This window comes from Streptomyces sp. BBFR51, assembly GCF_044591655.1.
Taxonomy (GTDB): Bacteria; Actinomycetota; Actinomycetes; order Streptomycetales; family Streptomycetaceae; genus Streptomyces.
Genome location: NZ_CP172448.1, coordinates 2,031,059 through 2,141,162 on the forward strand (window position 1 = coordinate 2,031,059; position 110,104 = coordinate 2,141,162).

Here is a 110,104-nt window from a genome sequence, read left to right on the forward strand (position 1 = left end):
GCTCCCGGGTCACCGTCGCCGTCATCGACACCGGCGTCGACGACACCCATCCCGACCTCGCCCCGAACTTCTCCGCCGCCCAGTCCGCCAACTGCGTGGGCGGCAAGGCGGACACCGGCGAGGGGGCCTGGCGGCCGTACACCGCCGAGGACTACCACGGCACCCATGTGGCCGGTGAGATAGCCGCCGCCCGCAACGGCGTCGGGGTCGCCGGTGTCGCGCCGGGCGTGCGGGTGTCGGGCATCAAGGTGAGCGACCCGGACAACGGGCTCTTCTACCCCGAGAACGTCGTGTGCGCGTTCGTGTTCGCCGCCGACCACGGCGTGGAGATCACCAACAACAGCTACTACGTGGATCCCTGGCTGTACAACTGCATGGACGACCCGGACCAGCGCGCGATCGTCGACGCGGTCAACCGGGCCCAGCTGTACGCCCAGCGCAAGGGCACCCTGCACCTCGCCTCCGCGGGCAACTCCGCCCACGACCTGGACTCCGACGCGCTCGTCGACGACTCCAGCCCCGACGACTCCACGCCGGCCGAGCGGACCGTCGACCCGCACGAGTGCTACGACGTCCCGACCCAGCTGCCGGGCGTCGTCACCGTCAGCGCGACGGGCGTCGACAAGGAGAAGTCGTACTACTCCTCGTACGGCAGGGGAGTCGTCGACGTCGCCGCGCCGGGCGGTGACGGGCGCTACCAGATCCCGGACACGCCGTCGAAGAACGGCCGCATCCTGTCGACCCTGCCGAACAACGAGTACGGCTATCTGCAGGGCACGTCGATGGCCTCGCCGCACGCCGCGGGCGTCGCCGCGCTGCTGAAGTCGAAGTACCGGCACGCCTCACCGGCGATGCTCCAGGCGCTGCTGAAGGCCCAGGCGGACAACCCGGGCTGCCCTGCCTCCTACGACCAGGACGGCGACGGCGCACAGGACGCCACCTGCGAGGGCGGCAAGCGGGTCAACGGCTTCTACGGCTTCGGCATCGTCGACGCGCTGCGCGCGGTGAAGTGACCCGCCCCGCGGCCCCTGGCCCCTCCGTCTTCCTGCCGCGCTTTCCCGCCACTCACCGGTTTCACGAACGAACTGGAGACACCGCACATGACAGCACCCCTCCCGCGTCACCGCCGCGCCGTCGCGATCCCGGCCGGTCTGGCCGTGGCCGCGTCGCTGGCGTTCCTGCCGGGCACCCCGGCCGCCGCGGCACCCGCGGCTCAGGCCGCCCCCTCGGCCGCGGCGGACGCGACCTCGCTCAGCTACGTCGTCAACGTCTCCCCGGGACACGGCCCTTCGGCCACCGTGCGGCGGGCGATAGCCAAGGCCGGCGGCACGATCGTGACGTCGTACGACCGGATCGGCGTGGTCGTCGTCCACTCCGCGAACCCCGACTTCGCCAAGTCCGTCCGCAAGGTGCGCGGCGTGCAGTCCGCCGGTGCCACCCGCACCGCGCCGCTGCCCTCGGCCGCCACCACCGACACGGGCGCCCCGAAGGTGCTCGGCGCCAAGGACCTCGCCGCCGCGAAGGCCGGCGCGCGGGCAGCCGAGGGCCAGGACCCGCTGGAGTCGCTCCAGTGGGACCTGCCCGCCATCAAGGCGGACAAGGCGCACGAGAAGTCGCTGGGCAGCAAGAAGGTGACCGTCGCCGTCATCGACACCGGTGTCGACGACACCCACCCGGACATCGCCCCGAACTTCGACCGGCAGGCGTCCGTCAACTGCGTCGCGGGCAAGCCGGACACCACCGACGGCGCCTGGCGGCCGAGCGCGGCGGAGAGCCCGCACGGCACCCACGTGGCCGGGGAGATAGCCGCCGCCAAGAACGGCGTCGGCATGACCGGTGTGGCACCCGGGGTGAAGGTGGCCGGCATCAAGGTCTCCAACCCGGACGGCTTCTTCTACACCGAGGCCGTGGTCTGCGGCTTCGTGTGGGCGGCCGAGCACGGTGTCGACGTGACCAACAACAGCTATTACACCGACCCGTGGTACTTCAACTGCAAGGACGACCCGGACCAGAAGGCGCTCGTCGAGGCCGTCTCGCGGGCCTCGCGGTACGCCGAGAAGAAGGGCGCGGTCAACGTCGCCGCGGCCGGCAACGAGAACTACGACCTCACGTCCGACGAGATCACCGACCCGTCCTCGCCGAACGACACCACGCCCGGTGACCGGACGGTCGACCCGTCGAAGTGCCTGGACATCCCGACCCAGCTGCCGGGTGTCGTGACGGTCGCGGCGACGGGCGCGAAGGGCCTCAAGTCGTCCTTCTCCAACCACGGCCGGGGCATCATCGACATCGCCGCGCCCGGCGGCGACTCGACGGCCTACCAGACGCCGGAGCCGCCCGCCACCAGCGGTCTGATCCTGGGCACGCTGCCCGGCGGCAAGTGGGGCTACATGGCCGGTACGTCGATGGCCTCGCCGCACGTCGCGGGCGTCGCCGCCCTCATCAAGTCGACGCACCCGCACGCCTCCCCGGCGATGGTCAAGGCCCTGCTGTACGCCGAGGCCGACGCCACGGCGTGCACCAACCCCTACGACATCGACGGCGACGGCAAGGTCGACGCGGTGTGCGAGGGCCCGAAGAACCGCAACGGCTTCTACGGCTGGGGCATGGCCGACGCGCTGGACGCGGTCACCTGGTAGCCGGCACCCCGCCGAGCACCACGCGCGCGTGAAAGCGGGCCGGGCCGCAACCCGGCCGCCCGGCCCGCTTCTTCGCCCGAGCTTGCCCGGATCCGGGGACTTGGTGAAGATCCTGGGGTGACCTCGACACGCCCCCCGTCCCGGACCACCGGTGCCGAACGACACGCGCGGCGCTCCGGCACCGGCCGGACCGTGGCCGTACTCGTGCTGGTGGCGCTCGCCGCGCTGATACCCGTGCTCGGCCCGTCCCCCGCCCTGCACGGCACCGGGGAGGCCGAGGCGCCCGGCACCGGGGGCATCGCCCTGCTGCGCGCGGTGCTCTTCGCCGCGCTGAGCGTTCCGCTCGGCGAACTCTTCGTCAACCGGCTGGCCCGGTCGCTCCCCGGCGCTCCCCCAAGCCGGCCCCGCAGCTGGTCGCCGTACGCGGCCGCCGCCGGTTTCTTCGCCGCGCTGGGGCTGGCGTCGGTCGTGGCCACCGGCAATCTGGTGCCGGACAGCGCCGCCGCCGTCGACGTCGGCGGTCTCTACGAGTCCCGTGACGGCAAGCTCGCGCTCCTCGAGGTCAACGGGTTCCTCGCGGCGGGGCTGTGCGCCACCTCGCGCCGGCCCGCGCTCCAGGTCTGGCCGCTGGCCGCCGTGATCGTGGCGGAGGCGCTGCGCGCGCACCCCACGACCGAGTACAGCCCGCTGCTCGGATCCGTGCTGACCCTCGTCCATCTGACGTGCGCGTCGCTGTGGGTGGGCGGTCTGCTGTACGTGCTGCGGACCCTGCGGCGGTGGCCGGGCGCGGAGGCGGGGCCGGCCCTGCTGGGCCTCTACGCGCGCGTGGCGGCCGTTCTGCTGGCCGCCCTCACGGCGACGGGGGTGTGCAGCTCGCTGCGCCGGATGCCGCCGGGCACGATCGCGGACCAGCTGACGGACACGGCGTACGGGCGCGTGCTCCTCGCCAAGGTGCTTGTGGTGGCCGCCGTCGCCGTCCTCGCCCTGTGGGCCAGGATCCGCCTCGGCCGCGCGAGCGACCCGCTGTCGGCCCGCACGCCCGCGCGCGCGGAGGTCGTCGCCCTGGGGGTGGTGGTCGCGGTGTCGGGGCTCCTGACGGCCCTTCCGGTACCGATCCGCTGGTGAGTGCGCGTCGGGGAGCCGCAACGCTCCTCCGGCGGGCGGAACTTGGCGCCGCGGGACCCCTGCGGGACCGGAGTGTCGGTCCCGGCCCGTATCCTCATTGACCATGCTCGAAGACCGCACGACCGCAGCGCCGTCCGACACGGCGTGGCCGGCCGCGTACCCGCAGGGGTACGCGGTCGTCGACGTGGAGACCACCGGCCTGGCCCGCGACGACCGCATCATCTCCGCTGCCGTCTACCGACTGGACGCGCGCGGCGAGGTCGAGGACCACTGGTACACGCTGGTCAATCCGCAGCGCGATCCGGGTCCGGTGTGGATACACGGTCTGACGAGCGACGTACTGCGGGGCGCGCCCCTCTTCCCCGACGTCGCCGAGGAGTTCGCGGCCCGCCTCGACGGACGGGTCCTCGTCGCGCACAACGCCGTCTTCGACTGGCAGATGATCGCCCGCGAGTACGCGCGCGCGAAGCGCGAGGCGCCGGTGCGCCAACGGCTGTGCACCATCGCCCTGTCCAAGGAGCTGGGGCTGCCGCTGCCCAACCACAAGCTGGAGTCGCTGGCCGCGCACTTCGGCGTCGTACAGCAGCGCGCGCACCACGCGCTGGACGACGCGCGGGTGCTGGCGGAGGCGTTCCGGCCGAGCCTGCTCGCCGCGGCGGCGGGGCAGGTGCGGCTGCCGCTGCACGAGTGCCGGCCGCTGACCGAGTGGTCGGACCGGCCCGCGCCGCGGATCGGGCAGCAGGCGGGCTACGGCGGCTCCCGGCCGACCAGTTGGCGCCCCTCCCGCAAAAGGCCCGCATGCCCCCATCCCAACCCGGGGCGGTACGAAGAGGGCAAACGGCTCAAGCAGGGCATGCGGGTCGCCTTCTCGGGTGACACCTCCGTCGAGCGGGACCTGCTGGAGGACCGCGCGACCGACGCGGGACTGCACGTCGCCACCAGCCTGTCCCGGCTGACCAGCCTGCTGGTCACCAACGACCCCGACTCCGGCACGTCGAAGGTGGTCAAGGCCCGTCAGTTCGGCACGCCGGTGGTGGACGAGGCGGCGTTCGGGCAACTGCTGGCGGACGTCGAGCCCGCGGACGGCTGAGCCGTACGGACGGGTGATTCCGGGCGACTCGCCCGGCGCCCGCTCGCCCGCGTCGCGGCGACGGCCCACCCTGTGGCGCATGGCGACATGTGAAGTCTGCGGCAACAACTACGGAATGACCTTCGAGGTCCACGCCCAGGGAGCGGTGCACGTCTTCGACTGCTTCTCCTGCGCGATCCACCGGATGGCCCCCATCTGCGAGCACTGCCGGGTGCAGGTCATCGGCCAGGGCGTCGAGGTCGAGGGCCACTGGTACTGCGGCGCCCACTGCGCCCGCGCGGAAGGGAGGGCGGGGATCGTCGACAAGGTCTGAGCCCGGCCCCCGGGCGCAAGCCCGTACCCGCCGCGTCGCGCCCCACGACCGAGTTGTACCGTCGTGGGGTGTACCGCTTCCTCCTGTCCCGCCAGTGGGTGATCCTCACGCTGCTCGCCGTGCTGCTCATCCCCACGATGATCCGGCTGGGCTTCTGGCAGATGCACCGCTACGAGGAACGCACCGCCCGGAACGACCTGGTCGCCGAGGCGCTCGGCGCGGCGCCGGTGGCCGTGGAGTCGCTGACCGCTCCGGGCAAGAAGATCACCACGCGTGAGCGGTACCGCACCGTGACCGCGAAGGGCAGCTTCGACACCGACCACGAGGTCGTCGTCCGCCGCCGCACCGACTCCGACGACAACATCGGCTACCACGTGCTGACCCCGTTCGTCCTGGACGACGGCAAGGTCATGCTGGTCAACCGGGGCTGGATCCCCGCGGACGGCCCGAGCCAGACCGACTTCCCCGAGGTCCCCGCGCCGCCCCGGGGAGAGATCACCGTCACCGGGCGGCTGATGCCCGACGAGACGACCGAGGCGAGCGGCATCAAGGATCTCGAGGGCCTGCCGGACCGGCAGATCATGCTCATCGACAGCGAGCAGCAGGCCGAGCGCCTGGGCGCCCCGGTGCTCGGCGGCTACGTCGTCCTGAAGGAGCCGGAGCCGAAGAACGACACTCCGGAGCCGATCGGCCGACCGGGCAACGAGAACGCCGCCCTGAACTTCGCGTACGCCGTCCAGTGGTGGCTGTTCGCCGCGGCCGTACCGGTCGGCTGGTGGTTCCTGGTCCGTCGCGAGAAGCGCGACCGGGAGGCCGCCGAGTCCGCCGAGTCCGCCGAGGGCGGGGAGCCGGCCCAGGCGGAACCCGCGTCGGTGTAGCTCCCCGGCGCGGGCGCGCGGGCGGATCCGATTGCTCCGTCCCCGGTCGGGAAGACGAGACCACGTGCACACCCACATCGAGGACTACGCGCTCATCGGCGACCAGCAGACCGCGGCCCTGGTCGGCACGGACGGCTCCGTGGACTGGCTCTGCCTGCCCCGCTTCGACTCGGCCGCCTGCTTCGCCAAGCTCCTGGGCGACGAGGACAACGGCCACTGGCGCATCGCCCCCAAGGGCGCCGAACGCTGCACGCGGCGTGCCTACCGGCCGGACACCCTCGTCCTGGACACCGAGTGGGAGACCGCGGACGGTGCGGTCCGGGTCACCGACCTGATGCCCCAGCGCGACCGCGCCCCCGACCTCGTACGCATCGTGGAGGGTCTGAGCGGCGAGGTCACCGTGCACAGCGTGCTCCGGCTGCGCTTCGACTACGGCTCGATCGTCCCGTGGGTGCGCAGGTCCGACGGGCACCGGGTGGCCGTCGCCGGGCCGGACTCGACGTGGCTGCGCAGCGAGCCCGAGGTTCACAGCTGGGGCCAGGACTTCGGGACACACGCGGAGTTCACGGTCGCCGCGGGCGAGAAGGTCGCGTTCGTGCTGACCTGGCACCCCTCGCACGAACCCCGCCCGCCGCTGATCGACCCGTACGTGTCGCTGGAGCACAGCGTCGAGGACTGGCGGGAGTGGTCCGCGCGCTGCCGCTACGAGGGTCCGTACCGGGACGCCGTCGTCCGCTCCCTGATCACGCTGAAGGCGCTCACCTACCAGCCGACCGGCGGCATCGTGGCCGCCCCCAGCACCTCGCTGCCCGAGGAGCCGGGCGGCGTCCGCAACTGGGACTACCGCTTCTGCTGGCTGCGCGACTCCACCCTGACCCTGGGCGCCCTGCTGTCGGCCGGGTATCTGGAGGAGGCCGAGGCCTGGCGCGACTGGCTGCTGCGCGCGGTCGCGGGCAACCCGGCGGACCTCCAGATCATGTACGGCGTCGCGGGCGAGCGTCGGCTGCCCGAGTTCGAGCTGCCCTGGCTGTCCGGCTTCGCCGGGTCCACGCCGGTGCGCATCGGCAACGACGCGGTGACCCAGCTTCAGCTCGACGTGTACGGCGAGGTCATGGACTCCCTGTCGCTGGCCCGGCTGGCGGGCATGCGTCCCCGGCCGCAGATGTGGGAGCTGCAGTGCGCCCTGATGGACTTCCTGGCCACGGTGTGGCGGGAGCCCGACGAGGGCTTGTGGGAGGTGCGGGGCGGGCGCCGGCAGTTCGTGCACTCGAAGGTGATGACGTGGGTGGCCCTGGACCGGGCGGTGCGCACGCTGGAGCACCATCCCGAGCTGGAGGCGGGCGATCCGGACAGGTGGCGGGCGCTGCGCGACGAGGTGCACCGCGAGGTGTGCGAGAAGGGCTACGACCCGCGGCGCAACACCTTCACCCAGTCCTACGGCTCGCGGGAGCTGGACGCCTCGCTGCTGCTCATCGCGCGCGTGGGCTTCCTGCCGCCGGACGACCCGCGCGTCGTCGGCACGGTCGACGCGATCGGCGCGGAACTGACCCGGGACGGCCTGGTGCGCCGCTACAGCACCGAGGGCGAGCAGGTCGACGGGCTGCCGGGCGGCGAGGGGACGTTCCTGGTGTGCTCGTTCTGGTACGCGGACGCGCTGCACGCGACCGGCCGGACGAAGGAGGCCAGGGCGCTGTTCGAGCGGCTGGTGGGGCTCGCCAACGACGTGGGGCTGCTGGCGGAGGAGTACGACACGGTGGCCGGACGCCAGCTCGGCAACTTCCCGCAGGCCTTCAGCCACGTCGGCCTGGTGAACACGGCCCTCGCCCTGTTCGGGGACGAGGAGGCAGGATAGGGCCCATGGATCTTGGACTGAAGGACCGGGTGTACGTCGTCACGGGAGCCACCCGGGGCCTGGGCAACGCGACCGCGCGCGAACTGGTCGCCGACGGGGCGAAGGTGGTCGTCACGGGGCGGGACGAGAAGAGTGTCACGCAGGCCGCGGCGGCGCTGGGCCCGGACGTGGTGGGCGTGGCCGCGGACAACGCCGACCCGGAGGCCGCCGGCCGGCTGATCGCGACCGCCCGTGAGCGCTTCGGCCGTTTCGACGGCGTACTGATCAGTGTGGGCGGGCCGCCGCCCGGGTTCGTCGCCGACAACACGGACGAGCAGTGGCAGTCGGCGTTCGAGTCGGTCTTCCTCGGCGCGGTGCGGCTCGCGCGGACGGCGGCGGCCGAGCTGGAGGAGGGCGGGGTCGTCGGCTTCGTGCTGTCCGGCTCGGTGCACGAGCCGATCCCGGGCCTGACCATCTCCAACGGTCTGCGGCCCGGCCTGGCCGGCTTCGCGAAGTCCCTCGCCGACGAGCTGGGCCCGCGCGGCATCCGCGTCGTCGGCCTGCTGCCGGGCCGCGTCGACACCGACCGGGTGCGTGAGCTGGACGGGCTCTCCGCCGACCCGGAGGCGACCAGGACGGCCGCCGAGTCGCGCATCCCGCTGCGCCGCTACGGCACCCCGGAGGAGTTCGGCCGCACGGCCGCGTTCCTGCTCTCCCCCGCCGCGTCGTACGTCACGGGCGTGATGCTTCCGGTGGACGGCGGCGTGCGGCACGGGTTCTAGGGGGTGTCCGTCTCAGCTGACGCGTTCGGCGCGGTGTTTGACGCCCTGGAGGTGGACCTCCGCCGGGAGGGACGCGAGGTGCGCCGATTCGCGGGCGTGGGTCAGGGCCTGGGCGGTGAGGTCGTGCAGGGCGGTGCCGGGGTCCACGTGGGGGGCCAGGACCAGCCGGACGCGGGCCGCCGGGGCGTCGCGGCGGCCGGTGAGCCGGGCGCCCGCCCACTCGACCCCGTCCACCCGGTCCGCCTCCTGGGCGAGGACCGTCTCCAGGGCCCGGCCGCGCAGCGTGGCGCCCTCGCCGTCCCCGGTGTCGACGAGTACCTCGGTCAGCCGGCGGCGGCGCACCACCGCGACCAGCCACCACAGGGCGAGCAGCAGCAGGACGGCGAGGGCGGCGATGACGACCGGCCACCACCAGCCGGCCTCCCGCCACCTGGTCCGCTCGGCGGTGCTGAGCAGCACGTCGTGCGGCCCTTGGTGGACCCACCAGGAGGGTGCGGGGGCGTCGAAACCCACGGCGAGCACAGCGCCGCCGACGGCGAGCAGGATCAGGCCGGCCAGTCCGACCAGCACCCGGTTCACGGTCCTGAGCACCGCGCTCACCCCTTTCGTCCGGGTCGCGCGACCCGCAGGGACACGGTGGGCGGCCGGGCCAGCCCGAGCCCGCGCACCGCGTCGTCGAGCACGCCGTCCAGATCGGCCCGTACGTCGTCCAGTTCCCGGAAGTGCGAGAGCGCGCGCACGCGGGCCCTGCGGCGGCGCATCCGCACCCGTGCCGACTGCACCCCGGGGACCTCCATGGCCCGGTCGCGCAGCGCCGTGGCGGCGGCCTTGCGGTGGAGCCCGGCGCGTACGTCCGGGTGCGTGCGCCGCATCGGCAGTACCCGGCGCAGGCCGGGGGTGAGGGCCAGCAGCACCAGCCAGAGCCCGAGGGCCGCGGCGACTCCCGCGCCGACCAGCACCCACGTGTCGTCGACGGGCCGGTCGGCGAGCTGCCGGGCCAGGTCGCGGCGCCATCCGAGGGCGGACCGGCCGGCCCGCACGGCGGCGATGTCGTAGAGGAAGATCCCCACCAGGAGCAGGAGCAGCAGCGCGACGATGCCGGCCGGGACACGGCGCGCGGACCAGAAGCGGCCGGCCCGTCCGCTTCCGGACGCGTCGGCGGTGTCGGGTGCGCGCTTGTCCAACGACGGTGTCGTCGTGCCCGGCTGGGTGCCGGGTTCCACGACCGGCAGGCGCTGGGTGCTGCCCTCTCCGGTCCCGAAGCCCTGGGGCTCGCTCATCGCGTCCTCCCCTGCCTCGCGCCGTACTCCGCCGCCAGGTGCAGCCGCTCCACCTGGACGACGACCTCCGGCACCGCCATTCCCACCAACGCCCGTACCCGCTGGACGACTTGGTGACGCACCTGACCGCAGCGGGCGCCGATGTCGCACGGGTAGCCGAGCTCGAGATGGACCTGGACATGGGCGGTGTCGTGGTGGACGTCGACCGTGGCGTACGGGCGCGCGGCTTCCGGGTGGAGCGGGCCGATGGCCTCGAGAGCCGCCCGCGCGGCGACCTTGGCGACGACCCGGTCCGCGATCCGTGTGCCACCGCGCTCGCCCGGCGCCACGACGGCCGCGGGTTCCAGGAGCTCACCGGCCCCACCGCTCACGCCTGTCACCGCCGCCGGTCGTCGCGGGTGCGGAAGAAGTCACCGAGGTCCATGTCCCCCTCCAGGAAGCGGCCGACGACGAACCCGACGGCCCCCAGGGCCGCCACCAGCAGGAAGGCGCCGAACCCGCCGAAGTACCCGGCGAAGCCCAGTGCCATGCCGGCGATCATGCCGACCACGGCCATGCTCATGGTGCGCTCCCCTCATTCACCGTTCAGTCCTCTTCCCGGTCGCCGTCCGGGTCACTTGATCCGGGGCTCCGGCTCCTCGTCCTCCTCGTCGGGCAGCTTCACGTCGCTCACCGCGATGTTGACCTCGACGACCTCCAGACCGGTCATCCGCTCCACCGCCGCCACCACGTTCTCCCGCACATCCCGGGCGACGTCCGCGATCGACACGCCGTATTCGACGACGATCTCCAGGTCGAGGGCGGTCTGCTTCTCACCCACCTCGGCCTTCACTCCGCGTGACACCCCGGACTTGGTGCCGCCGCCGGGCACCCGGTCGCGCACCGCGCCGAAGGTGCGCGACATCCCGCTGCCCATGGCGTGCACACCGGCGACGTCGCGTGCCGCCATTCCGGTGATCTTCTCCACGACACCGTCGGCGATCGTGGTCCGTCCCCGGGTGCCGGGGTCACCGCCGCCGCGTCGAATCGTCTGGCCCTTGGCGGTCCCGGGGGTCTCGATCGTGTCCTGCCCGGTCCGGTGGCTCTCCATGTCGCTCATCGCCGTACGTCCCTTTCGGTCGTAGTCCTGTGACCACGTTAGGTCGGGTTGCGATGCGGCGCGCCACGGATGCGGCAGGCTGGAGCAATGACGACGGCGGACCGGTGGGCGCGCGCGGTGCGGGAGCAGTTGGGACTCGGCAGGCTGCTGCCGCTGGGCGGTGCGCGGGACGGCGCGTGGATCGCCGAACGCGCGGTGCGGGAGGTGCTGCTGGCGGCGGCCCGGGGCGTGGCGGGTGTCCGGCCCGGCGACCTGCGGGTCGGGCTCGCGGACCCGCAGGCCACGCACGAACCCGCGGTACCGCCTCCTCCGGGCGCGCTGCCGCCGGGGCCGCTGCGGGTGACGGCCGACTTCGCGGCGACCGTCGGGCCGGCGGCGGTGAGTGCGGAGCCACTGCCGGTGACCGCCGAGCGCCTGCGCGCCGCGCTGGCGGACGCGGCTGCCGATCGGCTCGGCCTCGCGGTGCCGGACGTGGACCTGCGGGTGACCGGCCTGCTCGACGCGGCCGCCGGCCCGGCCTCCGGCGGGGAGCCGCGGCCGGCGGAGCCGGATGCCGGGCCCGAGCGGGGAGACTCCGACGCCGCCGACGAGGGGGACGCGGGGCGCATCGCGGGGGCGGCGCTGGCGGTGCCGGGTGTGGCCCGGCTGACGGGCGTCCTGGGCCGTCCGGTCCATGTGACGGAGCCGCCGCCGCCGGAGGGGGCGCTGCCGCGCCGCCATGTCCGGGTGGAGCTGGCGGTGGACGCGGGCCACCGGGCCGTCGAGGTGACCCGGCGGGTCCGCGCGGCGGTGTCCGAGACCCTGCCGGACCACCCGTCGGTGGCAGTGGTGGTGACGGCGGTCGGCTGAACGGGCCGGGGACGGAGGAGCCCGGCCCCGCACCGACAGCTCGGCACGACGGTACGCGCCCGTGCCCCCACCCTCCGGTGACGCGGGCCCGTATGCCGTCGCCGATCAAGCCGTGGACGGCATCGGCGTAACAGGCGAGCCGCAGCATCGCTGCCGCCGGTGTCGCCGTGCCGGGCGCCGGGCCGCGGCATCGGCGACGGCGGCGTCGGACGGGCCCGTGTCCGGGCTACTCGCCGCGCCCCGCCGCGTCGCGCAGCCTGCGGCCCCGCGCGCGGCGCGCTGTGGCGTAACGGGCGAGCCGCGACATCGCTGCCGCCGGTGTCGCAATGCCGGACCTCCGGGCCGCGGCATCCGGGGCCCGGTCTCGTCGGCCGGCACGCCGGAAGCCCAGGGTCACCGTCCGCGTCGGCCGCGGCATCGGCGACGGCGGCGTCGGACGGGTCCGTGTCCGGGCTACTCGCCGAGTCCGGCCAGGTCGCGGAGTCTGCGGCCCTGGGCGGCGCGTTCGGCGGCGCGCTGGGACTCGTAGTCGCGGCTCTGGGCGCCCTGGAGCAGCGCCTTGGTCTCGACGACCGCGTCGCGTGGTGCGGCCAGGATCGCGGACACCAGGTCGTGCACGGTGCCGTCGAGCTGGTCCGCGGGCACGGCGACGTTGGCCAGGCCGGTGTTCACGGCCTCCTCGGCCGTGACGAAGCGCCCGGTCGCGCAGATCTCCAGCGCGCGGGCGTATCCGATCAGCGACACCAGGGGATGCGTGCCCGTCAGGTCCGGTACCAGGCCCAGGCCGGTCTCGCGCATGGCGAACTGCACGTCGTCCGCGACGACCCGCAGGTCACAGGCGAGGGCCAGCTGGAAGCCCGCCCCGATGGCATGCCCCTGCACGGCCGCGACCGAGACGAGATCGCTGCGCCGCCACCAGGTGAACGCGTCCTGGTACTCGGCGATGGCCGCGTCCAGCTCGGCGTCACCGCCCCGGGCGAGGTCGATGAACGACGGTTCGCCGTCGAAGCCCTCGGGCGTGAACGCCTGCCGGTCGAGCCCGGCCGAGAAGGACTTGCCCTCGGCCCGCAGCACCACGACCCTGACGGAGCCCGGCAGCAGCCGGCCGGCCTCGGCGAGCGCCCGCCACAGAGCGGGGCTCTGCGCGTTGCGCTTGGCGGGGTTGGTCAGCGTCACCGTGGCGATCGCGTCGTCGACGGTGAGCCGCACGCCGTCCTGGTCGAGTGCGGGACCGGGGTCGTGGGCGGGCGAAGCCATGGGGCGCCTCCGAAAGGTGCGGTCGTCGTCCCCGCCGCGCGCCGGACGGTGCGCCGTGCGACGGCAGGGCTAAGTGACTGCACAGTAACCACCCGGACGGTCGGACGACCGACCGGGTGGCCACCGTCACTTTCGGAGCCGAGGGGCCGCCCGGGACATCAGGCCGATGTGGCCTTTTTGCCCCGGGTAGCCCCGCCACGCCCTCGGAGCGTGACGCCCGACTCGCTGAGCATGCGGTGCACAAAGCCATACGAGCGGCCGGTTTCCTCGGCCAACGCCCGGATGCTCGCACCGGCGTCGTACTTCTTCTTCAGGTCTGCCGCGAGCTTGTCGCGCGCGGCGCCGGTAACCCGGCTGCCCTTCTTCAGAGTCTCGGCCACCCGTGCCTCCTCATGGGAAGTGCGCTCTGGTCTCCTCATGATCACCCCTCCAGGCGCTCATGGCCACCCATTCGGCAAGGTCGATGAGACAAGGTTGTGACGACAGGAGCGGGTCCCCACATACGGAATCCGTGATTCCAGAGAATCTCGTCCGTACGCCCGAACGGGTTTCTCCGCGTAATTCCAGGTCAGAAAGGCGACGCGGCCGAGACCCTCGGCAATGGGGGCCCGGCCGCGAAATCCGTGTAGGACACACCTCTTGATGAGGAGATCTCACACAGATGGTGGATCACGGATCGGCCGAATGATCCATAACCAGTGGATCATCCATTCGATCAAGCGAGGGCGACGAGATCCGCGTAGTCGGCGCCCCACAGGTCCTCGACACCGTCCGGAAGCAGAATGATCCGTTCCGGCTGAAGCGCCTCGACGGCGCCCTCGTCGTGGGTGACCAGGACGACGGCGCCCTTGTAGGTGCGCAGCGCGCCGAGGATCTCCTCGCGGCTGGCCGGGTCGAGGTTGTTGGTGGGCTCGTCCAGGAGCAGCACGTTCGCCGAGGACACCACGAGGATGGCCAGCGCGAGACGGGTCTTCTCGCCGCCGGAGAGGACACCGGCGGGCTTGTCGACGTCGTCGCCGGAGAACAGGAACGAGCCCAGGGTCTTGCGGACCTCCACGAGGTCGAGGTCGGGGTTGGCCGAGCGCATGTTCTCCAGGACGGTCCGCTCGGGGTCGAGCGTCTCGTGCTCCTGCGCGTAGTAGCCGAGCTTGAGGCCGTGGCCCTCGATGACCTCTCCGGTGTCGGGCTTCTCGGCGCCGCCGAGGAGGCGGAGCAGGGTCGTCTTGCCCGCGCCGTTGAGGCCGAGGATGACGACGCGCGAGCCCTTGTCGATGGCCAGGTCGACGTCGGTGAAGATCTCCAGCGATCCGTACGACTTCGACAGGCCCTCGGCCATGAGCGGGGTCTTGCCGCACGGGGACGGCTCGGGGAAGCGCAGCTTGGCCACCTTGTCGGACTTCCGCTCGGCCTCCAGGCCGGCCAGCAGCTTGTCCGCCCGGCGGGCCATGTTCTGCGCGGCGACGGTCTTGGTGGCCTTGGCGCGCATCTTGTCGGCCTGCGAATGCAGCGCGGAGGCCTTCTTCTCCGCGTTCTGCCGCTCCCGCTTGCGGCGCTTCTCGTCGGCCTCGCGCTGCTGCTGGTAGAGCTTCCAGCCCATGTTGTAGACGTCGATCTGGGAGCGGTTGGCGTCCAGGTAGAACACCTTGTTGACGACCGTCTCGACCAGGTCGGCGTCGTGGGAGATCACGATGAAGCCGCCGCGATAGGTCTTCAGGTAGTCGCGCAGCCAGACGATCGAGTCGGCGTCGAGGTGGTTGGTCGGCTCGTCGAGCAGCAGGGTGTCGGCGTCCGAGAACAGGATGCGGGCCAGCTCGATACGGCGGCGCTGACCGCCGGAGAGCGTATGCAGGGGCTGGCCGAGCACCCGGTCGGGCAGGTTGAGCGCGGCGGCGATGGTGGCGGCCTCGGCCTCGGCGGAGTAGCCGCCCTTGGTGAGGAACTCGGTCTCCTGGCGCTCGTACTGCCTGAGCGCCTTGTCGCGGGTGGCGCCCTGGCCGTTGGCGATGCGCTGCTCGTTCTCACGCATCTTGCGGATCAGGGTGTCCAGGCCGCGGGCGGACAGGATGCGGTCGCGGGCGAGCACGTCGAGGTCGCCGGTGCGCGGGTCCTGCGGGAGGTAGCCGACCTCGCCGGAGCGGGTGACGGCGCCCGCGGCGGGCTGGCCCTCGCCTGCGAGGACCTTGGTGAGGGTGGTCTTGCCGGCGCCGTTGCGGCCGACCAGGCCGATGCGGTCGCCCTTGGCGACGCGGAAGGTGGCGCTTTCGATGAGGATGCGGGCACCGGCGCGCAGCTCGATGCCGGAGGCGGAGATCACGGTCAGACTCCTGGGCGGGTGGGTGGCGGGATGGGCGGCTGTGGAGGTTCCCGCCGTCTAATGCACGAGGAGAATGGCCATGGGGGCCAGTCTAACGGGGCCGTGCAACCGCTTTTCCCCGGTTCCGGTGTCCGCGGCCTCCTGTTCGGGGCTCCCGTGTTCGGGAACGCGGATCGCGGGCGTTGTCAGTGGCCGGTGCAAGACTGGGCAAAACGGGTCAGACGACCACCGGCTCACAAGGGAGTGATCGGCATGGCAGGCAACGACGACGGGCGCCCGAGCGTCTACCCGACGCTGCAGTACGCGGACGCCAAGGCGGCGATCCGGCAGCTCACCGAGGCCTTCGGCTTCACCGAACTCGCGGTGTACGAGGGCGAGGACGGCTCGGTGGCCCACGCCGAGCTGGCCCAGGGCAACGGCGCGGTGATGCTCGGCTCGCAGGGCAAGGGCGGCCGCTTCGACGAGGCGATGAAGAACGGGAGCAGCACGGGGGTGTACGTCGTGGTGGCGGACGTCGACGCACATCACCGGCGGGCCGTCGAACACGGCGCGGAGATCCTGATGCCCCCGACCGACCAGGACTACGGCTCGCGGGACTACATGGCCCGTGATCTGGAGGGCAACGTCTGGAGCTTCGGGACGTACGCGCCGGAGGTGCGGAAGTAGCCTCCGGCGGCTCGGCCGTCCCGGTCGCCGCGCCGCCGGTCAGCTGCCCCCCGTGTGGACCTGGAAGGCCGCCCTGCGGACCGCCTTGGCCAGGGCGGGGTCGGGGTGGGCGGCGGCGAGGGCGACCAAGACCTGCACGGTGCGCGGGTGGCCGACGGCGCGGACCTCGTCGAGCAGGGCCGGGACGGTGGCCTGTACCGCCGATTCCAGGTGCCGCACGAGCAGCGGGGCCTCCCCGTGGTCGGCGACGGCGGCCGCGGTGTCGACCCACAGCCAGGTGGCCTCCCGGCGGGTGAGGACCTCGTGGGCGTCCTCCGGGTCGGCGCCGTCGTGCTCGGCGAGCCACAGCAGGGCGTACGGCCGCAGCGTCGGCTCCTCGACCACGGCGCGGACGTCGGGCTCGGCGGGGGCGCCGACGACGCGCAGGGCTTCGAAGGCGAGGCCGCGCAGCAGGGCGTCCTCGCCGCGGGCGGCGCCGAGCAGCTCGGCGACGGCGCTGCCGACGGGGCGAGCGGCGAGCCAGGCGCGGTACTCGGCGCGGGCGGCGTTGGGCCGGAGCTGGGCGCAGCCGCGGAGCATGCCCTCGGCCGACTGCTCGATGTTGCCGGCGGGGCTCTGTGCGGCGACGCAGATCTGCTCCAGCTTGACCCAGACCGCCCAGCTGCCGAGCGGGGTGAGCGTGGCGTGGCCGTCGCCGCAGGTGAGGGCGCCGACGGAGGCGAGGGCGTGCAGGGCCCATTCCAGGAGGGGGGCGAGGGGCGCGAGCGGGGTGTCGGCGTCGTCGTCCGGGGCCGGCGGGGCCTTCGGGGTGCCGGGCTCGAGCCGGGGGCCGTAGGGCACCTCGCAGCGTTCGGTGCGCAGTTCGGTGACGCGCTGCTCCAGCAGGTCCAGGAGCTGCGCCACGGGGACGGGTCCGGCGGACAGCTGGAGGAAGGAGAGCACCTGGGGCATCGCGGAGACGACCTCGGCGACGACCGCGGGCTCCTCCGCGGGCTCGGGGTGGGCGAGCGACCAGGCGTCGAAGAGGGCGACCCAGCCGCGCAGCACGGCGCTGTCGTCGCGGTTCCAGGCGCGCAGCCGCCAGCCGGGGCGGGCGGTGTCGCCGTGCACCTCGATCAGTCCGGCGAGGCGGGCGGTGTCCCAGTCGGCGCGGACCCTGGCAGCGGTCAGGCCCAGTTCGCGGGCCGCGTGGTCGGCGGTCGCGTCGGACAGGGTGGCCTTGCCGTCGGCGGTCGCGCTCCCACGGCCGGGGCCGAGTGCGGAGTCGGCCCAGCGGGCGACCCGGGCCGCGCCGGCCAGGCCGGAGCGCGCCATTCCGGCCAGCTCCGACCGGGCCGGTGTGCCTTCCGGGGGGCGCGGCGCGGCGCGGCGCGGACGCCGTTGATTCATCGCTGGGGGGGCGGCGGCCAGGGGTCGCGGGCGGACGAGTCGAAGCCTGGAGTCGCGCGGAATACGGGACGTCACGGGTGCAGTCTTCCGGTTGACGGTCCGAAAACCCAAACGGAATGCCCCGGCGGCCCTCCGGGACGGCGAACACGGAGGCCGGGCACGCTGTCCGGGCATCGGAACCGGCCAGTGGTACGGCCCTAAACGGAACCTGGGGCGCGCGGTGGAGCGGGGGTGCGCCGGGCTCACACCAAGGGGGTCATGAAGCGGCGCAGGGTCTCTTCGTAGTCCGCGGGATCGGCGTTCCACATGGCGCCGTGCGGGGCGTCCTGGACGGTGTGGAGGGCGACCAGGCGCGGGTGGGTGTCGGCGAGGCGGCGGGACAGGCGCCAGGGGGCCACCGCGTCGCCGGGGCCGTGGAAGATCAGCGTGGGGACCGCCGGGCGGTGCAGGCCCGCCGTGCCCGCGTCCCGGTCGGCGTGCAGCCCGGCGCGGCCCTGCGCGGCACGGACGGCGAGCGGCAGGAACACGCCCGGGGTGCGGCGGGCGGCGGCCAGGGCGCGCAGGGTGGTCTCCCAGCTGAGGACCGGGGAGTCCAGGACGAGCCCCGCGACGCGCTCGCGTACGCCGGAGAGCGCCGCGGCGCGCAGGGCCATGGTGGCGCCGGTGGACCAGCCGAGCAGGACGACCTGGCGGGCGCCGTGGTCGAGGGCGTAGCGGACGGCGGCGTCCACGTCGCGCCATTCGGTCTCGCCGAAGTGGTGCAGGCCGTCGGGCGAGGGCGGTGCGCCGACGTCGCCGCGGTAGGCGAGGGCGAGTACCGGGACGTTCCGGCGGTGCAGAGGGGCGATCAGGTTCAGGGCGTGTTCGCGGGTGGCGGCCAGGCCGTGCACGGCGATGATCCAGGTCGGCCGGGCGCCGGGCAGGAACCAGGCCGGGAGCGGGCCGAGTTCGCCGGGGACCTCCACGTCGGCGAACTCGAGGTCGAGGGCGGTGCCCGGGTTTCCGACGTACAGGTTCGGGGTGAACCAGGCGCGGTCGCCGGCGTCGAGGGTGCCGTGCGTGACGCGTTCGAGGCGGCGTACGACGGTGTCGGCGCCGTGTCGGGCGCTGTCGAGGACCGGGCCGACGACCGCGTGGGAGCCGTCGCCCGCGAGTCCGTACCGGCCGGGGCGCAGCGCGGCCAGGTCCCGGGTGAGGGTGATCTGCCCGGCGGCGGTGCCGTGCACGGTGAGCCGGGGTTCGGTCGGCAGGGGCCGGCCGGGGGGCGCCTTGAGCGCGGCGTCGCTGGCGAGCCGGCCGGCGGCGACGCTCGCCGCACCGGCCGCGAGAGCTGCGGTGACGGCGGCTGCCGTTGCTGTGACAGTGCGCATGGGGCCAGTCTCCTGGTGGAGTCCTCGGGCGGCCAGTGGGCGGGTGACAGGGGGTGACGGCGTCTTCGTGTCCCGTAGCCGGTACCCCCGCAGCCGCCCGGCACGCACCTCGCGTCAGCCTCGCTGCCCGTACCCGCGCAGGCGTTCCGTCGCCTCTGCCAGCTGGTCCGGCGTCAGCAGCGACGGCGAGCGGCCCGGCACCGACGAGGCGGTCAGCCAGAGGCGGCACATCCACTCCAGTTGGGCGGTGCGGTCGTAGGCCTGGTCGAGGGAGGTGCCGTAGGTGATCGTGCCGTGGTTCCGGAGCAGGCAGCCGGTGCGGTCGGCGAGGGCGTCGAGCATGGCGCGGGCGAGTTCGTCGCTGCCGTAGGCCGCGTACGGGGCGACCCGGACGGGGCCGCCGAGCGCGGCGGCCATGTAGTGGACCGGGGGGAGTTCGGGGACGAGCAGCGAGACCGCCGTCGCGTGCACGGCGTGGGTGTGGACGACGGCCCGGGCGTCGGGGTCGGCGCGGTACACGGCGAGGTGCATGGGCAGTTCGCTGGTGGGGACCAGCGTGCCGAGCACCTGCCGGCCGTCCAGGTCGACGCCGGTTGCGTCGTCCGGGGTCAGCCGGTCGTAGGGCACCCCCGACGGGGTGACCAGGACCGTGTCGCCGACCCGCACCGAGACGTTGCCGGAGGTGCCGACCACCAGCCCGTCCGCCACCGTCCGCCGGGCCGTCGCGACGAGTTCCGCCCAGGCCGACTCCAGGACCGCCTCCCGGACCTCCTCCCGCGCCCGTCGCCCGGCAGGTTGCCCGGCCCGTTCCCCGGCCGCTGCGCCCACCCGTCCGACCCGCGATCGCGTCACAGTCACCGTCTCCTCACGGGCGCCTCCGCGCCCCTCACGTCCCTTGCCGCACGGCCTCGCGGCGATCCTGCCAGGGGCGTCTCCGGAGAGCACCGGACCGGGCACGCAGAGGGAGCCGCCGGCACCGTTTCCGGTCACCGTGAAGCCCTGTTCAGTTCATCTTCCGTTCACCCTGGTTACCTACGTTCGTCCAGCCAATGACCTCGAACGATTGCCTGGGTAAATGGAAAGCTTCTCGCTGATCCTCGCGATTGTGGTGGTAACCGCACTCGCGTTTGATTTCACGAACGGTTTCCACGACACCGCGAACGCGATGGCAACGACCATTTCGACCGGTGCGCTCAAGCCCAAGGTGGCGGTGGCGATGTCCGCCGTCCTCAACCTTGTAGGCGCCTTTCTCTCGGTGGAGGTCGCCAACACGATCTCCAAGGGTCTCGTCGACGAGACCGGCATCCGTCCCGAGGTCATCTTCGCCGCCCTGGTCGGCGCGATCCTCTGGAACCTGCTGACCTGGCTGGTCGGGCTCCCGTCCAGTTCCTCGCACGCTCTCATGGGCGGTCTGATCGGCGCCGCCGTCGCCTCGGCGGGCATCGGCGCGGTCAACGGTGACGTGCTCGTCACCAAGGTGCTCCTCCCGGCGATCGCCGCCCCGATCGTGGCCGGTCTCGCGGCGATGCTCGCGTCCCGGATGACGTACTCGCTGGGCCGCAAGGCCGACGGCAAGGCCGCCAAGAAGGGCTACCGCGCCGGGCAGATCGCCTCCGCCGGTCTGGTCTCGCTGGCCCACGGCACCAACGACGCGCAGAAGACGATGGGCATCATCACCCTCGCCCTGATCGCCGGCGGCTCGCTCGCCCCCGACTCCGACCCGCCGGTGTGGGTCATCCTGGGCGCGGGCCTGGCCATCGCGCTCGGCACCTACCTCGGCGGCTGGCGCATCATCCGCACCATGGGCAAGGGCCTGACCGACCTTCAGCCGCAGCAGGGCTTCGCCGCCCAGACCAGTGCCGCCACGGTCATCCTGGCCTCCTCCCACCTCGGCTTCTCGCTCTCCACCACGCACTCGGTCTCCGGCGCGGTGATGGGCGCGGGCCTCGGCCGCAAGGGCGGCGTGGTCCGCTGGTCCACGGCCACCCGGATGTTCGTCGCCTGGGGGCTGACGCTGCCGGCCGCGGCCCTGGTCGCCGCGCTCGCCGAGTGGGTGTGCCGCCTCGGCGACTGGGGCACGGCCCTCGTCGCGGTGTTCCTGATCGCGTCCAGCTTCGCGATCTGGCGGATCTCCCGCCGCGAGGTCGTCGACCACACCAACGTCGTCGACGCCGAGGAGCCCGAGAGCTCCGAGCCGGCCGGGGTGGTCACCACGGCGATGGCCGCCGTCTCGCCGCCCCCGACGGGCGTGACCGAGGAACTGGCCGCCACCGTCCCGGCTCCGGCCACCACCCCCGACCCCAAGGCCCCGTCGGCCGCCACCACCGTCTGAACCCGGGCACCGGGTACGAAGGAAGCGAACCTCCATGAGCATCGACTGGGCAGCCATCGGCTCCGTCTTCGGCGTCAGCCTCGTGGTCACGGTGGCCCTGGTGGGCCTGTTCACCCTCGGCATCGTCGGCCTCTCCCGCCAGGAGCGTGCCGTCGCCCAGGGCGGCTCCGCGGGCCTCGCGGTCACCGGCGCGTACGCGTGCTTCGCGGCCTGCGCGGCGGCGGTGGCGTACGGGATCTACCTGATCGTGGCCTGACCACCGCGCACCCGTGAGGCGGGGCGCGGGACGGACTCGAACCGTCCCGCGCCCCGCCTTCGCGCGTGCCGGCGCACACCACCCGTGTGTGGGCCTTCGCACACTCCCCCGTCGCAGGTCAACGCCAGGTTGACGGGTGTTCGCGGACCGTGGTGGACTTCCGAGGCCATCTACGGCGGCAGGAGAGGAAGCCCGGTGCGAATCCGGCGCGGTCCCGCCACTGTGACCGGGGAAACAGGACCCCCGGGAGCCAGGAACTCTCACCGCCGGTCTCTTCGAACCAGGGCGTGGACACCCTGAGTGAGGACACAACGCGATGCCCGGCTGCCGCCCGACGTTCAGTACCAGGTACTTCCCTGACCGTGTGACCGGCTGAACCCGTGCGTGCCGGACGCGTCTTCGCGTACGGTGCCGCCGCCGGCCTCCTCGGCGACCTCCTCCTCGGCGATCCGCGCCGCGGACACCCGGTCGCCGCGTTCGGCCGTGCCGCCGGTGCCGTGGAACGGGTGCTGTGGCGGGACCACCGGGGCTGGGGCGCGCTGCACACCGTCGTCTGCGCCGGTGGCGCCGCCGCCCTCGGCTCCGCCGCCGCGCAGGCCGTACGCCGCTGCCCCACCGCCTCCGTCGCGCTGACCGGCGCGGCCACCTGGGCGGTGGTCGGCGGCACTTCGCTGGCCCGCGAGGCCACCGCGATCGGGCGGGCCCTGCAGGCGGGGGACGTCGAGGCCGCCCGGGCGCGGCTGCCGCACCTGTGCGGGCGGGACCCGCAGGCGCTGGACGCCGACGGGATCGCCCGGGCGGTCGTGGAGTCCGTCGCCGAGAACACCTCGGACGCGGTGGTGGGCGCCCTGGTGTGGGGCGCCGTGGCCGGAGTGCCCGGGCTGCTCGGCTTCCGGGCCGTGAACACGCTGGACGCCATGGTCGGCCACAAGTCCCCCAAGTACCGCCGCTACGGCTGGGCCTCGGCCCGCCTCGACGACCTCGCGGGCTGGCCGGGCGCCCGCCTGACCGCCGTCCTGACCACCGTCGCCGGCGGCGATCCGCGGGGCGCCGTACGGGCCTGGCGCGCGGACGCGGCGCAGCACCCGAGCCCCAACGCCGGGCCCGTGGAGGCCTCGTTCGCGGGCGCCCTGGGCGTGCGGCTCGGCGGGACGCTCTCCTACGGCGGGCGCGTCGAGCACCGGCCCGTCCTCAACGGGGCGGCGGGACGCGCGGTCCGGGCCGGTTCAGGCGACATCGACCGGGCGGTACGCCTCTCACGGCGCGTGGGCTGGCTCGCGCTCGGCGTGTGCGCGGGCGCGCGGCTCGCCGTGCGCGGGGCGGTCGGGAAAGGACGTACGTCATGAACGGTGGCCTCCTCGTCGCCGGCACCACCTCCGACGCCGGCAAGAGCGTCGTCACCGCCGGGATCTGCCGCTGGCTGGTGCGCCAGGGCGTCAAGGTCGCGCCCTTCAAGGCGCAGAACATGTCACTCAACTCCTTCGTGACCCGCGAGGGCGCCGAGATCGGCCGGGCGCAGGCCATGCAGGCCCAGGCCTGCCGGGTGGAGCCGACCGCGCACATGAACCCCGTGCTGCTCAAGCCGGGCGGCGAGCGCAGCAGCCAGGTCGTGCTGCTCGGCAGGCCGGTCGGCGAGATGAGCGCCCGCGGCTACCACGGCGGACGCCAGGAGCGGCTGCTCGGCACGGTGCTCGACTCCCTGGCCGAGCTGCGCGGCACGTACGACGCGGTGATCTGCGAGGGAGCGGGCAGCCCCGCCGAGATCAACCTGCGCCGCACCGACATCGTGAACATGGGGATCGCCCGGGGCGCCGGGCTCCCCGTCCTGGTCGTCGGCGACATCGACCGCGGGGGCGTCTTCGCCTCCTTCTTCGGCACGGTGGCGCTGCTGGCGCCCGAGGACCAGGCGCTGGTCGCCGGGTTCCTGGTCAACAAGTTCCGCGGCGACGTGTCCCTGCTGGAGCCGGGGCTGGACATGCTGCACGGCCTCACCGGACGGCGGACGTACGGCGTCCTGCCCTTCCAGCACGGGCTCGGCATCGACGAGGAGGACGGGTTGCGCGTCTCTCTTCGGGGGACGGTGCGGGAGTCGGTCGTCGCCCCGCCGGTCGGCGAGGACGTGCTGCGGGTCGCGGTCTGTGCCGTCCCGCTGATGTCGAACTTCACGGACGTGGACGCGCTGGCCGCCGAACCGGGCGTCGTGGTGCGGTTCGTGGACCGGCCGGAGGAGCTGGCCGACGCCGATCTCGTCGTCGTGCCGGGGACGCGCGGGACGGTCCGGGCGCTGGAGTGGCTGCGGGAGCGGGGGCTTGCGGACGCCCTCACGCGCAGGGCCGCCGACGGTCTGCCGGTGCTCGGCGTCTGCGGCGGCTTCCAGCTCCTCGGCGAGCACATCGAGGACGAGGTGGAGTCGCGCGCCGGGCACGTGGACGGGCTCGGACTGCTGCCCGTGCGGGTGCGGTTCGCCCGCGAGAAGACCCTCACGCGGCCGGTGGGCGAGGCCCTCGGCGAGCGCGTCGAGGGGTACGAGATCCACCACGGGGTCGCCGAAGTGACGGGCGGCGAGGCGTTCATCTCTGATGACGGAGGACACAGCCTGGACGGCTGCCGGGTCGGCCGGACCTGGGGCACGCACTGGCACGGTTCGCTGGAGTCGGACGGCTTCCGGCGGGCGTTCCTGCGCGAGGTGGCCGCCGCCGCGGGCCGCCGCTTCGTGCCGGCGCCCGACACCTCGTTCGCCGCGCTGCGCGAGGAGCAGCTCGACCGGCTCGGCGATCTGATCGAACACCACGCGGACACCGACGCGCTGTGGCGGCTCATCGAGTCCGGCGCGCCACAAGGACTGCCTTTCATTCCACCGGGAGCGCCCGCATGAGCACAGTGTTGTTGTTGTCGACCGCCGACACGGACCTCCTGGCGGCCCGTGCGTCTCAGGCCGCCTACCGGATCGGCAACCCGACCCGGGTCGACGTGACGCAGGAGCTGCCGGGGCTCCTCGATGGCGCGGACCTCGCCGTCGTGCGCCTGCTCGGCGGCAAGCGCGCCTGGGAGGACGGGCTGGCGGCGCTGAAGGCGTCCGGGATTCCGACCGTGCTGCTCGGCGGCGAGAGCGTGCCGGACGCGGAGCTGATGGCCGAGTCGTCGGTGCCGGCCGGGGTGGTGGCCGAGGCGCTGCGCTATCTCGTCGAGGGCGGCCCGGACAACCTCACCCAGCTCGCCCGGTTCCTGTCGGACACGGTGCTGCTGACCGGCGAGGGCTTCGACGAGCCGCAGAAGATGCCGGAGTACGGCGTCCACGGCGAGCGGACGTTCGTCCCGGGCCGTCCGACGGTCGGCGTGCTCTTCTACCGCGCCCACCACCTGAGCGGCAACACCGCCTTCGTCGACACGCTGTGCGACGCGATCGAGGCGCGCGGCGCCAACGCGCTGCCCGTGTACTGCGGTTCACTGCGCGGCGCGGACCCCGGGCTGTACGAGCTGCTGCGCCGCGCCGACGCCGTGATCGCCACCGTCCTCGCGGCGGGCGGCACGCACGCCTCGCAGGCCTCGGCGGGCGGCGACGAGGAGGCCTGGGACGTCGGCGCGCTGGCCGACCTGAACATCCCGGTGCTGCAAGGCCTCTGCCTCACCTCCTCCCACGCCGCCTGGGAGGCCTCCGACGCCGCGCTCTCCCCCATGGACGCGGCGATGCAGGTCGCGATCCCGGAGTTCGACGGACGCCTGGTCACCGTGCCGTTCTCCTTCAAGGAGCAGGGACCCGACGACGTGCCGGTCTACGTCGCCGACCCCGAACGTGCCGCGCGCGTCGCGGGGATCGCCGTACGACACGCGGCCCTCGGGCACAAGCCGAACGCCGACAAGAAGCTCGCGCTGGTCTTCACGGCGTATCCGACCAAGCACTCCCGGGTCGGCAACGCGGTCGGTCTCGACACCCCGGCGTCGGCGGTCCGGGTCCTGGACGCCTTGCGGGAGGCGGGGTACGGGGTCACCGAGTACCCCTCCGAGGGCGACGAGCTGATCCACCGGCTGATCCAGGCGGGTGGTCACGACGTGGAGTGGCTGACGGAGGACCAGCTGGCCGCCGCGCCCGCGCGGGTGCCGCTGGCCGACTACCGGGCGTGGTTCGAGAAGCTGGACCCGGAGCTGCGCGACGGCATGCGGGAGGCGTGGGGCGAGCCGCCGGGTTCGCTGTACGTCGACGGGGACGACATCGTGCTCGCCTCGCTCCAGTTCGGGAACGTCGTCGTGATGATCCAGCCGCCGCGCGGCTTCGGGGAGAACCCGATCGCGATCTACCACGACCCGGACATGCCGCCGTCGCACCACTACATGGCGGCGTACCGCTGGCTGGAGAACAGTTTCGGCGCCGACGCGATCGTGCACATGGGCAAGCACGGCACGATGGAGTGGCTGCCCGGCAAGGGCCTGGGCCTGAGCTCGGGTTGCGCGCCGGACGCCGTACTGGGCGACCTGCCGCTGATCTACCCGTTCATCGTCAACGACCCCGGCGAGGGCACCCAGGCCAAGCGGCGCGGGCACGCCACCGTCGTCGACCACCTCGTCCCGCCGATGGCGCGCGCCGACACCTACGGCGACCTGGCCAAGCTGGAGCAACTGCTGGACGAGTACGCGCTCGTCTGCGACCTGGACCCGACGAAAGCGCCGGCGGTCCGCGCGCAGATCTGGACGCTGGTCAAGGCGGCCGAGCTGCACCACGACCTGCACGTGGACGACCAGCCGGACGACGAGGCCTTCGACGAGTTCGTCATGCACATCGACGGCTATCTGTGCGAGATCAAGGACGTGCAGATCCGCGACGGCCTGCACGTCCTGGGCGGCGGCCCGGTCGGCGAGCCGCGCGTCAACCTGGTGCTCGCGGTGCTGCGCGCCTCGCAGGTGTGGGGCGGGCAGGCGAACGCGCTGCCGGGGCTCAGGGCGTCCCTGGCCGAGCACTTCGGGCTGGTGGAGAAGGAGTTGCTGGCCGAGCCGGGCGCCCCGGTGAAGGTGCCGGTGGAGCTGACGGAACTGGTGGACGGTCCGGCGCGGTCGGCGGCCGACGCGGTGGACCTGCTGGAGCAGCTGTGCCGGCGGGTCGCGGAGGGGATGGAGTCCCGGGACTGGGACGTCACGGCCGTACCGGGCCTGGTCCGGGAGGTGCTGGGCCTCGAACTGCCCGCCGCGGTCGCGGTGCTGGAGTTCGCCTGCGCCGAGGTCGTGCCGCGGCTGGCGCGGACGACGGACGAGATCGGGCACATCCTGCGGGCCCTGGACGGCGGTTACGTGCCTGCGGGGCCGTCGGGTTCGCCCACGCGCGGCCTGGTCAACGTGCTGCCGACCGGGCGGAACTTCTACTCCGTCGACCCGAAGGCGATCCCGTCCCGGCTGAGCTGGGAGGTCGGCCAGTCCCTCGCGGACTCGCTGATCCAGCGGTATCTGAGCGACACCGGCGAGTATCCGAGGTCCGTCGGCCTCACGGTGTGGGGCACGTCCGCGATGCGCACCCAGGGTGACGACATCGCCGAGATCCTGGCGCTGCTGGGCTGCCGTCCGGTGTGGGACGACGCCTCGCGCCGGGTGACCGGCTTCGAGATCGTGCCCCCGACCGAGCTGGGCCGGCCGCGCGTCGACGTCACGGTGCGCATCTCGGGCTTCTTCCGGGACGCGTTCCCGCACGTCGTGGGGCTGATCGACGACGCGGTGCGGGCGGTGGCGGAACTGGACGAGCCCGCCGAGTCCAACTTCGTGAAGGCGCACGCCGACGAGGACACCGCGGAGCACGGCGACCGGCGCCGGGCCACGGCCCGCGTGTTCGGCTCCAAGCCGGGCGCGTACGGCGCGGGTCTGCTGCCGCTGATCGACGCCCGCAACTGGCGCTCCGACGCGGACCTCGCCGAGGTGTACGCGGTGTGGGGCGGCTACGCCTACGGGCGCGGGCTCGACGGGCGGGCGGCGCGCGGCGACATGGAGACCGCGTTCCGGCGGATCGCGGTGGCGGCGAAGAACGTCGACACGCGTGAGCACGACCTCGTCGACGCCGACGACTACTTCCAGTACCACGGCGGCATGGTGGCGATGGTGCGGCACCTGACGGGTGAGAGCCCGGAGGCGTACGTGGGTGACTCCGCCACTCCGGACCAGGTGAAGACGCGGACGCTGGGTGAGGAGACGCACAGGGTCTTCCGGGCGCGGGTGGTCAACCCGCGCTGGATGGCGGCGATGCGGCGGCACGGCTACAAGGGCGCCTTCGAGATGGCGGCCACCGTGGACTACCTCTTCGGCTACGACGCCACGGCCGGGGTCGTGGACGACTGGATGTACGAGAAGCTGTCGGCCGAGTACGTGTTCTCTCCCGAGAACCAGGAGTTCATGCGGAAGTCCAACCCCTGGGCCTTGCGTGGCATCACGGAAAGGCTGCTGGAGGCGGCTGACCGCGGGCTGTGGGCGGAACCGGACCGGGAGACCCTGGACCGGCTCCGGGCGACCTACCTCGAGCTTGAGGGAGATCTGGAGGGAGAGGAGTGACTCTCCCCGATATCCCCGCGAGTGCGGGGAGCAATGCGCGTCCGCCAGAAGCCCAGGCTCCAAGGCCGGAACATCCCCGCGACGGCGGGGAGCATGTCGCGGTTCTGGCAAGTCTGCGCATGGAGACCGAGTTGTTCTGGCAGGAATCACCCGGAGGAGTGAGCAACGCATGAGCACGCCCTACCCCTTCACCGCCGTAGTCGGCCAGGAGAACTTGAGCTTGGCGCTTCTTCTCAACGCGGTGAGTCCATCGATCGGCGGTGTCCTTGTACGAGGTGAAAAGGGCACCGCGAAGAGCACCGCCGTACGCGCCCTGTCTTCGCTGCTTCCTGAAGTGGACATCGTCTCCAGGTGCCGGTTCTCCTGCGACCCCGAGTCCCCTGACCCCGCATGCCCCGACGGACCGCACCGGCCTGGTGGGTTGGAGTCGCGGCCCGCTCGAATGGTCGAGCTGCCCGTCGGCGCCTCCGAGGACCGGCTCGTCGGAGCCCTTGACATCGAGCGAGTTCTCTCCGAGGGCGTGAAGAGCTTCGAGCCGGGTCTTTTGGCTCAAGCGCACCGCGGGATCCTGTACGTCGACGAGGTCAATCTCTTGCACGACCACTTGGTCGACCTCCTGCTCGACGCCGCCGCCATGGGCGCCTCCTACGTGGAGCGCGAGGGCGTGTCGGTGCGACATGCCGCGCGGTTCCTGCTCGTCGGGACCATGAATCCAGAAGAAGGGGAGCTGAGGCCCCAACTGCTTGACCGCTTCGGACTCACCGTCGAGGTCGCCGCCTCGCGCGAGCCAGACCAGCGCGTGGAGGTCGTGCGGCGCCGGCTGGCGTACGACGACGACCCGGCCGCTTTCGCCGCGCGCTGGGCCGGGGAGGAGGCGGCCGTACGGGCACGGATCGTGGCGGCGCGGAAGCTGCTGCCGTCGGTGGGGCTGGGCGACGGGCCGTTGCGGCAGATCGCGGCGACCTGCGCGGCCTTCGAGGTGGACGGCATGCGGGCCGACATCGTGATGGCCCGGACGGCGACCGCGCTGGCGGCCTGGGCCGGGCGTACGGAGGTGCTCGCGGAGGACGTGCGGCAGGCCGCGCTGCTCGCGCTCCCCCACCGGCGGCGGCGCAATCCCTTCGACGCGCCGGGCCTGGACGAGGACAAGCTGGACGAGACGCTCGAGGAGTTCGGCGGCCACGGCCAGGACGGGGACGGGGACGGCGGCGGAGACGAAGGCGACGACGATCCGGACCCGGGTCCCGACGACGGCCCCGGCGGCGGTCCCGGTGGGCAGCCCGAGCCCGACGACGCGCCACAGGGCGACGGTGACACCGCGGCACAGCCCGAGGCCGGGGAGCACGGGGAGCCGCAGGCCGGCTCCGGTGGCGCGGGCGAGCGGCCTCCCGCGCGTGCCGCCGAGCCGTTCCGTACCAAGGTGCTGAGCGTGCCGGGTCTCGGCGAGGGTGCCGCCGGGCGGCGTTCGCGGGCGCGGACCGAGCACGGGCGGACCACCGGTGCGCGCCGGCCTCGGGGGGCGCTGACCAAGCTGCACCTGGCCGCCACCGTGCAGGCCGCCGCACCGCACCAGCGGGCGCGGGGCCGCAGCGGTCCGGGGCTCGTGGTGCGCCGGGACGATCTGCGGCAGGCGACCCGCGAGGGGCGTGAGGGCAACCTCGTGCTGTTCGTCGTGGACGCCTCCGGGTCGATGGCGGCGCGGCAGCGGATGAGCGCGGTGAAGGGTGCCGTGCTGTCGCTGCTGCTCGACGCCTACCAGCGGCGGGACAAGGTGGGGCTGGTGACCTTCCGGGGTTCGGCCGCCGACGTCGCGCTGCCGCCGACCTCGTCGGTGGACGCGGCGGCGGTCCGGCTGGAGTCGCTGCCGACGGGCGGGCGTACGCCGCTGGCGGCCGGGCTGCTCAAGGCGCACGAGGTGCTGCGGGTGGAGCGGCTGCGGGACCCGGCGCGACGGGCGCTTGTGGTGGTGGTGACCGACGGGCGGGCCACCGGTGGCCCCGAGCCCGTGGCGCTGTCGGGGCGTGCGGCGCGGCTGTTCGCCGCCGAGGGTGTCGCCTCGGTGGTCGTGGACTGCGAGTCGGGGCCGGTGCGGCTCGGGCTCGCCGGGCAGCTCGCGGGTGAGCTGGGCGGTACGGCGGTGACGCTCGACGAGCTGCGGGCGGACTCGATCGCCGGACTGGTGAAGGACGTTCAGGGCAGCAGGAGGGCCGCGTAATGCCGAAGGGGCAGCCGAGTGTCGTACCGGAGGACGGGCTGACGACCCGTCAGCGGCGCAATCGTCCGCTGGTCGTGGTGCACACGGGCGTCGGGAAGGGCAAGTCCACCGCCGCCTTCGGGCTGGCGCTGCGCGCCTGGAACCAGGGGTGGCCGATCGGGGTGTTCCAGTTCGTCAAGTCGGCGAAGTGGAAGGTCGGCGAGGAGAACGCGCTGCGGGTGCTCGGCGCCAGTGGTGAGGGCGGGTCCGTCGACTGGCACAAGATGGGCGAGGGCTGGTCCTGGGTCCAGCGCGACCAGCAGATGGACAACGAGGAGAAGGCCCGGGAGGGCTGGGAGCAGGTCAAGCGAGACCTGGCCGCCGAGACGTACAAGCTGTACGTGCTGGACGAGTTCGCCTATCCGATGCACTGGGGGTGGGTCGACACCGACGAGGTGGTGTCGGTGCTGCGCGAGCGGCCCGGGACCCAGCACGTCGTGATCACCGGGCGGAACGCGCCCGGCGCCCTCGTGGAGTTCGCCGATCTCGTCACCGACATGTCCAAGGTCAAGCACCCGATGGACGCGGGGCAGAAGGGGCAGAGGGGCATCGAGTGGTGAACCCCTCCGTCCCCAGGCTGGTCGTCGCCGCGCCCTCCTCGGGCAGCGGCAAGACCACCGTCGCCACGGGGTTGATGGCCGCGCTCGCCGCGCGGGGGCTCGCCGTGTCGCCGCACAAGGTCGGGCCCGACTACATCGACCCCGGGTACCACGCGCTCGCCACCGGGCGGGTCGGGCGCAACCTCGACGCGTATCTGTGCGGGCCCGAGCTGGTCGGGCCGCTGTTCCTGCACGGGGCGCGCGGGTGCGACATCGCCGTGGTCGAGGGCGTGATGGGGCTGTACGACGGGGCCGTGGGCGAGGGTGAGCTGGCGTCCACCGCGCAGGTCGCGAAGCTGCTGCGGGCGCCGGTGGTGCTGGTCGTGGACGCGTCGTCGCAGTCGCGGTCGGTGGCGGCGCTGGTGCACGGGTTCGTGAGCTGGGACCCGGAGGTGCGGGTCGGGGGCGTGATCCTCAACAAGGTCGCCTCGGACCGGCACGAGGCGTTGTTGCGGGAGGCGGTGGACTCCGTCGGGGTGCCGGTGCTGGGGGTGTTGCGGCGGGCCGCGCCGGTGGAGACGCCGTCTCGGCATCTGGGGTTGGTGCCGGTCGCCGAGCGGCGGGGTGCGGCGGTCGATGCGGTTGCGGCGATGGGCGCGCGGGTGGCCGACGGGTGTGATCTGGAGGCGTTGGTCGGGCTGGCGCGGGGAGTGGGGGCGCTTGGTTGTGCGGCTTGGGACGCGGCTGAGGTCTTGGCTTCTTCGCCCCCGCCGCCCCTTCCCGTCCCGACCCTGGGGGCTGCGCCCCCCGACCCCCGCTTTCGGCCTGAACGGCCTCGTCCTCAAGCTCCCCCAGAGGGGGCACCCCCAAGCGGGCTGACAAGGCGGGTCGCTGTGGCCGGTGGGGCCGCGTTCACCTTTTCCTATGCCGAGCACGCCGAACTGCTCGCCGCTGCCGGGGCCGAGGTCGTGGTGTTCGATCCGTTGCGGGACGAGGAGTTGCCCGAGGGGGTAGGCGGGCTGGTCGTCGGCGGGGGGTTTCCCGAGGTGTACGCCGCTGAGTTGTCGGCCAACGAAGGGCTGCGGAAGTCCGTCGCCGAGCTGGCGTTGAGCGGTGCTCCCGTCGCGGCCGAGTGTGCCGGGCTGCTGTATCTGTGCCGGGAGTTGGACGGGTTGCCGATGTGCGGGGTGCTGGACGCCTCGGCCCGGATGTCCGAGCGGCTGACGCTGGGCTACCGGGACGCCGTGGCCGTGTCCGACAGTGCGCTGGCCGCTGCGGGGACGCGGATGCGGGGGCACGAGTTCCACCGGACGGTCGTGGAGCCGGGGGCCGGGGCGGCGCCGGCCTGGGGGATGCGGGCGCCGGAGCGGCGCGTCGAGGGATTTGTGGAGCGCGGTGTGCACGCGAGCTATCTGCACACGCACTGGGCGTCCGAGCCCGGTGTCGCCCGTCGGTTCGTGGAGAGGTGCCGGACGTCATGAGCAGCAGGCTGATCGGGGTGGGGGTCGGGCCCGGAGATCCCGAGCTGGTGACCGTCAAGGGCGTGAACGCGCTGCGGGCCGCCGATGTCGTCGTCGTGCCCGTCATGGCCGCGTCCGATGGAAAGGATGGTGGCGAGCGGGGGCGCGCCGAGGCGACCGTGCTGCACTACGTGGGCGCCGAGAAGGTCGTACGGGTCGTGTTCGCGTTGAACGAGCGCACCGACCGGGGGCGGCGCGAGGCCGCGTGGGACGCGGCCGGGGAGCGGGTGGCCGGGCTGCTGCGGGAGCACGCCGGCGTCGCCTTCGCGACCATCGGGGATCCCAACGTGTACTCGACCTTCACCTATCTCGCGCAGACCGTCGGCGCGCTCGTGCCGGGCACCGTCGTGGAGACCGTGCCGGGGATCACCGCGATGCAGGATCTCGCGGCGCGGTCGGGGGCCGTACTGACCGAGGGCACCGAGCCGTTGACGCTGGTGCCGGTGACCGCGGGGGCCGCCGTGCTCAAGGACGCCCTGCACGGGCCCGGCACGGTCGTCGCCTACAAGTTCGGCCGGCAGGCGGCCGAGGTGGCCGAGGCGCTGCGGGAGAGCGGGCGGCTGGACGGCGCCGTGTGGGGGTCGGCGCTGGGGCTGCCGGAGGAGTCGGTGCGGGCGGCGGCCGAGCTGGACGGAGCGCCGCTGCCCTATCTGTCGACGCTCATCGCGCCCGCCCGGCGCGAGGGCGGGCGGGGCGGCAAGCTGTGAGCGGCCGTGGCTCAGTCGGCGATGCCCACGACCAGCCAGATGAACGCCGCCCCGGCGACCGTGCACAGCAGGGTCGAACGGGCGGGGTGCTCGTGGTGGGCCTCGGGCAGGATCTCGGCCGCGGCGAGATAGAGGAGCACGCCGCCGAAGAGGCCGAGATAGGCGCCGAGCGCGCCCTCCGGGATCGTGAAGAGGAGGGTGGAGGCCGCGCCGACGACGGGGGCCAGCGCGTCGGCGACCAGCATCGCGATCGCGCGGCGGCGGGCGTTCCCGTACAGGCTGGTCAGCGTGTAGGTGTTGAAGCCGTCGGCGAAGTCGTGGGCGATCACGGCCAGCGCCACGGCCGTGCCCATGCCGCCGCCGACCTGGAAGGCGGCGCCGATCGCCACGCCGTCCATGGCGCTGTGCCCGACCATCGCGGCGGCGGCCGTCAGGCCCACCTCGGGCGAACGCTGTCCGTGCTCGTCGGCGCCGTGCGCGGCGCGGCGGGCGGCCAGCAGGCGTTCCACCAGGTGCGCGAGCAGGAATCCGGCGACGAAGAGCAGCAGGGCCGCGGGCACGCCGAACACCTCGTCGCCCGCCGCCTCCAGGGCCTCCGGCAGCAGGTCGAGGCCGACCACGCCCAGCATCAGGCCGCCGGCCAGGCCCAGGACCAGGTGGCGCCGGTCGGTCACGCGCTGTGCCGTCCAGCCGCCGGCCAGCGTCATCAGGAACGCGCCGAGCGCGACGAAGACCGCCATGGGCCCTTGGTATCCGATCACGCCGCGTTCACGCGCGTCCGACAGCAGCAACCGCAGTAAATATGCGCAGGAGAGGACCGATTTCGATGGCTTCCGTGGATCCCACGGCTCCCACGGCTCCGACCGCCGAGGCGCGGGCCGGCAAGGTGACCTTCGTCGGTGCCGGTCCCGGCGCCGCCGATCTGCTGACGTTCCGCGCCGCGCGTGCCATCGCCGAGGCCGACGTGGTGATCTGGGCGGCGAGCCTGGTCCAGGCGGAGGTGCTCCAGCACGCGCGGGAGGACGCCGAGGTGCTCGACTCGGCGACGATGTCGCTGGAGGACGTCGTCGCCGTCTACCGGCGGGCCCGGGACGAAGGGCTGCGGGTGGCCCGTGTCCACTCCGGTGACCCGGCGCTGTGGGGCGGCACGCAGGAGCAGCTCGACCGGTGCGCGGAGCTCGGCATCGCGACCGAGATCGTGCCCGGGGTCTCCGCGTTCTCCGCGGTCGCCGCGCTCGCGCGGCGGGAGCTGACGATCCCGGAGGTCGCGCAGTCCGTGGTCCTCACCCGGCTCGGTGGCGGCAAGACGCCGATGCCGCCCGGGGAGGAGGTGCGCGAGTTCGCGAAGCACGGCACCACCATGGCGATCTTCCTGTCGGCGGCCCGCAGCGGGCAGTTGGTGCGGGAGCTGCTGGAGGGCGGCTATCCGACCGAGACGCCGGTCGTCGTCGCCCACCAGGCCACCTGGCCCGAGGAGCTGGTCGTGCGGTGCACGATCGGGACGCTGGAGGAGACGGTCAAGGAGCACAGGCTCTGGAAGCACACCCTGTTCCTGGTCGGCCCGGCCCTCGACGCGCACGGCACCCGCTCGCACCTGTACCACCCGGGGCACTTCCACGGCTATCGCAGGGCCGACCCCAAGGCGCGCCGGGAGTTGCGCTCGCGGGGTGCGAGCACGTGATCACCGTGGTCGGGATGGGGGCCGCCGGTGCGGCGCCCGCCGGGGAGGTCGCCGCGGGTGCGGAGCTGGTCGTCGGCGGGCGGCGGCATCTGGACGCCGTGCGGCTGCCGGACGGGGCCGGGCGTGTCGTCCTCGGGGCGCTGGCGCCGGCCCTCGACACGGTCGCCGAGTACGTCGCCGAGGAGCGGCCGGTGCTCGTGCTGGCCTCGGGTGATCCGGGGTTCTTCGGGATCGTGCGGGCGCTGGCCGAGCGGTTCGGGCCGGAGCGGCTCGACGTCCGGCCCGGTGTCTCCTCCGTCGCCGCGGCCTTCGCGCGGGCGGGGCTGCCGTGGGACGACGCCGTGGTCGCCAGCGCGCACGGGCGGGACCTGCGGACGGCGGTGAACCTGTGCCGGGCCCACCCGAAGGTCGCCGTGCTGACGGGTCCCGGGGCCGGTCCGGCGGAGCTGGGGGCCGCGCTGCGGGGCGAGGCGCGCGTACTCGTCGTCGCGCGGGCGCTGGGCTCCGGCGAGGAGCGGGTGGAGCGGGTGACGCCCGCCGAGGCCGCCGTCCGGGACTGGGGGGCGGCGGTGAGCGTGGTGCTGTGCCTGGACGAGGCACGCGCGCTGGGGCCGGTGCGGACGGTCGCGGGGCCGCCCTCCGGGCCCGCCGGGTGGGCGCTGGACGAGGACGCGTTCGCGCACCGGGACTCGATGATCACCAAGTTCGAGGTGCGGGCGCTGGCGCTGGCCCGGCTCGGGCCCCGGCGCGGCGACCTGGTGTGGGACGTCGGCGCGGGTTCCGGGTCCGTGGCCGTGGAGTGCGCGCGGCTGGGCGCCGCCGTCACCGCCGTCGAGAAGACGCCGGACGGGGTCGGGCGGGTCCGCGCCAACGCCGCCGCGCACGGCGTCGACGTACGGGTGGTGCACGGGGCGGCGCCCGCGGTGCTGTCCGGCCTGGGCGACGACCCCGACGCCGTGTTCGTGGGCGGCGGTGGACGCGAGCTGCCCGCGATCGTCGCCGAGTGCGCGCGGCGGGCCCGGCGCGCGGTGGTCGTCGCCGTGGCCGCGCTGGACCGGGTGCCCGCGGCCCGCGAGGCGCTGCTGGGCGCCGGTCTCGAGTGCGACGGGGTGCTGCTGCAGTCGTCCCGGCTGGCGCCGCTGCCGGGGGACGTGACCCGGCTCGCGGCCACCAATCCCGTCTTCCTGCTGTGGGGCGTGAGGCCGCACAGCCGTACCGAAGGAGTCTCCCCTTGATCGGCCTCATCTCCGCCACGGCGGCGGGAGCGGCGGCGCGGGACCGGCTGGCCGCGGCGTGGCCGGACCGCACGCGGGTGTACGAGGGTCCCGTCGCGGACGCCGTACGGTCCGCGTTCGCCGAGTGCGAGCGGCTCGTGTGCTTCCTGGCCACCGGGGCCGTGGTCCGGCTCGTGGCACCGCTGCTGGACGACAAGCGCACCGACCCGGGTGTGGTGTGCGTCGACGAGGGCGGGCGGTTCGCCGTGTCGCTGGTCGGCGGGCACGGGGGCGGCGCCAACGAACTCGCCCGCGCGGTCGGCGAGGTGCTGGGCGCCGAGCCGGTGGTGACGACGGCGACGGACGCCGTGGGCCTGCCCGGCCTGGACACGCTCGGGCTGCCCGTCGAGGGCGACGTCGCCGCGGTCTCGCGGGCCCTGCTGGACGGTGAGCCGGTGGCCCTGCGCGCGGAGGTCGCCTGGCCGCTGCCGCCGCTGCCGGTCGCCGAGGAGGGGGCCTACACGATCCGGCTGACGGACCGTCTGGTGGAGCCGGCCGGGCGCGAGGCCGTCCTGCGTCCGCCGTCCCTCGTCGTCGGTGTCGGCGCCTCCAAGGGGGCGCCGGTCGACGAGGTGCTCGGCCTGGTGGACGGGGCCCTGCGCGACGCCGGGCTGTCCGCCGCGTCGGTCGCGGAGCTGGCCACCGTGGACGCCAAGGCGGCGGAGCCCGGCATCGTCGGGGCCGCCGAACGGCTGGGCGTGCCCCTGGTGACGTACCCCGCCGACGAGCTGGCGGACGTCGAGGTGCCCAACCCCTCCGACGCCCCGCTGGCCGCCGTGGGCACCCCGTCGGTCGCGGAGGCGGCGGCGCTGGTGCGCGGGGGCGAACTCCTCGTGCCCAAGCGGAAGTCGGCGGCGGCCCCCGCGATGGCGACCTGTGCCGTCGTACGCCGGCCGGGGCGCGGGCGGCTCGCGGTGGTGGGGCTCGGTCCCGGCGCCCGGGACCTGGTGACGCCGCGGGCGCGGGCGGAGCTGCGGCGGGCCTCGGTGCTGGTCGGCCTGGACCAGTACGTCGACCAGATCCGCGACCTGCTGCGGCCCGGGACGCGGGTCCTCGAGTCGGGTCTCGGCGCCGAGGAGGAGCGGGCCAGGACTGCGGTCGAGGAGGCCCGGCGCGGGCACGCGGTCGCGCTGATCGGCAGCGGGGACGCCGGGGTGTACGCCATGGCCTCGCCCGCGCTGGCCGAGGCGTCCGACGACATCGACGTCGTCGGAGTGCCCGGCGTGACGGCGGCGCTGGCGGCGGGGGCGATCCTGGGCGCGCCGCTCGGCCACGACCACGTGTCGATCAGCCTGTCCGACCTGCACACGCCCTGGGAGGTCATCGAGCGGCGGGTGCGGGCGGCCGCGGAGGCGGACCTCGTCGTGACGTTCTACAACCCGCGCAGCCGGGGCCGCGACTGGCAGTTGCCCAAGGCGCTCGCGATCCTCGCGGAGCACCGGGAGCCGACGACACCGGTGGGTGTCGTGCGCAACGCGTCGCGCGCCGACGAGTCGAGCCGCCTGAGCACGCTCGCCGCTCTCGACCCGGCGACCGTCGACATGATGACGGTCGTGGCGGTGGGCAACACCGCGACCCGAGAGATCGCCGGACGCATGGTGACGCCGCGCGGCTACCGCTGGCAGACGGACGACACCGCGCCGCGCGAAGAGAACCCCGTTTCATCCGAAGCATCCGCGGCATCCGAGAACTCCGGAAAATCCGAAAACTCCGAGGAGAACCTGTGACCACCCCGCCCGCCCTGCTCATCGCCGGACACGGCACCCGGGACGAGGCCGGAGCCGAGGCGTTCCGTGACTTCGTGCGCGAACTGGGCCGCCGTCACCCCGAACTGCCCGTCGCGGGCGGCTTCATCGAGCTGTCCCCGCCGCCGCTGGGCGACGCGGTCGCCGAGCTGGTCGAGCGCGGTGTGCGCAGGTTCGCCGCGGTGCCGCTGATGCTGGTGTCCGCCGGGCACGCCAAGGGCGACATCCCGGCGGCGCTGTCCCGCGAGAAGGAGCGCCACCCCGGCATCTCCTACACGTACGGGCGTCCGCTGGGCCCGCACCCCGCTCTGCTGCGGGTGCTGGAGCGGCGGCTGGCGGAGGCGGTCGACCCGGCCTGGGACCCCGCAGAGGTGACCGTGCTGCTGGTCGGGCGCGGGTCGACGGACCCGGACGCCAACGCCGAGGTGTTCAAGGCGGCCCGGCTGCTGTGGGAGGGGCGCGGGTACGCGGCCGTGGAGACGGCGTTCGTGTCGCTGGCGAAGCCGGACGTGCCGGGCGGCCTTGACCGGTGTGTGCGGCTGGGCGCGCGGCGGATCGTGGTCCTGCCGTACTTCCTGTTCACCGGCATCCTCCCGGACCGGGTCCGGCACCAGACCGGGGAGTGGGCCGCCGCGCACCCGGAGGCCGAGGTGCGGTCGGCGGACGTCGTCGGTCCTGAGCCGGAGCTGCTCGACCTGGTGTGGGAGCGGTACGAGGAGGCCGTCAGGGGCGACCTGCGGATGAACTGCGACAGCTGCGTGTACCGGATCGCGCTGCCGGGGTTCGAGGACAAGGTGGGGCTGCCGCAGCAGCCGCACTTCCACCCCGACGACGACGGTGATCACCACCACGGGCACCATCACGGACATGGACACGCACACTCCCATGCGCACTGAGGCCGCCGACGGGGCCGGGGGGCACGATCTGCGGCACCACGGGGACGCCGAGGTCCGCGACGACGGCTCGGCGCTGGTGGACCTCGCGGTGAACGTCCGCGCGGACACCCCCCCGGCCTGGCTGCGCGCGCACGTGGCTGCCTCGCTCGGCTCCCTCGCGGCCTACCCGGACGGGCGGGCCGCGCGGGCCGCGGTGGCGGCGCGGCACGGGCTGCCCGTGGAGCGGGTGCTGCTGACGGCGGGCGCGGCGGAGGCGTTCGTGCTGCTGGCGCGGGCGCTGAAGGTGCGCCGGCCGGTCGTGGTGCACCCGCAGTTCACGGAGCCGGAGGCGGCACTGCGCAACGCGGGTCACACGGTCGACCGGGTACTGCTGCGCGAGGCGGACGGCTTCCGCCTGGACCCGGCGGCCGTCCCTGGGGACGCCGACCTGGTGGTGGTGGGCAACCCGACCAACCCCACGTCGGTGCTGCACCCGGCGGCCGTGCTCACCGGACTGGCCCGGCCCGGGCGGACGCTGGTCGTGGACGAGGCGTTCATGGACGCGGTGCCCGGTGAGCGGGAGGCGCTGGCCGGGCGCACGGACGTACCCGGCCTCGTCGTCCTGCGCAGCCTCACCAAGACGTGGGGGCTGGCGGGGCTGCGCATCGGGTACGTCCTGGCCGCCCCGGAGACGATCACCGAAGTGGGGCGCGCGCAGCCCCTGTGGCCGGTGTCCACGCCCGCGCTGGCGGCCGCCGAGGCGTGCGTGGCGCCGCGGGCACTGGCGGAGGCCGCCCACGCCGCCCACCGCATCGCCGCCGACCGGGACCGTCTCGTCGCCGGGCTGGCGCAGTTCGCCGGTGCCGGAGTGCGGGTCGCCGGCCCTGCCGAGGGTCCCTTCGTGCTCGTCCGGCTCCCCCACGCCACCGCCGTACGGCACCGGTTGCGCGGCCTCGGGTACGCGGTGCGGCGCGGGGACACGTTCCCGGGGCTGGGCGGGGAGTGGCTGCGCCTGGCGGTACGGGACCGGGCGACTACGGACGGTTTCCTGCGCGCTCTGGAGCGGGCGGTGGCGGAACCGGCCTGAGGTGCGCGGGCCCCGGGCCGGTCCCCTCCCATCAGCCTCGCTTGCGGCGGGCCAGTACGAGCGCGCCGCCGCCCGCCAGGACCAGGGCCGCGGCGCCGGCCGCGACGTACGGCGTCGCCGAACCGCCGCCGGTCTCCGCCAGGTCGGCCTCGGTGCGGGCGCCCTGGGCCTTCACGTCTGACGCGGGTTCGGCGTCCTGTTCCGCGGCCTGTTCCGCGGCCTGTTCCGCGGCCTGCTCGGCCGGGGGCTCGTCGGCCTTCGCCGGGGGCTGCTCGGCGCCGTCCGCGGGGGCGGCCGGGGACTCGCACGTCGCCTCGGCCAGGGTGACGGTGCCGTCGACCTCGGCGACGTTCAGGTCGAGGGGGTTGACGGACACCTTGAGTTCGAGCGCGGTGGCGGCGGCCGTGCGGGAGGTGGTCCCGGTCTTCGAGAGGTCGAGCCGTACCTCGCCGACGCCGGGCACCTTCACCTCGGTCGGCCCGCCGGTGGTCAGCGTGACCTTCTTGCCGAGGACCGTCACCCTGCCCAGCAGGTTGGCGTCGGCGACCGGCTGCTTGCCCGCCTCGCAGGTCGCCCTGGAGGTGACCTGCTCGACCTCGACGACCGACAGCAGGGGCAGCCCGGGGACGTGGAGCCTGGCGCGGGCCAGGGTGGTCGCGCCCTCGCTCTTGTGCGCGGTCGCCGTCGCCCTGGCCTCGGCGACGTCGGCGCGCAGGACGCTGAAGGGCTTTCCGCCGTCGACGCCGTCGAGCCGGGCGGTGAGCGCGGTCTTCTCGGCGCTCTCGGGTGCCTGCACCTCGTTGAGGGTGACCGCGAGCGGGACGTTCACGGTCTTGTTGAGCAGGGAGACGTCGAGTCCGGTGCGCAGGACGGTGGCGCTCGCGCGGCCGTGGTCGCCGGTCGCGTGGGCGGATCCCGCGCCGGCCAGGGTCGCGGGACCCGCGGCCAGGGCCGTGGCCGCCGCGACGGTGGCAATACGGCGTGCGGGCATGCGGAAGGTGTTGCCGTTCAAGGTGGTGGGACCCCCAGTGAGACATGCGTGCGGGGCACGCATGAGCGACATGCTTGGGACCCGGAAAGGATGTCCCCGCGTGCGCCCAACCGTCAGTAATCCCGGGGCACTTCACCCCTTCGTGGGGTTTTGGCGAATCTTTTCGAATCTCTCTGCACGGGTGTTCCCCTGCGTCACTCCCGTCGGCTAACCGACGACCCGCCCGTTGAGTACCACCCGGCGCGGATCGACGAGCACGCGCACGTCCGCGCGCGGGTCCTGCTCGTACACCACCAGGTCCGCCGGCGCGCCCTCCTCCAGGCCGGGCCGGCCGAGCCAGCTCCGGGCGGCCCAGGTCGTCGCGGCGAGGGCCTCGACGGGCGGGATGCCCGCGGTGACCAGTTCCGCGACCTCCGCCCCGGCCAGTCCGTGGGCGAGGGCACCTCCCGCGTCGGTGCCGACGAAGACCGGGATCCCGGCGTCGTAGGCGTTGCGGACGGTCTCGTAGCGGCGTTCGTGGAGTCGGCGCACATGGGCCGACCAGCGGGGGAAGCGCGACTCGCCGCCGTCGGCGAGTGCCGGGAAGGTGGCGATGTTGACGAGGGTGGGCACGATGGCGACGCCGCGCTCGGCGAAAAGGGGGATCGTGTCGTCCGTCAGCCCCGTGGCGTGCTCGACGCAGTCGATCCCGGCCTCGACGAGGTCGCGCAGGGAGTCCTCGGCGAAGCAGTGCGCGGTGACGCGGGCGCCCAGTCGGTGGGCCTCGGCGATCGCCGCCTCGACCGCGCCGCGCGGCCAGCAGGCCGACAGGTCACCGAGGTCGCGGTCGATCCAGTCGCCGACCAGCTTCACCCAGCCGTCACCGCGCCGGGCCTCCTGGGCGACGTACGCGACAAGGTCCTCGGGTTCGACCTCCCAGGCGTAGTTGCGGATGTAGCGGCGGGTGCGGGCGATGTGCCGGCCGGCCCGGATGATCTTCGGGAGGTCCTCGCGGTCGTCGATCCAGCGGGTGTCCGAGGGTGAACCGGCGTCGCGGATGAGGAGGGTGCCCGCCTCGCGGTCGGTCAGCGCCTGCTTCTCGGCGACGTCCTCGGGCACGGCCCCGTGCTGGTCGAGGCCGACGTGGCAGTGCGCGTCGACCAGGCCGGGCAGCGCCCACCCCTCGACGGTGCGGACGTCGGCCGCGCCGGTGGGGCGGTCGTAGGAGATCCGGCCGCCGATCACCCAGACCTCGTCGCGGACGTCCTCGTCCCGCGGTCCGACGAGCACCCGCCCCTTCACGTGCAGCACCGTGCGATCGCTCATGCCCCGCACCTTAGACGGTGCCCGCACAGGTGTCCGGGGCCGGTCAGGCGTCCCCGTCCCCCGCCGTCCCACGGGCCTCACGGGCGGCCGCGCGGGCGCGCAGTTCCGTCGCGTACCCGGCCCCGACGACGCTCGCGACGGCGGTGAGGGCGAGGACGGCGGTGGCGGGGCCGACGTAGCCGGGGACGTCGTCGGTCGCGTATTCACCGCCGTCGGAGGTCTCGCAGACGAAGTCCAGCGGCAGGAAGGAGACCGACTGGTCGACGACGTGCAGGGCCCGCTCCTCGTACCCGGGCATCCGGCAGGGAACCGCGGGCGCGGAGCCGGCGCCGGAGTCGTCCGAGGCCATGACGGCGCCCGTCACGTGCAGCAGCCCCCAGGCGTACGCCACGAGCGCGGCCGCACCGGCGAACGCGGCGAGGGCGTGGAGCGGCTGCCCGGCACGCGGGCCCCGGGCGCGCCGGGCCGCCAGGACGCTTCCGCCGTGGCCGGCCAGGCCGACGGCGGACACCGCGGCGACCAGGACGAGCAGCAGGAGTACGAGGAACACGAGGGTCAGTCCATCAGGCGGTGCCCCTTCCGGCTGTGGCGGAAGCCACGATTCCGGGCGTGGGGGTGTCGCAACGGATGACCTCCCCCGCGAGTGACGACGGGGCCCGCGGTTACTCTCGACTCCGTACGCGGCGTACGCGCGTCCGTACGCGACGTACCCGCGTCGTACACCTGCCCGTGAGCGAAGAGAGCACCGCCGTGACCCATCCCTTCCTGGACCTCGCCCCGCTGACCGCCGGCCGTTTCGCCGCGATCGAGGACCGGGTCGCGCGGCTGCTCGGCACCGGGCAGGACGTCGTGGTCATGCAGGGTGAGGCGCTGCTGCCGCTGGAGGGCGCGATCCGCGCCGCCGCCGGTCCCGGCACCGTCGCGCTGAACGTCGTCACGGGGCCGTACGGGCAGACCTTCGGGAACTGGCTGCGGGACTGCGGCGCGACCGTGCACGACCTCGCCGTGCCGTTCCACACGGCCGTCTCCGCCGAGCAGGTCGGCCAGGCCTTCGCCGAGCACCCGGAGATCGACTTCGTGTCCCTGGTGCACGCCGAGGCGGCGACCGGGAACACCAACCCGGTCGCGGAGATCGGCGAGGTGGTGCGGGCGCACGGCGCGCTGTTCTATCTGGACGCCGTGGCCTCCGTGGGGGCCGAGCCGGTGCTGCCGGACGCGTGGGGTGTGGACCTGTGCGTCATCGGCGCGCAGAAGGCGATGGGCGGCCCGGCCGGGGTGTCGGCGGTGTCGGTGAGCGAGCGGGCGTGGGCGCGGATGGCGGCGAACCCGAACGCTCCGCGGCGCTCCTACCTGTCCCTCCTCGACTGGAAGGAGCGCTGGATCGACGGCGGGCGCAAGGCGCTGCTGCACGCGCCGGCGCAGTTGGAGATGCTCGCCCTGGAGGCGTGCCTGGAGCGCATCGAGGCGGAGGGCGCGGCGACGGTGATGGCGCGGCACGCGTCCGCCGCGGCGGCGACCCGGGCCGGGGCGCTCGCGCTGGGCGGTCTGGAGCCGTACGTGTACGAGGCGAGGGACGCGGCGCCGGTCGCGACGACGCTGCGGACGCCGTCGGACGTCGACGCGTCCGCGCTGGTCGCCAGGGCCCTGGAGTCCGACCCGGCGCTGCCGCTGGCCGCGGGCGGGGGCGCGCTGGCCGGCGAGATGATCCGGGTCAACCATTACGGTCCGGACGCGACGCGCGGGGCGGTGCAGGGCTGTCTGGCGGCACTGGGTGCCGCGCTGGCCGAGCGGGGTCTGAAGGCCGATCTGGAGGCCGCCCGGCGGGCCGTCGAGGACGCGTGGGAGCGGCCGGCCGGACCCGGCCTTTCGGGACGATGAATTCGAAGGAATTCCCTAAGTTCACACAAGCAGAATTAGGGAATTCCACTCAGCGCAGCTTCCCGTATTCTTCTGCCCGCTTTCCCCGGACCTAAACACAAAAATTCCACGAACCGCGATCTACGCATTTCGGGCACATCTCGCACGGGTTACGCGATTGTGACCCGATACACATGCGGTCCGTTTTGCGGCTTACCTCCTGGTCAAATCACCACATTCCGCCGCCGACTCGCGCGGAAGCACGCGCCCGCGTGATAACACACGAGGCGCTCATTCGTAACCCCGTTCGGCGATGCAATTTCGAATTTCGCTGGGTAAATTCAATTTGCATGACTGCCGCGCAAGCAGACCTACAAATCGACCGTCCGAGAGTGGCCGACGGGGCCGCCCTGTGGCGGATAGCGAGGGATTCCGAGGTCCTCGACCTGAACTCGTCCTACAGCTATCTGCTCTGGTGCCGGGACTTCGCCGCCACGTCGGCCGTCGCCCGCGACGAGCGCGGTGAGCCGGTCGGCTTCGTCACGGGATACGTACGGCCGGACCGGCCCGACACCCTGCTCGTGTGGCAGGTGGCGGTGGACGGGGCGTACCGCGGGCGCCGGCTCGCGGCCTCCATGCTCGACGGGCTGGCCTCCCGGACCGTCGCGGAGCGCGGGCTGACCACCCTGGAGACCACCATCTCGCCCGACAACACCGCCTCCCAGCGGCTGTTCACCTCGTTCGCCGAACGCCACGGCGCCCGGCTGGAGCGCGAGGTGCTGTTCGACGCGGGCCTGTTCCCCGACGGACCGCACGAGCCCGAGGTGCTCTACCGCATAGGTCCGCTGTCCGCCGCAGGCTGACCGACCGGCCCTCCGGACTGCCCGGCACCCCGTGCCAGTCCGGTTCCCCAGACTTCCCGGCGGACCGCACCGGTCCCCGGATCCGTACGACCTTCCTCTCCCACCCTCACCCCACGAGGAGCGATTCGTCGTGACCATCACCCAGCCCGACCTCAGCGTCTTCGAGACCGTAGAGTCCGAGGTGCGCAGCTACTGCCGCGGCTGGCCCACCGTCTTCGACCGTGCGGTCGGCAGCCGCATGTACGACGAGGACGGCCACGAGTACCTCGACTTCTTCGCCGGAGCGGGCTCGCTCAACTACGGGCACAACAACGCCGTCCTGAAACGCGCGCTGATCGACTACCTGGAGCGGGACGGCGTCACGCACGGTCTCGACATGTCGACCACCGCCAAGCGCCGCTTCCTGGAGACGTTCCAGAACACCGTCCTCAGGCCGCGTGACCTGCCGTACAAGGTCATGTTCCCGGGCCCGACGGGCACCAACGCCGTGGAGTCCGCGCTGAAGCTGGCGCGCAAGGTGAAGGGGCGCGAGTCGATCGTGTCGTTCACCAACGCCTTCCACGGCATGTCGCTGGGCTCGCTCGCCGTGACCGGCAACGCCTTCAAGCGGGCCGGCGCCGGCATCCCGCTGGTCCACGGCACGCCGATGCCGTTCGACAACTACTTCGACGGCACGGTCGAGGACTTCCTGTGGTTCGAGCGCCTGCTCGAGGACCAGGGCTCCGGCCTGAACAAGCCGGCCGCGGTGATCGTCGAGACCGTGCAGGGCGAGGGCGGCATCAACGTCGCCCGGCCCGAGTGGCTGCGCGCCCTGTCCGAGCTGTGCCAGCGCCAGGACATGCTCCTCATCGTCGACGACATCCAGATGGGCTGCGGCCGTACCGGCGCCTTCTTCTCCTTCGAGGAGGCGGGCATCACGCCGGACATCGTCACCGTCTCCAAGTCGATCAGCGGCTACGGCCTGCCCATGGCGCTGACCCTCTTCAAGCCCGAGCTGGACGTCTGGGAGCCGGGCGAGCACAACGGCACCTTCCGCGGCAACAACCCCGCGTTCGTCACGGCGACGGCCACGCTGGAGGCCTACTGGGCCGACGGGTCGGCGATGGAGAAGCAGACCCGCAAGCGCGGCGAGCAGGTCGAGCAGCACATGATCGCCATCACCGAGGAGAACCTCGCCGACATCAAGGAGTACCGGGGCCGCGGCCTGGTCTGGGGCCTGGAGTTCCACGACAAGGAGCGCGCCGGGAAGGTCGCGAAGCGCGCCTTCGAGCTGGGGCTGCTGATCGAGACGTCCGGCCCCGAGAGCGAGGTCGTCAAGCTGCTGCCGGCCCTCACCATCACGTCCGAGGAGCTGGACGAGGGCATGAAGACCCTCGCCCGGGCCGTGCGCGAGACGGCCTGACACCACCACTGCTTCCGGCGCCTTCGGCTCGCGCGGCCGAGGGCGCCGGGGACCCTGCACACCCTCACCTAGGAGGCATCGCAACACCGTGATCGTCCGTTCGTTCAAGGAGTTCGAAGGCACCGACCGGCACGTGAAGAGCGCGTCCGGCACATGGGAGAGCACCCGGATCGTCCTCGCCAAGGAGAAGGTCGGCTTCTCCGTGCACGAGACGATTCTGTACGCGGGTACGGAGACGTCGATGTGGTACGCGAACCACATCGAGGCCGTCGTCTGCACCAAGGGCGACGCCGAGTTGACCGACCGCGAGACGGGGAAGACGTACCACATCACGCCGGGCACGATGTATCTCCTCAACGGCCATGAGCGGCACACGCTCAAGGTCAAGGAGGACTTCCACTGCATCTGTGTCTTCAACCCGCCCGTCACCGGACGGGAGGATCACGACGAGAACGGCGTCTACCCGCTGCTCACCGAGGAGGTGTGAGTCACCGTGACCACGACCACGAACGTCACCGATCTCTATCCCACCCGCGGCGCCACCGAGGTGGCAACCCCCCGGCAGGACCCGGTCGTCTGGGGCTCCCCGGACACGCCCGGCCCCGTCTCGCAGGGTGACCTGCAGTCCCTGGACCGCAACGGTTTCCTCGCCGTCGACCAGCTCATCGGGCCGGACGAGGTGGGCGAGTACCAGCGCGAGCTGGAGCGGCTCACCAGCGACCCTGCCATCCGCGCGGACGAGCGCTCGATCGTCGAGCCGCAGTCCAAGGAGATCCGTTCGGTCTTCGAGGTGCACAAGATCAGCGAGGTGTTCGCGAAGCTGGTGCGCGACGAGCGCGTGGTCGGACGGGCCCGGCAGATCCTCGGCTCGGACGTGTACGTCCACCAGTCGCGGATCAACGTCAAGCCCGGCTTCGGCGCCAGCGGCTTCTACTGGCACTCGGACTTCGAGACCTGGCACGCCGAGGACGGCCTGCCGAACATGCGGACGATCTCTGTCTCGATCGCGCTCACCGAGAACTACGACACCAACGGCGGTCTCATGATCATGCCGGGGTCGCACAAGACGTTCCTCGGGTGCGCGGGGGCCACGCCGAAGGACAACTACAAGAAGTCCCTGCAGATGCAGGACGCGGGGACGCCGTCCGACGAGGGTCTGACGAAGATGGCCTCGGAGTACGGCATCAAGCTGTTCACCGGCAAGGCCGGCTCGGCGACCTGGTTCGACTGCAACTGCATGCACGGATCGGGCGACAACATCACGCCGTTCCCGCGCAGCAACGTGTTCATCGTGTTCAACAGCGTGGAGAACACGGCGGTCGAGCCGTTCGCGGCACCGATCAGGCGGCCGGACTTCATTGGAGCGCGGGACTTCACGCCGGTGAAGTGATCCGCATCTGATCTCGGGCAGGGGCCTTTTCGTGTGGGACGGGAGGCCCCTGCCCGATGCTGTTCCGGTCCGGGCTGTTCTTGTCCGGCGCCTTGCGGGCCGGGGGTCGCCTCAGCCCGCCAGCACGTCGAGGAGCCGGTCGACGTCCGCCGCCGTGTTGTACACGTGGAAGGCGGCCCGCAGATTGCCCGCCCTGTCGGAGACCTGGACGCCGGCCCGGCCGAGCTCGCCCTGGCGGTGGCCGAGTCCGGGCACCGACACGATCGCCGAGCCCGGCGCGGGTACCGGCTCGTGGCCCAGCGAGCGCACCCCCGCGCGAAACCGGTCGGCGAGGCCGGTGTCGTGGGCGTGCACGGCGTCCACGCCGAGTTCCTCGATCAGGGCCAGCGAGTGCCGGGCGCCCGTGTAGGAGAACAGCGCGGGACTCTCGTCGTAGCGCCGGGCGGAGTGCGCGAGTTCCTCGACGGGGCCGTAGCAGCTGTCCCAGGGGTGCTCGCCGGACGCCCACCCTGCGAACAGCGGCGCCAGCCCGGCCGCCGCTCCCAGGTCCTGCGGTACGACGAGGAAGGCGACGCCGCGCGGGCAGAGCACCCACTTGTAGGCGACGGCGGCCACGAAGTCGAAGTCGCCGGCGGCCAACGGCAGCCATCCGTTCGACTGCGAGGCGTCGATCAGCGTCCGCGCCCCGTGCGCCCGGGCGGCCTCCCGCAGCGCCGCGAGGTCGGCGAGCCGCCCGTCGGCGGACTGGACGGAGCTGACCGCGACGAGCGCGGTGTCCGGACCCACCGACTCCGCGATCCGCTCCAGCGGCACGCTGCGCACCTTCAGGTCGCCGCGCGTGTACAGCGGGTTCACCAGGGAGCTGAAGTCGGCCTCCGCGGTGAGGACTTCGGCCCCCGTAGGCAGCGAGGCGGCGACGAGCCCGCTGAACGTGGCGACGGACGCCCCGGTCGCCACCCGGGTCGCGGGCACCCCCACGAGCCGGGCGTACGCGGCCCGGGACGCCTCGACGTCGGCGAACATGTCGAGCGGCTGCCCGTCCGCCGCGGACGCCGCCGCGTCGCGCATGGCCACGAGGGTCCGGGCGGGCAGGAGACCGGTGCTGGCGGTGTTCAGGTACGTGGTCTTCGGGGCGAACTCGGTACGGACGAGATTCTCGAAGCTCTCCATGGCACCACTGTGCGGCCCCCTGGACCTCCCCGTCCATCGCGCACTTCTACGCGGTTTCCCCAAGCAGCGCTTATGTACCGGCGCTCACCTGGAGCTCCTGGGGCTTTCAGTCCTGCGGCACCGCGCACCCGTCCGGGCCGCAGGCCTCGGCGCTCCCGTCGTCGATCAGCTTCAGCGGCGTGCGCTCGCCCCACGCCTGGGTCAGCGCCTGGGTGAAGACCTCGGCGGGCTGGGCGCCGGAGACGCCGTAGGCCCGGTCGAGCACGAAGAACGGCACTCCGGTGGCCCCGAGCTGCGCGGCCTCGCGCTCGTCGGCGCGCACCTCGTCGGCGTAGGCGGCGGGGTCGGCGAGCACCGCGCGGGTCTCCTCCGCGTCCAGGCCGACGGAGACGGCCAGCTCCACGAGCCGCTCGTCGTCGTTGAACACGGAACGCTCGTCGGCGAAGTTGGCCCGGTAGAACGCGTCCAGCAGGGCCTCGTGCCGGCCCCGCTCCTTGGCCAGGTGCAGCAGGCGGTGCAGGTCGAAGGTGCTGCCGTGATCACGGCCCCGGGTGCGGTAGTCGAGGCCCTCCGCGGCGGCCTGCGCGCCGAGGTTGTCCTCACCGGCCCGCGCCTGCGCCTCGCTCATGCCGTACTTGGCGGTGAGCATCGTCAGCACGGGCTGCACGTCGTCCTTGGCCCGCCCGGGGTCCAGCTCGAACGACCGGTGGACCACCTCGACCCCGTCACGGTGCGGGAAGGCCGCCAGCGCCTTCTCGAAGCGGGCCTTGCCCACGTAGCACCAGGGGCAGGCGATGTCGCTCCAGATCTCGACGCGCATGTCTCGGCTCTTCTCCAGGTCGTACGGCTGCGGAGGCCTTCTCCGCCGCATACGTGAACCTTCAACCAGCCGGTTCCATTCCCGCCGTCAGCTGCCGTCCCGCAGATCCGCGGGCCAGGTCGGCCGGAACTCCAGGTGGTCGTACGTCACGGTGCAGCCCTCCCCCGTCGGCGCCTGCGCCAGGAAGCCGACCAGGGCGGAGCCGGTCTCCTCCTCCTCGCCCAGTGTGAAGAGCCGTACGAAGGTCCAGCGCTCCCCGTCGAGGGAGGCGTGGAAGGCGAAGGCCCGTCCGGTGCGGCTGACCCGGAGCCAGACGGAACTTCCCTCCACCGTGAAGGAGTTGCAGTCGTCGGAGTGCCCCCGGGTGACCACCGTGCAGACGGTGGCCACGTCCGGGGAGTACTCCAGACACAACTTGGCCCAGGCCCGCTCCCCCACGTGCACGTAGAGCACCCCGGCGTCGAAGGCCCCCTTGAACCCGACGGTGACACGAGCGATCAGCTGGAAGTCGCCCTCGGGCGCCCCCAGCAACCGCGGCGCGTCGGACGCGGGCTCCAGCACCTCCCCGGTCGGCGGCACGAAACGGTCCTGCCGGGGCCCGGCGACTCCGGTGAGTACGCCGTCGGCGTAGGCCCAGTCGCCGTGGGGCCCGTAGGGGCGGAGCGAGAACGGCAGTTCGGGAAGTTCGAGAGTCATGCGCAGATCATCGCAGGCTCAGTGGACGGCCTTAAGGGGCGCGGGGCTGTGTCGATTTGCGACTCCGCCGCGTGGGCGCGACCAGCCACGACGGCGCGACACCCGCGGAACAACCGCGCCCCCACGGCGCAACCGCGAACCCCTACCGCTCCAGCACCCCGTTGAACCGCCGAGGCAGCCCCAGCGGATTGTCGTCCCGCAGCTCCGCGGGAAGCAGCGCCTCGGGCGCCCCCTGATAAGCCACCGGCCGCAGCCACCGCTCAACAGCCGTGCCCCCCACCGACGTGGACGTCGAAGTGGTCGCCGGGTAGGGCCCCCCGTGCTGCTGAGCCGCGGCGACGGCAACCCCCGTCGGCCAGCCATTGACCAGCACCCGCCCCGCCAGCGGCACGAGCTCCGCGAGGATCGACGCCCCGCGCCCCTCACCGGCGGCCTCCTCGGCGGAGACCTGCACGGTCGCCGTGAGGTTGCCCGGCAGCCGGGACAGCACGCCCGCCACCTCGGCGTCGTCCTCGTAGCGGGCCACCACGGTGACCGGACCGAAACACTCCTCCAGGAGCAGGTCGTGCTCGCCCCGTGCCGTCAACCGCGCGGCAGGCACGGTGAGGAACCCGGCGGCGACGGTGTGCTCGCCGCCCGAGCCCGGCGTCACCGGGGAGTCCACGTCGGGCAGCGCGGTGCGCTCGGCGACGCCTGCGACGAAGTTGTCCCGCATGCGGTGGTCGAGGAGCACTCCGGCGTCGGTGTCACTGACCGCGTCCGTGAGGGACTTGACCAGGCCGTCACCGGCGGCGCCCGCCGGCACCAGGACCAGGCCGGGCTTCACGCAGAACTGGCCGACGCCCAGGGTCATCGAACCGGCCAGCCCCGCGCCGATGGCCGCCGCCCGCTCGGTGGCCGCCGCCTCCGTGACGACGACCGGGTTCAGCGAGCCCAGCTCGCCGTGGAAGGGGATCGGCGCCGGACGCGCCGCCGCCGCGTCGAAGAGGGCGCGGCCGCCGCGGACGGAGCCCGTGAAGCCCGCCGCGGCGACCAGCGGGTGCTTGATCAGCTCGACGCCCGCCTCGAAGCCGTGCACCAGGCCGAGGACGCCGTCCGGGATGCCGTGGCGGGCGGCGGCCCGGCGCAGCACCTTGGCGACCAGCTCGGACAGGGCCGGGTGGTCGGGGTGCGCCTTGACGACGACCGGGCAGCCGGCCGCGAGGGCGCTGGCGGTGTCGCCGCCGGGGACGGAGAAGGCGAAGGGGAAGTTGGAGGCCGAGTAGACGGCGACGACGCCGAGCGGCACCTTGTAGCGGCGCAGGTCCGGGATCGGCGGGGTGGCGGTGTCGTCGGGGTGGTTGACGACCACGCCGAGGAACTCGCCCTCGTCGACGATGTCGGCGAAGGCGCGCAGCTGGTAGCAGGTGCGGGCGAGTTCGCCGGTGAGCCGGACGGGGCCGAGCGCGGTCTCCGCGTCGGCGACCTCGACGAGGGTGCTCTCGGCCGCCTTCAGCTCGTCGGCGGCGCCGCGCAGGAAGGCGGCGCGGACGGTTCGGTCGGTGAGGGCGTCCCGGGCGGCGTGCGCGGCGCGGACGGCGGCGTCCACCTCCTGGGCCGTGGCTTCCACCGCGACCTGTTCACGCTGCTTCCCGGTACGGGGGTCGACACTCCAGACTGGTGCTGCTGCCACCGCGGGTCCCTCCACGTGCATCGGAACGTGCTCTGCGTCGACTCGTTCGATATGCTGAACGCTGTCTCTGCTGATGAATATGCTGTTCGAGACTATTTCCCGTCGAACGAAGGGGTCAAGGGCGATGTCGGCTGTCGAGACGGGGGGCGGAGCGCAGGTCAAGTCCGCGGTACGGACGGTTGAGCTGCTCGAATACTTCGCCGGACGCCCCGGTATGCACTCCCTCGCGTCGGTCCAGGAGGCCGTCGGCTATCCCAAGTCCAGTCTCTACATGCTGCTGCGCACGCTGGTGGAGCTGGGCTGGGTGGAGACGGACGCCACGGGCACGCGGTACGGCATCGGTGTGCGGGCGCTGCTGGTCGGCACCTCGTACATCGACGGCGACGAGGTGGTCGCGGCGGCGCGGCCGACGCTGGACCGGCTATCCGACGACACGACGGAGACCATCCACCTCGCGCGCCTGGACGGCACGAACGTCGTCTATCTGGCCACCCGCCAGTCGCAGCACTACCTGCGGCCGTTCACCCGGGTCGGCCGCCGGCTGCCCGCGCACTCGACCTCGCTGGGCAAGGCGCTGCTGAGCACGTACACCGACGAGCAGGTCCGCAAGATGCTCCCGGAGACGCTCCCCGCGCTGACCGAGCACACCATCACCGACCGGGAGAAGCTCATCGGGGAGCTGCACCAGGTGCGGGAGCAGGGCTTCGCCGTGGACCGCGAGGAGAACACGCTGGGCCTGCGCTGCTTCGGTGTGGCGGTCCCGTACCGCACTCCCGCGCGGGACGCGATCAGCTGCTCGGTCCCGGTGGCGCGGCTCACGCCCGCGCACGAGCAGATGGTGAAGGACGCGCTGTTCGACGCCCGGGACCGGCTGACACTGGCCACGCGTAGGCTCTGATCCATGCACATCGCACTGCGCGAAGTACACGACAGCGATCTGCCCGTCTTCTTCCGGCAGATGAACGATCCGGAGGCCCTGCACATGGCGGCCTTCACCCACAAGGATCCGGCCGACCGCGACGCCTTCGAGGCCCACTGGAAAAAGATCCGGGCCTCCCGCGACGTCGTACGCACCATCCTCGGCGACGGTGACGTCATCGGCAGCACGGCGGTGTACGGGGAGCCGGGCGAGCGCGAGGTCACGTACTGGATCGACCGGGCGTACTGGGGCCAGGGCGTGGCCACGGCCGCGCTGCGGGCCCTGCTCGCCGAGGTGGGCGACCGCCCGCTGTACGCGCGAGCGGCGGCCGACAACGCGGCGTCGCGGCGCGTGCTGGAGAAGTGCGGCTTCGAGACCAGCGCCCGGGCGCGGGGGTTCGCCGCGGCCCGGGGCGAGGAGATCGACGAGGTCGTCCTGCACCTCGCGGAATGAGCCGGCGACCCCGCTGACGACCCGCCGACCGATGCGTCTCCGCCGCGCGGCGGAGGCGGATCGTCGGTGCGCAGGACGTGCCGGGGGTGTGGGCGCGGGAGCGTGGAGCCATGACGCAGACCCTCGCCTCCACCACCTCCACGGCCTCCACCGCCTTCCCGGCCGCTGCTTCCGCCTCCAACGGCTTCCCGGCCGCTTCCGGCGCGGGGACCGCCCGTGCCCGTCGGCTGCTGCGCGCGGTCGCCGTCGTCGCCTGCCTGCCGTACCTGGGGCTCAAGGTCGCCTGGATCGCCGGGAGTCACGTGGGGATCCCGGCCGGCAGCGTCCTCCTCGACCACCGGGTCACCATGGCCGTGGCCAACGGGCTCACGGTGCTGCTGGACAGCTGTGTGATCGCGCTGGCATTGGTGCTCACCCGCCCGTGGGGCCTGCGGGTGCCCGCGTGGCCGCTGGCGTTCCCGGTGTGGGTCGCCACGGGTCTGCTCGCGCCGATCATGGCCGGGTTCCCGTTGCAGCTCCTGACGCGGGCGTTCGGCGAGGACACCGCGACGGCGTCGGGACCGGGAGGCGAGCCCTTCCTCCACTCATGGGTGTTCGCGGTCGTCTACACCGGTTTCATCGTGCAGGGTCTCGCCCTGGGGACGCTGTTCGTCCTCTACGCGCGGGGCCGTTGGGGGCAGTTGTGGCACGGACGGGTGGGGGATCTGCCGGTGCGCGCCGTCGCGGCGCCGTTCAAGGCCGTCGCCGTCATCGGTGCCGTCCTCGCGGCCTTCCCGCTCGCGGTCCGGCTGTACTGGGCGAGCGGCGGCACGGCGGGGCTCGGGACGGGGGAACACGCGGACGGCTTGCGGGTGCTGGAGGGCATGCACGTCGCGTTCCTCGCGGCGGCCGTCACCGGCACCCTGCTGCTCGCCCTCCGCCGCGCCCGGCGCCTTCCGGTCGCGGTGCCCCTCGCCTCGGCCTGGGTCTGCTCCGGTGCCGCGGCCTGCTGGGGCGGCTGGGTGCTGCTCGCCACGCTGATGCCCGCGGACGATCCCGCCGACCGCCCGGACACGCTGATGACGCTCACCTACGCTGGGCAGATGACCGTCGGCCTCCTCCTCGCCTCAGTCGGCGCCCACTTCCTCACCCGGCGGTCGGTCACCGCCCGCACCCGGCCGTGACCGCGTTCGCCCGGTTCCTGTTCGGCCGACGGGCGCGCCTGCGGTGGATCCATCTGATCCTCGGCGGCGCGCTCGCCATGCCGTACGTCCTCGTCGGCTCGGTCGTCGTCGGCCCGGTCGCCGGGGATGCGAACGTGTTCGGCTCGCTCCGCCTCCAACTGGCCTCGTTCGCCGTCGGGTTGCCGCTCGCCGCCGTCACCTCGCTGTTCCCGCTCACCCGGCCCCTGGAGTCGGGCGTGGTGCGGTCGCTGTGCGGCGTCGAGGGCGACCGGCTGGCCCACGGGCCCGCCCGGACCAAGGGCGAGAAGGGGCGTACGGCGGCCTGGTTCACGCTGCATCTGGGGGCCGGCGGGATCGTGGCGGGGATGTCGCTGGCGGTGCCGCCGTTCGCGGCCGCGCTGGTCCTGCTGCCCTTCGTGCCGGCGCTGCGTGACGACCGGACGGGGATGCCGGGCTTCTTCCACCACACCTGGGTGCTCTTCCTCGCGCCGTTCGCGGGCGCCGCGATGCTGGTCGCGCTCGCCGGGTGCGCCGGCGTCTGCGGCACGCTGCTGGCCCGCTGGGCGCCCGCGCTGCTCGGCCCCTGTGCCGAGGACCGCCTCGCGGCGGCCGAGGCCCGCGCCGCCGACCTCGCCGTCCGCAACCGGCTCGCGCGTGAACTGCACGACTCGGTCGGCCACGCCCTGAGCGCGGTCACCCTCCAGGCGAGCGCCGCCCGCCGGGTGCTGGAGTCCGACCCGGAGTTCGTGCGCGAGGCGCTCGCCGCGATCGAGGACACCACGCGCCGCACGGTCGGCGAACTCGACGCCGTACTGGGCGTACTGCGCGAGGGCGACGCTCCCGGTGACGCCTGGGACACCGCGCCCGCGCCGACGCTCGCCGCCGACCTGGACGGCCTGCTGCGCCGCACCCGCGCGGGCGGACCCCGGGTGACGGCCACCGTCGCCGCCGACCCCGAGTCGCTTCCGCCGCTGGTCTCCCGCGAGGCGTACCGCATCGTGCAGGAGGGGCTGAGCAACGCGCTCAGGCACGCGGGCGAGGAGGTCGGCGTGGCGCTGCGCGTCGAGGTGCTGGACGGCGATCTGCGGATCACCGTCGAGAATCCCCTGAGGGGGTCCTGCCCCGTCCCGCGTCCCGGCGGCGGTCACGGCCTGCGCGGCATCACCGACCGGGCCCGGCTGCTGGGCGGCGCGGCCGAGGCGGGCCCCGCGGGGCCGCTGTGGCGGCTCCACGTCCGACTGCCCCTGTCCGACTGCCGCTGAAGGGAACCGCGTGACCCGTCCGCCGATCCGGATCGTCCTCGCCGACGACGAACGCATGGTCCGCACCGCCCTGCGCGCCATCCTCTCCGCCGAACCGGACCTGGAGGTCGTCGGGGAGGCCGCCACCGGCGCCGAGGCCGTCTCCGTCGTGCGCCAGACCCGCCCGGACGTGGTCCTGATGGACGTCCGGATGCCCGAGGTCGACGGCATCCGCGCCACCGAGCAGATCCTCGCCACGCTCGCCGGACCGCCCCGCGTCGTGGTCGTGACCACCTTCGAGAACGACTCCTACGTCTACGACGCGCTGCGCGCAGGTGCCGCCGGCTTCCTGCTCAAGCGCGCCGACGCCGACACCCTCGTCCGGGCGGTACGGCTGGTGGCGCACAGCGACACGCTGCTGTTCCCGGCGGCGGTGCGGACGCTGGCGGCCGAGCACGCGCGCGCGAATCCCGCGCCGCCGCCCTGGGTGGCGCGGCTGACCGGGCGCGAGGGCGAGGTGCTGCGGCTGATGGCGACCGGCCTGACCAACGCGGAGATCGCCGGGCGGCTCGGTGTGGGCCCGGCCACGGCGAAGACCCACGTGGCGGCGGTGCTGGCGAAGACCGGCGCCCGGGACCGCACGCAGGCGGTGATCCGGGCCTACGAGGCGGGCTTCATGAACGGACGATGAGAAAGATGAGAAAACGGGGCACATGGGAACGATCGCTTCCCGCCCGTTCGTCCTGTCAGCGGGATGAACAAGACGATCAGGCGCGCCTCGGTCTTCACGCTGCTCCTGGTGTTCGCTCTGCTGATCAGGGCGACCTGGGTGCAGTTCTACGAGGGCGAGGCGCTCGCGGACAGCAAGGACAACCGGCGGGGCGCGATACAGACGTACGCGGGCCCGCTCGGGAACATCATCGTGGCCGGCCGGTCGGTCACCGGCTCGGCGTCGACGGAGGGCGGCGACCTCGCGTACAAACGCACCTACGAGAAGGGCAAGCTGTATGCGGCGGTGACGGGCTACGCCTCGCAGGCGTACGCGCCGACGCAGCTGGAGGGCATCTACCAGGACGTGCTCAACGGCACCGATCCGCGGCTGAAGACCGTGATGGACACGGTCACCGGCACCCGGGCCGAGCCGGGCAACGTGGTCACGACCATCGACCCGGACGTGCAGAAGGCCGGGCTCGAGGCGCTGGGCGAGACGAAGGGCGCCGCCGTCGCGATCGACCCGAAGACGGGCAAGATCCTCTCGGTCGTCTCGACCCCCTCGTACGACCCGACGTCGCTGACCGACGCCAACACCGCCGGTGAGGCCTGGGAGAAGCTCACCGAGGACCCGGACAAGCCGCTGACCAACCGCGCGCTGCGCCAGCCGCTGCCGCCGGGCTCGACGTTCAAGCTGGTCGTCGCGGCCGCCGCGCTGGAGAACGGGCTGTACGGATCGGTCGACGAGAAGACCGACAGCCCGGACCCCTACACCCTCCCGGACACCACGACGGACCTGACCAACGAGAACCCGAACGCCCCCTGCGAGAACGCCACGATCCGCACCGCGCTCCAGTACTCGTGCAACAACGTCTTCGCGAAGATGGCCGTCGACCTCGGCCAGGACGAGCTGCGCGCCATGGCGGAGAAGTTCGGCTTCAACGACGAGACACAGGACGTGCCGGTACGGGCCTACACCAGCGTGTACCCGAAGGACATGAACCGTTCGTCGACGGCTCTGACGGGCATCGGCCAGTTCGACGTGACGGCGACCCCGCTGCAGATGGCGATGGTCTCCGCGGCCCTGGCCAACGGCGGCGAGCTGGTCTCCCCGCACATGGTGTCGCAGGTCACCGACAGCGGCGGCGACGTCCTCGAGGACCACTCCGACCCGGACTCGAAGCGGATCGTCAGCTCCTCCACCGCCGAGCAGTTGCAGTCGGCCATGGAGACCGTCGTCGCGAAGGGCACGGGTTCCAACGCGCAGATCTCCGGCGCCACGGTCGGCGGCAAGACCGGCACGGCCCAGCACGGCGAGAACAACAGCAAGACGCCGTACGCCTGGTTCACCTCGTACGCCAAGTCCGACTCCTCGGACAAGGAGGTCGCCGTGGCGGTCATCATCGAGCAGTCCGACGCGGCCCGCAGCGAGGTCAGCGGCAACGGCCTGGCGGCCCCGGTGGCCAAGGCGATGATGGAGGCGGCACTGGGAAGCTGAGTCCCTCCCCCGCGGGTTCGGTCTGCCGTACGGTGTTCGACACCGGGGAAGCCGCTGCGAGGAGAGTCCGCCCGTGAGGACAGTCGTCGACGACGCAGCCTCCGCGGAGTTCCACGCCTTCTTCGAGCGTCACTACGCCGAACTGTCCCGGCTCGCCCATCTGCTGACGGGCGAGCCGGACGCCGCCGACGACCTCGCGGCGGACGCCCTGCTCGCCCTGTGGCACCGCTGGGACCGGGTCCGCGCGGCCGACCATCCGGTGGCGTACGCGCGCGGTGTCGTCGCCAACCTCGCCCGCACCCGTATCCGGACCGCCGTGCGCGAGCGCAGACGGGTCGCCCTGTTCTGGTCGCAGCGCGAGGAGCGGGCGGAGAACCCGGACGTCGCGGGTGTGGTGGACGTGCAGGAGGCGCTGCGCCGGCTGCCGTTTCGCAAGCGGGCGTGCGTGGTGCTGCGGCACGCGTTCGACCTCTCCGAGAGGGACACGGCGCTCGCCCTGGGCATCTCGGTGGGCACGGTGAAGAGCCAGACGTCGAAGGGAGTGGCCGAACTCCAGCGGCTGCTCGGCACCCGGGCCGCTCCCCGTGCTCCCCAGCAGGTGCGCGCGGCCGTCGCGCACAGCTCAGAGGCCGCGGGAGGCAGCCGATGACCGGGCGGCGGGACGTGGACGAGGAGCTGCGCGCCCGGCTGCGCGAGGCGGCCGGGGCGCACACACCCGACCGGGCCCGGATCCTGGCCCGGGTCGAGCGCGGCATGACGGTCCGGGACCGTCCCGGGCAGCACCGGCCGGCCCGTCCGCCCCTGCCGGGCTGGGTGCGGGTGGCCGGTGCGACGGCCGCGGTGGCGGGCGTCCTGGTCGCCGGCGGCTACGCGGTCGCGTCCGCGGTGAAGGACGACGCCCCCACGCAGCGCTCGGTCGCCACCTCGCCGGGCCCTCGGGAGCCCGTGCCTCGGGGGCCCGGGTCTCGGGAGGGCGGGTCTCGGGAGGGCGGCCCGCTGTGGTCGCGGGGCGCGGTGGACCCGCACAGCAACGAGTTCTGGGCGCAGAGCAACATCACCCTGAGAACGAGCGCCCCGCTGACCGCGCTCACCGTGGAACTGCGGGTGGCGCAGACCGGCTCGGTGACCTCCACCGGGGCCTGGCGGTCGCTGCCGGAGGGCGACTTCACGTTCACGGTCGACGAGCGGGACGGTTTCCTCGTCTACCGGTGGACGCTCGAGCGGGGCCGTACGGTCCCGGCGGGCGAGTGGATGTTCGCCGGGCAGTACAACCACGAGCGCGGTGGCCGGGACGCCGGCGGCGACGGCTACTCCGCGACGGCCACCGCCGCGTCCGGACGCCTCTCGGTGGAGGGCGGCTTCACCCCCCGCGGCTGAGGGAGCGCACCGCTACTCGACGAAGTACGTCGGGTTGGGCAGCTTGTACGTGCGGTCCGCGTAGCCGCCCTGGAGGTCGGAGTACTGGTCGCCGAAGTTGGCGACGATGTCGTACCCGAGGTCCCGCTCGATGTGCCGGCGGGTGCCCGCCTTGTACTGCACGGTGGTGCAGGTCCAGGTGCCCGGGGTGGCGCAGTGGGCCAGGTAGGACGGCGGGTCGGCCTTGTCCTTGAGGAAGACGTGGCCGGTGTCGAGGTTCACGTCGGCGCCGACCTTCTTCAGGTTCTCGACGGCGGCGGCGCGCTGCGCCTCGCTCAGGCCGGAGTTGTAGAAGACCTCGACGCCCCTCTTCTCGGCGTACGTGGCGAGTCCCGGGCTGCCGGGGACCGCCGGGCGGTCGGCCCGGTCGACGTAGGCGGCCCAGGTGTCGCCGTCGTAGCCGTAGTTGTTCTTCTTCTCGTAGTCGAGGCTGAGGAGCAGCGTGTCGTCGATGTCGAAGACGACCGCGGGCTTGGTGTGCTTGTGGTGCGCCGTGCGGGCCGCCCGGTCGATCTGCTTCTTCGCGGCCGTGTCGAGGCGGGCCAGATCGGCGGCGTACGGGCTGTCCGGGGATGCCTGGTAGACGCCGTCGGCGTCGAGCGTGGTGCCGTAGTAGGCGTCGATGTCCTTGGCCAGCACCCCGATGTTGTACGGCTCGTGGGTGGAGTTGGCCGTCGACTGGCCGGCGGTGGCCGCGCCCGTGCCGTACAGGACGGCGCCGGCGACGGCACAGGCGGCGGTGACGGTCGCAACGCGCAGTGGTTTATGCATGACACAGGTTTCTACGCGCGTCACCCGGGTGAGCGCGAGACCCGTGGCCGGATCCGCGCCCCTTTACCTGGCAAAAATCGCGTCAAGCAGGTCAAGTGCCGCCCGGGAGGGACCGGTCGGCGCCGCCGGTCAGCGCCGCCGGTCGTACGGCCGCCAGTCGCCCAGGTACGCCTCCCGGGTGTGCGTGGCGGCCTCGGCGCGGGTGAGCCGGGGCCGGTTCTCGGGGACGGTGACCGCGGCGCCGGGGCCGGTGTTGCGGTACTCGCCGAAGCGCTGCTCCTGCCAGGGGTGGGCCTCCCGCATGTCGGCGTAGGGCGCCACCGCGTCGATGCCCGCGCCGAGGTGGCTCTCGCGCACGGTGAGCATCGGGTGGGCGGTGGTGTCGGAGCTGGGCACCCAGGGGCGGGCCAGCTTGTAGTAGCCGTCGGGGGCCTCGCTGCTGACGCGGCCCCGGGTCACCAGGTAGCCGCGCGGGTTGGCGCCCGCCGTGGACGGAGCGAACACGAAGCCGTAGGGGGCGGCGTCGAGGTCGGTGCGGGTCAGGGTGCGGAAGTGGCAGTGCTCGTACACGGCCGTCGCCCGGCCGAAGACGAAGTCGACGTCGCCCTCTACGTAGCAGCGCTCGTAGTACTGGCGGGCGAAGAGGGAGAGGTCGCGGGTGTCGGCGTAGAGGGTGTCCTGGTGGCCGAGGAAGTGGCAGTCGTGGAAGGCGGACCGGTCGCCCATGACCTTGATGGCGACCGCCTGGGTGCCGGTCCAGTCGGGCCGGTCGGCGCGCAGCCAGTCGTTGGCGAAGGTGATCCGGCGGGCGGTGAAGCCGTCGGCGCGCACGGTGGTGGTCGCCGACCCGCTGGTGCCGTAGGTGCCGGAGCCGTCCGGCTTGGGGGTGCCGGCCGCGTTGTCGTAGACGACGACCACGTCGCGCGGGTCCCTGGAGGCGCCGATCCAGGTCGCCCCGGTGCGGTCGGCGTCCACGGAGACCGTCTCGCGGTAGGTGCCGGGGGCGAGGACCAGCGTCCAGCCGTCGCCCTCGGTCGCGGTGACGGCGGCCTGTACGGAGGTGAAGTCGCCGCGGCCGTGCGGGTCGACGTACAGGGTCTTCGGGTTGCGGCGCGCGGCCGGTGAGCCGTACCGGCCGAAGGGCCGCGGGCGCCGTCGGGTGCCGGCGGCCGCGGGTCCGGCGGCGAGGCCGAGGGCGGCGCCCGCGCCGGCGGTCGTCAGGAGGAAGCCTCTGCGGGATGGGGCGGGTCGGTGCATACGGGTGCTCCTTCGGGGTGCGGGACCGAAGGGGCCGGGGCGGTGCGGGCGCCCCGGCCCGGTTCGGGGACGGACGTCAGCGCAGGCGGCCGGCGCCCGCGCCGTGGTCGACGACGACCGAGACCGCCCAGGCGGGCAGGACCTGGGTGCGCAGGGTGGGCCGCCAGCCGGCGCCGGAGCGCAGGGTCTCGTCCGGGATCTGCGCGTTGTGGACGGCGATCAGGTCGACGGTGCGGCCGTTGACGCGGTTGTGGGCGGCGGTGAGGGGCGAGTCGTTCCAGCGCTTGAGCACCTTGGCGGGGCTGACGCCGTGGGGCAGGGTGAAGGCGTTGTGCTCGGCGACGAGCGCGGACTCCTTGCCGACGCCGAAGCTGTAGGCGTAGTCGTCCGTGGCCACGAAGTGGTTGCTGTAGACGTCGACCTGGCCGAAGCGGACGCGGGGGGCGCGCTCGACGAGGTTCTTGAACAGGTTGTGGTGGAAGGTCGCCTTCAGGTGGCCGCGGTCGACGGCGGCGGTGGACTCGCTGTCGCTGTTGCCGATCAGGATGGTCTTGTCGTGCTCGGTGAAGACGTTCCAGGACGCGGTGACGTAGTCGGCGCCCTTCACGATGTCCAACTGCCCGTCGTGCTGCTGGTAGAGCATGCCGAAGTAGATGGGCGCCGCGCTGTCGGGGTGCTCGCCGTCGGTGAAGGTGTTGTGGTCGAGCCAGACGTGCGTCGACCCGTAGACCACGGCGCTGTCGTACTCGGAGTTCCAGTTGCCCTGGTCGCCGTCCGTGGGGTCCCACTGCGGGAAGCAGTCCACGGGGCTCTCGAAGGTCAGGTTGCGGACGATGACGTTGTCCACGCCCTTGATCTGGAGGCTGGCGCCCTTGAGGCCGGCGTCGCGGCCGACGCCGATGATCGTGGTGTTGGAGGGGACCTCCACCTTGATGGACCGGTCCTGCTGTGCGGCGGAGGCGCGGCGCAGGCCCTCGGGGCTGTCGTCGGGCTCGGCGCTCAGGTCGGTGTCCATGCCCCAGTTCTCGGGCGAGTACGTCTCCAGGTAGGCGTCGAAGTCGTAACCGGGCGCGGCGAAGGCCTCGCAGCCCTCCGAGACGGCGTCGACGGTGCCCTTCACCTTGATGATCCTGGGCGCGGTGCCCTCGGCGGCCAGGGCGGCCCTGAACCCGGCCCAGTCGGTGACGGTGTACACGTCGTCCGCGTCGGCCGCGGCCCCGCCGGTGGTGCCGGCGCCGTGGGAGGCCCAGCCGTCCTTCGCGGGCAGCGTCTGCCGGGCGGTGTCACGGTGCTGGTGGTGACCGGGGCGGGCCTCGGCCGTGGCGGCGGTCAGGCTCAGCACGAGCGCGGTGCAGCCGGCCAGCGCGGCCGCTCTCTTCGGGGCGAGTTTTATGGCGTGCCCATGCCATCTCCGTGCGTTCATGGTACGGCTCTCCTTCGGAATCGGATCGTGGGGTGAGGGGCGATCAGGTGAGGGGCGGCGATCAGGTGAGGGGCGATCAGGGGTGTCGTACGTCGGCCGGCGCGGGCCAGTCGATCCAGGACCCGGGGACCTCCTCGTCCAGCCGGCGCACGTCCCGGTGCGCCAGCACCCGCCCGCGCAGCAGCTCCCGGGCGACGAGCCGGGCGACGGCGATCGCGCCCGGCGGGTTGAAGTGGGTGTTGTCCTGCTCGGTGGCGGTCCAGTTGAAGTACGCCTTGGTCCCCTCCACACCGAGCCGCTGCCACAGCGCGAGCGACAGCGCCTGCGGGTCGAGCAGCGCCACGCCCTCCTGACGCGCGAGCGCCCGCATCGCCGCCGGGTACTCCCCGTGGCTCGGCTGCGCGGTGCCGCCCGCGTCGAACCGCCGCCGCTCGACGGGCGTGGCCAGCACCGGCCGCGCCCCACGGGCCCGCGCGCCGTCGACGTACATCCGCAGGTAGTCCTGGTACGTCGTCCAGGGCTCGGTGTAGCGGGTGGGGTCCTCGTCCTTCTCGTCGTTGTGCGCGAACTGGACGAGCAGAAGGTCGCCGGGGCGGATCGCGCCGAGCACGACGTCCAGCCGCCCTTCGTCGACGAAGCTCTTCGAACTCCGCCCGTTCACGGCGTGGTTGGCGACGCGCAGGTCCTTGCGGAGGAAGAAGGGCAACGCCATCCCCCACCCGGTCTCGGGCGCGGCGTCGGCGTACTTCTGCGCGGCGGTGGAGTCACCGGTGATGTAAAGGGTGCGGGGGTGGCGTCCGCCGGCCTGGGCGGTACCGGTGGCGGCGAACGCCAGGGGAACAGCGGCTACGGCGGCGGAGGCGATCTGTCTTCGGGTGACGGACACGTCGGCACACCTTCCAGGAGGGGTGAGGGACAACAACCCGGGGGCGGCCCGCAGGCCCGCGGCCCGCACACGACAGACCGCCCCGCGGCGATTTCCGGCTCGGGCCGGTCAGCCCATCTGCTCCGTCCACTCGGCCTGCGCCTCGTTGAGCTGCTCGGCCACCGTGTCCAGGAACGACTTCGCACTCATCTTCCCCAGCAGCACCTTCTGGAAGTTCGGCTCGTTGTCCGCCTTGGAGATGGTGTTCCAGTCCGGCAGGTAGTACGGCAGCTGGACGATGGTCGTGGACCCGTCGTTCAGTGCGTCCGCCGCCAGCTTGGTGGGCTCGGCCTTCTGGATCCACGCGTCGCCGGAGGCCCCCGTGTTGGACGGCACCTGCCCGGCCGACTCGTTGAACTTCGAGTTCTGCTCCTTCGAGGTGGCGAACTCGATGAACTTCCAGGCGGCCTCCTTGTTCTTCGAGCTCTTGAACATGCCGAGCCCGTCGACCGGGTTGGACACCTGGACCCGCTTGCCGGTAGCGCCGACCGGCTGCGGGATGCCGCGGAACTTGTCGACGCCGAGCGCCTTCACGTGGTCCTGGTAGGAGCCCAGGTTGTGGTTGAGCATGCCGATCGTGCCGGTGTCCCACTGGGCGACCATCTTGGCGAAGTCGTTGTTGACGTCGGCGGCCGGCGTGACCTTCTTGTAGAGCGCCGCGTACTTCTCCAGCGCCTCGACGTTCTTCGGGTCGTTGACGGTGGTCTTCTTCTTGTCGGCGTCCCAGAACGAGGTGATGCCGGACTGCCCGTACATCGCGTCGAGCGCCTGGGCGATGGAACCCGAGCCGCCGCGGATGGTGTAGCCGAACTCGTTCTTGCCGGCGTTGGTCAGCTTCTCGGCCGCCTCGTAGAACTTGTCCCACGTCGTCGGCGCGTCGAGACCGGCCTTCTCGAACAGGTCGGTGCGGTAGTAGAGGACGCCGTTGTTGGCGGAGGTCGGCGCCGAGTACAGGGTGCCGTCGCCGCCGCCGGCGGCCTTCAGGGACTCGACCATGTCCTTGTTGAGCTGGCCGCTCAGGGGGGACTTGCCGAGCCGGTCGTCCAGCGGTTCCAGGGCGCCCTGGGCGGAGAAGCCCGCGAGCATCGACGCGGTCACGCCGCCGACGTCCGGCAGGCCGCCGCCCTGGATGGCGGTGTCGACCTTGGACTGGTACTCGGTGGCGGCGATCCCGACGTACTCCACGTCGATGTCCGGGTTCGCCTTCTCGAAGTCGGCGATGATCTCCTTCCAGACGGCCGTACGGATACCGCCGTTGTTGTCCCAGAAGACGATCTTTCCCTTGCCGCTGCCCTCGGCGCCCTTGTCGCCGCCCGACCCGCTGCCGTCGTCACCGCAGGCGGTGGCGGTCAGCGCGAGCACGGCCCCCAGGGCGACGGCGACGGATGTCCGGCGCCTGCCTGCGCCTCTGCTGCTGAGAATGCTGATCTTCATTGGTCGGCTCTCTTCTTCTGGATCCAACGGAGCAGTGGAACGGAGCGGTGGAACGGAGCGGTGCACGTGCTGAACGCGTGGGGGGCGGTGGGGTGGATCAGTGGTGGGGGCGGGGTTCGATCCGGAACCGGGTGAAGGTGGCGACGCCGGCGTGTCCCTGGCCGGCGGGCGCGAGCGCGAACAGGCCGAGCAGTGCGCCGACCCAGCGCCAGGGTGTGGCGGCGAACTCCTGGCCGACGGGGTGCGGGCCGTCGCCGAGGTCGTAGGAGAAGCGGCAGCGCGCCCCGGGAACGGTCTCGATCCGCAGCCGGACCCGTCCCCCGGGTGCGGGGCGGGGCCGGTCGGCGTCCCGCTCGGTCTCGGCCACCGACTCGGCGAACCGGTGCACCAACTGCACCGTCCCGTCCGGGTCCCGCTGGAGCCCGATCCAGCGGTAGGCGTCGCCGAGCACCGCGAGCCCGGCCCGCGCGCCCGGTTCCTCGCCCTCCAGCCGCAGCTCGACCTCGATCACCGAGGGCTCGCCGGGGAACCGCTGGGTGAGGACGCTCGGCAGTACCCGCAGGTCGTGCGCGTCGGCCGAGCGGACGCAGGCCAGCCGCAGCCCGTCCCCGGAGTGCTGGGTGGCCCAGCCGTCGCGGGGGTTGGCGGTCCACGACCACTGGCGGCCGTACCGTCCGCCGGGGAAGTCGTCGTCCCTCGCGGGTGCGGCGGCCGGCTGCGGGGGCAGCGCGGGGCGCGGGTGTTCGGTGACCGGTACGCCGTCGTCGCCCAGCACCGGCCAGCCCTCGGCGTCCCACCGCATCGGCTGGAGGTGGACCACCCTGCCGTACGCGCCGCGCTGCTGGAAGTGCAGGAACCAGTCCTCGCCGGCCGGCGTGCGCACCCAGCCGCCCTGGTGGGGGCCGTTGACGTCGGTGTCGCCCTGTTCGAGGACGACCTTCTCCTCATACGGCCCGAAGAAGCCGCGGGAGCGGAAGGCGCCCTGCCAGCCGGTCTCCACCGAGCCGGCGGGTGCCAGGATCCAGAACCAGCCGTCGTGGCGGTAGAGCTTGGGGCCCTCCAGGGTGAACCAGCCGGGGAGGCGGTCGCCGTCGACGATCACCTCGCCGTCGTCGAGGAGCTCGGTGCCGTCGGGGTGCATGCGGTGACCGGTGAGGCGGTTCTTGATCCCGGAGCGGGATCTGGCCCAGGCGTGCACGAGGTAGGCCTCGCCGGTCTCCTCGTCCCACAGGGGGCACGGGTCGATCAGCCCCTTGCCGGCCTTCACCAGCCGTGGCGCGGTCCACGGGCCCCTGATCTCGGGCGCGTTGACCTGGAAGACGCCCTGGTCGGGGTCGCCCCAGAAGATCCAGAAGCGGTCGGCGTGGTGGCGCAGGGCCGGGGCCCAGACGCCGCAGTCGTGCCGGGGCACCGCGAACGCCCGCTCGGGCTCCAGACGGTCCAGGGCGTGCCCGACCAGGGTCCAGTCGACCAGGTCGCGGGAGTGCAGCAGCGGCAGGCCGGGGACGCGGCCGAAGCTGGACGCGGTCAGGTAGAAGTCGTCGCCGACGCGCACGACGTCCGGGTCGGACCAGTCCGCGTTCAGGACGGGGTTGGTGTACGTCTTCGGTGCCTCGGGGGTCACGGCGGCCCCGGGCGTCGATCCGGTCCCGGAGGTCACGGGCTCACCGCCTTTCGTACGAGGGTGGCGGCGCCGTCGGCGTCGAGGCGGCCGTCGGCTACGACGGTGACGATCCGGCGGACCAGGGTGTCGCCCGGGGCGACGGCCACGCGGTCGTCGTGGGCCAGCGAGGAGCCGACTCCCGGGTACTCCTCGGTGCGCACGAACCACGGGTCGCGCCGGGTGCGTTCGGTGACGCCGGCGAACACCAGCGACCAGGTGTCGCCGGTCAGGGCGAGCCAGTCGGCGCCGGCGCCGTGCACCTCCCCCTCGCCCTCCCGGTCGGCGGTGAAGACCCGCGGGGCCGTGCCCTCCTTGCGGGCGCGCCAGAAGAAGCCGCCGTAGGCCGCGCCGGGGCGTCCGTTGGTGGCGGGGCTGCCGAGGGTGAGCGGGTCCGGGGTGACGTTGGTGAGGGAGAAGGTGAAGTCCAGTGCCCAGGCGGTGGCGGTGAGTTCGGTGGCCGCGACCGTGCGGCGCTCGCGCAGCAGCTCGGTGCCGGCGGCGACCCAGCGCAGCTCCTCGACGAAGCCGTCGGGGTCGCTGAGCTGGAAGGCGGTGTGCCGCTGGGTGCCGTGGTTGTCCAGCTCGGTCGGACCCCGGTCGCGCACGTAGGTGCGCCCGCCCCAGAAGTTGTGCCCCTCGACGTCGGGAACGGCGACACCGACGCCGAGGTGATGGAGGTGGTCGGCGGGACCGAACTCGGTCACGGCGGTGCCGGCCAGGGTGGTGACGGGGTGCAGGTAGGGGCGCGGGGAGAGCCGGTGGGGCAGTTCGGGACGGGTGACGTAGCGGGCGACGGGGCGGCCCGCCACGCGCAGCACCGGGGAGTCGTTGCCGGTCATCGGGTGCTCACCTCGTATCGCGGGTGCTCGGTGTGCGGCGCCCAGGGCGCGCCCAGCTCGGAGTACAGGGAGAGGGTGTCGGCGGCGGCGGCCACGAACCCGTCGATGCCCGGGACCACGCGGCGGCTCTCGCCGGGGACGCGCCGCCAGGCGGCCTCGGGCAGCGGGTCCGGGTCGGGGGCCCGCCGGATCGCCTCGACGACCCGCATGAAGGCGCCCGTCTCGTCCGGGGGCACCAGCAGGGGGGTGCCGGTATCGAGGTGGTCGACCAGGTTCTCCAGCAGGTCGGTGCGGTCGTAGTGGTACTCCTCGGGGCCGTGGCCGCCGCGCTGGAGCAGGATGCGGTCCTGCTTGTACCAGAACGTGATGCGGCCGCTGCCGCCGTGCACGAGGACGTACGGCTCGGCGGCCCGCTCGGCGCACAGGGTCGCGGCGACGGTGACACGGTGCCCGCGCGCCGTGCTGATCCGCACGCAGGAGGTGTCGTCGGCCTCGATGTCGTTGGCGTGGCTCAGCTCGGTCTCGATACCGGCGACGTCCTCGGCGCGGGCGGTGCCGCCGAGGGCGAGGGCGGTGGCGACCGCGTGCGCCAGCGGGTTGGTCAGCGCGCCGTCGATCACGTCGGCGCCGTCGAGGCGCCGCTTGCCCGACCAGGGTGCCCGGCGGAAGTAGGCCTCGTCGCGCACCCACGCGCCGGCTCCGCCGATGCCCGCCACCTCGCCGATCGCGCCCTCGGCGACCAGTTCGCGGACGGCGGGCACCGCGTGCGAGCCCATCGACTGGAACCCTATCTGGCAGGCGACGCCGGCCTCGGCGACCCCGTCGGCCATGCGCCGGAACTCGGCGTACGACGGTGCCGGGGGCTTCTCGAGGAGCAGGTGGACGCCTTTGCGGGCGGCGGTCAGCGCGAGGTCGGTGTGGGTGGGGATCGGCGTGCAGATGACGGCGATCCGGGCGCCGGTGGAGTCGAGGAGGGCGCCGAAGTCGGCGGACTGCTCGGGGAGTTCGCCGCCGGCCTCCTGCTCGGTCAGCGGGGTCAGTTCGCAGATGCCGGCCAGCCGGACCAGTCCGGCCCGCTCCAGGCGGCGGATGTTGGCGACGTGCCAGCGGCCGTGACCGCGGGCGCCGGCGAGGACGACGGGAACCCGGCTCATCCCTTCACCGCCCCCGCGCTGAAGCCGGTGATCAGCCACTTCTGGATGAAGGCGAAGACGATCACGACGGGGACGGCGGCGATGATGCCGCCGGCGGCGAGCGCGCCGAGGTCGACGCTGTCCGCGCTCATCAGGGAGTTCAGGCCGACCGGGATGGTCTGCTTGCTCTGGTTGTTGAGGAACATCAGGGCGAACAGGAAGTGGTTCCAGGAGTGCACGAAGGCGAAGGAACCCACGGCGATCAGGCCAGGACGCAGCAGCGGCAGCACGACGATACGAAAGGCGCGGAGCCTGCCGCAGCCGTCGACCCAGGCGGCCTCCTCCAGGGAGTACGGCACGTTCTTGATGAAGTTGCTGATCAGGATGATCGACAGCGGCAGTTGGAAGACGGTCTCGGCGATGATGACGCTGCCGAGCGAGTTGATCATCTGGAGTTCGGCGAAGATCTCGAAGAGCGGCACCAGCAGGAGCGCGCCGGGCACGAACTGGGAGCAGAGCAGGCCGAGCATGAAGGCCCGCTTGATCTTGAAGTCGAACCGGGCGAGGGCGTAGCCGCCGGCCAGGGCGACGAGCGTGGTCATCACCAGGGTCGCGACGCCGACGTACACGCTGTTCTCGAAGAAGGTGCCGAAGCTGCGGTCGGTCCACACCTTCTCGAAGTGCTCGGTGGTCATCGGCCAGGGCACGAGCGAGGTGGAGCCGGCCGGGCGCAGCGCGAAGAGCAGGATCCAGTAGAAGGGGATCAGCGTGAAGACCAGGTAGATCCCGAGCGGCAGGTAGATCTGCCAGCGGGGCACCTCGTCCCAGGCCGGGCGCTTCTTGTTCGGCCGCGGCGGCGTGGGGGCGATGCGCGCGGGGGCGGGGGCGGCCGTGGTGGCCTCCTTGGTGATCACTTCTTCTCGCCTCCGAACTTGCTCAGCCGCAGGTAGACGATCGAGCAGAAGAGCAGGATCACGAACGCGACCGTGGTGAGGGCCGACGCGTAGCCGAAGTCGTGGGCGTCGACGCTGGTGTTGGCGATGTACAGCGGCAGGGTCGTGGTCTCGCCCGCGGGTCCGCCGCCGGTCAGGGTGTAGAGCAGGTCGACGTTGTTGAACTCCCACACCGCGCGCAGCAGCGTGGACAGGATGATGGCGTCCTTCAGGTGCGGCAGCGTGATGTGCCAGAACTGCTTGATCCGGCTCGCCCCGTCGACCTCGGCCGCCTCGTACAGGTCCTTCGAGACGGACTGGAGGTCGGCGAGGATGAGGATCGCGAAGAAGGGCACGCCGCGCCACAGGTCGGCGACGACCGCCGCGGAGAACACGGTCGAGGTGTCGGAGAGCCAACTGGTGCCGTACGAGCCGATGCCCATGTCGGCGAGGTAACGGGTGACGCCGGTCTGGGAGTTGTAGAGCAGCACCCAGATCGCGGAGGTCAGCACGCCGGAGACGGCCCACGGGGAGAAGACCATGGCGCGTCCGATGCCCCGGCCCACGAAGGTCTGGTTGACGATGAGCGCCAGCGCCAGACCGAAGAGCAGTTGCAGTCCGACCTCGACGAAGACCCACTTGGCGCTGAAGACGAGGGTGTCCCAGAACATCGGGTCGTCGGTGAAGATCTTGACGAAGTTGTCGAAGCCCGCGAAGCCGTTCCGCCACGGCTTGGTGGGGTTGTACTCCTGAAGGCTGTAGTAGAAGACGCTGATGACCGGATAGGCGATGAAGCCCAGCATCAGCAGGGCGGCCGGCCCGATCAGCAGGTACGGGAGCCTGCGCGGCGTGGCCGAGGCACGGCGCCGCCGGGGTGGCGCGGGCGGTTTCGCCACGGCTGCGGCTTGGGCCATGACAGTTCTCCGTTCTGGTACGTCGTGCGTGGGTCGTGCGGTGTTCTTCGCGGATCGTGGGGGAAGCGCTTTCTCCACGGTCATGGGTGTGCGCGGAGCTGCCGTGCGGTCAGCCGGCGTAGGGGTCCTGCACCTTGCCGGGGCGGGCCAGGAACTCGAAGTCGCAGCCGGTGTCGGCCTGGGTGATCTGTTCGTTGTAGAGGGCGCCGTAACCCCGTTCGTAGCGGGCGGGCGGCGGTGTCCAGGCGGCCCTGCGGCGCTCCAGCTCCTCGTCGTCCACGTTGAGCCGCAGCGAGCGCGCCTGGACGTCGAGGGTGATCGAGTCGCCGGTGCGCACCAGGGCGAGCGGTCCGCCGACGTACGACTCGGGGGCCACGTGCAGCACGCAGGTGCCGTAACTCGTGCCGCTCATCCGGGCGTCGGAGATCCGGACCATGTCCCGCACGCCCTGCTTGAGCAGGTGGTCGGGGATGGGCAGCATCCCGTACTCGGGCATGCCGGGACCGCCCTTGGGGCCGGCGCCCCGCAGCACGAGCACGCTGTCGGCGGTGATGTTCAGGTCCGGGTCGTTGATGGTGCGCTGCATGGTCCGGTAGTCGTCGAAGACGACTGCGGGGCCGGTGTGCTTGAGCAGGTGGGGCTCGGCGGCGATGTGCTTGATCACGGCGCCGTCCGGGCAGAGGTTGCCCCGCAGTACGGCGACCCCGCCCTCGTCCGCGACGGGGTTGTCGCGGGTCCTGATGACGTCGTCGTGGTGGACGAGGGCGCCGTCGAGCTGTTCCCGCAGGGTGTCGTGGGAGACGGTGGGCCGGTCCAGGTGGAGCAGGTCGGTGATGCGGGAGAGGAAACCGGGCAGTCCGCCGGCGAAGTGGAAGTCCTCCATCAGGTACGTCTGTCCGCCGGGGCGGACGTTGGCCAGCACCGGGACGGTGCGGGCGACGCGGTCGAAGTCGTCGAGGGTGAGGGTGACCCCCGCGCGGCCGGCCATGGCGATCAGGTGGATCACGGCGTTGGTGGAGCCGCCGAGGCCGAGCACGGTGGTGACGGCGTCCTCGAAGGCGTCGGCAGTGAGGATGTCGCTCAGTTTCCGGTCCCGGTGGACCAGTTCCACGATGCGCAGTCCGGCCGCGGCGGCCATCCGGTCGTGCCCGGAGTCGACGGCCGGGATGCTGGAGGCGCCGGGGACCGTGACGCCGAGGGCCTCGGCGGCGGCGGTCAGCGTGGAGGCGGTGCCCATCGTCATGCAGTGGCCGGGCGAGCGGGCCAGGCCGCTCTCCAGTTCCTGCATCTCGCAGTCGCCGATGAGGCCGGCCCGCTTGTCGTCCCAGTACTTCCACATGTCGGTGCCGGAGCCGAGGGTCTCACCGCGCCAGTGCCCGGGGAGCATGGGCCCGGCGGGCACGAAGACCGCCGGGAGGTCGACGCTGGCGGCGCCCATGAGCAGGGCGGGCGTGGACTTGTCGCAGCCGCCCATCAGCACGGCGCCGTCGACCGGGTAGGAGCGCAGCAGCTCCTCGGTCTCCATGGCGAGGAGGTTGCGGTAGAGCATCGGGGTGGGCTTCTGGAAGGTCTCGCTGAGCGTGGAGACCGGGAATTCGAGGGGGAAGCCGCCCGCCTGCCACACGCCCCGCTTGACCGCCTGGGCGCGGTCGCGCAGGTGGACGTGGCAGGGGTTGATGTCGGACCAGGTGTTGAGGATCGCGATGACGGGCTTGCCGAGGTGCTCCTCGGGCAGGTAGCCGAGCTGGCGGGTGCGGGCGCGGTGGCTGAAGGAGCGCAGGCCGTCCGTGCCGTACCACTGGTGGCTGCGGAGCTGCTGCGGCGACTTCCTGGGAGTCGTATGGGGGGTCGTACCGGGGGTCATATGGACCACCCCGCGGCGATGGCGGCGACCTCGGCGCGTTCGCTCTCGGGCAGCGGCTTGCTCGGCGGGCGGACCTCCCGGCGGCACAGGCCCAGGGAGGCGAGGGCCTCCTTGACCACGGTGACGTTGTTGGCGGAGCCGTTGGCGGCGCGCAGTTCCTCGAAGCGGCGGATCTGCTCCCAGACCTTCATGGCGCCCGGGTAGTCGCCGGATCGAAGCGCTTCGATCATGTTCAGCGAAACGGCCGGGGCGACGTTCACCAGGCCCGAGGTGAAGCCGGTGGCGCCCGCGGAGAAGTACGAGGGCGCGTACGGCTCGGCCAGCCCCGCGACCCAGACGAAGCGGTCGAGGCCGGAGTCGCGGGCGAACGCGGCGAACTTGGAGGCGTCCGGGACGGCGTACTTCACGCCGATGACGTTGGGGCAGGCGTCGGCGAGGTCGGCGAGGCGGGCGCCGGTGAGCTGGGCGTTGCGGATGTAGGGCACGACGCCGAGTTCGGGCACGGCCTCGGCGATGGCGCGGTGGTAGTCGACCCAGCCGCCCTGGGAGACGTAGGGGTGGACGGGCTGATGGACCATCACCATCGAGGCGCCCAGGTCGCGGGCGTGCCGGGCGGAGGCCACCGCGGTCGGCACGTCGTGGCCCACGCCCACCAGGATGTCCGCGCGCTCGCCGGCCTCCTCGATCGTCAGCTCGGTGACGAGTCGCCGCTCGGCCGGGTCGAGTGCGTAGAACTCGCCGGTGTTGCCGTTGGGGGTGAGGGTCGTGATGCCACCGTCGAGGAGACGACGCAGCAGGGCCCGGTAGGTGGCGGGGTCGACGGAGCCGTCCTCGGCGAACGGGGTCACCGGGATCGCCACCACGTCGGCCAGGGCCGCCCGCTGGGTCTCGAACGTCGCTGTCATGCCTGACCGTCCTCTTCCTGGGCCGCCGTCCCCGCTTCGGGGAAGGCCCGCTCGACGAAGGACGCGATGTGCGCGTGCAGGGCGCGGGCCGCGCCGTCCGCGTCACCGGCGAGGGCGAGACGCAGGATCTCCTGGTGCTCGCCGGCCTCCCGCTCCCAGGAGGGGTCGGCGGCCCAGGCGACCGCGGAGACGAGCGCCGCCTGGTCGCGGACCTCGTCGAGCATCCGGCCGAGCAGCGGGTTGCCGCACGGCACGTACAGGGCGCGGTGGAACTCCCGGTTGGCCAGCGACCGTTCGGCCGTGTCGGTGGCCCGGTCGGCCCGGGTCAGCGCGTCGCGGGCGGCGTCCAGGGAGGCTTCGCGGCGCACGGCGCGCCTGAGGGCCTCGGGCTCCAGGAGGAGCCGGACGTCGTAGACCTCGCGCGCCATGTCCGCGTCCACCATGCGCACGGTGACGCCCTTGTACTGGCTGTTCACGACCAGTCCGGTACCGGCCAGCGTCTTGAGCGCCTCGCGCACCGGTGTCTTGGACACCCCGAACTGTGCGGCGAGGTCGGTCTCGACCAGGGCCTGGCCGGGCGTCAGCCGGCCGGTGAGGATGCGGCGTTTGATCTCCTCCAGCACGTACTGCGTGCGGGAGGGGATCGGCGTGGGCACAGAGGTCATGCGCGCCTCTCGGAATCTCGCGTCGGATGCGCGGACCTCGGACGTCCGGTGCCTCGGAGGTGAGGCCGGATATCTGATCTCGCGTATCGCGTCTCATATATGACGTACGGAGTACGACGCGTTGAAGGTAAGAGGGGCGCGGAGCCACGTCAATGCTTCTGACAGAGGAAGTTGGGGCGGTGGCCGCCTTCGCTAGGCGGGGCGGGTCCAGCGCGGGTCGCGTCCGCTCAGCCCCACCGCCCGCTCCAGCAGCGGCGCGTCGGCGGGCACGGCGACGACGGGGCCGAACATCCCCTCGTCCCGGTCGGACTCCCCGGCGGCGGCGCTGAGCAGGCCGTACGCCGCTTGGAGGGCGGCCGGGTCGGGGGCGTAGTCCTGGCCGGTCGCGCGGGCCAGGTCCCAGCCGTGGATCACCAGTTCGTCGGCCGTCACGGCGCCGGCGACCTCGCCGGGCAGGTCGATGCCGCCCGCCCGGGTCATACCGGTCCAGGCGTCGGGGTCGCGCCACGCCTGCGCGAGTTCGCCGAGCACCTCGGCGAGGTCCTCGCGCCAGGCGGGCCCGATGTCCGGCACGCTCGCCTCGGGACTGGTGCCGGTGGTGGTGCCCAGGTCCTTGCGCGCGGCGTCGCGGAAGGCGGCGGCCAGGCCGGTCAGATGGCCGAGCAGGTTGCGCACCGCCAGGTCGGGACAGGGCGTCGGGTCCGCGAGCCGCGCGTCGCTCACGCCCTCGGCGAGGCGGGCGAGGATCCGCGTCTGCGGGCCCAGGTCGAGGGTGGTGGTGTCGGCGGTCATCGGCTGCTCCTCGGGGATGTGCGTGGCCTGCTCTCTGAGCCGGCTCTCTGAGAAGGTGGACCGATCGCGCCCGCGAAACTCATCGGCCGCCGGGGCCGCCGGTAGGGCACCTGCCCGATGCCCGTACCCGGGCCTTAGGCCCACGCTGACCAGGTATGACGACAGCGAGGGTGAAAAGATCCGCGGGAACGGGCGATCGCTGCTCGGTCCTCCGTGTCCTGCGCGACCGCGACGCGGGCCTGTATCTCGCCGGGGTGGTGGTGTCCGGTTTCGGCACCTCGGCGCTGTGGCTGGCGGCCGGCGTGTGGGTGAAGGACCTCACCGGCTCGGACGGGCTCGCGGCGCTGTGCATGCTCGCGATGTGGGCGCCGACCCTGGCGGGCCCGGCACTGGGCACCCTGGCGGACCGTGTGCGCCGCAGACCGCTGCTGATCGCCACAAGCCTGCTGATGGCCGGCGTCCTGCTCTCGCTCTGCGCCGTCGGCTCACCGGACACGCTGTGGCTGCTGTTCGCGGTGCTGTTCGTGTACGGCGCGGCGGGCGTCGTCCACGACGCGGCGGAGTCGGCACTCGTCGCCGCCGCCGTCGAACCGGACCTGCTCGGCGACTTCAACGGACTGCGCATGACCGCCAACGAGGGCATGAAGCTCGTGGCGCCCCTGGCCGGAGCGGGCCTCTACGCGGCGTACGGCGGCGCGAGCGTGGCACTGCTGGACGCGGCGACGTTCGTGCTGGCCACGGGCCTGTACGCGGCCCTGCGGGTACGGGAGACGCCGCCGGAGCGACCCGCGTCGAACTGGCGGCGCCGGACCGCCGAGGGCGCCCGGTACCTCTGGGGACACCCCGGGCTGCGCCCACTCGTCCTCGCGGGCGGCGTCACGATGCTGTGCGCGGGCGTCAACGGCGCCACGACCTACGCCGTCGTCGACACCCTCGGCCACTCCCCCACCTACGCCGGCGCCCTGTACGCCGTCCAGGGCGCCGGTTCGGTGCTGGTCGGGCTGCTGGCCGGCCCGGCGCTGCGCCGACTGGGCGGGCGGTGGTTCGCGACCGCCGGGATCGCCCTGTTCGCGGTGGCGGTGACGGCACGGGCGGCGCCGTACGACACCGTGGCCCTGGCCTCCAGCGCGGCGATCGGCGCGGGGCTGCCGGCGGTACTGATCGCCGCCCTGACCCGCGTCCAGCACGCCACGCCGGGCCCGCTGCTGGGCCGGGTGACCGCGACGGCCAACTCCCTCGTCTTCACCCCGAACGTCCTCGGCCTGGCGGCGGGCGCGGCCCTGGTGGAACTGACGGACCTGCGACTGCTGCTGCCGACCATGGGCGCGGTGCTACTGGCGACGGCGCTGACGCTGACACTGACTCCGACCAGCAGACCGGCCGACCAGTGAACGCCGGGGCCACGGCGGACGCGTCGGCCTCCGGCCCGTCCGTCATCCATCCTGCCGGACCCCTGGCGCGACGCGGGCCGACTCCCTCAATCGGCGCCGGCCGGGCATCAGCCGGCCGCCAGGCCCGCATCGACCGGCAGGTCGTGCCCGGTGACGTGCTCCGACACGTCGGAGGCCAGGTACGGGAACGCCTGGGCGACGTCCCCGGGATTGATCAGCACACCGGTCGGGTGCAGCGCGGCCGCCCCCGGTTCGGTGAACATGCCGGCGCCGATCGCCGGGTCGAGCAGCATCGGCCGCCGAGGTGACGACGGCTTGAACGAACGGCGCTTCCCCGTCAGCCCTGCTGATCGAAGAGAGTGCGTGCCGGGCGTCGCCACGGGGGCGAACGTCGCCTGCCGGGGCACCGGAGAGTTCCCGGCCACGCTCTTCCGGACTCCCTTCAGATTTTCGTGACAATCCCCGACGCCCTGCGCGACCCTGTTCGAATGATCACTGATCGGACGCTGGCGACATCCGAGGACATGCACGGCCATCTCGTGGACGAGCTGAACCTCGCGCTCCGCAGGGTGGGCATGTACGGGGACCTGGGAATGAGTATGTGGTTCCTGATCAACCATCTCCTCATCCTCGAGCGCAGGCCCGAGGTGTGGAAGGAGCAGGAGGACCGCTGGGAGCGACAGTGGGTGTGGAGTTCGACGGGAATACGGGGCGTGTTCGCTCGCTACTTCCCGGTCGATCACAAACACGGCGAGTCCTCTGTCTACGCCGAGTTCGTACGCAGGGAGGGCTGGCTCAAGCCCGACCGCGTGCTGAACGCGGAGGCGTACTCCGTACTCCGGGACGAAGTCGGCCGGTGGGCCGAATACGACCGGTCGTGGGCTGACGTCACCGCGGCCTTCGGACCCCCATCGATCCAAATCGGGGGCAACAATCCGCGCTACGGCAAGAGTCTCTGCTACGTGACCGACGATCTCGCACAGCCGATGGTGACCTTCCACATGTGGAACGGCACCGACCCCGGTCTCCAGGACGGGCCAAGTCACGAGGAGCCGCTGCTCCTCGCCGTGCGATGCGGCGACGGCGACTTCGCAGACAGCCTCACCTTCACTCCGCAGGGCCAATCCCGTCGCCCCGAGGGCGACGGCTGGGAGCAGTGCCGCTGACTCCGCAGCCCGCGCGGGCGGGGCGCCCCTGGCAGCAGGCGCAACGCCCGGGCGCCCCCGAAGCGCACACCCTTCAAAGGCCTCGCCTATGGCCGGTCACCCCCGGTTCGGCATCCGGCGGCAACGAAGAACGGAATGGCGATGAGCAAGCGGTCCGCGTCGGCGCGTCGGCGCTGCTCGGCGAGCCACTCGTCGGCCTGGTCACGGCCGACGGCGCCGCTCGTGCAGGCCGGCTCGGCGAGCCTGGTGAGCAGGGACAGCATCTCGGGGTCGGTGAACACGCTGGTGTGCACCTCTACGGTGACGTCGTTGAAGCCGCCGTCCAGGAGCAGATTGCGGTACTGGCGGCCGGCGCGGGGCGTGCCCAGAAGGTCGGCGCGGGCCTGCACGATCGTGCGGGTGAGCGCCGCGTCATCCGAGTCGATCATGAGAGCGTCCCAGTCCTGCCCGACCAGGACGATCCTGCCGCCCGGGCAGAGGATCCGCCGCGCTTCCGCCACCGCGCGCCCCGGCTCCTGAAGTACGTGGAAAACCTTGTCGGCACGGTAGCCGCGCACGCTTCCGTCGGCGAACGGCAGATCCTCCGCGCCCGCCTCCCGGAACTCGGCCGCCGACCATCGTTCCCGGGCCGCGCCCAGCATCCACGGGTCGGGATCCACGCCCACCGCGTGAACGCCGCGTCCGGCCAGCTCCGCGACGGCGCGTCCGGCACCGCAGCCGACATCCACGACAGTCGAGTCCGGGACCAGGGAGAGCAGTTCGTAGGAGCGGGCCCGCAGCCGAGTGGCGCTCGGCATCCGGTCCGCAGCGTCGAGGACGGACAGCAGTGCCTTGGTGTCGCGGTGCTTTTCCACCGCTTCCTGGTTCTTGGCCATGGACGCCAGGCTGCGACTTAATGTCGGCATGAAGTCAAGCGGAGACAGCGGCGCAAGCGCGATGAGCATCGGCGCCCTCGCGGGACGGTTCGGTCTGGCCACGCACGTCCTGCGGCATTGGGAGTCGATGGGCTTGCTGCACCCCGTACGGGACGCGGGCGGACGTCGCCGCTACGGTGCGGGCGACCTCACCCGCGTGGCGACGATCCTCATATTGAAGGAGGCCGGCCTCGGCCTGGGCGCCATCAGGAGCCTGTCCGCCACGGTCGACCGCGCTGCCCGGCACGAGATCCTGCGGGCCGAGGCCGAGGACCTGCGATCGAGAATTGCCGCGGCCCGGGCCTCATTGGAGCTCATCGAGGGCGGCCTGCACTGCGAGTACGAGGACATCACCGAGTGCCCGAACTACCGGCGGCGCATCGCCGAGCACATCGGCTCCCAAGCGCCGTGCCAGGGCCTGACGACGCGGGAGCCGACTACACCGCGAGCCCGGTGACCTTGGCCAGGAAGTCGGCGTTCGCGGCCACGTCGTGACCGAGGACGACCGAGTGGTGCGGCAGCTCCGCCAAGCACCGGGCGACGTTCTCGCGGGCGGCCACGGTGCCACCGCCTTCGACCCCGAGAAGCCCGAACACGTCCGGGTCTTTGTCGGGTGCAGCACCTCGCCTGCCTCCAGGCGCTCCCGGGCGGTCTCGGACCAGCCCAGCGCCTCCAGCAGGCCGAGGCCGACGGCCGCCGCCGAGGGCCAGGGCAGGACGTCCACGCCGCCCCGCTCGCCGGGCCGGACGAACACGCGGTCGTTGGCGAGCAGGCCGAGCGCGTGACGGGAGGCCGGGGCGAGAGCGGTCGTCGTCTTGCCCGCGCCCTTGCCGTCGAACGTCAGGACCGTGCGCCCTTCCTGGACGACGGCCGAGGCGTGCAGCAACGCCCAGCCGTCCCGCAGCGGCAGGCCCCGCAAGCCGCCTGGACGCCCTGGCCGCCACCAGCGCCCCGCCGACAACCTGCCCGACCGCCCCGGCGCCGATGACGCCGACCGATGGCACGAGGCGGAAGCCACGTGGAGCACCGCACCGGCGGTGTCCACCTTGAGCACACCCACGCACAGTGCCCACACGGGGGTGCGAGCACCGCGTGCGCCTTGCCAACGAAGGTCAGCCGCCCCGCGGCCTGCCGCGCTCACCGCCCCGCGAGCGCCGACCTCACCGCCTCCAGGTCGCCGTCCGACGCCAGCCCGGCGTGATACAGCCGCAGTTCCGTCGCGCCCAGGTCGCGGGCCCGGGCGGCGTCGGCCGCGAGGGTGTGCGGGCTGCCGCCCATGCCGGCGACCACGGTGAGGTTGGCGGCGAGGACGGAGTCGGCGCGGTTCTGTTCGGCGAAGGGTGTCAGCAGGCCCGCGCCGCCCGTGCAGGGCACGACCACGCCGTCCGCGACGGAGAGGATGTGGGCGGGGTCGACGCCGGCGTTGGCGCCGCAGTGGTACGAGACGGGGTCGGCGTGCAGCAGGATCTGGAAGCCGTCGGGCGCGGCGGCGCGGACCGCCGAGACTGCCGTCTCCTGGAGGGTGCGGGCGGTGTCGTCCCGCCACGCGCGTGTGGCGTTCGCCTTCGCCTCGCCCAGCAGCTTCTCCACCCCCGGCCAGCCTCCGTCCGAGGGCACCGCGCCCCGCCACACCGGCTCCAGCGCGGCGCGTACGGCGGCGGCCAGTTCGTCGGGGTCGAGGCCCCGGCCGTCGTATCCCGAACGGCAGTCGGGGCAGAAGCACAGCGACATCAGGTACTGCCCGGCGTCCCCGAGGCCGACTCCGCCGATCTTGTCGTGGGCGTGCAGGTGGGCGAGGCCGTACCAGCCGAGGGACTCCAGTTCGGTGCCGCGCGCCCCGGGGCGCACCGCAGCCTCGGCGGCCAGGTCGGTGAGGTACGCGCGCGTGGCGGGCTGCGCGACGCAGGGCGCCCAGGGGTAGCGGTCGCCGTAGGTGTTGACGACGCAGGTGTGGGGGTGCTCCGCGCCGAGGCGGGAGTTGTGGGCGAGGACGACCCAGGTGTGCACGTCGAGGCCGGCGTCCGCGAGGGCGGCGGCGGCCTCGCCGTACGCGTCGCCGGGCGCCCAGTCGCCGGCCTCGTACGGGCGGGGCGTACGGCCCTGCCAGCGGGCGGTGTCCGGTGGGTAGAGGACGGCGGCGTGTTCGGCGGTGACGACGCGGTGGCGCGGGTGGCGCGGGGTGAGGGCGCGGGTGGAGTGGTAGGCGGCGGCGAGCGTCACCTGCGCCACGCCGAGGTCCGCGACGCGCGCGGGGGCTTCCGGGTCGCCGTTGACGTCCCAGGGGTAGACGAACGCCGACGCCTTCACCGGGCCTCCTCCGCGTCGAGCAGCGCGTAGCCCCGGTCGATGATCTGGGCGAGCTGCTTCACATGGTCCTCGGCCGGTTCCTGGAGCGGCGTGCGCACCTCGCCCACGTCCAGGCCGCGCAGCCGTACACCCGCCTTGACCAGGGCGACGGCGTATCCGCGGCCTTGGTCGCGCAGTTCCACGAAGGGCCGGTAGAAGCCGTCCAGCAGACGGTGCACCGTGGCCTCGTCGCCCGTGCGCAGCGCCCGGTGGAAGGCGAGGGCGATCTCGGGGGCGAAGCAGAACGCGGCGGACGAGTAGAGGGTGACGCCCAGGGCGCGGTAGGCGAGCTGGGTCTGCTCGGCGGTCGGCAGGCCGTTGAAGTAGAGGAAGTCGTCGCCGGGCAGCGCGGTGCGCACCGCGCTGATGATCCGCTGCATGAGGTCGAGGTCGCCGAGCCCGTCCTTGAGGCCGACGATGCCGTCCGTGCGGGCCAGTTCGACCACGCTCCGGGGGGTGAAAACGGCGTTGTCGCGCTGGTAGACGACGACGGGCAGGGCGGTCGCGGCGGCCACCTCCCGGTAGTGCCGCACCAGTCCCTGCTGCCCGGCGACCACCAGGTAGGGCGGCATGGCGAGCAGCCCGTCGGCCCCGGCCTGTTCGGCGAGGCGGGCGTAGCGCACCGCGAGGGCGGTGCCGTAGCCCGCGCCGGCCAGGACGGGCACCCGTCCCGCGGTCTCCTCGACGGCGGCCCGGACGCAGGCCTCGAACTCCTCGGGCGTGAGGGCGTGGAACTCGCCGGTGCCGCAGCAGGCGAACACGGCGGCGGCCCCGGCCTCGACCCCGCGGCGCACATGCGTGCGGTAGACCTCGAGGTCGAGGGCGCCGTCGGGGCCGTACGCGGTGACGGGGAAGAACAGCGGCCCGCGGGGGGCGGTGAGCCGGCTGGCGAGAGGGGCTGAGGTCACGGGCGCTCCCCATTCCATGTCCATGGTGTCATTCATGGTCGTCGTCATATGCATGATCTGCGTCTATATTTCTGAACGCAACCACGCTAAGCCGCCCCGCGAGCACCGTCAAGCAGGCGCCACCCCTTGACGCGTGACCACCCGTTCCTTACCGTGTCCACACATATGAACGCCAGGCAAGCATCAGCACGGCTGCCGCTTCAGGAGACCCAGGAGATCCCGAGGATGCCCGCTCCCCGCACCGTCCTGCTCACCGGCGCCGCCGGCGGCCTCGGCACCCTGATGCGGGACCTGCTCCCCGACCACGGCTACGCGCTGCGCCTGCTCGACCTGCGTCCCATCGAGGGCGAGCCGGACGCGATCGTCGCCGACCTCGCCGACCGGGACGCCCTGCGCGAGGCGGTCCGGGGCGTCGACGCGATCATCCACCTCGCGGGCATCTCCCTGGAAGCCTCTTTCGAGAAGATCCTCGCGGCGAACATCGAGGGCACGTACAACCTGTACGAGGCCGCCCGCGAGGAGGGCGTCGGCCGTATCGTCTTCGCCTCCTCCAACCACGCCGTCGGCTACACGCCGCGCCCGCGGGGCGACGACCCCCTCATCCCGATCGACACCCCGAGGCGCCCGGACACCTTCTACGGACTGTCCAAGTGCTTCGGCGAGGACCTCGCCCAGCTCTACTGGGACAAGCACGGCATCGAGACCGTCTCCGTCCGCATCGGCTCCTGCTTCCCGGAGCCGACCAGCGTGCGCATGCTCTCGGTGTGGATGAGCCCCGCCGACGGCGCCCGCCTCTTCCACGCCGCCCTCACCGCGGAGAACGTCGGGCACACCGTGGTCCACGGCTCCTCCGCCAACACCCGCCTGTGGTGGGACCTCACCTCCGCGCGGGCGCTCGGTTACGAACCGCGGGACGACTCCGAGCCGTACGCCGGCAAGCTCGTCGCCGAGCAGGGCGAGCTGGACCCGGACGACCCGGCGCACGCCCGCCTGGGCGGCCACTTCGTGACCGACCCCCCGATCTGGCCGTACTGACCGGAACACGACCCCACAAGAAGCGGACGGGCACCGAACGGGCCCGTCCGCTTCCGCATGCGGGCATCCGCACTGCCCGTTCTCACCCCGCCCCGCGCTGCGCCCCAGGTCCGAGACGGGCACCCGACGCCGGAAACGGGCGCACACGGGCAGTATCGGGTCCGCAACAGGCCTGGTCAGTGCCGCGTGGCCGCTGTAGAACTTCCCCCAAGGGTCACACGGGCCCGAACGGGCAACCACACGGCGACGAGGCGGTGAGGCAGGTGTTCGGCATGGGCACGAGGACGGCGGAGGAACGCCAACGCGAGATCGTGCGGGTCGCCCGCGCCACCGGATCGGTCGACGTCACCGCGCTCGCCGCCGAACTGGGCGTCGCCAAGGAGACCGTACGACGGGATCTGCGCGCCCTGGAGGACCACGGCCTGGTCCGCCGCACCCACGGCGGCGCCTACCCCGTGGAGAGCGCCGGTTTCGAGACCACCCTCGCCTTCCGCGCCACCAGCCACGTGCCCGAGAAGCGCCGGATCGCCACCGCCGCCGTCGAACTGCTCGGCGACGCGGAGACGGTCTTCGTCGACGAGGGCTTCACCCCCCAGCTCATCGCCGAGGCCCTGCCCCGGGACCGTCCGCTGACCGTGGTCACCGCGTCCCTGCCGGTCGCCGGCGCACTGGCCGAGGCCGGCGACACCTCCGTCCTGCTGCTCGGCGGCCGGGTCCGCTCGGGCACCCTGGCCACCGTCGACCACTGGACGACGAAGATGCTGGCCGGCTTCGTCATCGACCTGGCGTACATCGGCGCCAACGGCATCTCCCGCGAGCACGGCCTCACCACCCCCGACCCCGCGGTCAGCGAGGTCAAGGCACAGGCCATCCGGGCCGCCCGCCGCACGGTGTTCGCGGGCGCGCACACCAAGTTCGGAGCGGTGAGCTTCTGCCGGTTCGCGGAGGTCGGCACCCTGGAGGCCATCGTCACCAGCACGCTGCTGCCCACGGCCGAGGCCCACCGCTACTCGCTGCTCGGGCCGCAGGTCATCCGCGTCTGACCACCCAACCCGCTCCCCGCAAGACGCAGCACCCACGTCACCCCCAGACCCAGACCCAGACCCGCACACACTCCACACCCGCACCCCTCATTGCCCCATACCTCCCCATATCTTCAGGAGCGATCCATGCGAACCCAGAGCCGACGGAGGCCGCGAGCCACGCTCGCCATGGCCGCCGCAGGGACGCTGCTCGCCCCGCTGCTCACCGGCTGCTGGGTCGGGGCGGGCGGCGCCGGATCCGGCGGCAACGCCATCAACGTCCTGATGGTCAACAACCCGCAGATGGTCGAGTTGCAGAAGCTCACCGCCGACCACTTCACCAAAGAGACCGGCATCAAGGTGAACTTCACCGTCCTGCCGGAGAACGACGTCCGCGACAAGATCAGCCAGGACTTCGCCAACCAGGCCGGCCAGTACGACGCCGCCACCCTCTCCAACTACGAGATACCGATCTACGCCCGCAACGAGTGGCTCCAGCCGATGGACTCCTACGTCGCCAAGGACCCCGCGTACGACGAGAAGGACATCCTGGGGCCGATGCGCGAGTCCCTCACGGGCGACGACGGCAAGCTCTACGGCCAGCCCTTCTACGGCGAGTCGTCCTTCCTGATGTACCGCAAGGACCTGTTCGCCAAGGCGGGCCTGACCATGCCCGAGCACCCCACCTGGACGCAGGTGGCCGGCTTCGCCGAGAAGCTCGACGGGTCCGAGCCCGGCATGAAGGGCATCTGCCTGCGCGGACTGCCCGGCTGGGGCGAGCTGATGGCACCGCTGACGACGGTCGTGAACACCTTCGGCGGCACCTGGTTCGACAAGGACTGGCAGGCCCGTCTCGACTCCCCCGAGTGGGAGAAGGCGACGAAGTTCTATGTCGACCTCGTCCGTGAGCACGGCGAGTCCGGCGCCGCCCAGTCCGGCTTCGCGGAGTGCCTGAACAACATGACGCAGGGCAAGGTCGCCATGTGGTACGACGCCACCTCGGCGGCCGGCTCCCTGGACGCCGCGAAGTCCCCGGTCAAGGGCAAGGTCGGCTACGCACCGGCCCCCGTGGAGAAGACGGACTCCGCCGGCTGGCTCTACACCTGGGCCTGGGGCATCCAGAAGGCCTCCCGCAACGCCGACAAGGCCTGGAAGTTCGTCTCCTGGGCGTCCAGCAAGGAGTACGAGCAGCTCGTCGGCGACGAGTTCGGCTGGTCCAACGTCCCGGCCGGCAAGCGCGCCTCGACGTACGAGAACCCGGACTACGTCAAGGAGGCCGCCGCCTTCCAGGAGATGACCCGGGAGGCCATCGAGGGCGCGAAGCCCAAGGACCCCGGCGTGCAGCCGCGGCCGGCGCCCGGTATCCAGTTCGTCGGCATCCCCGAGTTCACCGACCTCGGTACCAAGGTCTCCCAGGAGATCAGCGCGGCCATCGCCGGACGTCAGTCCGTCGAGGAGGCCCTGAAGAAGTCCCAGCAGCTCGCCGAGAAGATCTCCGAGGAGTACGAGGGACGATGACCGCCACGACAACGGCCCCCTCGGCCGCACCCGACCACGTACGCCCCACCGTCCGCCCGCCGTCCAACCGGCTGCGCGCCTGGGCCACCCGCGCCCCCCTCCTCCCCGCCCTGATCTTCATGATCGTGGTGACCCAGCTGCCCTTCGTGGCGACCCTGGTGATCTCCTTCTTCGACTGGAACGCCCTCTACCCGGACGCCCGCAGCTTCACCGGTTTCGCCAACTACGGCGACGTCCTCGGCGACGCGGCCCTGCGCAAGTCGGTGTGGACGACGATCCTGCTCACCGTGGCGGTGGTCCTGGTCAGCCTGATCCTCGGCCTGGCCCTCGCCCTGCTGCTCGACCGGAGGTTCAAGGGCCGGGGCGTGGTCCGCACCCTGCTGATCGCCCCGTTCCTCGTCGTCCCGGTGGCCGCTGCCCTGCTGTGGAAGCACGTCCTCTACAACCCCGAATACGGCCTGCTCAACGGGCTGTTGCACTACGTCGGCGGACCGCAGCCGGACTGGATCTCCAACACCCCGCTGCTCGCGGTCGAGGCCTCACTGGTGTGGCAGTGGACGCCCTTCATGATGCTCATCCTGCTGGCCGGACTGCAGAGCCGCGACCAGCAGCAGATCGAGGCCGCCCGGGTGGACGGCGCGAGCGACTGGCAGATCTTCGTCCACCTCACCCTCCCCCACCTGCGCCGCTACCTGGAACTGGGCGCGCTGCTCGGCTCGATCTACATCGTGCAGAACTTCGACGCGGTCTTCACGATCACGTCCGGCGGCCTGGGCACGGCCAACCTGCCCTACACCGTCTACCAGAGCTTCTACCAGGCCCACGAGAACGGCCTCGCCTCGGCCGCGGGCGTCCTGGTCGTCATCGGCTCGATCATCATCGCCACCTTCGCGCTGCGCGTGGTGTCGTCCCTGTTCCGCGAGGAGGTTGGCCGCGCATGAGTGCCACCGCCGTACGACCCGCCGCCACCGGCCCCAAGCCCGTACGAGCCCGCCGCAAGGCGGGCGCCGGCCTGGGCCTGGTCGCCTGGCTGGTCGGCATCGTCTTCTTCCTGCCCGTCGCGTGGATGGCGCTGACCTCCTTCCACTCGGAGTCGGACGCGGCCACCAACCCGCCGTCCTTCGCGGCGTCGCTGACGCTGGACGGCTACCGCGAGTTCTTCGGCGCGGGCGGCGGCGCGAGCCCCTGGCCTGCGCTGGTCAACTCCGCGGTGGCGTCGATCGCCTCGACCCTGTTCGTCCTCGTCCTGGCCCTGCCCGCCGCGTACGCCCTGTCCATCCGCCCGGTGAAGAAGTGGACCGACGTCCTGTTCTTCTTCCTGTCCACCAAGATGCTGCCGGTGGTGGCGGGCCTGCTGCCGATCTACCTGTTCGCCAAGAACACGGACATGCTGGACAACATCTGGCTGCTGGTCATCCTCTACACCTCCATGAACCTGCCGATCGCGGTCTGGATGATGCAGTCCTTCCTGGCCGAGGTCCCGGTCGCGATCATCGAGGCGGCCCGGGTGGACGGCGCGAAACTGCCGACGATCCTGGTCCGGGTGGTCGCCCCCATCGCCCTGCCCGGCATAGCCGCGACATCGCTCATCTGCTTCATCTTCAGCTGGAACGAACTGCTCTTCGCCCGGGTGCTGACGGGCGTGGTCGCCGAGACCGCCCCCGTCTTCCTGACCGGCTTCATCACCAGCCAGGGCCTCTTCCTGGCCAAGGTGTGCGCCGCGTCGCTCGTCATCTCCCTGCCGGTGCTCGCCGCGGGGTTCGCCGCCCAGGACAAACTGGTCCAGGGCCTGTCGTTGGGAGCCGTGAAATGAAGGCCGCCGTCATCGAGTCCGTGGGCCGCGCCGTCGTCACCGAGGTCCCGGACCCGACGCCAGGACCCCGCGAGGTCGTCGTCGAGGTCGCCGCCTGCGGCCTGTGCGGCACCGACCTGCACATCCTCCAGGGCGAGTTCGCGCCCAAGCTCCCGATCGTGCCGGGCCACGAGTTCGCCGGGGAGGTGGTCGGCGTCGGCGCCCAGGTCACGGAGGTGGCGGTCGGCGACCAGGTGGCCGTCGACCCCTCCCTCTACTGCTACGAGTGCCGCTACTGCCGCACCGGCCACAACAACCTCTGCGAGCGCTGGGCGGCCATCGGCGTGACGACGGCGGGCGGCGCGGCGCAGTTCGCGGTGGCACCGGTCGCGAACTGCGTGAAGCTCCCCGAGCACGTCCGCACCCAGGACGCGGCCCTGATCGAGCCGCTCTCCTGCGCCGTCCGCGGCTACGACGTCCTCCAGTCCCGCCTCGGCGCCCACGTCCTGATCTACGGCTCCGGCACGATGGGCCTGATGATGCTGGAGCTCGCCAAGCGCACCGGCGCGGCCAGCGTCGACATGGTCGACCTCAACCCGGCCCGCCTGGAAACGGCCCGCGGCCTCGGCGTCACGGCCTCCGCCGCCACCCCGGACGAACTGGACCGCCCCCAGGGCTGGGACCTCGTCATCGACGCGACCGGCAACGCGGCGGCCATCCAGGACGGCCTGGACCGCGTCGCCAAGGCCGGCACGTTCCTCCAGTTCGGCGTCGCCGACTACGCGACCCGCGTCCAGATCGACCCGTACCGCATCTACAACCAGGAGATCACCATCACGGGTTCGATGGCCGTCCTCCACAGCTACGAACGCGCCGCCGAACTCTTCGCCAACGGCGTCCTCGACCCCGACGTCTTCATCAGCGACCGCATCGAACTGGACCGCTACCCGCAAGCCCTGGAGCAGTTCGCGGCGGGCGTGGGCCGCAAGATCGTGGTCGTGCCGTAACGCTGTCCAGCCAACGCCCGGCACACCCAGCCCGTCCGGCGCTTGAGGACAAGGCCCGTGCAGGGCCGAAGGCGGGGGTCCGGGGGCGGCGGCCCCCAGGGACGGGACGGGAAAAGGGAAGGGGTGGCGGGGCGAAAACCCGATGGGCCACGCCACCCCGCCCCCCGTACAGTCCCCCCATGCCCAGACCCCACGGCTTCGCCTACACGGCTCACGACAACGGCACCGTCCACATCACCCACCACAACCACCCCGCCACCACCCTCAACGGCGCCCGAGCCGCCCGCTTCCTCGAAGAGGTCACGGCAGGCGACCCCCAGCTGGTCATGGCCCGCTGGACCGGAAACTACAAGCACGGCAACGAACGCACCGCCCGAAACCACCCCCGAAACCGCCGCTGACCGGGTGGGACACGACCCCGACCCGATTGGCCGCCGGGTAAGGGAACGGTAAAACGCCCTCGCTCGTTCACCCGGCATGACAGCTATGACCCCCGGCTCGAACATCCCCCTCTCCGCCGCCCGCGTGACGGTGGACGTCGCCGCGCCCGTGCGGCTCGACGTATCGGGCCTGCTGCTCACCGCCGACGGCAAGGTGCGCTCCGACGACGACTTCATCTTCTACAACCAGCCCACCGGCCAGGGCGTGACCTACCGCTCCGGCGGCGGCGCCGCCCCGGACGCGATCGTGGTCGACACCTCGGCCGTCCCGCCGGGCATCGAGAAGATCGTCGTCACCGCCAGCCCGGACGCCGCCGGCCAGACCTTCCAGGGCATCGAGCCGACCGCCACCATCCGCAACGCGGACGACAACTCCGTACTCGCCACCTTCACGCCCCCGCAGCTGGGCACCGAGACCGCCCTGGTGATCGTCGAGGTCTACCTGCGCAACGGCGCCTGGAAGGCCCGCGCGGTCGGCCAGGGCTACTCCAACGGCCTCGCCGGCATCGCGACGGACTTCGGCGTCACGGTGGAGGAGCCGGCGGCCCCCGCCCAGGCGGCGCCCCCGCCCCGGGCCCAGGCGGCCACGCCTCCCCCGCCCGCCGCCGCGCCCACGATGCCCGCCGCTCCGCCCGCCCCGCCGGCGCCCGCCCCGGGGTCCGGCAAGATCAACCTCGACAAGGGCCGGGTCAGCCTCCAGAAGAACCAGACGGTGTCCCTGGTCAAGGGCGGCCGGCCGGTGCTGTCGCAGGTCAAGATGGGCCTCGGCTGGGAGCCGGCGTACCGCGGCAAGGACATCGACCTGGACGCGTCGGTCATCGCCTACGGCCCGCAGCGCAACCACATCGACAGCTGCTACTTCGGCAAGCTCTCGATCGTGAACGGCGCGATCAAGCACTCGGGCGACAATCTGACCGGCGAGGGCGGCGGCGACGACGAGGTGATCGTCGTCGACCTCGGCCGGCTCCCGCAGGAGGTCAGCGGCCTGGTCTTCACGGTGAACTCGTTCTCGGGCCAGAAGTTCACCGAGGTCGCCAAGGCCTACTGCCGCCTCGTCGACGCCGCGAGCGGCGAGGAGCTGGTCCGCTTCGACCTCACCAGCGCCGAGCCGCAGACCGGCGTGATGATGGCCAAGCTGATCCGCCAGTTCTCGGGCGAGTGGGAGATGACCGCCATCGGCGACTTCGTCAAGTCCCGCACGGTCCGCGGCATGGTGAAGCCGGCGGCCCAGGCACTGTAGGGGACCGGACGGCAAGAGGGCGTCCGGACAGCCGGGCGCCCTACGCCGGCGTCAGCCCCTCCATGAGCAGCGCCAGATACCGCCGGGCGGCCGTCCCGTCCACCTCGTCGGCGGACTCGCACGCCGTCACCACCCCGTGCACCAGCCGCAGCACCTCGATCGGCTCCACGTCGCGGCGCAGGGCGCCGGCGTCCTGCGCCGCCCGCACCAGTCGCGCCGCCGCGCCGCGCACACAGTCGCCGCACGCGGGAGCGCCACGGGTGACGGCCGTACCGAGCAGCGCCTTCAGCCCGCGCGCCTGCAGCATCCCGACGGCCAGCTCGTCGAGCCACGCGACGAGCGCCGCACCCGGCGGCAGGGCGCCGGCGATCGCGTCGGCACGGGCCGCGACCGCTTCGACGCGCTCGAGGTAGACGGCCTCCAACAGCGCCTGCCGCGTGGGGAAGTGCCGGTACAAGGTGCCGACCCCGACCCCCGCACGCCGGGCGATGTCGTCCAGCGCCGCCCCCGCACCGCGCTCCGCGAACACCTCCGCGGCCACCCGGAGCAACCGCTCACGATTGCGTCGGGCGTCCGCACGCAAAGGCCTGACCTGCGCCATCGCCACTCCCTGCCCGCCGGGCAACCTTCCGGGCACCCTACCCCGCGCGCCGCCGGCTCAGACCGCCCAGGGCCAGTCGGCGTCCCGTACGCGAGCAGCTCACCGGGACGCCGGAGGACCGAAGCGACCAAGTGCCAGGTGGCGGGACCGTTCCACTTCTCCCAGCCGGCTAGGCAGTACGTGCGCCCAGCCAGACCTCCTGGTACCGGCGGCTCTGCCTCTGCTGTCCTCTGAGCAGGACGAGGGCTTGCCTGACCCGCCAGTCCGGACGGCCGTCCTCTTTCGTGGCGCTGACCGCGCCGGACTGCCATGAAGCAAGCCACCGCGCGAACGTGCCGGTCCGCTCGTACCGGTCCTCGTTGAAACACTCCCACGAGCAGTACGGCCCGTCGGACCGGGGGCGCCGCTCCGTTACTCCACAACGGAGGCACGGTGCGGGTTCGCCGCGCCGCGCCTCCGCCGACTGGCGACGGGTGGTGTTGGCGCAAGCTCTACTGCAATGGGTCGCGCCCCGCGTCAGAACGGGCTCTCCGCACTGCGGGCAAAGTGGCTTCGGTCTGCGCTTCGCCTCGGCGCGTTGTGTCGCGGTCCCCAAGAGGCTGCAACGGTTGCTGCAGTATCGCCTGCGTTTTGACTTCACTGGACTACCGCACTGTCTCACTAGTTCGAGTGACCTACAGTCAGTGACGCCGCTGCCTCTTCCACGGCCCCGTGATGGCCACCATGATGCCGGGCGTCTGGATGTTGGCGTACAGGGTCCGGCCGTCGGGTGAGAAGGTGACGCCGGTGAACTCGCTGTACTCGGGGTCGTCTTCGGTGCCGAGGTTGAGTTCGTTGCGGGCGATGGGGTAGGTGCGCCCGCTGTCGGTGGCGCCGAACAGGTGCTGGACGCCCTCGCCGTCCTCGGCGATGACCAGGCCGCCGTACGGGGAGACGGTGATGTTGTCGGGGCCGTCGAAGGCGCCGTCCGCCGACGGGTCGGCGTTGACGCCGAGGAGCACCTTGAGGGTGAGGGTGCGGCGCTTGGGGTCGTAGAACCAGACCTGGCCGTCGTGCGGGCGGCCGGGGCTCTCGTCACGGGCGTAGGAGGAGACGATGTAGGTGCCGCCGTCGGCCCACCACATGCCCTCCAGCTTGCGCGCGCGGGTGACCTCACCGGCGGCGAACTGCCCCCGCACGGACGTGGTCTGCGCGTCGCGGTCGGGTACGTCGACCCAGTCGACGCCGTAGACGGTGCCGGTCTTCGTGGCGCGGGAGAGGTCGTCGACGAACTTGCCGCCGGAGTCGAAGCACTTGAAGGCCTGGAGGACCCCGGCGTCGTCGGCGAGGCCGCGCAGCCGACCCCGGCCGTGCCGGAAGTGCTCCGGCGGGGTCCAGCGGTAGAGCAGGCCGTTGGGGCCGGAGGCGTCCTCGGTGAGGTAGGCGTGGCCGCGCCTGGGGTCGATGACGACGGCCTCGTGGGCGTAGCGGCCGAGCGCCTTGATCGGCTCGGGGTCGCGGTTGGCGCGGCGGTCCTCGGGGTCGACCTCGAAGACGTAGCCGTGGTCCTTGGTCATCCCCTCCTCGCCGGCCTTGTCCTCGGTCTCCTCGCAGGTCAGCCAGGTGCCCCACGGGGTGCTGCCGCCCGCGCAGTTGGTGGCGGTGCCGGCGATGCCGACCCACTCGGCGACGTGACCGCCGCGGCGGACCTCGACGACGGTGCAACCGCCGGCGGCGGCCGGGTCGTAGACGAGGCCCTCGGTGAGCGGGACGGGGTGCGGCCAGTCGTCGCGGTGTCCGCCGAGTTCGTGGTTGTTGACGAGGAGGGTGGTGCCGCGGGGGCCGTCGAAGGCGGCGGTGCCGTCGTGGTTGGACGGGGTGTACTCGCCGGACTCCAGCTTGGTCCGGCCCGAGTAGGTGATGACCTCGTAGCTGAAGCGGGCGGGCAGCGCGAGGATGCCGTCCGGGTCGGGGATCAGCGGTCCGTAGCCGACCCCGCCGTGGTCGTGCCCGTGCCCGTGTCCGCGGCCGTGTTCCTCCCCCACACTCTCGGTGTCCGTGGACGCGAGGGCGTTCGGGGCGGTGGAGAGGGCGCCGACACTGCCCGCCAGCACGACTCCGGCGCCGGTGAGCGCGGATCGACTGGCGAAGTCCCTGCGGGTGAGCGACATGGTGTCTCCTGTGACGGTGGGCGTGCCGTGGAGGGTGGCGGACCTCGTTCCGGCGTCACGCTTGCGCCCGCGCCTGAACGGGGATCCCACCCGTACCTGAACGGAAGTTGAACTGGCGAAGACGCCTCCCGCCGACGGGGGCGCGACTCCTCCCGCCCACGGGGGCGCGGCTCCTCCCGCCCACGGGGGCGCGGCTCCTCCCGCCCACGGGCAACGCGTCATCCGCCGCCCGCGCCCCGCGCGTCCGCCCCCCGCCCGCGAGCCGCGCGTCCACTTCCACCCGCCGCCCACGCGCCCGCGCCCGCCCACAAGCCACGCGCCCACTTCCACCCACCGCCCACACGTCTACTTCTCCCCGCAGGGGACAGCCCGCAGGGCGCGCTTCTCCGGTCTGCGGAGGGACCGCCGTCTCCCGACCACCGCCCCTCGCCCGCCGACCAGCCGTCGCTCCCGACCCGCGGGTCGACCGCCGCCCTCGGCCGCAGGCGGGCCGCCGCTCCCCACACAATGGGCGTCGACCGCAGACCGGCAGTCTCCTACCGCCCACAGGCCGGCCCGACCGCCCACTCCCGGTCTCCCGGCACGCCGGTCGGTGTTCTGCCTCGTGCCGCTCCGCGCGTCAGCCGCCCTGCTGCGAGCGGGCCTTGAACGCCGCCTTGCGGGCTTCCTTGGCGATCTTCTTGTCGGGGTGCAGCCGCCCCATCGCCTCCAGGACGTCCGGTGTGGCGGGGTGCTCGACCCGCCAGGCCGTGTCGAAGAAGCCGCTGTGCTGGCGGGCGAGGCCCTCCACGAGGGCGCGCAGTTCCTCGGAGTTGCCCTCGGCCGCGAGCTGTGCGGCGACGGTGTCGATGGTCAGCCAGAAGACCATCTCCTGCGGCGGGGCAGGCACGTCCCGGGCTCCGTGCTCGGTGAGCCACACCCGGGCCAGGCCGCCCAGCTCCGCGTCGCCGAGGACCTCGCGCAGCGCGGGCTCGGCCTCGGCGCCGACGAGCGAGAGCGCCTGCTGGCAGCGCAGCCGGCGCAGGGGCGCGCCGGGGTCGGAGCCGCGTGCCGCCGCCAGCAGTTCGCGGGCCGCCTCCAGCGGGCTCCGTCCGGCCAGCCACAGCTCGGTCTCGGCGTGGGCCGCGGCCGGCGGGAAGGGGGCGGTGCCGTCGAGCAGCGCGTCGGCGCCCTTGTCGGCGAGGTCGCCGACGGCGGGGGCCTCGAAGCCGGCGTCCAGGAGCCGGGCGCGCAGTCCGTACAGTCCCAGCGGAGTGAGGCGCACCATGCCGTAGCGGGCGACGTCGGTGTCGTCGACGGGCGCCGCGGGCTCCTCGTCGGCGTCGGCCATCAGCGCCTCGTCGACCGGCTGGTACTCGACGAGTCCGGCCGGTTCGAGCAGCCGGAACTGGTCGTCGAGGCGCATCATCGCGTCCGAGACCTGCTCAAGGACCTCGTTGCTGGGCTCACCCATGTCGCTGGGCACGATCACCGAGGCGGCCAGCGCGGGCAGGGGCACCGGGGCGTCGCCGGGGCCGTCCTCGCCGACGGTGAGCAGGTAGAGGTTGCCGAGGACGCCGTCGAGGAACTCGGACTCGGCGTCGGGATCCCAGTCGAGGGACGACAGGTCGACCTCGCCGCCCTCGGCCATCGCGTCGACCAGGTCGTCGAGGTCGGGCACGCTCGCGTCGGCGAGGACCGCCTCCAGGGCGGTGAGCCAGACCCCGAGCACGTCCTGGGGGGAGCCGCCGGTGAGCAGGGCGAGATCCTCGCCGGCCGCCACGGTGCCGGCCTCCTCGTCGGTGATCTCGACGAGCCCGGTGTCCACGGCGATCCGCCAGGCCTCGCTCGCGTACGCCGCCGCGTCGTTCCCGGTCAGTCCGAGCTGCTCGGCCGCCGCGGGCAGCTGCTCCTCGACGAGTCCGCCGCCGGCGTCGACGCGGGTGTCGGGTCCGGCCCAGCGGGCCAGCCGCGCGGCCCGGGCGAGCACCGGCGCGGACAGTGCGTCGCGGGCCAGCTCGGCTTCGGGACGCAGCCGTGCGGGCGGCAGGGTGGAGCTGTCTGACATCGGCTGTTTCTCCTCGCGCGCCTTGACCGCCGTACGACCGGTCGGGACGCCGTACGGCTCAACCGCTCAGCCTAGACGGGTTTCCACCCATGCCGCCCGGTTCATCTCCCCGTCGGGTGGTGTACATGGCCGAAACCTTGACAACCGGCGTGGCCAAGCAGGAGATTGACGCGCGTAGAAAGCGGGGGAATCCGAGGGCCGGGGAAGCCGGGTGGACACGTGTTCACGCGGGTCCGGGTGTGCCCGGTGGCCCCTCGCCCCACCCTCGTCCCGGCGCCACGTCACGTCCCCGGAGGGATCCCGTTGGCCAGCACGTCCTCCGCGCGCCTCGCCGCGCTCACCGTCGCCGCCGTCTGCTCGGCTGCGTCCACCGTCGTCCTCACCTCACCCGCGCAGGCCGGCTCGGCACCCGCGCAGGGCGGCTCCGCCGACGCCGCTTCCGTGCGCGTCCACGATGTCCAGGGCAGCACCCGGCTCTCCCCGTACGCCGGCAAGCAGGTCGCGGACGTGGCCGGAATCGTCACCGGCGTCCGCGGCTACGGCTCCAAGGGCTTCTGGATCCAGGATCCGCGGCCGGACGCCGACCCGGCCACCAGCGAGGGCGTCTTCGTCTTCACCAACTCCGCCCCGGAGGTCGCCGTAGGTGACGCGGTCACCGTCTCCGGCACGGTCTCGGAGTACGTCCCGGGCGGTACGTCCTCGGGGAACCAGTCGCTGACCGAGATCACCCGCCCGACGGTCACCGTCGTCTCGAGCGGCAACGCCGTCCCGGCCGCGACGACCGTCTCCGCCCGCTCGGTGCCGCGCGCGTACGCCCCCGAGGGCGACGAGGCCGCGAACGGCTCGGTCAACGGCCTGACGCTGCGGCCGGGGAAGTACGCCCTGGACCACTACGAGTCCCTGGAGGGCATGAACGTCAAGGTGGCCGACGCCCGCGTGGTCGGCGCCTCGGACCCGTACACCGAGCTGTGGGTCACGGTGAAGCCCCGGGAGAACGCCAACCGCCGCGGCGGCACGGTGTACGGCTCCTACGACGCGCAGAACACCGGCCGGCTCCAGATCCAGTCGCTGGGCAAGCCGGCCGACTTCCCCGACGCCACCGTGGGCGACACCCTCGCCGGCACCACCGCCGGTCCGCTGGACTACAACCAGTACGGCGGCTACACGCTGGTCGCGAGCGAGATCGGCACGCTGGAGAGCGGCGGCCCGGAGCGCGAGTCGACCCGGCGGCAGAGCGCCCGCGAGCTGGCGGTGGCGACGTACAACGTCGAGAACCTCGACCCGTCCGACGACACCTTCGACGCGCACGCCGACGCGATCGTGCACCACCTCAAGTCCCCCGACATCGTGTCGCTGGAGGAGATCCAGGACAACAACGGCGCCACGGACGACGGCACGGTGGCCGCCGACGCGACGGTCGGCAGGCTGATCGACGCGATCGTGGCGGCCGGCGGCCCGCGCTACGCGTGGCGGGGCATCGACCCGGTCGACAAGGCGGACGGCGGCGAGCCCGGCGGCAACATCCGCCAGGCGTTCCTGTTCAACCCGGAGCGGGTCTCCTTCACCGACCGCGAGGGCGGTGACGCGACCACCGCGACGGGGGTGCGCAAGGTGCGCGGCAAGGCGGCGCTGACCCTCTCGCCCGGCCGGGTCGACCCGGCGAACCCGGCCTGGGAGGACAGCCGCAAGCCGTTGGCCGGCGAGTTCGCCTTCCGCGGCCGTACGGTCTTCGTCGTCGCCAACCACTTCAACTCCAAAGGCGGCGACCAGGGCCTGACGGCGCAGTACCAGCCGCCGTCGCGCGGTTCGGAGACCCAGCGCCACCTCCAGGCGAAGGCGGTGAACACCTTCGTCAAGGAGCTCCTCTCCGTCCAGAAGAACGCGGACGTGATCGCTCTCGGCGACATCAACGACTTCGAGTTCTCGACGACCGCGCGCATCCTGGAGGACGACGGCGCCCTGTGGTCGGCGGTGAAGTCGCTGCCGAAGAGCGAGCGTTACTCGTACGTCTACCAGGGCAACAGCCAGGTCCTGGACCAGATCCTGGTGAGCCCGTCGGTCCGCCGCGGCGGGCACCTGTCCTACGACAGCGTCCACGTCAACGCCGAGTTCCACGACCAGATCAGCGACCACGACCCGCAGGTGCTGCGCTTCCGGCCGTAGGCCTGGCGCGCACGACGAGGAGGGGCCCGGAAAGCGGGCCCCTCCTCGTACCGTCTTCTCCCCTGCCGGTACCGGTTCGCTCGCGCGAGGCCCGGCTCAGCAGTGTCCCTGGTGCCGGCGGCTCAACAGGCCGACGGCGACCACCGCGCCCGCCGCCGCCCCGGCGACGAGCATCGCGCGCGGATGCCCGAGCCCGGCCCGCACCGGGCCGCGCGCCCCGCCCGGCACGCGCCGCCCGGCGGTGTGCCGGGCCCGGCCGGCCTTGTCCTGCACCGTGTGACCGGCCCTGCCCGCCCTGTCCTGTGCGGTGTGGCCCGCCTGTGTGGCGGTGCTGCGCAGCTGGACGGTCATGGCACCGGCCTTGTCCCTCAGGTCGGCGGCGCGGGCCTTGGCGCGGCCCTTCACGTCCGCCTTGCCCGCCAGCTCCTCCACGGTGTCGCCGAGCTGGCCGCGGGTCTGTTCGATCTGCCTTCGCAGCTCGTCGGGGCCCTTGGCCCCGCCGACCGGCTGCGCGGTGGCGCCGCTCGCCGTACCGTCCCGGCTCGTCGCGTCGGTCATCGATGTGCCCTTTCCTTGATCTGGTCCACGTCGGCCCGGACGCTGCCGAGCGTCTCCTCGGGCTTGGGTGGCACGGCCCGGCGGAGCTGGGCGCGACCGGTCATGGCCAGTACGCCGGCGATCACGAAGAGAGCCGCCGTCACGATGAGCGCGGCGGCCCAGACGGGCAGCACCAGCGAGAGCGCGGCGGTGGCCGTGCCGGCCAGGGCGAACAGGCCCACATACGCGATGGCGCCCGCGGCACCGAGCATTCCGCCGCCCCGACCGGCGCGTTTGCCCTTCTCCGCCAGCTCCATCTTGGCGAGGGCCACTTCCTGGCGCACGAGCCGGGAGAGCTGTTCGGTGGCCTGACCGACGAGCTCGCCCACGGAGTGCTGCTCGTCGTGCACCGGCCTGGTGTGCATGGTTCCGGTCACGGTGTTCCGCCTCCTCTCGGTTCGGAGCACCCCGAGTACCCGTGGCCGACCGGCACTACCCCTGCCCTCTCCCCCACCCAACCGCGCAGCGTTTCTTACAGATACGTCGTAGCAAATTTAAGTGGAGCTACACGATCTGCGGGCCGACACTACTCCCATGACGACAGTCCACGACCGCCCCTCCCCGCCGCCCTTCGGACGGGCCCTGTGCGCCATGGTCACGCCCTTCACCGAGTCCGGCGCGCTCGATCTCGACGGTGCCCAGCGGCTCGCCGACCGGCTGGTCTCCCGGGGCTGCGACGGCCTCGTGCTGTCCGGCACCACGGGCGAGTCGCCGACCACCACGGACGCCGAGAAGACCGCGCTGGTGACGGCGGTGCGCGAGGCGGTCGGGGACCGGGCGGCCGTCGTCGCCGGGGTGGGCACCGCGGACACCCGACACACCGTGGAGCTGGCCCTGGCCGCCGAGAAGGCCGGCGCGGACGGACTGCTGGTGGTCGCGCCGTACTACAGCAGGCCTCCGCAGGACGCCCTGGAGGCCCACTTCCTGGAGGTCGCCGACGCCGGCGGCCTGCCGATCGCCCTCTACGACATCCCCGCCCGCACCGGCACCCGCATCGAGCCCGACACCGTCGTCCGCCTCGCCGAGCACCCCCGGATCGTCGCCGTCAAGGACTGCTCCTACGACCTCCTCGGCACCCAGAAGGTGCTCTCCCGCACCGGCCTGGCGTACTACGCGGGCTGCGACGAGCAGATCCTCGCGCTGTACGCGATCGGGGCGGCGGGATACGTCAGCACGGTCGCGAACGCCGCACCGGAGGTGTTCCGGGCTGTCCTCGACGCCTTCGACGCGGGCGACACTCGACGGGCCGCCGGGCTCCAGCGCCGCGCCATCCCGCTGATCGAGGCGATGATGGCGGCCGGCCTGCCCGGCACGGTCACCACGAAGGCCCTCCTCGGCGCGCTGGACCTGCCCGCGGGCCCGGTCCGCGCACCGCTGCGCCCCGCGGACCGGGAGATGACGGCAGGTCTGCTGACGGCGTACGAGGAACTGGCCGCCGGCGCGGATCAGTCCCAGGCGTAGCCGTCGCCGAACAGCAGGGTGTGCTCCAGCACGTCCTCCGCCGGGTCGTCGATCTGCCCCACGTTGACGTTGAGGAGCCCCACACGGGGGCCGTTGTGCGAGCCGGTCGTCGTCTCGTCGGCGTGCGCGGTCCCCACGGCCCCTGCCGAAACCCAGCACACCAGCACCGCGGCGCCCGCCCCGGCCAGCAGGCGCGCCACGGTCCCCACCCGCTCGTTCGTCATCTCAGGCGACATCTCAGGCGTCATCCCAGGGCCTCGTTTCGTCGGATCGGCGTCTGATCGGACTCTGCGTCCACCCGTTCATCCGCCAAGACCACCGGAAGGTCACGGTGAGTCATCCGTACGTGCGCGAGGCGCCGCCCAATACGTTGGCGCGAGGCGCCCCGCCCGCCCTACGGTCACCCCGATGAGCAGACGACGCTACGTGGCCCGGGGCGTCCCGGGCGGATACCGGATCTGGGACAGCCGGGGCCGCCGCTGGTGGGGCGACCTCTACGAACTGTGCCCCGACGACCTCCTGACCGAGCTGAACGGCGCGGCCGACCAGGCCCGCGTCACGGCCCTGCTGAAGCGGTACCGGGCCCTGAAACGATGACCGCCGTAGGCTGAGCCCCGCAGCTGACCGACAGACGGCGACAGGAGGCGGCCGAGATGCCGGAGAACCCGCCGACCGGGCCGACGGCGGCCGAGGTGATGACCGAGCTGGCCGGACTCGAGGACCCGAGGATCCGGGCCGTGAACGAGAAGCACGGCGACGACCACGGCGTGAACCTCACCAAACTGCGCGCGCTCGCGAAGCGCCTGAGGACACAGCCGGAACTGGCACGCCGGCTCTGGTCCACGGACGACACCGCCGCGCGGCTGCTGGGCATCCTGATCTGCCGTCCGAAGACCTTCGAGCGCGACGAACTGGACGCCATGCTGCGCGAGTCACGCACCCCCAAGGTGCACGACTGGCTCGTCAACTACGTGGTGAAGAAGAACCCGCACGCCGAGGAACTGCGCGTGGCCTGGACCGCCGACCCGGACCCGGTAGTCGCCAGTGCCGGCTGGGCGCTCACCACCGAACGCGTGGCGAAGAAGCCGGCCGGTCTCGACCTACCGGGTCTGCTCGCCACCGTCGAGTCGGAGATGAAGGACGCCCCGGACCGCCTGCAGTGGGCGATGAACCACTGCCTGGCCCAGATCGGCATCGAACACCCCGAGCACCGCGCCCGCGCGATCGCCATCGGCGAGCGCCTCGGAGTCCTGAAGGACTACCCGACTCCCCCGGGCTGCACCTCCCCGTACGCCCCCGTCTGGATCACGGAGATCGCGCGCCGACAGCAGGAGAAGGCCGCACCCGGCAACGCGTGAGTGCCCTCCCCGCGAGGGGCCGGGAGGGCGCTCGGCGGACGCCGTGTCAGTTGTGGCTGTTCTGACTGCGTTCCAGGTCAGACGCCCGACCCGGGCCGTGGGCCGTATCGGGGCCGTCCTGAGGGTGGTCCGGGCCGCGAAGGACGCGATCGACGGCGGCCCGGGTGCGCGCCTCGCTGTTCGGCATCAGGTGGGTGTAGGTGCGGAGCGTGAAGCTCGGGTCGTGGTGACCGAGGTACTCGCTCAGGGCCTTGATGCTCTCCCCTCCGTCCAGGAGGACCGACGCGTAGAAGTGCCGAAGGGCGTGCATTCCGTTCTCACGGCCACGAGGTATGCCGGCAGAGGTGAGTGCCGGGTGCCATACGTTCTCGTTGAACCGGGTTCGGTGGAGCCACTGCCGCCCCGCGGTGACGAAGAGCAGCGAGGCCGTGACGGGCGGGCCGTCCGGGGTCTTCCACGGCAGAGTGAGGTCCACAGGCTGATGCGCGGTGACGTGCGCTTCAAGCGCGGTGGCGACCGACTCAGGCAGCGGCACATGGCGTTCCTTGCCTCCCTTGGGCGGGCCGAAGACCGCCTGAACACCACGGATGAGCTTCACTTGCCGCGTGACGCGGAGGACGCCGCCGAGAAAGTCGAGGTCTTCGAGCGCCAGGCCGAAGATCTCCCCCTGACGCAGACCGCAGCCCGCGCCAAGGGACACCATCTCCCGGTAGACGTCCGGCAGCGCCCCACGCATGGCCATGACCTGATCGACCGACCACGGCTTGACCTTGCGTCCGTCGAGGGCAGGCGCCCGCACCGAGCGAGCCCGGCACGGGTTCTCGGCGATGACCCGGTCCTCCACGGCGGCCGTGAAGACGGCGGACACGTTGGCGAAGATGGACCGACGGTAGGAGGCGGCCCGCCCGGTCTCCTCCAGCTGGCGCATCCAGGCGCGGAGGTGCGAGGGCCGGAAGGACGCCAAGGGCCGGTCACCGAGGTACGGCAGGGCGTGAACCCGCAACCGGATCTCGACGCTCTCACGGGTCACCGGGTCGATCGTGAGCCCCGCCATCCATTCCTTGGCGTACTGCCCGAAGGTCACCGCACCCGCCGCAGGGTCGATGTATCGCCCTTGCGACATGTCCGCTTCGATGTTCGACAGCCAGGCATCAGCCTTGCGCTTCTGCTTGTCCGGGAAGCTCTTCGACTTCTCGGAGCCGTCCGGCGCGATGTACCGAGCGCGGTATCGGTGGCCGACGCCGTACCGCTCGGTCTTGACCTTGACGGTCTTGCCGTCCGGTCCGGGGACGTTCTTATACCAGCGGTCTTGCACATGTCCGGCCATCAGGCGGCAGCCCCTTTCATGCGGGACTGCACCCAGCTCTGCACGTCCTTCGGGTCGTAGCGCAGGTGCCGGCCGACCCGGAAGCCGCGGGGACCCAAACGCTTTCGCCGCCACTGGTAGACGGTCTCGACGCTGGGGAGGTCGAAGAGCTGGACCAGGTCTTCCGGCGTGAGGTAGCGCTCAGGCAGCCGAGTCGCCATGGTCACCACTCCCCCTCGGCGTGCAGCTCTGCCAGAGCTTCGCGAGCGGTCTCGCGGTTGCCTTGCAGATCGCGGGCGATCGTCGCGGCGAGGGCGGATTCACCAGGGGTGTGACCGTGGCCCGCGTACTGCCAGTCGGCCAGCACGAGGACGGTGCCAGGCTCGCGGTCTTCAAGTGCGAGGGCTTCGCGTTCCTGTGCGGCGCGGAAGTCGGCGCGTGCCTGTCGCAGGGCGCCGAGCGTGGTCGAGTAGCGGCGGCTCTTGCTGGAGAAGTGGCCCCGGAAGCCCAGCATATGAGCCCAGGCCCACAGGCGCCGGTCCGGGTACAGCCCGTCCAGGTCCCGGCATGCGGTGATCAGGCGCCGGGCGTGGTCCGGGACGCCGTGACGGTCGAGTTCGGCGAGTTCACCCACCCGGCGATCGAGGGTTCCGGTGTTCTCGGCTGCTTTGGTCGCGTACTTCGCCACGTACGAGGCCACGGCCTGTTCAGTGAGATCGGAGCCGTCCCCGAACGCCTTGACTGGCCGGACGTCGAGTTGGCGACCCCACCGGAAGGTGCGGGCAGGCTGGCCCCCCGAGGCGGGGACACTGACGGTCGTGTACGAGTGATGGGCAGCGGCCCGGATCGCATCACTGAGCAGCTCCGTACTGGCCCAGGACGGCGCCGCGGAGTCAGGACCCTCGGCCCCGTCGATGCGGATCACGGCATGGAAGTGCACGGCGCCCCGCTTCTGGAACTCCGCGACCTTGCCGTACGAGAGGCGAGCGCACTCCTTCAGCTCTCGCTGTGTGAGGCCCGCGCGGGCGGCGATCTCGCGCCGGAGACGATTCGTGAATCGCTGCCAGAGGTCCCCGGCGTGGTTGTTGAACAGGACGCTGCCCGCGTAGTCATACGTCTCCGGGTCCAGCGCAGTACCGAGGGCGGAGTCGTCCGAGGGGTGCCGGGTCCCGCAACGGCAACGTCCGTGATCGGGCCGGTTGTGAACCGGGCCGAAGGAAGGCGCCGTGAGCGTCGCGAAGACGCGGGGGTGATTCCGGACCGTGGCAGGTATGTCCTTGTCCTCGTCTCCGGCGAGCCCAGCGCGGATCAGACGGTAGGTGTCGCCCGCGTAGGTCCAGGCGCACGACGGGCAGCGAGAAGCACGGCGGTTGCCGCAGGCTACCCGGAGGCGTCCGCCAGGCTCATGCTCGGTTGAGTAGTGGTGCAGGGTCTCGCCGGTCGTCTTGTCCTTGTGAATGACCCAGCCGGACAGGTGGACCGGATCGGCGCAGCCACCGGTACGGCGGACCTGGTCCTGCCAGCGGTCGAAGCCCGGAGACCCGGCCACCCTCAGCGTGTCGGAGAGGGTGACCGGGTCCAGGCCCGCGAAGGTCGCGGGGTTGGTCATGCGCGACCCCCGACGAACTGGACGGCGGCGGGCAGCGTGCCGGCACCGTGGCAGGCCGGGCAGTCGACGGCGAGCGTGGGCAGTTGCCCGGAAGCGTCGCGGTCGCCGGAGGATACGGCGGCGGTGGCGAAGCCGTCGCAGTTCGGGCAGATCCGCGGGGATGCGGCGGTGGCCGGGGCGGAGCCGGTCATGATGGAGGTTCCTTCCGGTTGAGAGATCGGACAGGGACGGCGCCTGGAGCGGACGAGACTTGGCGGTTGAGGCCGCTCCGGGGGCCGGTCAGCGCCGCTTGGACTCAGAGGCGAGCAGCGAGCGCAGGACGACGGCGCACACGGCGACCGAGGCGCCGGTGATGGCGACCGCGAGCAGCATCGAGACGAGGACGGCGCCGACGACGAGGACCACGGCGGTGCCGCCACCGACGAGGGCGAGCACGGAGCCGGGCGTGAGCTGAACCGTGGGACGAGCGGGCGCCGGAGCCGCCATGACGGGCGGCGAGGCCGGGACGCTCGGGACGACGGCGGTCGGCTCGATGACGGCGGGCGGGGACACGAAGCCCGTGGGCGCGGGGTTGGTCGGGACCTTGGGACGCAGCATGGGTGATCTCCCTTCTGAGTGAGCTACTTGACGAAGCCGTCGACGGCGGGGGCGAAGACGCTGTCAGCGAGGAGGAACCCGCCGAGCAGGAGTACGCCGATCAGCCACCAGGGCGGACGGATGAGCTTGACGCCGAGGACTCCGACGCAGAGCAGGGCGAACCAGAGCGGGACGTCCATGACGATGGCCTCCTAGCGGACCTTGCAACGGTGGGTGCGGGCGGCGAGCTGGGCGGCGGACTGGCTGGTGTAGTCGGCGGACCAGCCGCAGCCGTCGGAGCTGCACACGGCGGCGTGCTTGGTCTGGCCGTGGCGGTCGCGGTGGGTGCCGATCTGCACCGGTCCGATCCGCATCACGGAGTGGAAGAAGTCGCGGGCAGGCATGACGGGTGATCTCCTCTCGGTTCAGGCGAGTTGGGCGGCGATGGCATCGGCCATGGGCGCGGGGACGCCGAGGCGAGCGCGAAGCGTGTCGGTGTCGATTCGGGCACCGGTCCGTTGTTCGTGGTCGGCGGCGACCTTGCGGGCGTGCTCGACCAGCGCGGCCGGGACCGGCACCGCGGGAGCAGGGGCAGCGGCCGGAAGAGCCGGAGTGTCCTCGGCGGCCGAGACCGGCTCAGGCTCAGCGGCGGGAGCGGGGTCCGAGGCAGGAACTGCCGTGGGCGGCGGCGGAACCGGCGTCCGGTCTTCAGTGCCGGAGTTGGGAGCGTGGGCGAGCAGCGTGCCGCCGAGGAAGGCGAGGGCAGGCCACCCGGCGACGCCGAGCCGGAGGAGAGCGGGCGGGTGCTCCAGGTCGAGGAACCCGGCCGTAGCGACGTTGGCACCGAGCGAGGCCACCAGGGCGATGAGGAACCAGCACCAGGCCAGCCGGGACGGCCCGTCGTTGCGCAGCCGTCGCCAGGCCGCGACCAACAGCAAGTCGACACTGACCGGGTAGGCCCATGCCTTCCATCCGGTCTGCCCGGCAGCGGCGGCGAGGTCGTGCAGGTGGGCGAAGGACAGGGCTCCGGCGATCACGGCCTGAACGAGAACGGCGTCCGGGCGAATCGAGCGGGTCATGTCGTCACCTCCTTCGCGAGAGTCAGGCCAGGGAGAGGGCGGTCTCAGGCCGCAGCCGGAGCCGACTCGACGGCGGGCACCAGGGTCGGAGCAGGAGCGCCGAGCACGGGCCGGAAGGGAGCCAGAGCGGGCACGTCCGGGGTCAGGTCGGCATGCCGGTTGCAGATGTTCACGGCCTGCCGCAGCGAGGTGTGCGGGGCACGGATACGGGCCCAGCCGCCCGTGGAGTCACCCGTGACGGCGACGCCCGGCGTGTCCGTGGGGATCTGGATCGCGGCCAGCACGGCATCCGGAGCGATGTCTCCAAAGGCCATGTTGGCGCTGGACTCGTCGTTGACGCGGTGTGCCGTACGGCCGGTGAGCTGGGCACGAAGCATCGTGATGCCCTTGCCGAGTTCGGAGCCGAACCGCTGTCCGCAGATTTCGAGGTAGATGCCGGCAGCGCGGCCGAGCTGGGCGAGACGGGCAAGCGCGGTGATGATCCGGTCCCGCCGCTTCTCCTCGTCCTTGGTAGCGAAGAGGGCGAGTTCGGCCACCTCGTCGACCAGGACCACGATGGGTATCGGTCGCAGGTCCTCGCGCAGGTCCCACATATCGGCGGCGATATCGGCGTCCGGCACGTCAGCGGTGATCCGCTGTTCGGCACGGATGAGCTGGTAGACGTCCTCCATGTGGGACACGAGCGCATCGAGGAGTTCGGCGGCGGAGTCGGGGTTGTCGGCCAGCGCGGAGAAGCGACGAGCCAGCGGGAACAGCTCTACGCCCTGCTTGCAGTCGATGCCGACCAGGGCGACCCGCTGTGAGGCGAGAGCGGCGACGAGGTTGCGCTGATAGACCGACTTGCCGGACTCCGTGGCGCCCAGCGTCAGCGCGTGCGGAACCGTGCGGTAGTCGCGGAAGTGGACCGAGCCGTCCTCGCGCAGGGCCACCGGAACACGCATCGGACGGGTCTCGGTCACGGCGGGCATCTGCACGCGCTTGAGCACGTCATAGCCGGTCATCCGCACTTCGACCACGCCGGAGCGCAGCTCACGGGAGGTGACGCCGTACACGGCGAACGAGTGCCGGAGCCGGTCGCACGACGCGGCTACGTCGAAGGCGTCCTGACCGGGCCGGAGCTTAAGCCGGAGCACCAGGCCGGTCCGGGTCGGCCGCACCCGGAGGATGCGCGGGGCGCGAGGGCCGGGGACGGGCCGGTTGGTCATCCGGGCCAGGCCGATGCGCCAGCGGGCGGCGGGAACCGTTAGGCCGCAGGCGTCCATGACCGAGCCGTACCGGACCAGGACCCGGAGGGCCGCGAAGGTGACCCCGAAAGTCAGCCAGAACCAGGCGGGGCGCCGCCACCGCAGGAGTCCCGCAGCGGCGGCGACCAGCACCAGAAGGACGATGAGCGACGTCACGGTCAGGCCGCCTTCGACTTCGACATGTCGGCGGCGAGCGAGGTGACGGCGACCGCGCGGAAGGCGATCCCGTGCCGCTTCTGGCCGTTGAACTCGTTCTCCCACGGTCGGGCGATCAGTCCCGTGAGCGCGACCGGGGTGCCCATGGTCAGCTCTCCGGAGACGCCGGTCTCCGGCACGGTGACGCTCAGGATCTCGACGTCGCCGTTGAGGGCGAACATCACGTTCACGGTCATCAGGGTCGCGCCGGTCTCGGCGTCGGTGGCGATCTCGCCGGTACGGCGGTCACGGATCTTCGGCTCGGGGGCCTGGGCCACCATCACGGTGGCGGTGGAGGTCTCGACGGGGATCTGACGCATCGTCTGTCTCCTGAACTCACTGGGGTGTCGAACCGACGGCTTCCGTCGGTGAGTTCAGGAGACCGCGCAAGGTGGTGGACGCATCACGGTCCGTATGGACGTTTAGGGACGTCTGAGCTATCGTCAAAACGTCCCTACGGCGTCCCAGGGGAGGACACGTCATGGCGAACGAGCGTCTGCGCGCGGCCATTTCAGCGAAGGGCGAGACGATTCAGTCCGTGGCTCAACACGTCGGAGTGGACCCCAAGAGCGTGGAACGGTGGATCACGACGGACCGCACGCCGCACCGGGGACACCGCTGGAAGGCCGCGAGCTTCCTCGGCGTCGATGAGGTCTACATCTGGCCCAGCGTGCAGAAGCAGGCGGAGACCGCGAGCACGTCGGAACTGATCACGTACTACCCGCACCGGGGAGCCGTGCCGACCGCCCTGTGGTCATCGCTGATCGAGAAGGCCAAGAACCAGGTAGACGTCCTCGTGTACGCGGGACTGTTCCTCTTCGACAGCCACCCGGACCTGCCGGACCAGTTGGCGGAGAAGGCCAAGGCCGGAGCACAGATCCGGATCCTCCTGGGAGACCCCGACTCCGAAATGGTCCGCCAGCGCGGCGAGGAGGAGGGCATCGGCGGCGACCTGGCCGCACGCGCCCGCATCACACGTCGCTACCTCGAACCGGCGATGACGACGCCCGGCGTCGAGGTCCGCTTGCACGACACGATCCTCTACAACTCGATCTACCGCTTCGACGACGACGTGTTGGTGAACCCGCATGTCCTCGGAGCACCGGCCGGACAGAACCCGGTCCTGCACTTCCGGTACATCCCGGGAGCCCGGACGTTCCGGCACTACATGCGCAGCTTCGACTACGCCTGGGAGCGCGGAGGCCCTGCGTAGGGGGATGCCTGCACAACCGCGACCAGCCCCCAGACATGCGAGGCTTGACCCATGGCCCGCATCGACTACTTCAACGACCCGGACGCCCCGAAGGCGAACAGCATCGTCCCGTCAGTAACCGCGGTGGCGGTCAACGAGGCCGGGGAAGTCCTGCTCATCCACAAGACCGACAACAACCTCTGGGCCCTGCCCGGCGGCGGAGTCGACGTGGGCGAGTCAGCCCCCGACGCCGCCGTACGGGAGACGAAGGAAGAGACGGGCTTCGACGTCGAGGTGACGGGCCTGGTCGGCATCTACACCAACCCGGCTCACGTCATGGCGTACGACGACGGCGAGGTCCGCCAGCAGTTCTCCATCTGCTTCCGGGCCCGCATCGTCGGCGGCGAGCTGCGCACGAGCAGCGAGAGCAAGGAGGTGGCGTTCGTGGACCCGAGCCGACTCGACAGCCTGAACATCCACCCGTCGATGCGGATGCGGATCGATCACGGCCTGTCCGACGAGACCGCTCCCCACATCGGCTAGCCAGCGAGGCGAGCGCGCGTCCGCTCGACGGCGGCCCCGAGGTACGGACGCGCCTTGCTGATCGCGTTGTGCACCTCGCTGCCCTCTGCGTACCGCTCCAGGATCTCGTCAATGCGACGATCGAAGTCGAAGGGCTGCCCGGCCGGGCCGGTCGTCATGTCGGCGTAGATCAGGGCATCCAGCACCGGGGAGTCTTCCCGCTCGTAGGCGTCCAGCTCCGCAGTCAGACCACGCTGTTCGGCCTCGTAGACAGCCCCGGAGTGGTGAGCGACCAGGCGGACGAGGCGTGCCGGCGCCCCGAGCGATTTGAGATGCCGCGCACCATCGATCGGGTGGAACCCCGTGTCGCGAAGCTCGGGCGCGTAGCCGAGGTCATGCAGCCAGGCCGCAGCGACGAGCAGTTCGCGATCCTCCTCGGGCACAGCCGCGGATGCCTCCTGGGCACGAGCCGCGACGGCCTGAGTGTGCAGCCAGCGGTTCCCGAGCGGGGGCAACAGCGACTCGGCCAGTTCGGCCGCGCCTTGGGGCGTGTCCAATCCAGAGGGCATAGGTCGCACGGTAGCCGAGACGGGCACGTAGCCGACAGCCCGGGAGTGTCCGTTCCGGATCATGGACGCGGTAGAACTTTCCCTACTTCATCAAGGCCCGCGCACGGCGCGGGCGCGCGCCGCCTCTACGGCGCGGCCCGCCTCCTGTCTTCGCCCCGGCTGGCCGCGCCCGGCGGCGCGCTCGGCGGCTGCGGGCATGAAGTGGGGAGACACCCTCTGTGGCTGGGGCGGTCGGCTCCACGGCTTTAGGCAGCCACTTTGGGGCGAGCCTCTAAGATCTTGGCCCCAACGTCGTGCTTTAACGGGCAGGTCCACAGACTGCCCGACTCGCCATGAGCTTACGGGGCCAAGATCACTCGCCCCAAAGCAGCTCCAGCCCAAAGCCGCTCCGCCAACCTAAGAGTCATGCCGCAAGCCCCGTGTGATCTCACGCCATCGCAGACGGCTAGTTTCATCACCGTGGTGACGGACCACATAGAGCGCAACTTCTCGGATGTAGCACCGCGGACACGCCCGCTTAAGGATCCTGGGCTGCTCTGAGGAGTAGTCCCACAGAATTGAATAAGCCCGGTCCAAGTCTGACCAGTTGGCCAACGTTACTTCCGAGAGCTCGAGTACGGCGGCATGCTTACCCAGTCGGAGAAGTCCGTAAAGCATGTTGCACACATTTATTGTGTGCCTATAGCCGAATGAGCGAGCCCGCTCCAAATAACCAAGCGCAGCCTGCGGATCCTCAGGAAGCAGGCAGAACCCAAGAGAATTGAGCAGCTTGGGATCTTCGGGGTCATTATTTTGTGCGAGTTTCAGAAGCTCCGTCGCCGAGGCGACCTGCCCGGCCACTACCAGTCGGGTCGCCATTGAATGCAGCGCCGCCGACTCCTCGTTCACTTTACCTCGGCGCGAAGCTGCATCCGACAAGGCGAGCGCTAGGTCATTTCGCTCGATACGCCTCTCTCGCAGCACCTTACGGGAACAGGGAGCTTCTCCCTCGCCCCGGCAATAGAGCCATTCAAGCTGCAATGACCGGAAACGCCAGTCAGAAAGGTAAGTCTCCGTCAGGCGATCCATTAGCCAGAAATTGCGGCCAAGGGCCTCTTTCCTGGCACTCGTAGATGCAGGAAGAGAGAGATCCAGAAACTCGCTAACCCCTGGTGCTCTCCAATCAATCAAGGCTTCGAACCCGGCTACCTCCACCCAACCGTGAAGCCTGTCTGTGAACGCGTTGGTAAGGGCAGCGTTCATCCTGCGACGAGCCAGCGCTCGTGGTGAGGCAGTTCCAGCCAGCGGCGGAAGTCCTGTAGCTTCGGTGTCAGCCGCGATAAGATCAGCCAGCTGAAGCCAGTCAGGCGGAGCCTCGGGGAGAGTATCCCCTTCTCCGTACCCGTTGCGCTTAGCGAAACTCTTGTCCACAGCCATCAGGGCCGGGGCTGTGACGGCGAGCGGGATCGTATGCGCGAATTGGGCCCCTAGCCCATAGCGGACTAATCCGCTCGCCGATATCCCTCGTCGATCAATCTCGACGCAGACCTGACGACAGAAGTCGGCCCGCCCTGCGAGGGATAGGGCCTGAGGGCTGGGTATGAAACTGTCGCGCAACTCAGAGACAAGAGTGGTTGTCGACCAGCGTGAGAGATCTGGTACACCCTTATCCCGCAGCCTAATTTCCGCCGCATCAAAGGGACGGCCATTCGCCATCGTGGCCAACTCCGCACCCGCAGGGTTCCTCAGAGGAGCGGCAGCAATCCCGTGACCGAACTCGATTCCACCAGCTTGTTCAGGTTCCCCGTACCGCTCCAAGAGATCAATGCACTCTTCCCCACACCCTCTTCCCCCTTTCGGGAGATCCACGGAGAATGGGCACCCGGGTAGCAGGTCTGGCGGACGGCACGAGTCGCTGA

109 protein-coding genes and 1 riboswitch (1 of these 110 only partly in view) are annotated in these 110,104 nt (G+C 72.4%); of the genes, 54 read left to right on the forward strand and 55 right to left on the reverse strand.

From position 1 onward, the window contains the following. The 8 genes from ACGH7X_RS09170 to ACGH7X_RS09205 form a co-directional block, all read left to right on the forward strand. Positions 1-1,013: the 3' portion of a S8 family peptidase gene (locus ACGH7X_RS09170; protein WP_399883425.1), read on the forward strand. It extends 535 nt beyond the left edge of the window; the window shows 1,013 of its 1,548 coding nt (coding positions 536-1,548); the start codon falls outside the window, past its left edge; its stop codon occupies positions 1,011-1,013. An 87-nt stretch (positions 1,014-1,100) separates the two neighbouring features. Beyond that, positions 1,101-2,639: a S8 family peptidase gene (locus ACGH7X_RS09175; protein ID WP_399883427.1), complete on the forward strand. Its 1,539-nt coding sequence runs from the start codon at positions 1,101-1,103 to the stop codon at positions 2,637-2,639. 117 nt (positions 2,640-2,756) lie between these two features. After that, positions 2,757-3,764: a CopD family protein gene (locus tag ACGH7X_RS09180; protein WP_399883429.1), complete on the forward strand. Its 1,008-nt coding sequence runs from the start codon at positions 2,757-2,759 to the stop codon at positions 3,762-3,764. Positions 3,765-3,867: 103 nt separating this feature from the next. After that, positions 3,868-4,854: a DEDDh family exonuclease gene (locus tag ACGH7X_RS09185; RefSeq protein WP_399883431.1), complete on the forward strand. Its 987-nt coding sequence runs from the start codon at positions 3,868-3,870 to the stop codon at positions 4,852-4,854. Between the two features lie 79 nt (positions 4,855-4,933). After that, a complete protein-coding gene (locus ACGH7X_RS09190; protein WP_217162718.1) occupies positions 4,934-5,167 on the forward strand; it encodes a hypothetical protein in 234 nt (77 codons plus the stop codon). 68 nt (positions 5,168-5,235) lie between these two features. Continuing rightward, positions 5,236-6,045 (forward strand): SURF1 family protein, encoded by an 810-nt coding sequence (locus tag ACGH7X_RS09195; protein ID WP_399883433.1) that lies wholly within the window; start codon positions 5,236-5,238, stop codon positions 6,043-6,045. 64 nt (positions 6,046-6,109) lie between these two features. Beyond that, positions 6,110-7,897: a glycoside hydrolase family 15 protein gene (locus tag ACGH7X_RS09200; protein ID WP_399883435.1), complete on the forward strand. Its 1,788-nt coding sequence runs from the start codon at positions 6,110-6,112 to the stop codon at positions 7,895-7,897. A 5-nt stretch (positions 7,898-7,902) separates the two neighbouring features. Beyond that, the gene (locus ACGH7X_RS09205) at positions 7,903-8,658 is read left to right on the forward strand and encodes an SDR family oxidoreductase (protein WP_399883437.1); all 756 of its coding nucleotides are present in this window, start codon (positions 7,903-7,905) and stop codon (positions 8,656-8,658) included. A gap of 12 nt (positions 8,659-8,670) precedes the next feature. On the opposite strand, the gene amaP is transcribed toward ACGH7X_RS09205, so the two are convergent. From amaP to ACGH7X_RS09230, 5 genes are read right to left on the reverse strand one after another with little or no spacing between them, the layout of a single operon-like run. Further along, the gene (gene amaP, locus ACGH7X_RS09210; protein ID WP_399883439.1) at positions 8,671-9,258 is read right to left on the reverse strand and encodes an alkaline shock response membrane anchor protein AmaP; all 588 of its coding nucleotides are present in this window, start codon (positions 9,256-9,258) and stop codon (positions 8,671-8,673) included. Then, the gene (locus ACGH7X_RS09215; RefSeq protein ID WP_399883441.1) at positions 9,255-9,938 is read right to left on the reverse strand and encodes a DUF6286 domain-containing protein; all 684 of its coding nucleotides are present in this window, start codon (positions 9,936-9,938) and stop codon (positions 9,255-9,257) included. Before ACGH7X_RS09215 ends, amaP begins: the two co-directional genes overlap by 4 nt. After that, on the reverse strand, positions 9,935-10,318 hold the full coding sequence (locus ACGH7X_RS09220; protein ID WP_399883442.1) for a hypothetical protein: 384 nt from the start codon (positions 10,316-10,318) through the stop codon (positions 9,935-9,937). The genes ACGH7X_RS09215 and ACGH7X_RS09220 overlap by 4 nt, the downstream gene beginning before the upstream one ends. Further along, positions 10,315-10,500 (reverse strand): hypothetical protein, encoded by a 186-nt coding sequence (locus ACGH7X_RS09225; RefSeq protein WP_104635968.1) that lies wholly within the window; start codon positions 10,498-10,500, stop codon positions 10,315-10,317. Before ACGH7X_RS09225 ends, ACGH7X_RS09220 begins: the two co-directional genes overlap by 4 nt. Before the next feature lie 51 nt (positions 10,501-10,551). Then, positions 10,552-11,037, reverse strand: coding sequence for an Asp23/Gls24 family envelope stress response protein (locus ACGH7X_RS09230; RefSeq protein WP_399883443.1), 486 nt, complete (start codon positions 11,035-11,037; stop codon positions 10,552-10,554). An 87-nt stretch (positions 11,038-11,124) separates the two neighbouring features. Between ACGH7X_RS09230 and ACGH7X_RS09235 the strand changes: the two genes are divergently transcribed. Beyond that, complete coding sequence (locus ACGH7X_RS09235) at positions 11,125-11,886, forward strand: nucleopolyhedrovirus P10 family protein (RefSeq protein WP_399883445.1); 762 nt, start codon at positions 11,125-11,127, stop codon at positions 11,884-11,886. A 453-nt stretch (positions 11,887-12,339) separates the two neighbouring features. On the opposite strand, the gene ACGH7X_RS09240 is transcribed toward ACGH7X_RS09235, so the two are convergent. The 3 genes from ACGH7X_RS09240 to abc-f all read right to left on the reverse strand — a co-directional run bounded on the left by ACGH7X_RS09240 (position 12,340) and on the right by abc-f (position 15,457). Then, the gene (locus ACGH7X_RS09240) at positions 12,340-13,143 is read right to left on the reverse strand and encodes an enoyl-CoA hydratase/isomerase family protein (RefSeq protein ID WP_399883447.1); all 804 of its coding nucleotides are present in this window, start codon (positions 13,141-13,143) and stop codon (positions 12,340-12,342) included. A gap of 158 nt (positions 13,144-13,301) precedes the next feature. Further along, positions 13,302-13,523, reverse strand: coding sequence for a helix-turn-helix domain-containing protein (locus ACGH7X_RS09245; protein WP_003976983.1), 222 nt, complete (start codon positions 13,521-13,523; stop codon positions 13,302-13,304). Between the two features lie 335 nt (positions 13,524-13,858). Then, on the reverse strand, positions 13,859-15,457 hold the full coding sequence (gene abc-f / locus ACGH7X_RS09250; protein WP_399883449.1) for a ribosomal protection-like ABC-F family protein: 1,599 nt from the start codon (positions 15,455-15,457) through the stop codon (positions 13,859-13,861). 252 nt (positions 15,458-15,709) lie between these two features. Between abc-f and ACGH7X_RS09255 the strand changes: the two genes are divergently transcribed. Beyond that, a complete protein-coding gene (locus tag ACGH7X_RS09255; protein ID WP_399883451.1) occupies positions 15,710-16,123 on the forward strand; it encodes a VOC family protein in 414 nt (137 codons plus the stop codon). 39 nt (positions 16,124-16,162) lie between these two features. Here ACGH7X_RS09255 and ACGH7X_RS09260 read toward each other — a convergent pair whose 3' ends face one another. The 3 genes from ACGH7X_RS09260 to ACGH7X_RS09270 all read right to left on the reverse strand — a co-directional run bounded on the left by ACGH7X_RS09260 (position 16,163) and on the right by ACGH7X_RS09270 (position 19,734). Continuing rightward, positions 16,163-17,587 carry a hypothetical protein gene (locus ACGH7X_RS09260; RefSeq protein WP_399883454.1) on the reverse strand — a complete coding sequence of 475 codons (1,425 nt, stop codon included), beginning with the start codon at positions 17,585-17,587 and terminating at the stop codon, positions 16,163-16,165. 167 nt (positions 17,588-17,754) lie between these two features. After that, complete coding sequence (locus ACGH7X_RS09265; protein ID WP_399883457.1) at positions 17,755-18,882, reverse strand: alpha/beta hydrolase family protein; 1,128 nt, start codon at positions 18,880-18,882, stop codon at positions 17,755-17,757. Between the two features lie 114 nt (positions 18,883-18,996). Continuing rightward, positions 18,997-19,734 carry a class II aldolase/adducin family protein gene (locus ACGH7X_RS09270; RefSeq protein ID WP_399883460.1) on the reverse strand — a complete coding sequence of 246 codons (738 nt, stop codon included), beginning with the start codon at positions 19,732-19,734 and terminating at the stop codon, positions 18,997-18,999. 223 nt (positions 19,735-19,957) lie between these two features. Between ACGH7X_RS09270 and pitH the strand changes: the two genes are divergently transcribed. The 9 genes from pitH (at position 19,958) to cobI (ending at position 33,012) form a co-directional block, all read left to right on the forward strand. After that, positions 19,958-21,214 carry a low-affinity phosphate transporter PitH gene (gene pitH, locus ACGH7X_RS09275; RefSeq protein WP_399883463.1) on the forward strand — a complete coding sequence of 419 codons (1,257 nt, stop codon included), beginning with the start codon at positions 19,958-19,960 and terminating at the stop codon, positions 21,212-21,214. A gap of 34 nt (positions 21,215-21,248) precedes the next feature. Then, positions 21,249-21,470 (forward strand): hypothetical protein, encoded by a 222-nt coding sequence (locus ACGH7X_RS09280; protein ID WP_399883466.1) that lies wholly within the window; start codon positions 21,249-21,251, stop codon positions 21,468-21,470. Between the two features lie 135 nt (positions 21,471-21,605). Further along, positions 21,606-21,751: riboswitch (cobalamin riboswitch) on the forward strand. A gap of 99 nt (positions 21,752-21,850) precedes the next feature. Next, on the forward strand, positions 21,851-22,816 hold the full coding sequence (locus ACGH7X_RS09285) for a cobalamin biosynthesis protein (protein WP_399883469.1): 966 nt from the start codon (positions 21,851-21,853) through the stop codon (positions 22,814-22,816). After that, positions 22,813-24,345: a cobyric acid synthase gene (locus tag ACGH7X_RS09290; RefSeq protein WP_399883472.1), complete on the forward strand. Its 1,533-nt coding sequence runs from the start codon at positions 22,813-22,815 to the stop codon at positions 24,343-24,345. The genes ACGH7X_RS09285 and ACGH7X_RS09290 overlap by 4 nt, the downstream gene beginning before the upstream one ends. Next, a complete protein-coding gene (cobN, locus tag ACGH7X_RS09295; protein WP_399883475.1) occupies positions 24,342-27,992 on the forward strand; it encodes a cobaltochelatase subunit CobN in 3,651 nt (1,216 codons plus the stop codon). Before ACGH7X_RS09290 ends, cobN begins: the two co-directional genes overlap by 4 nt. Before the next feature lie 169 nt (positions 27,993-28,161). Then, positions 28,162-30,207: a putative cobaltochelatase gene (locus tag ACGH7X_RS09300; RefSeq protein ID WP_399883478.1), complete on the forward strand. Its 2,046-nt coding sequence runs from the start codon at positions 28,162-28,164 to the stop codon at positions 30,205-30,207. Next, positions 30,207-30,806 carry a cob(I)yrinic acid a,c-diamide adenosyltransferase gene (gene cobO, locus ACGH7X_RS09305; RefSeq protein ID WP_399883481.1) on the forward strand — a complete coding sequence of 200 codons (600 nt, stop codon included), beginning with the start codon at positions 30,207-30,209 and terminating at the stop codon, positions 30,804-30,806. The genes ACGH7X_RS09300 and cobO overlap by 1 nt, the downstream gene beginning before the upstream one ends. After that, a complete protein-coding gene (locus tag ACGH7X_RS09310) occupies positions 30,803-32,266 on the forward strand; it encodes a cobyrinate a,c-diamide synthase (RefSeq protein ID WP_399883484.1) in 1,464 nt (487 codons plus the stop codon). Before cobO ends, ACGH7X_RS09310 begins: the two co-directional genes overlap by 4 nt. Beyond that, positions 32,263-33,012: a precorrin-2 C(20)-methyltransferase gene (cobI, locus tag ACGH7X_RS09315; RefSeq protein WP_399883487.1), complete on the forward strand. Its 750-nt coding sequence runs from the start codon at positions 32,263-32,265 to the stop codon at positions 33,010-33,012. Before ACGH7X_RS09310 ends, cobI begins: the two co-directional genes overlap by 4 nt. A gap of 11 nt (positions 33,013-33,023) precedes the next feature. On the opposite strand, the gene ACGH7X_RS09320 is transcribed toward cobI, so the two are convergent. Further along, on the reverse strand, positions 33,024-33,752 hold the full coding sequence (locus tag ACGH7X_RS09320; RefSeq protein WP_399883490.1) for a ZIP family metal transporter: 729 nt from the start codon (positions 33,750-33,752) through the stop codon (positions 33,024-33,026). Positions 33,753-33,838: 86 nt separating this feature from the next. Between ACGH7X_RS09320 and cobM the strand changes: the two genes are divergently transcribed. From cobM to cobC, 5 genes are read left to right on the forward strand one after another with little or no spacing between them, the layout of a single operon-like run. After that, the gene (gene cobM / locus ACGH7X_RS09325) at positions 33,839-34,693 is read left to right on the forward strand and encodes a precorrin-4 C(11)-methyltransferase (RefSeq protein WP_399883493.1); all 855 of its coding nucleotides are present in this window, start codon (positions 33,839-33,841) and stop codon (positions 34,691-34,693) included. Further along, the gene (gene cbiE, locus ACGH7X_RS09330) at positions 34,690-35,928 is read left to right on the forward strand and encodes a precorrin-6y C5,15-methyltransferase (decarboxylating) subunit CbiE (RefSeq protein ID WP_399883496.1); all 1,239 of its coding nucleotides are present in this window, start codon (positions 34,690-34,692) and stop codon (positions 35,926-35,928) included. Before cobM ends, cbiE begins: the two co-directional genes overlap by 4 nt. Continuing rightward, entirely contained in the window at positions 35,925-37,694 is a 1,770-nt protein-coding gene (gene cobJ / locus ACGH7X_RS09335) for a precorrin-3B C(17)-methyltransferase (RefSeq protein WP_399883499.1), read from the forward strand. The genes cbiE and cobJ overlap by 4 nt, the downstream gene beginning before the upstream one ends. Next, positions 37,691-38,608, forward strand: a complete 918-nt coding sequence (locus ACGH7X_RS09340; RefSeq protein WP_399883502.1) for a sirohydrochlorin chelatase — start codon at positions 37,691-37,693, stop codon at positions 38,606-38,608. The genes cobJ and ACGH7X_RS09340 overlap by 4 nt, the downstream gene beginning before the upstream one ends. After that, entirely contained in the window at positions 38,580-39,674 is a 1,095-nt protein-coding gene (cobC, locus tag ACGH7X_RS09345; protein ID WP_399883505.1) for an Rv2231c family pyridoxal phosphate-dependent protein CobC, read from the forward strand. Before ACGH7X_RS09340 ends, cobC begins: the two co-directional genes overlap by 29 nt. A gap of 31 nt (positions 39,675-39,705) precedes the next feature. Here cobC and ACGH7X_RS09350 read toward each other — a convergent pair whose 3' ends face one another. The 3 genes from ACGH7X_RS09350 to ACGH7X_RS09360 all read right to left on the reverse strand — a co-directional run bounded on the left by ACGH7X_RS09350 (position 39,706) and on the right by ACGH7X_RS09360 (position 42,520). Further along, positions 39,706-40,686: an SCO1860 family LAETG-anchored protein gene (locus ACGH7X_RS09350; protein ID WP_399883508.1), complete on the reverse strand. Its 981-nt coding sequence runs from the start codon at positions 40,684-40,686 to the stop codon at positions 39,706-39,708. Between the two features lie 186 nt (positions 40,687-40,872). After that, entirely contained in the window at positions 40,873-41,970 is a 1,098-nt protein-coding gene (locus ACGH7X_RS09355) for an amidohydrolase family protein (protein WP_399883511.1), read from the reverse strand. 43 nt (positions 41,971-42,013) lie between these two features. Beyond that, positions 42,014-42,520 carry a hypothetical protein gene (locus ACGH7X_RS09360; RefSeq protein WP_399883514.1) on the reverse strand — a complete coding sequence of 169 codons (507 nt, stop codon included), beginning with the start codon at positions 42,518-42,520 and terminating at the stop codon, positions 42,014-42,016. A 200-nt stretch (positions 42,521-42,720) separates the two neighbouring features. Between ACGH7X_RS09360 and ACGH7X_RS09365 the strand changes: the two genes are divergently transcribed. The 5 genes from ACGH7X_RS09365 (at position 42,721) to thpD (ending at position 47,482) form a co-directional block, all read left to right on the forward strand. Further along, a complete protein-coding gene (locus ACGH7X_RS09365) occupies positions 42,721-43,848 on the forward strand; it encodes a pyridoxal-phosphate-dependent aminotransferase family protein (protein WP_399896881.1) in 1,128 nt (375 codons plus the stop codon). Between the two features lie 329 nt (positions 43,849-44,177). Next, positions 44,178-44,690, forward strand: coding sequence for a diaminobutyrate acetyltransferase (ectA, locus tag ACGH7X_RS09370; protein ID WP_399883517.1), 513 nt, complete (start codon positions 44,178-44,180; stop codon positions 44,688-44,690). 130 nt (positions 44,691-44,820) lie between these two features. Then, positions 44,821-46,092 carry a diaminobutyrate--2-oxoglutarate transaminase gene (gene ectB, locus ACGH7X_RS09375; RefSeq protein WP_399883520.1) on the forward strand — a complete coding sequence of 424 codons (1,272 nt, stop codon included), beginning with the start codon at positions 44,821-44,823 and terminating at the stop codon, positions 46,090-46,092. Positions 46,093-46,180: 88 nt separating this feature from the next. Next, positions 46,181-46,579, forward strand: a complete 399-nt coding sequence (locus ACGH7X_RS09380) for an ectoine synthase (protein ID WP_217162780.1) — start codon at positions 46,181-46,183, stop codon at positions 46,577-46,579. 6 nt (positions 46,580-46,585) lie between these two features. Continuing rightward, on the forward strand, positions 46,586-47,482 hold the full coding sequence (gene thpD, locus ACGH7X_RS09385) for an ectoine hydroxylase (RefSeq protein WP_399883523.1): 897 nt from the start codon (positions 46,586-46,588) through the stop codon (positions 47,480-47,482). 111 nt (positions 47,483-47,593) lie between these two features. On the opposite strand, the gene ACGH7X_RS09390 is transcribed toward thpD, so the two are convergent. The 4 genes from ACGH7X_RS09390 to ACGH7X_RS09405 all read right to left on the reverse strand — a co-directional run bounded on the left by ACGH7X_RS09390 (position 47,594) and on the right by ACGH7X_RS09405 (position 51,840). Then, on the reverse strand, positions 47,594-48,652 hold the full coding sequence (locus tag ACGH7X_RS09390) for an aminotransferase class V-fold PLP-dependent enzyme (protein WP_399883526.1): 1,059 nt from the start codon (positions 48,650-48,652) through the stop codon (positions 47,594-47,596). 106 nt (positions 48,653-48,758) lie between these two features. Continuing rightward, positions 48,759-49,472 carry a DsbA family oxidoreductase gene (locus tag ACGH7X_RS09395; protein ID WP_399883529.1) on the reverse strand — a complete coding sequence of 238 codons (714 nt, stop codon included), beginning with the start codon at positions 49,470-49,472 and terminating at the stop codon, positions 48,759-48,761. Positions 49,473-49,559: 87 nt separating this feature from the next. Further along, positions 49,560-50,168 (reverse strand): DUF1349 domain-containing protein, encoded by a 609-nt coding sequence (locus tag ACGH7X_RS09400; RefSeq protein ID WP_399883532.1) that lies wholly within the window; start codon positions 50,166-50,168, stop codon positions 49,560-49,562. A 142-nt stretch (positions 50,169-50,310) separates the two neighbouring features. Next, a complete protein-coding gene (locus tag ACGH7X_RS09405; protein ID WP_399883535.1) occupies positions 50,311-51,840 on the reverse strand; it encodes an aldehyde dehydrogenase (NADP(+)) in 1,530 nt (509 codons plus the stop codon). 124 nt (positions 51,841-51,964) lie between these two features. On the opposite strand from ACGH7X_RS09405, the gene ACGH7X_RS09410 reads away from it, so the two are divergent. The 8 genes from ACGH7X_RS09410 to ACGH7X_RS09445 all read left to right on the forward strand — a co-directional run bounded on the left by ACGH7X_RS09410 (position 51,965) and on the right by ACGH7X_RS09445 (position 59,202). Continuing rightward, positions 51,965-52,738, forward strand: a complete 774-nt coding sequence (locus ACGH7X_RS09410) for an IclR family transcriptional regulator (protein ID WP_399883538.1) — start codon at positions 51,965-51,967, stop codon at positions 52,736-52,738. Between the two features lie 3 nt (positions 52,739-52,741). Next, entirely contained in the window at positions 52,742-53,212 is a 471-nt protein-coding gene (locus ACGH7X_RS09415) for a GNAT family N-acetyltransferase (protein WP_399883541.1), read from the forward strand. 110 nt (positions 53,213-53,322) lie between these two features. After that, a complete protein-coding gene (locus ACGH7X_RS09420) occupies positions 53,323-54,375 on the forward strand; it encodes a hypothetical protein (RefSeq protein ID WP_399883544.1) in 1,053 nt (350 codons plus the stop codon). Beyond that, a complete protein-coding gene (locus ACGH7X_RS09425; protein ID WP_399883547.1) occupies positions 54,372-55,637 on the forward strand; it encodes a sensor histidine kinase in 1,266 nt (421 codons plus the stop codon). The genes ACGH7X_RS09420 and ACGH7X_RS09425 overlap by 4 nt, the downstream gene beginning before the upstream one ends. Before the next feature lie 10 nt (positions 55,638-55,647). Further along, positions 55,648-56,307, forward strand: a complete 660-nt coding sequence (locus ACGH7X_RS09430) for a response regulator (protein ID WP_399883550.1) — start codon at positions 55,648-55,650, stop codon at positions 56,305-56,307. 63 nt (positions 56,308-56,370) lie between these two features. Next, a complete protein-coding gene (locus ACGH7X_RS09435) occupies positions 56,371-57,825 on the forward strand; it encodes a peptidoglycan D,D-transpeptidase FtsI family protein (protein ID WP_399883553.1) in 1,455 nt (484 codons plus the stop codon). 73 nt (positions 57,826-57,898) lie between these two features. Next, the gene (locus ACGH7X_RS09440) at positions 57,899-58,474 is read left to right on the forward strand and encodes a SigE family RNA polymerase sigma factor (protein WP_399883556.1); all 576 of its coding nucleotides are present in this window, start codon (positions 57,899-57,901) and stop codon (positions 58,472-58,474) included. Continuing rightward, positions 58,471-59,202 (forward strand): hypothetical protein, encoded by a 732-nt coding sequence (locus tag ACGH7X_RS09445; protein WP_399883559.1) that lies wholly within the window; start codon positions 58,471-58,473, stop codon positions 59,200-59,202. Before ACGH7X_RS09440 ends, ACGH7X_RS09445 begins: the two co-directional genes overlap by 4 nt. 12 nt (positions 59,203-59,214) lie before the next feature. Here ACGH7X_RS09445 and ACGH7X_RS09450 read toward each other — a convergent pair whose 3' ends face one another. The 14 genes from ACGH7X_RS09450 to ACGH7X_RS09515 form a co-directional block, all read right to left on the reverse strand. Beyond that, positions 59,215-60,012 (reverse strand): HAD family acid phosphatase, encoded by a 798-nt coding sequence (locus ACGH7X_RS09450; protein WP_399883563.1) that lies wholly within the window; start codon positions 60,010-60,012, stop codon positions 59,215-59,217. Between the two features lie 129 nt (positions 60,013-60,141). After that, positions 60,142-61,269 carry a pectinesterase family protein gene (locus ACGH7X_RS09455; RefSeq protein ID WP_399883566.1) on the reverse strand — a complete coding sequence of 376 codons (1,128 nt, stop codon included), beginning with the start codon at positions 61,267-61,269 and terminating at the stop codon, positions 60,142-60,144. A 76-nt stretch (positions 61,270-61,345) separates the two neighbouring features. Beyond that, positions 61,346-62,692 carry a polysaccharide lyase family 1 protein gene (locus ACGH7X_RS09460; RefSeq protein ID WP_399883568.1) on the reverse strand — a complete coding sequence of 449 codons (1,347 nt, stop codon included), beginning with the start codon at positions 62,690-62,692 and terminating at the stop codon, positions 61,346-61,348. 76 nt (positions 62,693-62,768) lie between these two features. Then, positions 62,769-63,578, reverse strand: coding sequence for a rhamnogalacturonan acetylesterase (locus ACGH7X_RS09465; protein WP_399883571.1), 810 nt, complete (start codon positions 63,576-63,578; stop codon positions 62,769-62,771). Positions 63,579-63,686: 108 nt separating this feature from the next. Further along, the gene (locus ACGH7X_RS09470; protein WP_399883574.1) at positions 63,687-65,051 is read right to left on the reverse strand and encodes an ABC transporter substrate-binding protein; all 1,365 of its coding nucleotides are present in this window, start codon (positions 65,049-65,051) and stop codon (positions 63,687-63,689) included. A gap of 97 nt (positions 65,052-65,148) precedes the next feature. Next, complete coding sequence (locus ACGH7X_RS09475; RefSeq protein ID WP_399883577.1) at positions 65,149-66,711, reverse strand: glycoside hydrolase 43 family protein; 1,563 nt, start codon at positions 66,709-66,711, stop codon at positions 65,149-65,151. Next, positions 66,708-67,553 carry a PmoA family protein gene (locus ACGH7X_RS09480; RefSeq protein ID WP_399883580.1) on the reverse strand — a complete coding sequence of 282 codons (846 nt, stop codon included), beginning with the start codon at positions 67,551-67,553 and terminating at the stop codon, positions 66,708-66,710. Before ACGH7X_RS09480 ends, ACGH7X_RS09475 begins: the two co-directional genes overlap by 4 nt. After that, complete coding sequence (locus ACGH7X_RS09485) at positions 67,550-68,707, reverse strand: Gfo/Idh/MocA family protein (protein ID WP_399883583.1); 1,158 nt, start codon at positions 68,705-68,707, stop codon at positions 67,550-67,552. Before ACGH7X_RS09485 ends, ACGH7X_RS09480 begins: the two co-directional genes overlap by 4 nt. Further along, positions 68,704-69,600 (reverse strand): carbohydrate ABC transporter permease, encoded by an 897-nt coding sequence (locus ACGH7X_RS09490; RefSeq protein ID WP_399883586.1) that lies wholly within the window; start codon positions 69,598-69,600, stop codon positions 68,704-68,706. Before ACGH7X_RS09490 ends, ACGH7X_RS09485 begins: the two co-directional genes overlap by 4 nt. Then, positions 69,597-70,532 carry a carbohydrate ABC transporter permease gene (locus tag ACGH7X_RS09495; protein WP_399883589.1) on the reverse strand — a complete coding sequence of 312 codons (936 nt, stop codon included), beginning with the start codon at positions 70,530-70,532 and terminating at the stop codon, positions 69,597-69,599. Before ACGH7X_RS09495 ends, ACGH7X_RS09490 begins: the two co-directional genes overlap by 4 nt. Positions 70,533-70,641: 109 nt before the next feature. Next, positions 70,642-72,396 carry an L-arabinonate dehydratase gene (gene araD / locus ACGH7X_RS09500; protein ID WP_399883592.1) on the reverse strand — a complete coding sequence of 585 codons (1,755 nt, stop codon included), beginning with the start codon at positions 72,394-72,396 and terminating at the stop codon, positions 70,642-70,644. Then, positions 72,393-73,301 carry a dihydrodipicolinate synthase family protein gene (locus ACGH7X_RS09505; protein ID WP_399883595.1) on the reverse strand — a complete coding sequence of 303 codons (909 nt, stop codon included), beginning with the start codon at positions 73,299-73,301 and terminating at the stop codon, positions 72,393-72,395. Before ACGH7X_RS09505 ends, araD begins: the two co-directional genes overlap by 4 nt. After that, positions 73,298-73,966, reverse strand: a complete 669-nt coding sequence (locus ACGH7X_RS09510; RefSeq protein ID WP_399883598.1) for a GntR family transcriptional regulator — start codon at positions 73,964-73,966, stop codon at positions 73,298-73,300. The genes ACGH7X_RS09505 and ACGH7X_RS09510 overlap by 4 nt, the downstream gene beginning before the upstream one ends. A 192-nt stretch (positions 73,967-74,158) precedes the next feature. Beyond that, entirely contained in the window at positions 74,159-74,758 is a 600-nt protein-coding gene (locus ACGH7X_RS09515) for a TIGR03086 family metal-binding protein (protein ID WP_399883600.1), read from the reverse strand. A gap of 155 nt (positions 74,759-74,913) precedes the next feature. Here ACGH7X_RS09515 and ACGH7X_RS09520 point away from each other — a divergent pair, with 155 nt between their 5' ends. Then, positions 74,914-76,149 carry an MFS transporter gene (locus ACGH7X_RS09520; protein WP_399883603.1) on the forward strand — a complete coding sequence of 412 codons (1,236 nt, stop codon included), beginning with the start codon at positions 74,914-74,916 and terminating at the stop codon, positions 76,147-76,149. Positions 76,150-76,256: 107 nt separating this feature from the next. Here the strand turns inward: ACGH7X_RS09520 and ACGH7X_RS09525 are convergent, their stop codons facing one another. After that, complete coding sequence (locus ACGH7X_RS09525) at positions 76,257-76,574, reverse strand: SDR family oxidoreductase (protein ID WP_399883606.1); 318 nt, start codon at positions 76,572-76,574, stop codon at positions 76,257-76,259. Between the two features lie 63 nt (positions 76,575-76,637). On the opposite strand from ACGH7X_RS09525, the gene ACGH7X_RS09530 reads away from it, so the two are divergent. Continuing rightward, the gene (locus ACGH7X_RS09530; RefSeq protein WP_399883609.1) at positions 76,638-77,315 is read left to right on the forward strand and encodes a hypothetical protein; all 678 of its coding nucleotides are present in this window, start codon (positions 76,638-76,640) and stop codon (positions 77,313-77,315) included. Between the two features lie 86 nt (positions 77,316-77,401). Here the strand turns inward: ACGH7X_RS09530 and ACGH7X_RS09535 are convergent, their stop codons facing one another. After that, positions 77,402-78,190: a methyltransferase domain-containing protein gene (locus tag ACGH7X_RS09535; protein ID WP_399883612.1), complete on the reverse strand. Its 789-nt coding sequence runs from the start codon at positions 78,188-78,190 to the stop codon at positions 77,402-77,404. A gap of 28 nt (positions 78,191-78,218) precedes the next feature. Here ACGH7X_RS09535 and ACGH7X_RS09540 point away from each other — a divergent pair, with 28 nt between their 5' ends. Further along, positions 78,219-78,686 carry a MerR family transcriptional regulator gene (locus ACGH7X_RS09540; protein ID WP_399883615.1) on the forward strand — a complete coding sequence of 156 codons (468 nt, stop codon included), beginning with the start codon at positions 78,219-78,221 and terminating at the stop codon, positions 78,684-78,686. Here the strand turns inward: ACGH7X_RS09540 and ACGH7X_RS09545 are convergent. From ACGH7X_RS09545 to ACGH7X_RS09555, 3 genes are all read right to left on the reverse strand, one after another. Next, on the reverse strand, positions 78,667-78,825 hold the full coding sequence (locus ACGH7X_RS09545; RefSeq protein WP_399883618.1) for a hypothetical protein: 159 nt from the start codon (positions 78,823-78,825) through the stop codon (positions 78,667-78,669). The two genes, ACGH7X_RS09540 and ACGH7X_RS09545, sit on opposite strands and share 20 nt — an antisense overlap. A 541-nt stretch (positions 78,826-79,366) precedes the next feature. Continuing rightward, entirely contained in the window at positions 79,367-80,536 is a 1,170-nt protein-coding gene (locus tag ACGH7X_RS09550) for a hypothetical protein (protein ID WP_399883621.1), read from the reverse strand. Beyond that, positions 80,533-81,483 carry a 5-dehydro-4-deoxyglucarate dehydratase gene (locus ACGH7X_RS09555; RefSeq protein ID WP_399883624.1) on the reverse strand — a complete coding sequence of 317 codons (951 nt, stop codon included), beginning with the start codon at positions 81,481-81,483 and terminating at the stop codon, positions 80,533-80,535. Before ACGH7X_RS09555 ends, ACGH7X_RS09550 begins: the two co-directional genes overlap by 4 nt. Positions 81,484-81,708: 225 nt before the next feature. On the opposite strand from ACGH7X_RS09555, the gene ACGH7X_RS09560 reads away from it, so the two are divergent. From ACGH7X_RS09560 to ACGH7X_RS09595, 8 genes are all read left to right on the forward strand, one after another. Then, a complete protein-coding gene (locus tag ACGH7X_RS09560) occupies positions 81,709-82,518 on the forward strand; it encodes an NAD-dependent epimerase/dehydratase family protein (protein WP_399896884.1) in 810 nt (269 codons plus the stop codon). Between the two features lie 272 nt (positions 82,519-82,790). Continuing rightward, positions 82,791-83,561 carry a DeoR/GlpR family DNA-binding transcription regulator gene (locus ACGH7X_RS09565; RefSeq protein WP_399883627.1) on the forward strand — a complete coding sequence of 257 codons (771 nt, stop codon included), beginning with the start codon at positions 82,791-82,793 and terminating at the stop codon, positions 83,559-83,561. Positions 83,562-83,687: 126 nt separating this feature from the next. Next, entirely contained in the window at positions 83,688-85,058 is a 1,371-nt protein-coding gene (locus tag ACGH7X_RS09570) for an ABC transporter substrate-binding protein (RefSeq protein ID WP_399883629.1), read from the forward strand. Continuing rightward, the gene (locus ACGH7X_RS09575; RefSeq protein WP_399883632.1) at positions 85,055-85,999 is read left to right on the forward strand and encodes a carbohydrate ABC transporter permease; all 945 of its coding nucleotides are present in this window, start codon (positions 85,055-85,057) and stop codon (positions 85,997-85,999) included. Before ACGH7X_RS09570 ends, ACGH7X_RS09575 begins: the two co-directional genes overlap by 4 nt. Beyond that, positions 85,996-86,871 (forward strand): carbohydrate ABC transporter permease, encoded by an 876-nt coding sequence (locus ACGH7X_RS09580; protein ID WP_399883635.1) that lies wholly within the window; start codon positions 85,996-85,998, stop codon positions 86,869-86,871. Before ACGH7X_RS09575 ends, ACGH7X_RS09580 begins: the two co-directional genes overlap by 4 nt. Next, entirely contained in the window at positions 86,868-87,857 is a 990-nt protein-coding gene (locus ACGH7X_RS09585) for a zinc-dependent alcohol dehydrogenase family protein (RefSeq protein ID WP_399883638.1), read from the forward strand. Before ACGH7X_RS09580 ends, ACGH7X_RS09585 begins: the two co-directional genes overlap by 4 nt. A gap of 179 nt (positions 87,858-88,036) precedes the next feature. Further along, positions 88,037-88,258: a hypothetical protein gene (locus ACGH7X_RS09590; RefSeq protein ID WP_399883641.1), complete on the forward strand. Its 222-nt coding sequence runs from the start codon at positions 88,037-88,039 to the stop codon at positions 88,256-88,258. 85 nt (positions 88,259-88,343) lie between these two features. Beyond that, a complete protein-coding gene (locus ACGH7X_RS09595) occupies positions 88,344-89,537 on the forward strand; it encodes a TerD family protein (protein ID WP_399896887.1) in 1,194 nt (397 codons plus the stop codon). Between the two features lie 40 nt (positions 89,538-89,577). Here the strand turns inward: ACGH7X_RS09595 and ACGH7X_RS09600 are convergent, their stop codons facing one another. The 3 genes from ACGH7X_RS09600 to ACGH7X_RS09610 all read right to left on the reverse strand — a co-directional run bounded on the left by ACGH7X_RS09600 (position 89,578) and on the right by ACGH7X_RS09610 (position 94,335). Then, entirely contained in the window at positions 89,578-90,138 is a 561-nt protein-coding gene (locus ACGH7X_RS09600; RefSeq protein ID WP_399883644.1) for a TetR/AcrR family transcriptional regulator, read from the reverse strand. Between the two features lie 680 nt (positions 90,139-90,818). Beyond that, complete coding sequence (locus ACGH7X_RS09605; protein ID WP_399883647.1) at positions 90,819-92,288, reverse strand: PhoX family protein; 1,470 nt, start codon at positions 92,286-92,288, stop codon at positions 90,819-90,821. Between the two features lie 619 nt (positions 92,289-92,907). After that, on the reverse strand, positions 92,908-94,335 hold the full coding sequence (locus ACGH7X_RS09610; RefSeq protein WP_399883650.1) for a hypothetical protein: 1,428 nt from the start codon (positions 94,333-94,335) through the stop codon (positions 92,908-92,910). 303 nt (positions 94,336-94,638) lie between these two features. Between ACGH7X_RS09610 and ACGH7X_RS09615 the strand changes: the two genes are divergently transcribed. Beyond that, the gene (locus ACGH7X_RS09615) at positions 94,639-96,498 is read left to right on the forward strand and encodes an endonuclease/exonuclease/phosphatase family protein (RefSeq protein WP_399883652.1); all 1,860 of its coding nucleotides are present in this window, start codon (positions 94,639-94,641) and stop codon (positions 96,496-96,498) included. Positions 96,499-96,594: 96 nt separating this feature from the next. Here the strand turns inward: ACGH7X_RS09615 and ACGH7X_RS09620 are convergent, their stop codons facing one another. Together ACGH7X_RS09620 and ACGH7X_RS09625 are read right to left on the reverse strand one after the other, a co-directional pair. Further along, positions 96,595-97,056, reverse strand: a complete 462-nt coding sequence (locus ACGH7X_RS09620) for a DUF3618 domain-containing protein (protein ID WP_399883655.1) — start codon at positions 97,054-97,056, stop codon at positions 96,595-96,597. Next, a complete protein-coding gene (locus ACGH7X_RS09625; RefSeq protein WP_399883658.1) occupies positions 97,053-97,472 on the reverse strand; it encodes a phage holin family protein in 420 nt (139 codons plus the stop codon). The genes ACGH7X_RS09620 and ACGH7X_RS09625 overlap by 4 nt, the downstream gene beginning before the upstream one ends. A gap of 157 nt (positions 97,473-97,629) precedes the next feature. Here ACGH7X_RS09625 and dapA point away from each other — a divergent pair, with 157 nt between their 5' ends. Further along, the gene (dapA, locus tag ACGH7X_RS09630; RefSeq protein WP_399883661.1) at positions 97,630-98,556 is read left to right on the forward strand and encodes a 4-hydroxy-tetrahydrodipicolinate synthase; all 927 of its coding nucleotides are present in this window, start codon (positions 97,630-97,632) and stop codon (positions 98,554-98,556) included. Here dapA and ACGH7X_RS09635 read toward each other — a convergent pair. Next, positions 98,541-98,780, reverse strand: coding sequence for a hypothetical protein (locus ACGH7X_RS09635; protein ID WP_399883664.1), 240 nt, complete (start codon positions 98,778-98,780; stop codon positions 98,541-98,543). The genes dapA and ACGH7X_RS09635 overlap by 16 nt on opposite strands. A gap of 184 nt (positions 98,781-98,964) precedes the next feature. Here ACGH7X_RS09635 and ACGH7X_RS09640 point away from each other — a divergent pair, with 184 nt between their 5' ends. Continuing rightward, a complete protein-coding gene (locus ACGH7X_RS09640) occupies positions 98,965-99,153 on the forward strand; it encodes a hypothetical protein (protein WP_399883667.1) in 189 nt (62 codons plus the stop codon). Positions 99,154-99,209: 56 nt separating this feature from the next. Further along, complete coding sequence (locus tag ACGH7X_RS09645; RefSeq protein ID WP_399883670.1) at positions 99,210-99,914, forward strand: DNA alkylation repair protein; 705 nt, start codon at positions 99,210-99,212, stop codon at positions 99,912-99,914. A gap of 46 nt (positions 99,915-99,960) precedes the next feature. Here the strand turns inward: ACGH7X_RS09645 and ACGH7X_RS09650 are convergent, their stop codons facing one another. The 10 genes from ACGH7X_RS09650 to ACGH7X_RS09695 all read right to left on the reverse strand — a co-directional run bounded on the left by ACGH7X_RS09650 (position 99,961) and on the right by ACGH7X_RS09695 (position 106,243). Continuing rightward, a complete protein-coding gene (locus ACGH7X_RS09650; protein WP_399883672.1) occupies positions 99,961-101,241 on the reverse strand; it encodes a tyrosine-type recombinase/integrase in 1,281 nt (426 codons plus the stop codon). Further along, on the reverse strand, positions 101,241-101,441 hold the full coding sequence (locus tag ACGH7X_RS09655; RefSeq protein ID WP_164419348.1) for an AlpA family transcriptional regulator: 201 nt from the start codon (positions 101,439-101,441) through the stop codon (positions 101,241-101,243). The genes ACGH7X_RS09650 and ACGH7X_RS09655 overlap by 1 nt, the downstream gene beginning before the upstream one ends. 2 nt (positions 101,442-101,443) lie before the next feature. Then, positions 101,444-102,829, reverse strand: coding sequence for a replication initiator protein RepSA (gene repSA / locus ACGH7X_RS09660; protein ID WP_399883675.1), 1,386 nt, complete (start codon positions 102,827-102,829; stop codon positions 101,444-101,446). After that, a complete protein-coding gene (locus tag ACGH7X_RS09665) occupies positions 102,826-103,020 on the reverse strand; it encodes a hypothetical protein (RefSeq protein ID WP_399883678.1) in 195 nt (64 codons plus the stop codon). The genes repSA and ACGH7X_RS09665 overlap by 4 nt, the downstream gene beginning before the upstream one ends. Positions 103,021-103,108: 88 nt before the next feature. Next, positions 103,109-103,426 carry a SpdD-like protein gene (locus ACGH7X_RS09670; protein ID WP_399883681.1) on the reverse strand — a complete coding sequence of 106 codons (318 nt, stop codon included), beginning with the start codon at positions 103,424-103,426 and terminating at the stop codon, positions 103,109-103,111. A gap of 23 nt (positions 103,427-103,449) precedes the next feature. After that, entirely contained in the window at positions 103,450-103,605 is a 156-nt protein-coding gene (locus ACGH7X_RS09675) for a hypothetical protein (RefSeq protein ID WP_063789674.1), read from the reverse strand. A gap of 12 nt (positions 103,606-103,617) precedes the next feature. Next, positions 103,618-103,809: a mobile element transfer protein gene (locus tag ACGH7X_RS09680; protein ID WP_007387681.1), complete on the reverse strand. Its 192-nt coding sequence runs from the start codon at positions 103,807-103,809 to the stop codon at positions 103,618-103,620. A gap of 21 nt (positions 103,810-103,830) precedes the next feature. After that, positions 103,831-104,484 (reverse strand): DUF2637 domain-containing protein, encoded by a 654-nt coding sequence (locus ACGH7X_RS09685; RefSeq protein ID WP_399883686.1) that lies wholly within the window; start codon positions 104,482-104,484, stop codon positions 103,831-103,833. A 44-nt stretch (positions 104,485-104,528) separates the two neighbouring features. Continuing rightward, complete coding sequence (locus ACGH7X_RS09690; RefSeq protein WP_399883689.1) at positions 104,529-105,884, reverse strand: FtsK/SpoIIIE domain-containing protein; 1,356 nt, start codon at positions 105,882-105,884, stop codon at positions 104,529-104,531. Positions 105,885-105,886: 2 nt separating this feature from the next. Next, positions 105,887-106,243, reverse strand: coding sequence for a hypothetical protein (locus tag ACGH7X_RS09695; protein ID WP_356367151.1), 357 nt, complete (start codon positions 106,241-106,243; stop codon positions 105,887-105,889). 218 nt (positions 106,244-106,461) lie between these two features. Between ACGH7X_RS09695 and ACGH7X_RS09700 the strand changes: the two genes are divergently transcribed. Then, on the forward strand, positions 106,462-107,136 hold the full coding sequence (locus ACGH7X_RS09700; RefSeq protein WP_399883692.1) for an XRE family transcriptional regulator: 675 nt from the start codon (positions 106,462-106,464) through the stop codon (positions 107,134-107,136). Between the two features lie 51 nt (positions 107,137-107,187). Then, on the forward strand, positions 107,188-107,658 hold the full coding sequence (locus tag ACGH7X_RS09705) for an NUDIX hydrolase (RefSeq protein ID WP_054102439.1): 471 nt from the start codon (positions 107,188-107,190) through the stop codon (positions 107,656-107,658). On the opposite strand, the gene ACGH7X_RS09710 is transcribed toward ACGH7X_RS09705, so the two are convergent. Continuing rightward, the gene (locus ACGH7X_RS09710; RefSeq protein WP_399883696.1) at positions 107,655-108,206 is read right to left on the reverse strand and encodes an HD domain-containing protein; all 552 of its coding nucleotides are present in this window, start codon (positions 108,204-108,206) and stop codon (positions 107,655-107,657) included. The two genes, ACGH7X_RS09705 and ACGH7X_RS09710, sit on opposite strands and share 4 nt — an antisense overlap. Positions 108,207-110,104 lie beyond the last annotated feature (1,898 nt).

What these genes read in the sequence shown, in the direction of transcription:
- ACGH7X_RS09235 (WP_399883445.1), top strand. Translation starts at nt 11,125, where the DNA reads ATGACGACGGCGGACCGGTGGGCGCGCGCGGTGCGGGAGCAGTTGGGA.
- ACGH7X_RS09520 (WP_399883603.1), top strand. Translation starts at nt 74,914, where the DNA reads ATGACGACAGCGAGGGTGAAAAGATCCGCGGGAACGGGCGATCGCTGC.
- ACGH7X_RS09605 (WP_399883647.1), bottom strand. Translation starts at nt 92,288, where the DNA reads ATGTCGCTCACCCGCAGGGACTTCGCCAGTCGATCCGCGCTCACCGGC.
- cobM (WP_399883493.1), top strand. Translation starts at nt 33,839, where the DNA reads ATGGCTTCCGTGGATCCCACGGCTCCCACGGCTCCGACCGCCGAGGCG.
- ACGH7X_RS09640 (WP_399883667.1), top strand. Translation starts at nt 98,965, where the DNA reads ATGAGCAGACGACGCTACGTGGCCCGGGGCGTCCCGGGCGGATACCGG.
- ACGH7X_RS09390 (WP_399883526.1), bottom strand. Translation starts at nt 48,652, where the DNA reads ATGGAGAGCTTCGAGAATCTCGTCCGTACCGAGTTCGCCCCGAAGACC.
- ACGH7X_RS09680 (WP_007387681.1), bottom strand. Translation starts at nt 103,809, where the DNA reads ATGCCTGCCCGCGACTTCTTCCACTCCGTGATGCGGATCGGACCGGTG.
- ACGH7X_RS09635 (WP_399883664.1), bottom strand. Translation starts at nt 98,780, where the DNA reads ATGACGAACGAGCGGGTGGGGACCGTGGCGCGCCTGCTGGCCGGGGCG.
- ACGH7X_RS09655 (WP_164419348.1), bottom strand. Translation starts at nt 101,441, where the DNA reads ATGGCGACTCGGCTGCCTGAGCGCTACCTCACGCCGGAAGACCTGGTC.
- cobC (WP_399883505.1), top strand. Translation starts at nt 38,580, where the DNA reads ATGGACACGCACACTCCCATGCGCACTGAGGCCGCCGACGGGGCCGGG.
- ACGH7X_RS09710 (WP_399883696.1), bottom strand. Translation starts at nt 108,206, where the DNA reads ATGCCCTCTGGATTGGACACGCCCCAAGGCGCGGCCGAACTGGCCGAG.
- ACGH7X_RS09410 (WP_399883538.1), top strand. Translation starts at nt 51,965, where the DNA reads ATGTCGGCTGTCGAGACGGGGGGCGGAGCGCAGGTCAAGTCCGCGGTA.
- ACGH7X_RS09265 (WP_399883457.1), bottom strand. Translation starts at nt 18,882, where the DNA reads ATGCGCACTGTCACAGCAACGGCAGCCGCCGTCACCGCAGCTCTCGCG.
- ACGH7X_RS09205 (WP_399883437.1), top strand. Translation starts at nt 7,903, where the DNA reads ATGGATCTTGGACTGAAGGACCGGGTGTACGTCGTCACGGGAGCCACC.
- ACGH7X_RS09645 (WP_399883670.1), top strand. Translation starts at nt 99,210, where the DNA reads ATGCCGGAGAACCCGCCGACCGGGCCGACGGCGGCCGAGGTGATGACC.
- ACGH7X_RS09540 (WP_399883615.1), top strand. Translation starts at nt 78,219, where the DNA reads ATGAAGTCAAGCGGAGACAGCGGCGCAAGCGCGATGAGCATCGGCGCC.
- ACGH7X_RS09470 (WP_399883574.1), bottom strand. Translation starts at nt 65,051, where the DNA reads ATGAAGATCAGCATTCTCAGCAGCAGAGGCGCAGGCAGGCGCCGGACA.
- ACGH7X_RS09395 (WP_399883529.1), bottom strand. Translation starts at nt 49,472, where the DNA reads ATGCGCGTCGAGATCTGGAGCGACATCGCCTGCCCCTGGTGCTACGTG.
- ACGH7X_RS09240 (WP_399883447.1), bottom strand. Translation starts at nt 13,143, where the DNA reads ATGGCTTCGCCCGCCCACGACCCCGGTCCCGCACTCGACCAGGACGGC.
- ACGH7X_RS09610 (WP_399883650.1), bottom strand. Translation starts at nt 94,335, where the DNA reads ATGTCAGACAGCTCCACCCTGCCGCCCGCACGGCTGCGTCCCGAAGCC.
- ACGH7X_RS09190 (WP_217162718.1), top strand. Translation starts at nt 4,934, where the DNA reads ATGGCGACATGTGAAGTCTGCGGCAACAACTACGGAATGACCTTCGAG.
- ACGH7X_RS09460 (WP_399883568.1), bottom strand. Translation starts at nt 62,692, where the DNA reads ATGAACGCACGGAGATGGCATGGGCACGCCATAAAACTCGCCCCGAAG.
- ACGH7X_RS09420 (WP_399883544.1), top strand. Translation starts at nt 53,323, where the DNA reads ATGACGCAGACCCTCGCCTCCACCACCTCCACGGCCTCCACCGCCTTC.
- ACGH7X_RS09595 (WP_399896887.1), top strand. Translation starts at nt 88,344, where the DNA reads ATGACCCCCGGCTCGAACATCCCCCTCTCCGCCGCCCGCGTGACGGTG.
- ACGH7X_RS09585 (WP_399883638.1), top strand. Translation starts at nt 86,868, where the DNA reads ATGAAGGCCGCCGTCATCGAGTCCGTGGGCCGCGCCGTCGTCACCGAG.
- ACGH7X_RS09485 (WP_399883583.1), bottom strand. Translation starts at nt 68,707, where the DNA reads ATGAGCCGGGTTCCCGTCGTCCTCGCCGGCGCCCGCGGTCACGGCCGC.
- ACGH7X_RS09230 (WP_399883443.1), bottom strand. Translation starts at nt 11,037, where the DNA reads ATGAGCGACATGGAGAGCCACCGGACCGGGCAGGACACGATCGAGACC.
- cobN (WP_399883475.1), top strand. Translation starts at nt 24,342, where the DNA reads ATGAGCACAGTGTTGTTGTTGTCGACCGCCGACACGGACCTCCTGGCG.
- ACGH7X_RS09355 (WP_399883511.1), bottom strand. Translation starts at nt 41,970, where the DNA reads ATGAGCGATCGCACGGTGCTGCACGTGAAGGGGCGGGTGCTCGTCGGA.
- ectA (WP_399883517.1), top strand. Translation starts at nt 44,178, where the DNA reads ATGACTGCCGCGCAAGCAGACCTACAAATCGACCGTCCGAGAGTGGCC.
- cobI (WP_399883487.1), top strand. Translation starts at nt 32,263, where the DNA reads ATGAGCAGCAGGCTGATCGGGGTGGGGGTCGGGCCCGGAGATCCCGAG.
- ACGH7X_RS09695 (WP_356367151.1), bottom strand. Translation starts at nt 106,243, where the DNA reads ATGCGTCAGATCCCCGTCGAGACCTCCACCGCCACCGTGATGGTGGCC.
- ACGH7X_RS09450 (WP_399883563.1), bottom strand. Translation starts at nt 60,012, where the DNA reads ATGCATAAACCACTGCGCGTTGCGACCGTCACCGCCGCCTGTGCCGTC.
- ACGH7X_RS09580 (WP_399883635.1), top strand. Translation starts at nt 85,996, where the DNA reads ATGAGTGCCACCGCCGTACGACCCGCCGCCACCGGCCCCAAGCCCGTA.
- ACGH7X_RS09415 (WP_399883541.1), top strand. Translation starts at nt 52,742, where the DNA reads ATGCACATCGCACTGCGCGAAGTACACGACAGCGATCTGCCCGTCTTC.
- ACGH7X_RS09400 (WP_399883532.1), bottom strand. Translation starts at nt 50,168, where the DNA reads ATGACTCTCGAACTTCCCGAACTGCCGTTCTCGCTCCGCCCCTACGGG.
- ACGH7X_RS09435 (WP_399883553.1), top strand. Translation starts at nt 56,371, where the DNA reads ATGAACAAGACGATCAGGCGCGCCTCGGTCTTCACGCTGCTCCTGGTG.
- ACGH7X_RS09590 (WP_399883641.1), top strand. Translation starts at nt 88,037, where the DNA reads ATGCCCAGACCCCACGGCTTCGCCTACACGGCTCACGACAACGGCACC.
- pitH (WP_399883463.1), top strand. Translation starts at nt 19,958, where the DNA reads ATGGAAAGCTTCTCGCTGATCCTCGCGATTGTGGTGGTAACCGCACTC.
- araD (WP_399883592.1), bottom strand. Translation starts at nt 72,396, where the DNA reads ATGACCCCCGGTACGACCCCCCATACGACTCCCAGGAAGTCGCCGCAG.
- ACGH7X_RS09185 (WP_399883431.1), top strand. Translation starts at nt 3,868, where the DNA reads ATGCTCGAAGACCGCACGACCGCAGCGCCGTCCGACACGGCGTGGCCG.
- ACGH7X_RS09650 (WP_399883672.1), bottom strand. Translation starts at nt 101,241, where the DNA reads ATGGCCGGACATGTGCAAGACCGCTGGTATAAGAACGTCCCCGGACCG.
- ACGH7X_RS09620 (WP_399883655.1), bottom strand. Translation starts at nt 97,056, where the DNA reads ATGACCGACGCGACGAGCCGGGACGGTACGGCGAGCGGCGCCACCGCG.
- ACGH7X_RS09530 (WP_399883609.1), top strand. Translation starts at nt 76,638, where the DNA reads ATGATCACTGATCGGACGCTGGCGACATCCGAGGACATGCACGGCCAT.
- repSA (WP_399883675.1), bottom strand. Translation starts at nt 102,829, where the DNA reads ATGACCAACCCCGCGACCTTCGCGGGCCTGGACCCGGTCACCCTCTCC.
- ACGH7X_RS09455 (WP_399883566.1), bottom strand. Translation starts at nt 61,269, where the DNA reads ATGCACCGACCCGCCCCATCCCGCAGAGGCTTCCTCCTGACGACCGCC.
- ACGH7X_RS09255 (WP_399883451.1), top strand. Translation starts at nt 15,710, where the DNA reads ATGGCAGGCAACGACGACGGGCGCCCGAGCGTCTACCCGACGCTGCAG.
- ACGH7X_RS09175 (WP_399883427.1), top strand. Translation starts at nt 1,101, where the DNA reads ATGACAGCACCCCTCCCGCGTCACCGCCGCGCCGTCGCGATCCCGGCC.
- ACGH7X_RS09320 (WP_399883490.1), bottom strand. Translation starts at nt 33,752, where the DNA reads ATGGCGGTCTTCGTCGCGCTCGGCGCGTTCCTGATGACGCTGGCCGGC.
- ACGH7X_RS09705 (WP_054102439.1), top strand. Translation starts at nt 107,188, where the DNA reads ATGGCCCGCATCGACTACTTCAACGACCCGGACGCCCCGAAGGCGAAC.
- dapA (WP_399883661.1), top strand. Translation starts at nt 97,630, where the DNA reads ATGACGACAGTCCACGACCGCCCCTCCCCGCCGCCCTTCGGACGGGCC.
- ACGH7X_RS09215 (WP_399883441.1), bottom strand. Translation starts at nt 9,938, where the DNA reads ATGAGCGAGCCCCAGGGCTTCGGGACCGGAGAGGGCAGCACCCAGCGC.
- cobO (WP_399883481.1), top strand. Translation starts at nt 30,207, where the DNA reads ATGCCGAAGGGGCAGCCGAGTGTCGTACCGGAGGACGGGCTGACGACC.
- ACGH7X_RS09300 (WP_399883478.1), top strand. Translation starts at nt 28,162, where the DNA reads ATGAGCACGCCCTACCCCTTCACCGCCGTAGTCGGCCAGGAGAACTTG.
- ACGH7X_RS09565 (WP_399883627.1), top strand. Translation starts at nt 82,791, where the DNA reads ATGGGCACGAGGACGGCGGAGGAACGCCAACGCGAGATCGTGCGGGTC.
- ACGH7X_RS09535 (WP_399883612.1), bottom strand. Translation starts at nt 78,190, where the DNA reads ATGGCCAAGAACCAGGAAGCGGTGGAAAAGCACCGCGACACCAAGGCA.
- ACGH7X_RS09280 (WP_399883466.1), top strand. Translation starts at nt 21,249, where the DNA reads ATGAGCATCGACTGGGCAGCCATCGGCTCCGTCTTCGGCGTCAGCCTC.
- ACGH7X_RS09290 (WP_399883472.1), top strand. Translation starts at nt 22,813, where the DNA reads ATGAACGGTGGCCTCCTCGTCGCCGGCACCACCTCCGACGCCGGCAAG.
- ACGH7X_RS09600 (WP_399883644.1), bottom strand. Translation starts at nt 90,138, where the DNA reads ATGGCGCAGGTCAGGCCTTTGCGTGCGGACGCCCGACGCAATCGTGAG.
- ACGH7X_RS09495 (WP_399883589.1), bottom strand. Translation starts at nt 70,532, where the DNA reads ATGGCCCAAGCCGCAGCCGTGGCGAAACCGCCCGCGCCACCCCGGCGG.
- ACGH7X_RS09445 (WP_399883559.1), top strand. Translation starts at nt 58,471, where the DNA reads ATGACCGGGCGGCGGGACGTGGACGAGGAGCTGCGCGCCCGGCTGCGC.
- ACGH7X_RS09560 (WP_399896884.1), top strand. Translation starts at nt 81,709, where the DNA reads ATGCCCGCTCCCCGCACCGTCCTGCTCACCGGCGCCGCCGGCGGCCTC.
- ACGH7X_RS09670 (WP_399883681.1), bottom strand. Translation starts at nt 103,426, where the DNA reads ATGCTGCGTCCCAAGGTCCCGACCAACCCCGCGCCCACGGGCTTCGTG.
- ACGH7X_RS09685 (WP_399883686.1), bottom strand. Translation starts at nt 104,484, where the DNA reads ATGACCCGCTCGATTCGCCCGGACGCCGTTCTCGTTCAGGCCGTGATC.
- ACGH7X_RS09505 (WP_399883595.1), bottom strand. Translation starts at nt 73,301, where the DNA reads ATGACAGCGACGTTCGAGACCCAGCGGGCGGCCCTGGCCGACGTGGTG.
- ACGH7X_RS09510 (WP_399883598.1), bottom strand. Translation starts at nt 73,966, where the DNA reads ATGACCTCTGTGCCCACGCCGATCCCCTCCCGCACGCAGTACGTGCTG.
- ACGH7X_RS09675 (WP_063789674.1), bottom strand. Translation starts at nt 103,605, where the DNA reads ATGGACGTCCCGCTCTGGTTCGCCCTGCTCTGCGTCGGAGTCCTCGGC.
- ACGH7X_RS09575 (WP_399883632.1), top strand. Translation starts at nt 85,055, where the DNA reads ATGACCGCCACGACAACGGCCCCCTCGGCCGCACCCGACCACGTACGC.
- ACGH7X_RS09480 (WP_399883580.1), bottom strand. Translation starts at nt 67,553, where the DNA reads ATGACCGGCAACGACTCCCCGGTGCTGCGCGTGGCGGGCCGCCCCGTC.
- ACGH7X_RS09570 (WP_399883629.1), top strand. Translation starts at nt 83,688, where the DNA reads ATGCGAACCCAGAGCCGACGGAGGCCGCGAGCCACGCTCGCCATGGCC.
- ACGH7X_RS09515 (WP_399883600.1), bottom strand. Translation starts at nt 74,758, where the DNA reads ATGACCGCCGACACCACCACCCTCGACCTGGGCCCGCAGACGCGGATC.
- ACGH7X_RS09225 (WP_104635968.1), bottom strand. Translation starts at nt 10,500, where the DNA reads ATGAGCATGGCCGTGGTCGGCATGATCGCCGGCATGGCACTGGGCTTC.
- ACGH7X_RS09665 (WP_399883678.1), bottom strand. Translation starts at nt 103,020, where the DNA reads ATGACCGGCTCCGCCCCGGCCACCGCCGCATCCCCGCGGATCTGCCCG.